The organism is Brevundimonas naejangsanensis (assembly GCF_003627995.1).
Classification (GTDB): domain Bacteria; phylum Pseudomonadota; class Alphaproteobacteria; order Caulobacterales; family Caulobacteraceae; genus Brevundimonas; species Brevundimonas naejangsanensis_B.
Genome location: NZ_CP032707.1, coordinates 2,854,425 through 2,966,112 on the forward strand (window position 1 = coordinate 2,854,425; position 111,688 = coordinate 2,966,112).

General features: G+C 68.1%; 107 protein-coding genes and 6 tRNA genes (2 of these 113 only partly in view). 30 read left to right on the top strand and 83 right to left on the bottom strand.

Annotation, left to right across the window (positions count from 1 at the left end):
* Both D8I30_RS13540 and trpE read left to right on the top strand, forming a co-directional pair.
* Window positions 1-1,368, top strand: the 3' portion of a protein-coding gene (locus D8I30_RS13540) for a peptidylprolyl isomerase (RefSeq protein WP_121483196.1). 549 nt of this gene lie to the left of the window's left edge; only the last 1,368 of its 1,917 coding nucleotides appear in the window; its start codon lies off the left edge, out of view; its stop codon occupies window positions 1,366-1,368.
* Entirely contained in the window at window positions 1,368-2,906 is a 1,539-nt protein-coding gene (gene trpE / locus D8I30_RS13545; RefSeq protein ID WP_121483206.1) for an anthranilate synthase component I, read from the top strand. The genes D8I30_RS13540 and trpE overlap by 1 nt, the downstream gene beginning before the upstream one ends.
* On the opposite strand, the gene D8I30_RS13550 is transcribed toward trpE, so the two are convergent.
* The gene (locus D8I30_RS13550; RefSeq protein ID WP_121483197.1) at window positions 2,903-3,091 is read right to left on the bottom strand and encodes a hypothetical protein; all 189 of its coding nucleotides are present in this window, start codon (window positions 3,089-3,091) and stop codon (window positions 2,903-2,905) included. The two genes, trpE and D8I30_RS13550, sit on opposite strands and share 4 nt — an antisense overlap.
* Before the next feature lie 124 nt (window positions 3,092-3,215).
* Here D8I30_RS13550 and D8I30_RS13555 point away from each other — a divergent pair, with 124 nt between their 5' ends.
* The 3 genes from D8I30_RS13555 to trpC are packed head-to-tail and all read left to right on the top strand — an operon-like array spanning window position 3,216 to window position 5,648.
* Window positions 3,216-3,806, top strand: coding sequence for an anthranilate synthase component II (locus tag D8I30_RS13555; protein WP_121483198.1), 591 nt, complete (start codon window positions 3,216-3,218; stop codon window positions 3,804-3,806).
* A 4-nt stretch (window positions 3,807-3,810) separates the two neighbouring features.
* Window positions 3,811-4,845, top strand: a complete 1,035-nt coding sequence (gene trpD / locus D8I30_RS13560; RefSeq protein ID WP_121483199.1) for an anthranilate phosphoribosyltransferase — start codon at window positions 3,811-3,813, stop codon at window positions 4,843-4,845.
* Window positions 4,845-5,648: an indole-3-glycerol phosphate synthase TrpC gene (gene trpC, locus D8I30_RS13565; protein WP_121483200.1), complete on the top strand. Its 804-nt coding sequence runs from the start codon at window positions 4,845-4,847 to the stop codon at window positions 5,646-5,648. The genes trpD and trpC overlap by 1 nt, the downstream gene beginning before the upstream one ends.
* Window positions 5,649-5,820: 172 nt before the next feature.
* Here trpC and lpxB read toward each other — a convergent pair whose 3' ends face one another.
* The 21 genes from lpxB to D8I30_RS13670 form a co-directional block, all read right to left on the bottom strand.
* Window positions 5,821-6,987, bottom strand: coding sequence for a lipid-A-disaccharide synthase (gene lpxB, locus D8I30_RS13570; protein WP_121483201.1), 1,167 nt, complete (start codon window positions 6,985-6,987; stop codon window positions 5,821-5,823).
* Window positions 6,984-7,823: a UDP-2,3-diacylglucosamine diphosphatase gene (lpxI, locus tag D8I30_RS13575; RefSeq protein ID WP_121483202.1), complete on the bottom strand. Its 840-nt coding sequence runs from the start codon at window positions 7,821-7,823 to the stop codon at window positions 6,984-6,986. The genes lpxB and lpxI overlap by 4 nt, the downstream gene beginning before the upstream one ends.
* A complete protein-coding gene (gene lpxA / locus D8I30_RS13580; protein WP_121483207.1) occupies window positions 7,820-8,608 on the bottom strand; it encodes an acyl-ACP--UDP-N-acetylglucosamine O-acyltransferase in 789 nt (262 codons plus the stop codon). The genes lpxI and lpxA overlap by 4 nt, the downstream gene beginning before the upstream one ends.
* Window positions 8,605-9,069 (bottom strand): 3-hydroxyacyl-ACP dehydratase FabZ, encoded by a 465-nt coding sequence (gene fabZ / locus D8I30_RS13585; RefSeq protein WP_121483203.1) that lies wholly within the window; start codon window positions 9,067-9,069, stop codon window positions 8,605-8,607. Before fabZ ends, lpxA begins: the two co-directional genes overlap by 4 nt.
* Window positions 9,066-10,085 carry a UDP-3-O-(3-hydroxymyristoyl)glucosamine N-acyltransferase gene (lpxD, locus tag D8I30_RS13590; protein WP_121483204.1) on the bottom strand — a complete coding sequence of 340 codons (1,020 nt, stop codon included), beginning with the start codon at window positions 10,083-10,085 and terminating at the stop codon, window positions 9,066-9,068. Before lpxD ends, fabZ begins: the two co-directional genes overlap by 4 nt.
* Before the next feature lie 8 nt (window positions 10,086-10,093).
* The gene (locus D8I30_RS13595; RefSeq protein ID WP_121483205.1) at window positions 10,094-10,678 is read right to left on the bottom strand and encodes an OmpH family outer membrane protein; all 585 of its coding nucleotides are present in this window, start codon (window positions 10,676-10,678) and stop codon (window positions 10,094-10,096) included.
* A gap of 34 nt (window positions 10,679-10,712) precedes the next feature.
* On the bottom strand, window positions 10,713-13,130 hold the full coding sequence (gene bamA, locus D8I30_RS13600; RefSeq protein WP_430804936.1) for an outer membrane protein assembly factor BamA: 2,418 nt from the start codon (window positions 13,128-13,130) through the stop codon (window positions 10,713-10,715).
* 53 nt (window positions 13,131-13,183) lie between these two features.
* The gene (locus D8I30_RS13605) at window positions 13,184-14,401 is read right to left on the bottom strand and encodes a M50 family metallopeptidase (RefSeq protein WP_121483208.1); all 1,218 of its coding nucleotides are present in this window, start codon (window positions 14,399-14,401) and stop codon (window positions 13,184-13,186) included.
* Window positions 14,402-14,423: 22 nt separating this feature from the next.
* Complete coding sequence (dxr, locus tag D8I30_RS13610; RefSeq protein WP_121483209.1) at window positions 14,424-15,620, bottom strand: 1-deoxy-D-xylulose-5-phosphate reductoisomerase; 1,197 nt, start codon at window positions 15,618-15,620, stop codon at window positions 14,424-14,426.
* The gene (locus D8I30_RS13615; protein ID WP_121483210.1) at window positions 15,617-16,435 is read right to left on the bottom strand and encodes a phosphatidate cytidylyltransferase; all 819 of its coding nucleotides are present in this window, start codon (window positions 16,433-16,435) and stop codon (window positions 15,617-15,619) included. Before D8I30_RS13615 ends, dxr begins: the two co-directional genes overlap by 4 nt.
* 1 nt (window position 16,436) lies before the next feature.
* Entirely contained in the window at window positions 16,437-17,195 is a 759-nt protein-coding gene (uppS, locus tag D8I30_RS13620; protein ID WP_121483211.1) for a polyprenyl diphosphate synthase, read from the bottom strand.
* A 33-nt stretch (window positions 17,196-17,228) separates the two neighbouring features.
* Complete coding sequence (gene frr, locus D8I30_RS13625) at window positions 17,229-17,786, bottom strand: ribosome recycling factor (RefSeq protein WP_121483212.1); 558 nt, start codon at window positions 17,784-17,786, stop codon at window positions 17,229-17,231.
* Between the two features lie 40 nt (window positions 17,787-17,826).
* Entirely contained in the window at window positions 17,827-18,564 is a 738-nt protein-coding gene (gene pyrH, locus D8I30_RS13630) for a UMP kinase (protein WP_121483213.1), read from the bottom strand.
* A gap of 145 nt (window positions 18,565-18,709) precedes the next feature.
* Entirely contained in the window at window positions 18,710-19,648 is a 939-nt protein-coding gene (tsf, locus tag D8I30_RS13635; RefSeq protein ID WP_121483214.1) for a translation elongation factor Ts, read from the bottom strand.
* Between the two features lie 100 nt (window positions 19,649-19,748).
* The gene (gene rpsB / locus D8I30_RS13640; RefSeq protein ID WP_121483215.1) at window positions 19,749-20,588 is read right to left on the bottom strand and encodes a 30S ribosomal protein S2; all 840 of its coding nucleotides are present in this window, start codon (window positions 20,586-20,588) and stop codon (window positions 19,749-19,751) included.
* 186 nt (window positions 20,589-20,774) lie between these two features.
* On the bottom strand, window positions 20,775-21,140 hold the full coding sequence (locus D8I30_RS13645; RefSeq protein ID WP_121483216.1) for a GFA family protein: 366 nt from the start codon (window positions 21,138-21,140) through the stop codon (window positions 20,775-20,777).
* Window positions 21,140-24,595 (bottom strand): DNA polymerase III subunit alpha, encoded by a 3,456-nt coding sequence (gene dnaE / locus D8I30_RS13650; RefSeq protein WP_121483217.1) that lies wholly within the window; start codon window positions 24,593-24,595, stop codon window positions 21,140-21,142. Before dnaE ends, D8I30_RS13645 begins: the two co-directional genes overlap by 1 nt.
* A gap of 327 nt (window positions 24,596-24,922) precedes the next feature.
* The gene (locus D8I30_RS13655) at window positions 24,923-25,666 is read right to left on the bottom strand and encodes an ABC transporter ATP-binding protein (protein WP_121483218.1); all 744 of its coding nucleotides are present in this window, start codon (window positions 25,664-25,666) and stop codon (window positions 24,923-24,925) included.
* A complete protein-coding gene (locus D8I30_RS13660) occupies window positions 25,659-26,972 on the bottom strand; it encodes a lipoprotein-releasing ABC transporter permease subunit (protein WP_121483219.1) in 1,314 nt (437 codons plus the stop codon). The genes D8I30_RS13655 and D8I30_RS13660 overlap by 8 nt, the downstream gene beginning before the upstream one ends.
* Window positions 26,969-28,285, bottom strand: a complete 1,317-nt coding sequence (proS, locus tag D8I30_RS13665; protein WP_121483220.1) for a proline--tRNA ligase — start codon at window positions 28,283-28,285, stop codon at window positions 26,969-26,971. The genes D8I30_RS13660 and proS overlap by 4 nt, the downstream gene beginning before the upstream one ends.
* A gap of 60 nt (window positions 28,286-28,345) precedes the next feature.
* Window positions 28,346-28,612 carry a DUF1467 family protein gene (locus tag D8I30_RS13670; RefSeq protein ID WP_121483221.1) on the bottom strand — a complete coding sequence of 89 codons (267 nt, stop codon included), beginning with the start codon at window positions 28,610-28,612 and terminating at the stop codon, window positions 28,346-28,348.
* Window positions 28,613-28,680: 68 nt separating this feature from the next.
* Here D8I30_RS13670 and D8I30_RS13675 point away from each other — a divergent pair, with 68 nt between their 5' ends.
* On the top strand, window positions 28,681-29,034 hold the full coding sequence (locus D8I30_RS13675; protein ID WP_121483222.1) for a 5-carboxymethyl-2-hydroxymuconate Delta-isomerase: 354 nt from the start codon (window positions 28,681-28,683) through the stop codon (window positions 29,032-29,034).
* Window positions 29,035-29,219: 185 nt separating this feature from the next.
* Here the strand turns inward: D8I30_RS13675 and D8I30_RS13680 are convergent, their stop codons facing one another.
* The 20 genes from D8I30_RS13680 to D8I30_RS13775 form a co-directional block, all read right to left on the bottom strand.
* Window positions 29,220-29,558: a DUF3088 family protein gene (locus D8I30_RS13680; protein WP_121483223.1), complete on the bottom strand. Its 339-nt coding sequence runs from the start codon at window positions 29,556-29,558 to the stop codon at window positions 29,220-29,222.
* Complete coding sequence (locus D8I30_RS13685) at window positions 29,558-31,234, bottom strand: ribonuclease J (RefSeq protein WP_121483224.1); 1,677 nt, start codon at window positions 31,232-31,234, stop codon at window positions 29,558-29,560. The genes D8I30_RS13680 and D8I30_RS13685 overlap by 1 nt, the downstream gene beginning before the upstream one ends.
* Window positions 31,235-31,240: 6 nt before the next feature.
* Window positions 31,241-32,035 (bottom strand): type III pantothenate kinase, encoded by a 795-nt coding sequence (locus D8I30_RS13690; RefSeq protein ID WP_121483225.1) that lies wholly within the window; start codon window positions 32,033-32,035, stop codon window positions 31,241-31,243.
* The gene (locus D8I30_RS13695; RefSeq protein WP_121483226.1) at window positions 32,032-32,778 is read right to left on the bottom strand and encodes a biotin--[acetyl-CoA-carboxylase] ligase; all 747 of its coding nucleotides are present in this window, start codon (window positions 32,776-32,778) and stop codon (window positions 32,032-32,034) included. The genes D8I30_RS13690 and D8I30_RS13695 overlap by 4 nt, the downstream gene beginning before the upstream one ends.
* 6 nt (window positions 32,779-32,784) lie before the next feature.
* Window positions 32,785-34,227 (bottom strand): NADH-quinone oxidoreductase subunit NuoN, encoded by a 1,443-nt coding sequence (nuoN, locus tag D8I30_RS13700; RefSeq protein ID WP_121483227.1) that lies wholly within the window; start codon window positions 34,225-34,227, stop codon window positions 32,785-32,787.
* A gap of 7 nt (window positions 34,228-34,234) precedes the next feature.
* The gene (locus tag D8I30_RS13705) at window positions 34,235-35,722 is read right to left on the bottom strand and encodes an NADH-quinone oxidoreductase subunit M (protein WP_121483228.1); all 1,488 of its coding nucleotides are present in this window, start codon (window positions 35,720-35,722) and stop codon (window positions 34,235-34,237) included.
* A gap of 5 nt (window positions 35,723-35,727) precedes the next feature.
* The gene (nuoL, locus tag D8I30_RS13710) at window positions 35,728-37,806 is read right to left on the bottom strand and encodes an NADH-quinone oxidoreductase subunit L (RefSeq protein ID WP_205570783.1); all 2,079 of its coding nucleotides are present in this window, start codon (window positions 37,804-37,806) and stop codon (window positions 35,728-35,730) included.
* Window positions 37,807-37,820: 14 nt separating this feature from the next.
* Window positions 37,821-38,129, bottom strand: a complete 309-nt coding sequence (gene nuoK, locus D8I30_RS13715) for an NADH-quinone oxidoreductase subunit NuoK (protein WP_003164596.1) — start codon at window positions 38,127-38,129, stop codon at window positions 37,821-37,823.
* Window positions 38,129-38,755, bottom strand: coding sequence for an NADH-quinone oxidoreductase subunit J (locus D8I30_RS13720; RefSeq protein WP_025977385.1), 627 nt, complete (start codon window positions 38,753-38,755; stop codon window positions 38,129-38,131). The genes nuoK and D8I30_RS13720 overlap by 1 nt, the downstream gene beginning before the upstream one ends.
* A gap of 114 nt (window positions 38,756-38,869) precedes the next feature.
* Window positions 38,870-39,361 carry an NADH-quinone oxidoreductase subunit NuoI gene (gene nuoI, locus D8I30_RS13725; RefSeq protein WP_003170180.1) on the bottom strand — a complete coding sequence of 164 codons (492 nt, stop codon included), beginning with the start codon at window positions 39,359-39,361 and terminating at the stop codon, window positions 38,870-38,872.
* A complete protein-coding gene (locus D8I30_RS13730; protein ID WP_025977386.1) occupies window positions 39,361-39,573 on the bottom strand; it encodes a hypothetical protein in 213 nt (70 codons plus the stop codon). Before D8I30_RS13730 ends, nuoI begins: the two co-directional genes overlap by 1 nt.
* Window positions 39,573-40,649 carry an NADH-quinone oxidoreductase subunit NuoH gene (nuoH, locus tag D8I30_RS13735; protein ID WP_121483230.1) on the bottom strand — a complete coding sequence of 359 codons (1,077 nt, stop codon included), beginning with the start codon at window positions 40,647-40,649 and terminating at the stop codon, window positions 39,573-39,575. The genes D8I30_RS13730 and nuoH overlap by 1 nt, the downstream gene beginning before the upstream one ends.
* Before the next feature lie 3 nt (window positions 40,650-40,652).
* Window positions 40,653-42,698 carry an NADH-quinone oxidoreductase subunit NuoG gene (nuoG, locus tag D8I30_RS13740; protein WP_121483231.1) on the bottom strand — a complete coding sequence of 682 codons (2,046 nt, stop codon included), beginning with the start codon at window positions 42,696-42,698 and terminating at the stop codon, window positions 40,653-40,655.
* 5 nt (window positions 42,699-42,703) lie between these two features.
* The gene (gene nuoF / locus D8I30_RS13745) at window positions 42,704-44,017 is read right to left on the bottom strand and encodes an NADH-quinone oxidoreductase subunit NuoF (protein ID WP_121483232.1); all 1,314 of its coding nucleotides are present in this window, start codon (window positions 44,015-44,017) and stop codon (window positions 42,704-42,706) included.
* Window positions 44,018-44,023: 6 nt separating this feature from the next.
* Window positions 44,024-44,293 (bottom strand): hypothetical protein, encoded by a 270-nt coding sequence (locus D8I30_RS13750; protein WP_024352546.1) that lies wholly within the window; start codon window positions 44,291-44,293, stop codon window positions 44,024-44,026.
* Window positions 44,293-44,967 (bottom strand): NADH-quinone oxidoreductase subunit NuoE, encoded by a 675-nt coding sequence (gene nuoE, locus D8I30_RS13755; RefSeq protein WP_024352545.1) that lies wholly within the window; start codon window positions 44,965-44,967, stop codon window positions 44,293-44,295. Before nuoE ends, D8I30_RS13750 begins: the two co-directional genes overlap by 1 nt.
* Window positions 44,964-46,142, bottom strand: a complete 1,179-nt coding sequence (locus D8I30_RS13760) for an NADH-quinone oxidoreductase subunit D (RefSeq protein WP_240387406.1) — start codon at window positions 46,140-46,142, stop codon at window positions 44,964-44,966. Before D8I30_RS13760 ends, nuoE begins: the two co-directional genes overlap by 4 nt.
* Before the next feature lie 92 nt (window positions 46,143-46,234).
* Entirely contained in the window at window positions 46,235-46,858 is a 624-nt protein-coding gene (locus tag D8I30_RS13765) for an NADH-quinone oxidoreductase subunit C (protein ID WP_121483234.1), read from the bottom strand.
* Complete coding sequence (locus D8I30_RS13770) at window positions 46,855-47,454, bottom strand: NuoB/complex I 20 kDa subunit family protein (RefSeq protein ID WP_121483235.1); 600 nt, start codon at window positions 47,452-47,454, stop codon at window positions 46,855-46,857. Before D8I30_RS13770 ends, D8I30_RS13765 begins: the two co-directional genes overlap by 4 nt.
* Window positions 47,424-47,801 carry an NADH-quinone oxidoreductase subunit A gene (locus tag D8I30_RS13775; protein WP_003164585.1) on the bottom strand — a complete coding sequence of 126 codons (378 nt, stop codon included), beginning with the start codon at window positions 47,799-47,801 and terminating at the stop codon, window positions 47,424-47,426. Before D8I30_RS13775 ends, D8I30_RS13770 begins: the two co-directional genes overlap by 31 nt.
* A 367-nt stretch (window positions 47,802-48,168) precedes the next feature.
* On the opposite strand from D8I30_RS13775, the gene D8I30_RS13780 reads away from it, so the two are divergent.
* Window positions 48,169-48,245 (top strand) — tRNA-Asp (locus tag D8I30_RS13780).
* A gap of 98 nt (window positions 48,246-48,343) precedes the next feature.
* Here D8I30_RS13780 and D8I30_RS13785 read toward each other — a convergent pair.
* The gene (locus D8I30_RS13785) at window positions 48,344-49,594 is read right to left on the bottom strand and encodes a glycosyltransferase (protein ID WP_121483551.1); all 1,251 of its coding nucleotides are present in this window, start codon (window positions 49,592-49,594) and stop codon (window positions 48,344-48,346) included.
* 306 nt (window positions 49,595-49,900) lie between these two features.
* Between D8I30_RS13785 and D8I30_RS13790 the strand changes: the two genes are divergently transcribed.
* From D8I30_RS13790 to lexA, 4 genes are all read left to right on the top strand, one after another.
* Window positions 49,901-53,179 carry an autotransporter outer membrane beta-barrel domain-containing protein gene (locus tag D8I30_RS13790; RefSeq protein WP_121483236.1) on the top strand — a complete coding sequence of 1,093 codons (3,279 nt, stop codon included), beginning with the start codon at window positions 49,901-49,903 and terminating at the stop codon, window positions 53,177-53,179.
* A gap of 118 nt (window positions 53,180-53,297) precedes the next feature.
* Window positions 53,298-54,869 carry an LpqB family beta-propeller domain-containing protein gene (locus tag D8I30_RS13795; RefSeq protein ID WP_240387258.1) on the top strand — a complete coding sequence of 524 codons (1,572 nt, stop codon included), beginning with the start codon at window positions 53,298-53,300 and terminating at the stop codon, window positions 54,867-54,869.
* The gene (locus tag D8I30_RS14895; RefSeq protein WP_240387259.1) at window positions 54,820-55,389 is read left to right on the top strand and encodes a prolyl oligopeptidase family serine peptidase; all 570 of its coding nucleotides are present in this window, start codon (window positions 54,820-54,822) and stop codon (window positions 55,387-55,389) included. Before D8I30_RS13795 ends, D8I30_RS14895 begins: the two co-directional genes overlap by 50 nt.
* Window positions 55,390-55,508: 119 nt before the next feature.
* The gene (lexA, locus tag D8I30_RS13800) at window positions 55,509-56,216 is read left to right on the top strand and encodes a transcriptional repressor LexA (protein ID WP_121483237.1); all 708 of its coding nucleotides are present in this window, start codon (window positions 55,509-55,511) and stop codon (window positions 56,214-56,216) included.
* A 158-nt stretch (window positions 56,217-56,374) separates the two neighbouring features.
* Here lexA and D8I30_RS13805 read toward each other — a convergent pair whose 3' ends face one another.
* Entirely contained in the window at window positions 56,375-58,516 is a 2,142-nt protein-coding gene (locus D8I30_RS13805) for a ComEC/Rec2 family competence protein (protein ID WP_121483238.1), read from the bottom strand.
* Between the two features lie 58 nt (window positions 58,517-58,574).
* On the opposite strand from D8I30_RS13805, the gene gltX reads away from it, so the two are divergent.
* Together gltX and gltA are read left to right on the top strand one after the other, a co-directional pair.
* The gene (gene gltX / locus D8I30_RS13810; protein ID WP_121483239.1) at window positions 58,575-59,990 is read left to right on the top strand and encodes a glutamate--tRNA ligase; all 1,416 of its coding nucleotides are present in this window, start codon (window positions 58,575-58,577) and stop codon (window positions 59,988-59,990) included.
* Window positions 59,991-60,055: 65 nt separating this feature from the next.
* Complete coding sequence (gene gltA, locus D8I30_RS13815; RefSeq protein ID WP_121483240.1) at window positions 60,056-61,357, top strand: citrate synthase; 1,302 nt, start codon at window positions 60,056-60,058, stop codon at window positions 61,355-61,357.
* A gap of 192 nt (window positions 61,358-61,549) precedes the next feature.
* Here gltA and D8I30_RS13820 read toward each other — a convergent pair whose 3' ends face one another.
* The 5 genes from D8I30_RS13820 to clpX all read right to left on the bottom strand — a co-directional run bounded on the left by D8I30_RS13820 (window position 61,550) and on the right by clpX (window position 66,732).
* Complete coding sequence (locus D8I30_RS13820) at window positions 61,550-62,077, bottom strand: hypothetical protein (protein WP_121483241.1); 528 nt, start codon at window positions 62,075-62,077, stop codon at window positions 61,550-61,552.
* Between the two features lie 128 nt (window positions 62,078-62,205).
* A tRNA-Val gene (locus D8I30_RS13825) sits at window positions 62,206-62,282 on the bottom strand.
* 46 nt (window positions 62,283-62,328) lie between these two features.
* Window positions 62,329-62,604 carry an HU family DNA-binding protein gene (locus tag D8I30_RS13830; RefSeq protein ID WP_121483242.1) on the bottom strand — a complete coding sequence of 92 codons (276 nt, stop codon included), beginning with the start codon at window positions 62,602-62,604 and terminating at the stop codon, window positions 62,329-62,331.
* Between the two features lie 185 nt (window positions 62,605-62,789).
* Window positions 62,790-65,189, bottom strand: a complete 2,400-nt coding sequence (lon, locus tag D8I30_RS13835; protein ID WP_121483243.1) for an endopeptidase La — start codon at window positions 65,187-65,189, stop codon at window positions 62,790-62,792.
* A 274-nt stretch (window positions 65,190-65,463) separates the two neighbouring features.
* Window positions 65,464-66,732, bottom strand: coding sequence for an ATP-dependent Clp protease ATP-binding subunit ClpX (clpX, locus tag D8I30_RS13840; protein ID WP_121483244.1), 1,269 nt, complete (start codon window positions 66,730-66,732; stop codon window positions 65,464-65,466).
* 193 nt (window positions 66,733-66,925) lie between these two features.
* Between clpX and D8I30_RS13845 the strand changes: the two genes are divergently transcribed.
* Window positions 66,926-67,573, top strand: coding sequence for an HAD-IB family hydrolase (locus D8I30_RS13845; RefSeq protein ID WP_121483245.1), 648 nt, complete (start codon window positions 66,926-66,928; stop codon window positions 67,571-67,573).
* Between the two features lie 4 nt (window positions 67,574-67,577).
* On the opposite strand, the gene D8I30_RS13850 is transcribed toward D8I30_RS13845, so the two are convergent.
* The 4 genes from D8I30_RS13850 to tig form a co-directional block, all read right to left on the bottom strand.
* Entirely contained in the window at window positions 67,578-67,898 is a 321-nt protein-coding gene (locus D8I30_RS13850; RefSeq protein WP_121483246.1) for a hypothetical protein, read from the bottom strand.
* 122 nt (window positions 67,899-68,020) lie between these two features.
* Window positions 68,021-68,662 carry an ATP-dependent Clp protease proteolytic subunit gene (locus tag D8I30_RS13855; protein ID WP_121483247.1) on the bottom strand — a complete coding sequence of 214 codons (642 nt, stop codon included), beginning with the start codon at window positions 68,660-68,662 and terminating at the stop codon, window positions 68,021-68,023.
* Window positions 68,663-68,778: 116 nt separating this feature from the next.
* Window positions 68,779-69,753 carry a hypothetical protein gene (locus tag D8I30_RS13860; protein WP_162938906.1) on the bottom strand — a complete coding sequence of 325 codons (975 nt, stop codon included), beginning with the start codon at window positions 69,751-69,753 and terminating at the stop codon, window positions 68,779-68,781.
* Window positions 69,754-69,824: 71 nt separating this feature from the next.
* Window positions 69,825-71,168 carry a trigger factor gene (gene tig / locus D8I30_RS13865; protein ID WP_121483249.1) on the bottom strand — a complete coding sequence of 448 codons (1,344 nt, stop codon included), beginning with the start codon at window positions 71,166-71,168 and terminating at the stop codon, window positions 69,825-69,827.
* Between the two features lie 172 nt (window positions 71,169-71,340).
* Here tig and D8I30_RS13870 point away from each other — a divergent pair, with 172 nt between their 5' ends.
* Window positions 71,341-72,054, top strand: coding sequence for an MBL fold metallo-hydrolase (locus D8I30_RS13870; protein ID WP_121483250.1), 714 nt, complete (start codon window positions 71,341-71,343; stop codon window positions 72,052-72,054).
* A 4-nt stretch (window positions 72,055-72,058) separates the two neighbouring features.
* Here D8I30_RS13870 and D8I30_RS13875 read toward each other — a convergent pair whose 3' ends face one another.
* Entirely contained in the window at window positions 72,059-72,337 is a 279-nt protein-coding gene (locus D8I30_RS13875) for a hypothetical protein (protein WP_121483251.1), read from the bottom strand.
* Window positions 72,338-72,516: 179 nt separating this feature from the next.
* Between D8I30_RS13875 and D8I30_RS13880 the strand changes: the two genes are divergently transcribed.
* Window positions 72,517-72,744 carry a general stress protein gene (locus D8I30_RS13880; RefSeq protein ID WP_121483252.1) on the top strand — a complete coding sequence of 76 codons (228 nt, stop codon included), beginning with the start codon at window positions 72,517-72,519 and terminating at the stop codon, window positions 72,742-72,744.
* Window positions 72,745-72,834: 90 nt separating this feature from the next.
* On the opposite strand, the gene egtB is transcribed toward D8I30_RS13880, so the two are convergent.
* Window positions 72,835-74,976 (bottom strand): ergothioneine biosynthesis protein EgtB, encoded by a 2,142-nt coding sequence (gene egtB, locus D8I30_RS13885; protein WP_121483253.1) that lies wholly within the window; start codon window positions 74,974-74,976, stop codon window positions 72,835-72,837.
* A 166-nt stretch (window positions 74,977-75,142) separates the two neighbouring features.
* Between egtB and D8I30_RS13890 the strand changes: the two genes are divergently transcribed.
* On the top strand, window positions 75,143-75,754 hold the full coding sequence (locus D8I30_RS13890; protein ID WP_240387260.1) for a sigma-70 family RNA polymerase sigma factor: 612 nt from the start codon (window positions 75,143-75,145) through the stop codon (window positions 75,752-75,754).
* 128 nt (window positions 75,755-75,882) lie between these two features.
* Window positions 75,883-76,023: a hypothetical protein gene (locus tag D8I30_RS14520; protein ID WP_162938907.1), complete on the top strand. Its 141-nt coding sequence runs from the start codon at window positions 75,883-75,885 to the stop codon at window positions 76,021-76,023.
* Window positions 76,024-76,054: 31 nt separating this feature from the next.
* On the opposite strand, the gene D8I30_RS13895 is transcribed toward D8I30_RS14520, so the two are convergent.
* The 3 genes from D8I30_RS13895 to D8I30_RS13905 form a co-directional block, all read right to left on the bottom strand.
* Complete coding sequence (locus D8I30_RS13895) at window positions 76,055-77,257, bottom strand: acyl-CoA dehydrogenase family protein (protein WP_121483255.1); 1,203 nt, start codon at window positions 77,255-77,257, stop codon at window positions 76,055-76,057.
* Window positions 77,258-77,330: 73 nt separating this feature from the next.
* Window positions 77,331-77,636 (bottom strand): SCP2 sterol-binding domain-containing protein, encoded by a 306-nt coding sequence (locus D8I30_RS13900; protein WP_121483256.1) that lies wholly within the window; start codon window positions 77,634-77,636, stop codon window positions 77,331-77,333.
* A 157-nt stretch (window positions 77,637-77,793) separates the two neighbouring features.
* Window positions 77,794-77,885: transfer RNA gene (locus D8I30_RS13905), tRNA-Ser, on the bottom strand.
* Between the two features lie 147 nt (window positions 77,886-78,032).
* Between D8I30_RS13905 and D8I30_RS13910 the strand changes: the two genes are divergently transcribed.
* From D8I30_RS13910 to D8I30_RS13925, 4 genes are read left to right on the top strand one after another with little or no spacing between them, the layout of a single operon-like run.
* Complete coding sequence (locus tag D8I30_RS13910; RefSeq protein ID WP_121483257.1) at window positions 78,033-79,586, top strand: exopolysaccharide biosynthesis polyprenyl glycosylphosphotransferase; 1,554 nt, start codon at window positions 78,033-78,035, stop codon at window positions 79,584-79,586.
* Window positions 79,586-81,037 (top strand): lipopolysaccharide biosynthesis protein, encoded by a 1,452-nt coding sequence (locus D8I30_RS13915; RefSeq protein ID WP_121483258.1) that lies wholly within the window; start codon window positions 79,586-79,588, stop codon window positions 81,035-81,037. The genes D8I30_RS13910 and D8I30_RS13915 overlap by 1 nt, the downstream gene beginning before the upstream one ends.
* Window positions 81,034-81,969 (top strand): glycosyltransferase family A protein, encoded by a 936-nt coding sequence (locus D8I30_RS13920; protein ID WP_121483259.1) that lies wholly within the window; start codon window positions 81,034-81,036, stop codon window positions 81,967-81,969. Before D8I30_RS13915 ends, D8I30_RS13920 begins: the two co-directional genes overlap by 4 nt.
* Window positions 81,966-82,916: a glycosyltransferase family 2 protein gene (locus tag D8I30_RS13925; RefSeq protein ID WP_121483260.1), complete on the top strand. Its 951-nt coding sequence runs from the start codon at window positions 81,966-81,968 to the stop codon at window positions 82,914-82,916. Before D8I30_RS13920 ends, D8I30_RS13925 begins: the two co-directional genes overlap by 4 nt.
* Here D8I30_RS13925 and D8I30_RS13930 read toward each other — a convergent pair.
* Window positions 82,913-83,614 carry a hfsB gene (locus D8I30_RS13930; protein WP_121483261.1) on the bottom strand — a complete coding sequence of 234 codons (702 nt, stop codon included), beginning with the start codon at window positions 83,612-83,614 and terminating at the stop codon, window positions 82,913-82,915. The genes D8I30_RS13925 and D8I30_RS13930 overlap by 4 nt on opposite strands.
* Before the next feature lie 50 nt (window positions 83,615-83,664).
* Window positions 83,665-85,107, bottom strand: a complete 1,443-nt coding sequence (locus tag D8I30_RS13935) for a GumC family protein (protein WP_121483262.1) — start codon at window positions 85,105-85,107, stop codon at window positions 83,665-83,667.
* 126 nt (window positions 85,108-85,233) lie between these two features.
* Here D8I30_RS13935 and D8I30_RS13940 point away from each other — a divergent pair, with 126 nt between their 5' ends.
* Window positions 85,234-85,950: a polysaccharide biosynthesis/export family protein gene (locus tag D8I30_RS13940; protein ID WP_121483263.1), complete on the top strand. Its 717-nt coding sequence runs from the start codon at window positions 85,234-85,236 to the stop codon at window positions 85,948-85,950.
* Between the two features lie 118 nt (window positions 85,951-86,068).
* On the opposite strand, the gene D8I30_RS13945 is transcribed toward D8I30_RS13940, so the two are convergent.
* The 7 genes from D8I30_RS13945 to D8I30_RS13975 form a co-directional block, all read right to left on the bottom strand.
* Window positions 86,069-86,145: transfer RNA gene (locus D8I30_RS13945), tRNA-Pro, on the bottom strand.
* Window positions 86,146-86,224: 79 nt separating this feature from the next.
* The gene (locus tag D8I30_RS13950; protein ID WP_121483264.1) at window positions 86,225-86,701 is read right to left on the bottom strand and encodes a DUF192 domain-containing protein; all 477 of its coding nucleotides are present in this window, start codon (window positions 86,699-86,701) and stop codon (window positions 86,225-86,227) included.
* Between the two features lie 24 nt (window positions 86,702-86,725).
* The gene (locus D8I30_RS13955) at window positions 86,726-87,241 is read right to left on the bottom strand and encodes a cold-shock protein (RefSeq protein ID WP_121483552.1); all 516 of its coding nucleotides are present in this window, start codon (window positions 87,239-87,241) and stop codon (window positions 86,726-86,728) included.
* A 185-nt stretch (window positions 87,242-87,426) separates the two neighbouring features.
* Window positions 87,427-87,501: transfer RNA gene (locus D8I30_RS13960), tRNA-Glu, on the bottom strand.
* A gap of 181 nt (window positions 87,502-87,682) precedes the next feature.
* Window positions 87,683-87,757, bottom strand: a tRNA-Glu gene (locus D8I30_RS13965).
* A 116-nt stretch (window positions 87,758-87,873) separates the two neighbouring features.
* Entirely contained in the window at window positions 87,874-89,676 is a 1,803-nt protein-coding gene (gene recJ, locus D8I30_RS13970; protein WP_121483265.1) for a single-stranded-DNA-specific exonuclease RecJ, read from the bottom strand.
* 165 nt (window positions 89,677-89,841) lie between these two features.
* Window positions 89,842-90,306, bottom strand: coding sequence for a hypothetical protein (locus D8I30_RS13975; protein WP_240387261.1), 465 nt, complete (start codon window positions 90,304-90,306; stop codon window positions 89,842-89,844).
* An 81-nt stretch (window positions 90,307-90,387) separates the two neighbouring features.
* Here D8I30_RS13975 and phaC point away from each other — a divergent pair, with 81 nt between their 5' ends.
* Both phaC and D8I30_RS13985 read left to right on the top strand, forming a co-directional pair.
* The gene (phaC, locus tag D8I30_RS13980) at window positions 90,388-92,304 is read left to right on the top strand and encodes a class I poly(R)-hydroxyalkanoic acid synthase (RefSeq protein ID WP_121483267.1); all 1,917 of its coding nucleotides are present in this window, start codon (window positions 90,388-90,390) and stop codon (window positions 92,302-92,304) included.
* Window positions 92,301-92,678, top strand: coding sequence for a hypothetical protein (locus D8I30_RS13985; RefSeq protein WP_121483268.1), 378 nt, complete (start codon window positions 92,301-92,303; stop codon window positions 92,676-92,678). Before phaC ends, D8I30_RS13985 begins: the two co-directional genes overlap by 4 nt.
* Here the strand turns inward: D8I30_RS13985 and msrB are convergent.
* The 12 genes from msrB to D8I30_RS14045 all read right to left on the bottom strand — a co-directional run bounded on the left by msrB (window position 92,666) and on the right by D8I30_RS14045 (window position 103,053).
* Window positions 92,666-93,163 (bottom strand): peptide-methionine (R)-S-oxide reductase MsrB, encoded by a 498-nt coding sequence (msrB, locus tag D8I30_RS13990; RefSeq protein ID WP_121483269.1) that lies wholly within the window; start codon window positions 93,161-93,163, stop codon window positions 92,666-92,668. The genes D8I30_RS13985 and msrB overlap by 13 nt on opposite strands.
* 45 nt (window positions 93,164-93,208) lie before the next feature.
* Window positions 93,209-94,144 (bottom strand): N-acetyl-gamma-glutamyl-phosphate reductase, encoded by a 936-nt coding sequence (gene argC, locus D8I30_RS13995; RefSeq protein ID WP_121483553.1) that lies wholly within the window; start codon window positions 94,142-94,144, stop codon window positions 93,209-93,211.
* Between the two features lie 231 nt (window positions 94,145-94,375).
* On the bottom strand, window positions 94,376-94,864 hold the full coding sequence (gene rpsI, locus D8I30_RS14000; RefSeq protein WP_003165345.1) for a 30S ribosomal protein S9: 489 nt from the start codon (window positions 94,862-94,864) through the stop codon (window positions 94,376-94,378).
* 2 nt (window positions 94,865-94,866) lie between these two features.
* Window positions 94,867-95,340, bottom strand: a complete 474-nt coding sequence (gene rplM / locus D8I30_RS14005; protein WP_205570784.1) for a 50S ribosomal protein L13 — start codon at window positions 95,338-95,340, stop codon at window positions 94,867-94,869.
* A gap of 365 nt (window positions 95,341-95,705) precedes the next feature.
* Window positions 95,706-96,134: a molecular chaperone DnaJ gene (locus tag D8I30_RS14010; protein WP_121483271.1), complete on the bottom strand. Its 429-nt coding sequence runs from the start codon at window positions 96,132-96,134 to the stop codon at window positions 95,706-95,708.
* Between the two features lie 7 nt (window positions 96,135-96,141).
* Window positions 96,142-96,975, bottom strand: coding sequence for a division plane positioning ATPase MipZ (locus D8I30_RS14015; RefSeq protein ID WP_121483272.1), 834 nt, complete (start codon window positions 96,973-96,975; stop codon window positions 96,142-96,144).
* Window positions 96,976-97,074: 99 nt separating this feature from the next.
* Window positions 97,075-97,746, bottom strand: coding sequence for an SPOR domain-containing protein (locus D8I30_RS14020; protein WP_121483273.1), 672 nt, complete (start codon window positions 97,744-97,746; stop codon window positions 97,075-97,077).
* Window positions 97,747-97,803: 57 nt separating this feature from the next.
* Window positions 97,804-98,565, bottom strand: coding sequence for a chorismate mutase (locus D8I30_RS14025; protein ID WP_121483274.1), 762 nt, complete (start codon window positions 98,563-98,565; stop codon window positions 97,804-97,806).
* Between the two features lie 314 nt (window positions 98,566-98,879).
* Window positions 98,880-99,443 carry a prephenate dehydratase domain-containing protein gene (locus D8I30_RS14030; RefSeq protein WP_121483275.1) on the bottom strand — a complete coding sequence of 188 codons (564 nt, stop codon included), beginning with the start codon at window positions 99,441-99,443 and terminating at the stop codon, window positions 98,880-98,882.
* The gene (locus D8I30_RS14035) at window positions 99,440-100,810 is read right to left on the bottom strand and encodes a class II 3-deoxy-7-phosphoheptulonate synthase (RefSeq protein WP_121483276.1); all 1,371 of its coding nucleotides are present in this window, start codon (window positions 100,808-100,810) and stop codon (window positions 99,440-99,442) included. Before D8I30_RS14035 ends, D8I30_RS14030 begins: the two co-directional genes overlap by 4 nt.
* Window positions 100,811-100,861: 51 nt before the next feature.
* Entirely contained in the window at window positions 100,862-101,920 is a 1,059-nt protein-coding gene (locus D8I30_RS14040; RefSeq protein ID WP_121483277.1) for an enoyl-CoA hydratase/isomerase family protein, read from the bottom strand.
* Complete coding sequence (locus D8I30_RS14045; protein WP_121483278.1) at window positions 101,917-103,053, bottom strand: isobutyryl-CoA dehydrogenase; 1,137 nt, start codon at window positions 103,051-103,053, stop codon at window positions 101,917-101,919. Before D8I30_RS14045 ends, D8I30_RS14040 begins: the two co-directional genes overlap by 4 nt.
* Window positions 103,054-103,354: 301 nt before the next feature.
* On the opposite strand from D8I30_RS14045, the gene hemB reads away from it, so the two are divergent.
* On the top strand, window positions 103,355-104,356 hold the full coding sequence (gene hemB / locus D8I30_RS14050) for a porphobilinogen synthase (protein ID WP_121483279.1): 1,002 nt from the start codon (window positions 103,355-103,357) through the stop codon (window positions 104,354-104,356).
* A gap of 154 nt (window positions 104,357-104,510) precedes the next feature.
* Here hemB and D8I30_RS14055 read toward each other — a convergent pair whose 3' ends face one another.
* Window positions 104,511-105,014 (bottom strand): flavin reductase family protein, encoded by a 504-nt coding sequence (locus tag D8I30_RS14055; RefSeq protein WP_121483280.1) that lies wholly within the window; start codon window positions 105,012-105,014, stop codon window positions 104,511-104,513.
* A gap of 110 nt (window positions 105,015-105,124) precedes the next feature.
* Here D8I30_RS14055 and D8I30_RS14060 point away from each other — a divergent pair, with 110 nt between their 5' ends.
* Window positions 105,125-106,027: a flagellar motor protein MotB gene (locus tag D8I30_RS14060; protein WP_121483281.1), complete on the top strand. Its 903-nt coding sequence runs from the start codon at window positions 105,125-105,127 to the stop codon at window positions 106,025-106,027.
* Window positions 106,028-106,139: 112 nt separating this feature from the next.
* Complete coding sequence (locus D8I30_RS14065; protein WP_121483282.1) at window positions 106,140-106,871, top strand: arginyltransferase; 732 nt, start codon at window positions 106,140-106,142, stop codon at window positions 106,869-106,871.
* Between the two features lie 147 nt (window positions 106,872-107,018).
* Here the strand turns inward: D8I30_RS14065 and D8I30_RS14070 are convergent, their stop codons facing one another.
* On the bottom strand, window positions 107,019-108,035 hold the full coding sequence (locus D8I30_RS14070) for a M48 family metallopeptidase (RefSeq protein WP_121483283.1): 1,017 nt from the start codon (window positions 108,033-108,035) through the stop codon (window positions 107,019-107,021).
* A 6-nt stretch (window positions 108,036-108,041) separates the two neighbouring features.
* Window positions 108,042-108,611 (bottom strand): LemA family protein, encoded by a 570-nt coding sequence (locus D8I30_RS14075; RefSeq protein WP_121483284.1) that lies wholly within the window; start codon window positions 108,609-108,611, stop codon window positions 108,042-108,044.
* A 56-nt stretch (window positions 108,612-108,667) separates the two neighbouring features.
* Here D8I30_RS14075 and D8I30_RS14525 point away from each other — a divergent pair, with 56 nt between their 5' ends.
* Window positions 108,668-108,868 (top strand): hypothetical protein, encoded by a 201-nt coding sequence (locus D8I30_RS14525; RefSeq protein WP_162938908.1) that lies wholly within the window; start codon window positions 108,668-108,670, stop codon window positions 108,866-108,868.
* A gap of 39 nt (window positions 108,869-108,907) precedes the next feature.
* Here D8I30_RS14525 and parC read toward each other — a convergent pair whose 3' ends face one another.
* On the bottom strand, window positions 108,908-111,121 hold the full coding sequence (gene parC, locus D8I30_RS14080; RefSeq protein WP_121483285.1) for a DNA topoisomerase IV subunit A: 2,214 nt from the start codon (window positions 111,119-111,121) through the stop codon (window positions 108,908-108,910).
* Window positions 111,122-111,361: 240 nt separating this feature from the next.
* Between parC and D8I30_RS14085 the strand changes: the two genes are divergently transcribed.
* A protein-coding gene (locus D8I30_RS14085) for a cytochrome c biogenesis protein DipZ (protein ID WP_121483286.1) crosses the window boundary here: on the top strand, window positions 111,362-111,688 show its beginning. The gene runs 1,404 nt beyond the window's last position; 327 of the gene's 1,731 nt are visible here — the first part of the coding sequence; its start codon is at window positions 111,362-111,364; its stop codon lies beyond the right edge, outside the window.

The window sequence follows — 111,688 nt, forward strand, 5'->3', positions numbered from 1 at the left end:
GCGGGCCAGGCGCTGGAGACCCGCGACGGCCGCTGGTTCACCGTCACCCAGGACATGGCCGGCCGCGCCGCCGCCCCGACCGACGCCCAGCTGACCGCCTTCATGAAGGAGAACGAAGAGCGCCTGCGCAGCCCCGAGTTCCGCATGATCTCCCTGGTCCTGTTCACCCCGGGTCCGAACGATCCGCGCCCGACCGTCACCGAGGAGCAGATCAAGGAGCGCTATGAGTTCCGCAAGGCCGCCCTGGCCGAGCCGGAGAAGCGCACCTTCATGACCCTGACGGTCCCGACCAAGGCCGCCGCCGACAAGATCGCCGCCGACCTGCGCGCCGGCCAGAACCCGGCCGACGTGGCCAAGGCCAACAACATCCAGCTGGGCGATTACAAGGCCACGCCGCAGGCCGCCGTGGGCGACCCCGCCGTCGGCGCCGCCGTTTTCGGCCTGGCCGTCGACCAGGTCTCGGCCCCGATCCAGGGCCGCCTGGGCTTCACCGTGGCCAAGGTGGCCGCCATCCAGCCCGGTCAGGCCGTGACGCTGGAGGGCGCCCGTCCCGCCCTGACTCAGGAACTGCAGGCCGAAGCCGTCAAGGCCGCGACCTACGCCAAGGTCGAGCAGTTCGAGAAGGCCCGCCAGGAAGGCAAGAACCTGGCCGCCGCCGCCGAAGCGGCCAAGGCTCGCGTGATCCAGCTGCCGCCCTTCACCCAGCAGGGCCAGCTTCCCGACGGCCGGCCGATGAACGCCCCGCGCCAGGTCCTGGAAAGCGCCTACGCCCTGTCCAAGGGCGGCGAAAGCGACGTGATCGACGCCGGCGACGGCCAGTATTTCGCCGTGCGCCTGGACGACATCCGCGCGGCCGCCCTGCCGACCCTGGACGAAGTCCGCGCCCCGCTGGCCCAGCAATGGACCCTGCGTGAGAACGCCCGCCGCCTGTCGGCCAAGACCGAAGAACTGGCCGGGCGCGTCCGCGCCGGCGAGGACATCGCCAAGGTGGCCGCCGAATCCGGCGCCCAGCTGACCGTCCGCACCGGCGTGCAGCAGAGCCGCGCGGCCCAGGCCGAAGTCGGCGACGGCGTCCTGCGCGGCCTGTTCGGCCAGGGCAAGGGTCAGGTCTTCTCCGGCCAGCAGACGCAGGACAGCTTCATCGTCGGCCGCGTCGACGCCGTTCACGCCGCCGTCCCGGCCCTGGCCGCGCCGCTGGCCGAGCAGGCCCGTCCGCGCCTGACCGAAGAGCTGGCCAACGCCATGGCCGACCGCACCATCGCCGCGGCCGCCGCTCGCACCAAGTCGCGCAACGACCCGGCCCTCGCCCTGCAGGCCCTGGGCGTCGAGGCGCCGACCGCCGCGCCCGCGACGCCCGCCAAGAAGTGATGGCTCAGGAACAGACCGCAGCGCAGCGCGACCCCTTCATCGCCGGTCTGACGGCGGGCCGGCCCCAGGTGCTGGTCCGCCGCTTGGTCGACGATCTGGAGACCCCCGTCTCGGCCTTCCTGAAGGTCGGGCACGGGCGGCGCTACGCCAGCCTGTTCGAGTCGGTCGAGGGCGGCGCCGTCAACGGTCGCTACTCCTTCGTCACCCTGTCGCCGGACGTGGTCTGGCGCTGCCGCGACGGCAAGGCCGAGATCGCGCGCGGCGCCGATGTCCTGGCCGATATCTTCACGCCCGAAGACAGGCCCGCGCTGGGGTCCCTGCGCGCCCTGATCGCGGCGACGAAGTTCGACCTGCCCGCCGACCTGCCGCCGATGGCCGCCGGACTGTTCGGCGTCTTCGGCTATGACATGGTGCGGCTGCTGGAGCCGCTGGGCCCGGCCAATCCCGACCCGTTGGACCTGTCCGACGCCGTCATGGCGCGCCCGGCCCTGGTCGCCATCTTCGATTCGGTGAAGCACGAGATCGTGCTGATCTCCGCGGCCTATCCCGACACGGCGGCCGATCCGGCCCAGGCCTACACCGCCGCCGAGGCCCGGCTGGAGGATTTCGAGGACCGCCTGCGCGGCCCCCTGCCCATCCAGCGCGAGGTCGAGCCGGTTCCCGCGCCCGCCTTCCATTCCGACGTGGACGAGGCCGCCTTCGGCCGCATGGTCGCGCGGGCCAAGGACTACATCGCCGCCGGCGACATCTTCCAGGTGGTGCTGGCGCACCGCTTCTCGGCGCCGTGGGACCAGGACCCGTTCGCCTTCTACCGGGCGCTGCGTCGCGGCAACCCGTCGCCCTATCTGTTCTTCCTCGACTACGTTGACTTCCAACTGGCCGGGTCCAGCCCGGAAATCCTGGTCCGGTTGAAAGACGGCCGCGTCACCATCCGCCCCCTGGCCGGCACCCGCCCGCGCGGCGCCACGCCCGAGCAGGACAAGGCGCTGGAGGCCGAACTGCTGGCTGATCCCAAGGAGCGGGCCGAGCACCTGATGCTGCTGGACCTGGGCCGCAACGACGTGGGCCGCGTCTCATCGCCCGGCTCGGTCGAGGTCACGGAAAGCTTCGTGGTCGAGCGCTACAGCCAAGTCATGCACATCGTCTCCAACGTCAACGGCGCGGCCGATCCCAAGCTGGACGCAGTGGACACGCTTCTGGCCGCCCTGCCCGCCGGCACCCTGTCGGGCGCGCCTAAGGTGCGGGCCATGGAGGTTATCGACGAGCTTGAGACCGAGAAGCGCGGCGTCGGCTATGGCGGCGGCGTGGGCTACATCTCGGCCAACGGCGAGGCGGACATCTGCATCGTCCTGCGCACCGCCATGTTCGCGCGCGGCAAGATCTTCGTCCAGGCCGGCGCCGGCGTCGTCGCCGACAGCGATCCGGCCGCCGAATACGCCGAGACCCTGGCCAAGGCCCGTGCTCCGATGAAGGCGGCCGAGGACGCGTGGCGCTTCACCGCGACCACTCGCGGCCAGGGCGCCGGCGGATCAGTCTAAGGATTGGAAACCGTGGAACCCTGGTCAAACGACACGCCGGGGCCCGCGACCATGGTCCCGGCCAGAAGGACCGCCGCTGTGGCGGCGAAGGCGGCTGCGGCCAGCAGGCGCAGGGGTTTCGGCTGCTCGGCCGGCGCCTCGTTCAACAGGGCGCGGGCGTTACGAATGGCTTCAAGAGGGGTCAAGACGGAATTCTTCCGATGGCGATGCCCCTGTATCGCCTGGACAGCTTAACGTCCGCTTTCATTCGGCCCGCTTGGTCCCCCTACGCTTGGCCCCCGCCTCCCCCCGTCCTAAGAAGCCTTCGCCATGATCCTCGTCGTCGATAACTACGACAGCTTCACCTACAACCTCGTCCACTACCTCGCGGAGCTGGGCGCCCAGACGCACGTTGTCCGCAACGACGACCTGACCGTCGAAGAAGCCTGGGCGCTGAAGCCCGAGGCGGTCCTGCTGTCCCCCGGCCCCTGCGCCCCCGACCAGGCGGGCATCTGCCTGCCGCTGCTGCAGACGGCGGCGCAGACCATGCCCATCCTGGGCGTCTGCCTGGGCCACCAGTCGATCGGCCAGGCCTTCGGCGGCGAGGTGGTGCGCGCCAAGACCCTGATGCACGGCAAGACCTCGCCCATCCTGCACGAAGGGCGCGGTGTGTTCGGCGGCCTGCCCTCGCCCTTCACGGCGACGCGCTACCACTCCTTGGCCGTGCGCCGCGAAACCCTGCCCGACGCGCTGGAGGTCACCGCCTGGACCGAGGATGGCGAGATCATGGGCCTGTCGCACCGCACACGGCCGATCCACGGCGTCCAATTCCACCCGGAATCCATCGCCACCGAACACGGCCATGAGATGATCGCCAACTTCCTCGACCTGGCGGGCGTCCGGCGCCTGGCGACGGTCTGACGCCATGGACACCATAAAGCCCCTGCTGGCCAAGCTGGTCGACGGCCAGGTGCTGACCCTGGACGAGGCCAAGGCCTTCTTCGCCGCCTGCCTGCGCGGCGAACCGACCCCGTCCCAGGTCGCCGCCGCCGTCACCGCCCTGCGCATTCGCGGCGAGACGGTGGACGAGATCGTCGCCTTCGCCAGCGCCATGCGCGACGCCGCCCTGTCGCTGAACCACCCGTTCGACGAGGTGATCGACACCTGCGGCACCGGCGGCGACGGCCAGCACACCTACAATGTCTCGACGGCCGCCGCCTTCGTGCTGGCGGGCGCGGGCCTGAAGGTCGCCAAGCACGGCAACCGAGCCGTCAGCTCCAAGTCCGGTTCGTCCGACGTTCTGGCCGCCCTGGGCGTCAATCTGGACGCCACGCCCGCCCAGCAAGCGCGGGCGCTGGACCGGGCGGGCGTCGCCTTCCTGTTCGCCCCGACCTATCACGGGGCCATGCGCCACGTCGGGCCGGTGCGTGGCGAGATCGGCTTCCGCACCGTGTTCAACCTGCTGGGGCCGCTGTGCAATCCGGCTGGCGCGACGCATCAGGTCATGGGCGTCTATGATCCCGCCCTGCTGGAGCCGCTGGCCGAGGTGCTGGGCCGACTGGGCGCCAGGCGAGCCTGGACCGTCAACGGCCAGGGCCTGGACGAGTTGACCACCACGGGGCCGACCGAGGTGGCGGAATGGAAGGACGGCGCCGTGCGCCGCTTCACCGTCACCCCCGCCGACGCCGGACTGCCGCTGGCGACCATGGACGACCTGCGCGGCGGCGACGCCGAGCACAATGCGGCGGCCCTGACGGCCCTGCTGGCGGGCGAGCGCGGGCCTTACCGCGACATCGTCCTGCTGAACGCCGCCGCCGCTTTGGTTGTGGCCGGGCGGGCCGACGACCTGAAATCGGGCGCCGAGCTCGCCGCCGCCGTCATCGACGACGGCCGCGCCGCCGCCGCCCTGGCTGAACTGGTGCGCGTCTCCCACGCGCCGATCGAAGACGAGGACGCCTGATGAGCGACGTTCTGGACCGCATCGCCGCCTACAAGCGCGAGGACGTCGCCGCCCGCAAGGCCGCCGTATCGCAGGACGCCATCGAGGCGCGCGCGAAAAAGGCTTCGGCCCCGCGCGGCTTCCGCGCCGCCCTGGCCAGCCGCTTCGCCGAAACTGGCCGCCCGGCCCTGATCGCCGAGATCAAGAAGGCCAGCCCGTCCAAGGGCCTGATCCGCGCCGACTTCGACCCGCCCGTTCTGGCCCAGGCCTATGAACGCGGCGGCGCGTCCTGCCTGTCCGTGCTGACCGACGGCCCCAGCTTTCAGGGCGACGACGCCCATCTGACCGCCGCGCGGGCCGCCGTGGCCCTGCCCTGCCTACGCAAGGACTTCCTGGTCGATCCGTGGCAGGTGGCCGAGAGCCGGGCGCTGGGCGCCGACTGCATCCTGATCATCATGGACATGATCGACGACGCCCTGGCCGCTGAACTGCTCGCCGAGGCGACCCGCTGGGGCATGGACGCCCTGATCGAGACGCACGACGCGGACGAGATGGCGCGCGCCGCCAAGCTGGTCGAGGGCCGCGACGACGCCCTGATCGGCGTCAACAACCGCTCGCTGCGGACCTTCGAGGTCGATCTGGCGACGACGGAGCAACTGGCGGCGATGAGCCCGGAAGGCGCGTTGCTGGTCGCCGAAAGCGGCCTGTTCACGCCGCAGGACGTGGCGCGCGTGGCGAAGGCTGGCGCGCGCGCCCTGCTGGTCGGCGAAAGCCTGATGCGACAGGCGGACGTGGAAGCCGCGACGCGAGCTTTGCTGGCTTAAGCTCCCACCCGCAAAGCACCTTCAATCGTCATTCTCGGGCTTGTCCCGAGAATCCGGAAACGCAACGGGCTGCAAGGCTTAAGCGACGCCATCAATGTCGGAGTCTCTGGACCCCCGGCACGAGGCCGGGGATGACGGAGCAAAGAAGGCCAACAAGCGTCGAAGGTCAGCCTCAGCCCGCCTTCGCCGCAATCACCCGCAGCACCGCATCCGCCGCCAGTTCCGACGGGTCCGGCCCGCCGCGCCCCATCAGGTCCAGCGCCTGGGTCTGACGACGCGCCTGATCGGCCGCCGCCTCGGGATCGGTCAGCAGCCGCCCTACCGCCTTCGCCAGGGCCTGCGGCGTCGCCTCATGCTGGATGAACTCAGGCGCGATGCGCTCGTCGGCGGCGATGTTGAACAGGGTGATGTGCTTGGCCGTCACCAGCCGCTTCATCAGGACATAGCTCAAGCCGTCGATCTTGTAGGCGATGACCATGGGCGCGCCGGCCAGGGCCAGTTCGGTCGAGACCGTGCCGCTGGTGGCCAGGGCGGCGTTCGCGGCCTTCATGGCGTCGTACTTGTCGGCCTCCTGCACGACATGGGTGCGGAATGGCCAGGCGGCGACGCGGCCCGCCACGTCGGCGGCGACGGTGCCCGCCGCGACGACGGCGACCTCCAACCCCGGAATCTCGCCCTTCAGACGCTTCGCCGCGTCTTCATAGACGGGCGTCATGCGCGTGATCTCGCTGGGCCGGCTGCCCGGCAGGACCAGCAGCAGGGGCGCATCCGCCGCAATGCCCCGCGCCGCGCGGAAACGGGCGCCGTCGGCCCCCGCCATGTCGACATGCAGCGCCTGCGAGCCGACGACCGTCGTCGGCAGGCCCGCCTTCTCGAACCAGGGCGCGTCCAGCGCATAGAGGGCCAGCAGGTGATCCACCGCCCCCGCCAGCGTCGTCGCCCGGCCCGGTCGCGAGGCCCACACCTGCGGCCCGACGTATTTGATCAGCGGCGTCTTCGGCGAAGCGGCGCGGATCGCCTGGGCCACGCGGATGGTGAAGCCCCAGCTGTCGATCAGCACCACGGCGTCCGGCTTCTCCGCCGCCGCCAGAGCCGCCGTCTCGGCCACGCGCTTCTTGACCCGACCATAGGCCTTCAGCCCCTCGATCCAGCCCAGGATCGACAGTTCGGCGATGTCGAAGGGGCTGACGACGCCCTCGGCCGCCATCTTGGGACCGCCCACGCCGACGAAGACCACGTCATCGCCCAACCGCGCCTTCAGCGTGCGCGCCAGACCGGCCCCCAGGGCGTCGCCCGAAGCCTCGGCCGCCACCAGCATGACCTTCAGGGGTCGACTCATCGTTCCACTCCCCAGACGAACAAGCCCAGACGGTCGGCCGCCTCGACCAGACCTTCGTGGTCGATGACGATCAACCGACCCTCAAACCCGCCGATTCCCGCCAGACCGGCGGCGGCGGCGAGCTCGACCGTCGTCGGTCCAATAACGGGCATGTCGACGCGCAGATCCTGGATCGGCTTCGGCGCCTTGCCCAACGCGCCGCGCGCGAAACCCGGCGAGCCGCGCAGGTCGGCGGGCAGATGCGCCACGCGGCGCAGCATCTCGTCCGTGCCTTCCTGCGCCTCGACCGCCAGCACCAGGCCGTCGCAGACGACGGCGCCCTGACCGATGTCAAGTTCGCCTGATTTTTCAGCGACATGCAGCGCCTTCTTTAGATCCGAAAGCTGCTCTTCGGTCGGCGTCACTCGGCCTAGAGCCCCCGCCGTCAGCATCTCGCCGCCCAGAAGATCGTCCGCGCCCTCGACGGCGAAGCCTTCGTCCTCGAACACCGACAGGATCTTGCGCAGCAGGGCGTCGTCGCCCTTCGACGCCGCCGCGATGATGCCGGGCAGCAGGGATGCGCCCTTCAGATCGGGCTTCAAGGTCTTGAAATCTGGGCGATTGACGTAGCCCGCCAGACACACCGCACGGCAACCCTCGGCGCGCATGGCCTTCAGGATCTTGCCGATCTCGGCCATGCCGAAGTCCTGCCCCGGCCAGCGGTGCAGGTGGGCGTCGGCGAAACCCTTCAGGCGGATGATGAAGACCTCGCGCCCCTCGGCCTCGCAGCGCTGGGCGACGCGGATGGGCAGATCGCCAGAACCCGCGATCAGGGCCAGCTTGGGCGCGGTCGTCATTCCGCGCCCGGCAGGCACAGCGGGCGCTTGCCGCCGTCACGGATGAAGGCGACGATCTCCATGATCTCGGGCAGGTCGGCATAGGCCTGCTCGACCCGATCCAACCGCTCGGCGAAGACGCCGTCGCCCTCGAACAGATCACGATAGGCGGCCAGCAGGCGACGCACCGCGTCCTTGCCGTAGCCCTTGCGTTTCAGCCCGATCAGGTTGAGGCCGTGCAGGCTGGCGTGGTTGCCCCAGGCCGAGCCGTAGGGAATGACGTCGCGCGTCACTGCGGCCAAGCCGCCGACGATGGCGCCCTGCCCCACCCGGCCGTTCTGGTGCACGGCGCACAGGCCGCCCAGGAAGACCTTGTCGCCGATCCGGGCGTGGCCGCCCAGCGTGGCGTTGTTGGCCATGACGACGTTGTCGCCGACCACGCAATCGTGCCCGACGTGGGCGCCGGTCATGAACAGGTTGTTCGAGCCGACGCGGGTCACGCCCGTCCCCTGCGGCGTGCCCCGGTTGAAGGTGCAGTGCTCGCGGATCAGGTTGTTCTCGCCGATCTCCAGCCGCACCGGCTCGCCCTTGTAGCCGCCGTGCTGCGGATCACCGCCGATGACGGCGAAGGGGTGGATGGTCGTGTTCGCGCCTATGCTCGCATCCTGCTGGATCACGACGTGGCTGACCAGGCGCACGCCCTCGGCCAGGGTCACGCCCGGTCCGACCGTGCACCAGGGGCCGATGGCGACCCCGTCCGCCAGGGCCGCCGAGGCGTCGACAATGGCGGTCGGGTGGATGCTCACTGGGCGGGCTCCGCCACGGTCACGACCATGGCCATGAACTCGGCCTCGGCGGCCAGCTTGCCGTCGATGAAGGTCTCGCCGCGGAACTTGTAGGCGTCGCCGCGCGCCTTGATCACCTTGACCTCCATGCGCAGCTGGTCGCCGGGGCGAGCGGGCTTGCGGAAGCGCACGCCGTCGATCGACATGAACATGATGACCTTGTCCGCCACGGCCACGTCCAGCGACTTGGACATCAGCAGGGCGCCCGTCTGGGCCATGGCCTCGACGATCAGCACGCCCGGCATGACCGGGTCGATCGGGAAGTGACCGGGGAAGAAGGGCTCGTTATGGGTGACGTTCTTGATGCCGACGATCGAGGTCGCCGCCACGAAATCCTCGGCCTTGTCGACCAGCAGGAAGGGGTAGCGATGCGGCAGGCGACGCATCACCTCGGCGTAGTCGATCTTGTTGTCTTCGCTCATTCTTTCGATTCCTTCGCGCCCTTCTTCTGGGACGCCTGTTTGGACAGCCACACCGTCTCGCGCAAGAACTGGCGGAGCGGTTTGGCGGGATAGCCGGACCAGGTCTCGCCCGGCGGAATGTCGGCCAGGACGCCGCCGCCGGCCGCGACGCGGGCGCCTTCGCCGATGGTGATGTGGTCGCCCACGCCCGCCCGGCCGCCGAAGATGCAGTTGTCGCCGCTGGTGACCGAACCCGAGATGCCGGTGTGCGCCGCCATCAGGTTGTTGCGGCCGATGACGCAGTTGTGGCCGATCATGACCAGATTATCGATCTTGGTGTTCTCGCCGATGACGGTGTCGTCGTAGGCGCCCCGGTCGATGCAGGAGTTGGCGCCGACCGTCACCCCGTCCTGCAGGATCACGCGCCCCAACTGGGGGATGTCCACCGGCCCCGCCTTGGAGCCCGCCGCGCCGAAGCCCGCCTCGCCGATGCGCGCGCCGGCCAGCAGCGTCACCCGGTCGCCGACCAGGGCGCAGCCCACGGTGACGTTGGCGCTGATCAGGCAGTCGCGGCCAATCTGCACGCCCGGCCCGATGACGGTGTTGGCCCCGATGCGCGTGCCGCGCCCGATACGAACGCCTTCGCCCAGGATCACGCCCGGCTCGACCACCACGGTGTCGTCCTCGGCGGCCTCGGCGACTGCGATGGCGCGGTCCAGACGGACCGGCCGGTGCAGCAGGGCTGACGCCCGCGCCCAACTCGCCTGCGCCTCGCCCGAGACGATGACGGCGGCGCCAAGGGGCGCCAGGTCAACGGCCGACGCCGGCACGATCACGCAGCCGGCGTTCGTTTCAGCCAGGGCGGCGGCGAACTTGCGGTCGCCCATAAACGCGATCGCGCCCCGGTCCGCACTGGACAGGGGCGCGACGGCCGAGATGACGACTTCGCCGCCCCGGACGACCTCCCCGCCGATATGCTCGGCGAGGGCGGCGACCGTCAGGGGCGACAGGGTCTGGAAGAACCTCGGATCGGGCATGGCCCGCCTTAGGACTGCGGCTGGGCCGGAACCGGCATGCGGTTGAAGTTCAACGTCGGCAGCTGGGCGTTCAGGCGCTGGATCACGGTGTCGGTGACTTCCATGGCCGGGTTCAGGATGAAGACGCTCTCGCGGTCCAGCATGATGCCGCAGCCCTTCTCCTGATAGACGGCGACCAGGATCGGCTCGATGGCTTCCGAGATCTTCTGGCGCTGCTGGGCCAGGGTGTAGCGCAGTTCGTTGTCGCGCGTGGCTTCCAGTTGCTGGGCTTCCTGGATGCGCTGCTGCAGGGCCTGACGGCGCTGGTTCATCTGATCGGCCGGGATGGTCGCCGCGCCTTGCTGCAGAGCCTGGGCCTCGGTCTGGATGGCGGTGGCGTAGGGCTGAAGCTCGCCCTGCACTTCCTTGGCCAGTTGCTCGACGCGGGTCTGGACGGCCTGACCGACGGTCGACTGGGCCAGGACGCGCTGGCTGTAGAAGACGCAGACGCCGGGGATGGCCGGCCCCGGGTTGGCCGGGCCTTGCGTCTGGGCCAGGGCGGCCGATGCGGTCAGCGAAGCGAGGGCGAAGGCGCCGATAGCGATGAGTTTCATAATCTAAGCCTTAGTGGCGGCGGTCAGGCCGCGGTTAGAACTGGGTAGAGGTCGAGAAGCGGAAGGTCTCGGTCTTGTCGTAGTCTTCCTTGGCCATAACCTTGGACAGGTCGAAGCGGATCGGCCCCATCGGCGAGCGCCAGTGGATGCTGATGCCGGCGGCGGCGCGCAAAGCCAGGTCGTCGACGATGTTCGGGTTGCGCAGACCCGTCGCCGAGTCGACCAGATAACGGTCGTCCAGCTTGCCGATGGTGCCGACATCGGCAAACAGCGAAGTCTTGATGCCGTATTCCTCGGGCAACATGTTCGGCAGCGTCAGTTCAACCGTGCCGATGGCGTAGAAGTTGCCGCCCAGGGCGTCGGTCGTGGTCAGGTCGCGCGCGCCCATGCCCGCCGTTTCGAAGCCGCGGAAGGTGTTGCCGCCCTTGAAGAAGCGGTCGTTGATCCGGATCGGGTCGCCGTTCCAGCCGCTGACGTAGCCCGCCTGGCCCTGGACGCTGACCACCCAGTTTGGGCGGATGCCGTAGTACCAGGAGGCGTCGGCCTCGGTCTTGATGTAGTTCACGTCGCCGCCGATGCCGGCGAAGTCCTGACGCAGCGAGGCCGACCAGCCGCGCGTCGGCCGGACCGGATCGTTCAGCCGGCTCACCAGAAGGGTGTAGCCGGCCGAGGAGTTGATGAACGAGCCCGCCTGGTCGCACAGGGCCGAGGACCCGCCGCCTACGCCGCTGCCGCAGTAGCCGAAGGGGATGACGACCTCGTCGTCCTTCAGGAAGTAGCGGGTGCTGAAGTTGGCGTAGCCGTTCAGCGGATAGGTGACCCGCACCCCGCCGCCGGTCGAGCGATAATCGTAGGACGAGTATTTGCTCAGGTCGTAGCGGATGTGGAACAGGTCGAAGCCCGCCCGCACGTCGCGGCCCATGAACTTGGGCTCGGTGAAGCGGAAGTCGATCTGCTGGCGCAGCGAGCCCCACTCGGCGCGGGCCACGACGTTCTGGCCGCGACCGCGGAAGTTGCGCTCGGTGATGCCCAGGTTCAGCACGAAGGAGTCGACCGAGCTGAAGCCGGCGCCGACCGACAGTTCGCCAGTGGGCTGCTCCTCGACGGTGACGTTGACGACCGAACGGTCCGGCGCGCTGCCGCGCGTCTCCTCGATCTTCACGTCCTTGAAGAAGCCCAGGGCGCGCAGGTTGTTGCGCGAACGCTCGACCAGGGAGCGGTTGAAGGCGTCGCCCTCGCCCACCATCAGCTCGCGACGGATGACGCTGTCCAGGGTGCGGGTGTTGCCGACCACATTGATGCGGTCGATGTAGACGCGCTGCCCCTCGCGGACGTTGAAGGTCACATTGACCGTGTCCGTCTCGGGATCGGCCCGATAGGTCGGGTTGATCTCGACGAAGGCGTAGCCCGCCGAACCGGCGGCGAAGGTCAGGGTGTCGACCGCCGCCTGGATGCGATCGCTCTCATAGAGGTCGCCCTTGCGGATCGGCAGCAGCAACTGCAGGAAGTCGGCGTTCAGGCGGTCGTTCTCGGTGACGACCTTGATCTCGCCGAAGTTGTAGCGGTCGCCCTCGTCCACGGTCACGGTGACGCCGAACGCGCCGTTGTCCGGCTTCAGCTCGGACACGGACGACAGGATGCGGAAGTCGTAATAGCCGCGGTTGGTGTAGAATTTCCGCAGCTGCTCCCGGTCATAGTCCAGACGGTTCGGGTCGTAGTTGTCGTTCGTGCTGAACAGCCGCCACCAGGAAGACTGCTTGGTGACCATGACCTGACGCAGGTCGCTGTCCGAGAACGCCTTATTGCCCAGGAAGGTGATGGCGGCGATGCCCGTCTCGGGGCCCTCGTCGATCTCGAACACCACGTCGACGCGATTCTGGTCCAGCTGGACCAGCTTGGGCGTCACGGTCGCGGAGATCCGGCCCGACAGGCGATACAGTTCGACGATCTTGCCGACGTCTTCCTGGACGCGGGCGCGGGTGTAGATGCCGCGCGGCTTGATGGTGACCTCATCGCGCAACTTCTTCTCGGCCAGGGCCTTGTTACCCTCGAAGGTCACCTGGTTGATGATCGGGTTTTCGGCGATCTCGACGATCAGGTCGCCGTTGGCCTGGAGCCCGATCTGGACGTCGGCGAACAGGCCCGTGCGCGACAGGGTGCGCACCGCCACGTCGATGGTCACGGCGTCGATGGTGTCGCCGGGCTGGATCGGCAGATAGGACAGGACCGTGGTCTGGTCGATGCGCTGGTTGCCCCGCACCACGATGCGGTTGACCAGGGCGCGCTCGGTCTGGGGCGCCAGCTGCATCTGGGGGGCCTGGGAAGGATCCTGGGCCTGGGCAGCGGCCTGGGCAGGGGCCGCCTGCTGGGCCAGGGCCGGCTCAGCCAGTCCGGCGGCGAAGATCAGGGCCAGGGCGCTGACCCCGAGAATGCGGCCAGGAGTCTGGATCATGAGGCGGCTGTCGTTTTGAGTCATGCGGGAAACCATCGGGGGCTGGCGTCGGCTCACGAGACGAGCCCGCCGAGGAATTTGAAGAGATTGAGCTTCTGCAGATCGTTCCAGGTCGCGAACAACATCAAACCCGCCAGCAAAGCAAGACCGACCCGATATCCCGCTTCCTGAACCCGGGCGGCCATCGGACGGCGCGCCACGGCTTCATAGGCGTAGAACAGCAGGTGCCCCCCATCCAGAACGGGAATAGGCATCAGATTAAGAAAGCCGATTCCGACCGAAAGTATGGCGGCGAAGCTCGTCAGCGTCAGCAAGAGATTGCGAACGATGGCCCAGGGCTCGGAATTGGCCGCGACGGCGGCGTTGGTCAAGGCCCCGGAAGCCTTGGCGATTCCCAGCGGCCCGCTGAACTGATCGCCGGTCTCGCGGCCGGTGAAGATGCGACCGATATAGGTCAGGGTGGTGCTCAGGATGGCGCCGGTTTCGCGCACCCCCTGCCCCACGGCCGCGACCGGGCCGTAGCGGACATGGCGAATCTCGTCGCGCGTCGAACCCAGAGCCAGGCCGATGCGGCCCACGCTGACCCGGCCGGCGATGCGGTCGGTCTCGACCCGGCGCTCGGGCGTGGCGGTCAGTTGCACGGCGCGGTCGCCGCGCTCGACGATGAAGCGCACCGGATCGCCGCTGCTCAGGGCCACCACGCGCGTCACCTCGCCGCCGTCAGAGATCAGCTTGCCGTTGACGTGGGTGATCAGGTCGCCCGGCAGGAAGCCCGCCGCGGCGGCCGGCGACTGGGGCTGGACCTCCATCACCCGCGCGGGGCGCAGGTCGACGCCCACCAGGCTGAACAGCAGGGTGAAGATGAAGATGGCCAGGACGAAGTTGGCGAAGGGCCCGCCCGCCACGACCAGGGCGCGCTGCCACAGGGGCTTGAAATAGAGGTAGTCGCGCTCGGCCCCCGGGCCATGTTCGGCCGTCACGGCCTGGCGCAGAGCCTCTAGGCCCGCCCGGTCGGGCACGCCCGTGGCGTCCAGATCGCCCGAGAACTTCACATAGCCGCCCAGCGGCAGCCACCCCAGGCGCCACTCGACCCCGCGCCGGTCCGTTCGCCTTAGGATGGCGCGGCCGAAGCCGATGGAGAAGCGGTCCATCTTCACGCCGAAGGCCCGCGCGGTGAGGAAGTGCCCCAGTTCGTGCACCGTCACCACGACCGTCAGGACGAGCAGGAACGGCACGACGTAGATCAGGACCTGGCCGATGACGCCTAGCATGCCGTTCGTATCTCCCGTGCCCCTAGGCCGCGATGTTCAGCGAGGCGATGACGTCGCCTGCGATCCGTCGCGCCTCCGCATCGACCGCCAGGGCCGCGTCGCAGGCATCGTCGGAACCGCAAGACACGCCCGCGCCCGTCGCCTTTTCAAGGGTGTCGGCGACGACTGCGGCAATATTGAGAAAGCCCAGCCGCCGGTCAAGGAAAGCCAGGGTCGCGACCTCGTTGGCCGCGTTGAACACGATGGGCGCCGATCCGCCCGCCGCCAGGGCCTCGCGCGCCAGCCGCAGGGCCGGGAACCGCTCCTCGTCCGGCGCCTCGAAGGTCAGCCGGCCCAGGGCCGCCAGGTCCAGCCTGGGCGCGGGCCAGGCCAGGCGGTCCGGCCAGGCCAGGGCGCAGGCGATGGGCGTCTTCATGTCCGGCGGGCCCATCTGGGCCAGGGTCGAACCATCCACATATTCCACAAGGCTGTGGATGATCGATTCCGGGTGGACCACGACGTCGATCCGCTCACCCGGCATGTCGAACAGATAGGCGGCCTCGATCAGCTCCAGCCCCTTGTTGGCCATGGTGGCGCTGTCGACCGAGATCTTGGAGCCCATGCTCCAGTTCGGGTGGGCCACGGCCTGTTCGGGCGTGATCCGCGTCATGGCGGTCCGCGGCAGGGTGCGGAACGGCCCGCCCGAGGCGGTCAGCACCAGCTTGGACACCCGCTCGGGCGCCTCGGCCGGAAAGACCTGGAAGATGGCCGAGTGCTCGGAGTCGACCGGGATCAGCCGCCCGCCGCTGCGCTTGACCCGTTCGATCAGGGCCGGGCCGCAGCAGACCAGGCTTTCCTTGTTGGCCAGTGCCAGGGTCGCCCCGGTCCCGGCCGCGGCCCAGGCCGAGCGCAGGCCCGCCGCCCCGACGATGGAGGCCATGATCCAGTCAGCCGGCCGCACGGCCGCCTCGACGACGGCGTCCGGCCCCGCCGCCGCCTCGACGCCGGTTCCGGCCAGGGCAGCGCGCAACTCATCCAGGCGCGCCGGATCGGCGGTGACGGCGATGCGCGGCCGCCAGCGGCGCGCCTGCTCGGCCAGTCGGGCGATGTTGGCGCCCCCGGTCAGGGCCTCGACCTCGAAGGCGGCCGAACCCGCGGCCTGGGCCTGCGCCATCAGGTCCAGGGTCGAAGAGCCCACCGATCCGGTCGAGCCCAGGACGCTGACGCGGCGCGCGATCACGCCGCCCGCTCCAGCATCAGGACGATCAGCCGCCCGGCCGCCACCACGACCACGGCGAACATCAGCCCGTCGACCCGGTCCAGCAGGCCGCCGTGGCCGGGAATCAGATTGCCCGCGTCCTTGACCCCAAAGCGACGCTTCAGCGCCGATTCCCACAGGTCGCCGCCCATGGTGGCCAGGGCCGCGGCCAGGCCCAGCACCCCGCCCCAGACGGCGTTCAATCGACCCATTTCGAGCCAGCCCGCCATGGCGGCGCCGGCGATCATCCCGGCGGTCAGGCCGCCGATGAAGCCGGACCAGGTCTTGTTGGGCGAAAAGCGCGGCCACAGCTTGGGCCCGCCGACGAAGCTGCCGACCAGATAGGCCAGGATGTCGGCCGACCAGGCCACGGCGAAGACCAGAACGGTCCAGTACAGCCCCTGCGCCTCATTGAGGTCCCGCAGCCAGATCAGCAGGACGCAGGGCCAGCCGAGGTAGAGGACGCCATAGGCGGCGTCGAGCGCGGATTCCCCGCGCGTGCGGGCGAACAGCCCGGCCGCCAGAGCGCCGAACACCATCAGCACAAGGGCCAGGGAGATCTGGCCGACATGGGCCGCGATCACCGCCACGACCAGGGCCAGGGCCACGCTGACACCGACCGAGCGCCACAGGCGCGGCGCGCTCATCCGCGCCCATTCGAAGGCCAGCAGCACCGCGGCCGCAACGACCAGGGCGCAGAACCAGTCGCCGCCCGCCCAGGTCGCCAGGACCGCGGCGGGCGCCAGCACGACCGCCGAAGCGGCCCGCAGGGCGATGTCGCGAGGCTTCAACGCCATCTCAGCTCACCGCCTCGCCATAGGGCGCCGTCACCGCTTCGCGTCCGCCGTAGCGGCGCTCGCGCTGGCCGAACTGGGCGATGGCCTCGGCCAGGGCCTCGGCGCCGTAGTCCGGCCACAGGATCTCCTGGAACACCATTTCGGCGTAGGCCGCCTCCCACAGAAGGAAGTTGGACAGGCGCTGCTCGCCCGAGGTCCGCACGATCAGATCGACCGGCGGCGACCCGGCCGTCGACAGGCCGGTGCCCAGCATCTCCTCGTCCACGACCACGTCCTCGCCCGCGCGGGCGCGATCGACCAGTCGCTGTGCCGCGTCGACCAGGTCGGCCCGGCCGCCGTAGTTGAAGGCCACCTGCAGCAGGAATTTGTCATTGCCCGCCGTCTGGGCCTCGGCCCGCTCGACGATGGCGGCGATGTCGGAGGGCAGGCCCTTGCGCCGGCCCAGCACCTTCACCCGCACGCCCGCGGCGTCCAGCCGGTTCAGATCGCTGCCGACGAAGGCCCGCACCAGGCCCATCAGGTCCGACACCTCGTCGGCCGGACGGCTCCAGTTCTCGGTCGAGAAGCCGAACACCGTCAGGCATTCCACGCCCAGTTCCGGCGCCGCCTTGATGGTGCGGCGCAGGGCCTGGACCCCCTCGCGGTGGCCCACGGCGCGCGGAAGGCCCCGGCGCTGCGCCCAGCGGCCGTTGCCGTCCATGATCAGGGCGACGTGACGTGGCCCCTTTTCAGGCGCCGTGGCGACGGGCTCGGCCGACATATGGGACCTTCCTTGGCGGGACTGACGGCGTCGTCAGACCTGCATGATCTCGACTTCCTTGGCCTTCAAGGTCTCGTCGATGCGCTTGATGGCGGCGTCGGTGTCCTTCTGGACCTCGGCTTCCATCTTCTTGTGTTCGTCCTGGCTGATGTCGCCGGCCTTTTCAGCCTTTTTCAGCTCGTCGTTGGCGTCGCGGCGCACGTTGCGCACGGCGACCTTCTTGTCCTCGGCGTATTTGCCGGCCAGCTTGACCAGGTCCTTGCGGCGCTCTTCGGTCAGCGGCGGGACCGGGATGCGCAGGGTCTGGCCGTCGACGACGGGGTTCAGACCCAGGCCGGCCGAGCGGATGGCCTTCTCGACCGAGACCACCATGCCCTTGTCCCAGACGCTGACCGAGATCATGCGCGGCTCCGGCACGCTGATGGCGGCCACGGCGTTCAGAGGCGAAATCGAGCCATAGGCCTCGACCATGACCGGTTCGACCAGGCCCGCGCTGGCGCGGCCGGTGCGCAGTCCGGCGAAATCGTCCTTCAACGCGGAAACGGACTTGTCCATCCGGTCACGGAACGTCTTGAGATCGGGTTTGGCCATGGCTGTGTCCTTGGTCCTGTCTTGGGTCGATAGAGGCCGCTCAGGCGGCCTTGTTGGTGATGACGGTGAAGGTGCCCTGCCCCGTCAACGTCTTGTGCAGCGAGCCTTCCTCGCGGATCGAGAAGACCACGATCGGAATGCCGCTGTCGCGCATCAGGGCGATGGCCGAGGCGTCCATGACGCGCAGGTCCTTGGCCAGGACCTCCTGATAGGTCAGCGTATCATAGCGCGTCGCCGTCGGGTCCTTCTTGGGGTCGGCGGTATAGACGCCGTCCACGCTGGTGCCCTTCAGCAGGGCGTCGCAGCCCATTTCGGCGGCGCGCAGCGCGGCGCCCGAGTCCGTCGTGAAGAAGGGCGCGCCCACGCCGGCGGCGAAGATCACCACCCGGCCCTTTTCCAGGTGACGCATGGCGCGGCGACGGATGTAGGGTTCGGCGATCGCGGCCATCGGAATGGCGCTCTGGACGCGCGTGTCGACGCCGATCTTCTCGAGCGCGCCCTGCATGGCCAGGGCGTTCATGATGGTGGCCAGCATGCCCATGTAATCGGCGTTGGCCCGGTCCATGCCCTCGGCGGCCTTGGACAGGCCGCGGAAAATATTGCCGCCGCCGATGACCAGGCAGATTTCGACGCCCTGACGCGCCACGGCGGCGACGGCCGCCGCCACCACGTCCACGGTCTTCATGTCGATGCCGTAGGCCTGGTCGCCCATCAGCACCTCGCCCGAGACCTTCAGCAGGACGCGCTTGTAACGAAACTCAGAGGGGGCGTCGGGCATGGTCAGGGGTCCGTGGATACAGGGGTTAGCATCCGCGCGAAGTGAATCGGCGGCTCATCATAGACGAAGGGCGCGCCGGCCTTCAAAGCCGAACGCGCCCAAACGCATAATTCTCCCTCCCCGGCCCGGGGAGGGAGACGTCTTCTTAGTTGCCGCCGGTCATCGAGGCGACTTCCGAAGCGAAGTCGGGGGTCTCGACCTTCTCGACGCCTTCACCCAGCGCCAGACGGACGAAGCCGGCCAGCTTCAGCTCGGAGCCCAGCTCCTTGCCGGTGTTGGCGACCAGCTGCTCGATGGTCACGTCCGGGTCCATGACGAACGGCTGCTTCGACAGCACCACGTCCTTCTGGAACTTGTTGATCTGACCTTCCACGATCTTCTCGATCATGTTGTCCGGACGGCCTTCTTCCTTGGCCTTCTCGATCAGGACGGCGCGTTCCTTTTCGATCGCGGCCGGATCCAGGTCCGAGGTGTTCAGGGCCAGCGGAGCCGTGGCCGCCACGTGCATGGCGATCTTGCGGCCCACTTCGCGCAAGGTTTCCTTGTCGCCAGCGCCTTCCAGGGCGACCAGCACGCCGATGCGGCCGACGCCGGGCGAGACGGCGTTGTGGACGTAAGTCGAAACCACGCCTTCATCGACCGACAGGCGAGCCGCGCGACGCAGCTGCATGTTCTCGCCGACGGTGGCGATCAGGTTGGTGACTTCGTCCTGAACGGTCTTGCCGTTTTCCAGGGTCGCGCCGTGGATGGCTTCGACGCCGTCGTGGTGCAGTCCCAGCTGGGCGAATTCCTTGGCGGCCGACTGGAACAGGTCGTTGCGGGCCACGAAGTCGGTTTCGGCGTTGAACTCGATGGCCGAGGCGACTTCGCCCTTGCCGTCCTCGCGCACGGCGACGGCCACCAGGCCCTCGGCGGCGACGCGGTCGGCCTTCTTGGCGGCCTTGGACAGGCCCTTGGCGCGCAGCCAGTCGATGGCCGCTTCGATGTCGCCGTTGTTCTCAACCAGCGCCTTCTTGCAGTCCATCATGCCGACGCCCGAACGCTCGCGAAGCTCCTTCACGAGGGCGGCAGTGATCTCGGCCATGTTCTTCTCCTGAAATTCAAAATGGGCGGCCGGACTGTCTAGCCCGGCCGCATGTCAAGTTGACGTCGGTCCGGCGCGCGGCGGCGCCGGAACGTCAGTCTCAGCCTTCGACCTTCTCGGCCTCGGCGGCGACCAGCTCTTCAGCCGCGCCTTCCGTGCCGGCCGGAGCGGCTTCGGCTTCAGCCACGACGGCTTCACGCAGAGCCGGCTCGACCGGAGCTTCTGAAGCGCCCAGGTCGATGCCCTGAGCGGCGGCGCCGGCGGCCAGGCCGTCCAGGACGGCGTCGGCGATCAGGTCGCAATAGGTCTGGATGGCGCGGGCGGCGTCATCGTTGCCCGGCACCGGATAGGTGATGCCGTCCGGATCCGAGTTGGTGTCCAGGATGGCGATGATCGGGATGTTCAGCTTGCGGGCTTCCTGGATCGCGATCGATTCCTTGTTGGTGTCGATCACGAACATGATGTCCGGCACCGAACCCATGTCTTTGATGCCGCCCAGCGACAGCTCCAGACGGTCCTTCTCGCGCTGCAGGGTCAGCAGCTCTTTCTTGTTCCGGCCTTCGCCGGTTTGAAGGATGGCTTCCAGTTCGCGCAGGCGCTGGATCGAGTTCGACACGGTGCGCCAGTTGGTCAGGGTGCCGCCCAGCCAGCGGTTGTTCATGTAGTATTGGGCGCAGCGCGTGGCGGCCTGCGCGACCGGGTCGGCGGCCTGACGCTTGGTGCCGACGAACAGAACGCGACCGCCCTTGGCGGCCACGTCGCGCACGGCGACCAGGGCCTGGTGCAGCAGCGGCATCGTCTGCGACAAGTCGATGATGTGGATGTTCGAGCGCGAGCCGAAGATGTAGCGGTCCATCTTCGGGTTCCAGCGGTGCGTCTGGTGGCCGAAGTGAGCGCCGGCTTCCAGCAGCGTGCGCATCGAGAATTCAGGCAGAGCCATGATCGTCTTTTCCTTTTTCCGATCAAACCTAGCGCGGGCGGTTAAAAGGATCGGCTGATCCCTCGGAACGGTGCAGGCCGGGATGTCTCCCCGGACCGCGCCACGCCCACGTGCGAAGTGCGCCGCGCATGTAGGCGAAACGACCGGAAAAGGCAAGTCGAACCCTGCGCCGCCGCGCCGGCCAGGCTAGAAGCTGCGCCCGTCCACACGCTGGGCGGTCCAGTCCCAGGGCTCCACGTCGGTCAGGGTGCGCACGTTGATCGCCGCCACCTCGCTGCCGTCGGGCGCCACGCCGTAGCCGAAGGGCTGGACGCCGCAGGTCTTGCAAAAGCGATGGTCGATCTTGTGCCGGTTGAAGAAGTAGGAGGTCGTCTCGCCCTCCCCCTTGGTCAGGCGGAAGGCCGAGCGGGGCGCGAAGGCCAGCACGAATCCCTTGCGGTAACAATGGGTGCAGTTGCACTCGACCAGGCCTTCCAGCCCGACCTCGACCTCATAGGCCACCGCGCCGCAGTGGCACGATCCCTTGTGCGTTACGGTTTCAGCTTGGCTCATCAGGCGTCCTCCAGCATCACCACCCCCGGCGCCGACTTCAACGCGCCGCGCAGCGCCGCGTCTAGCCGGTATCGTCCGGGCAGCTTGATTTCCACCTCGGTGCGGCCGCCCAGGGTCGCCTGCAGCCAGACCTCGCCGCCCTTGCCCTGCGCCCGCGCCCGATCCAGCCGCGCCTTCAGCGCCTCGGCGTCCGCCGACTGGGCCGACAGGACCACGCGCAGGCCGATCTGGGCGTCGTCCAGCAGCACGTCCATGCGGCTGGCGTCGTCGCCGAAGAAGCGCACCTCCCCGTCCGCCGCCTTGGCCCGCACCTTGACCAGGACCGACGCCCCCACCTCCAGAATCTCGCGGCAACGCCGCAGTTGCTCGGGCGGGAACAGGCATTCGAACTCGCCCGTCGGATCCGAGAAGGTGACGAAGGCGAACTTCTCGCCGGTGCGGGCGCTGGCCCGTTCCTGACGGCGCCGCACGACCCCGGCCATCTGGAAGGCTTCGTGCCCGGCCTCGGCCAGGCCTTGCGCCTCGGCCACGAAGGTCACGCGCTTGCGCTTCAGCGCCGGCGTCAGCTCCTCCAGCGGGTGGCCGGACAGGTAGAAACCGACGGCGTAAAGCTCCTGATCCAGCTTGTCCGGTCCGGCCCAGGGCTCCACGCTCTTCAGGCGCGGCCGGGCGGCGGCGGCCTGATCGGCGCCGAACAGGCTGACCTGGGACGAGGCGCGCTCGGCGGCCACGCTCTGGCAATAGGCGATCAGCACGTCGGCCTGCTCGAACAGCTGGCGGCGATTAGGATGGAGGCTGTCGAAAGCCCCGGCCCGCGCCAGGCCTTCCAGGGCCCGCTTGTTGACCGCCTTGGGATCGACCCGCTCCAGGAAGTCGAAGATGTCGGCGAAGGGGCCGCCCGCCTCGCGCACCTCCACCACGTGCTTCATCGCCTCCAGACCGACGTTGCGGATGGCGCCGAGCGCATAGAGGACGCTGCCCTGCCCGTCCTTCCACGCCACGTCGAAATCGGCGGACGAGCGGTTGATGTCCGGCGCCAGAACCGGAACCTCGAAACGACGGCAGTCCTGGTAGAAGACCGCCAGCTTGTCGGTGTTCGATAGATCGAGGCTCATCGAGGCGGCGAAGAACTCGACCGGATGATTGGCCTTCAACCAGCCCGTCTGGAACGAGATCAGGGCATAGGCCGCCGCGTGCGACTTGTTGAAGCCGTAGCCCGCGAACTTGGCCACCAGGTCGAAGATGGAGCCGGACTGAGACTCCGGAACCCCCTTCTCGGACGCGCCCTTGACGAAGCGGAGGCGCTGGAAGTCCATCTCCTCCTTCTTCTTCTTGCCCATCGCGCGACGCAGCAGGTCGGCCTCGCCCAGGCTGTAGCCCGCCAGGATCTGGGCGATCTTCATCACCTGTTCCTGGTAGATGATGACGCCGTAGGTCTCGGTCAGCACCTCCTTCAGGCTGGGGTGCAGGTAGTCCACCTCGGCCCGGCCGAACTTCCGGTCGATGTAGGTATCGATCATCTCCATCGGCCCGGGCCGGTAGAGGGAGATCAGGGCGGTAATTTCCTCGATCGAGCCGCAGCGCATCTTGCGCAGGGTGTCGCGCATGCCCTGGGATTCCAGCTGGAACACCCCGACCGTCTGGCCCGAGGCCATCAGTTCATAGGTCCTGGGATCGTCCAGCGGCAGCAGGTTCCATTCGGGCGCCGCGCCGCGCCGTTCCAGATAGCCCTTGGCCCGGTCCAGCACCGTCAGCGTCTTCAGGCCCAGGAAGTCGAACTTCACCAGGCCCGCCGGCTCGACCCACTTCATGTTGAACTGGCTGGCGGGGATGGTGGAGCGCGGGTCCTGATACAGGGGCACCAGCTCCGTCAGCGGCCGGTCGCCGATGACGATGCCCGCCGCGTGGGTCGAGGCGTTGCGATAGAGCCCTTCCAGCTCCAGCGCCGTCTCCAGCAGCGCCTTGACCGAGGCCTCGGCGTCACGCGCCTCGCGCAGGCGCGGCTCCAGGTCGATGGCCTGGGCCAGGGTCACGGGATTGGCGGGGTTGGCCGGCACCATCTTGGCCAGGCGGTCCACCTGGCCCAGCGGCATCTGGAGCACGCGGCCCACGTCGCGCAGCACGGCCCGCGCCTGCAGGGTGCCGAAGGTGATGATCTGGGCCACCCGGTCCTTGCCGTAGTGGTCCTGGACGTAGTCGATGACCTCTTCGCGCCGCTCCTGACAGAAGTCGATGTCGAAGTCGGGCATCGACACGCGTTCCGGGTTCAGGAAGCGCTCGAACAGCAGGCCGAACCGCAAGGGATCCAGGTCGGTGATGGTCAGCGACCAGGCGACCAGGGAGCCGGCCCCCGAGCCCCGCCCCGGCCCCACCGGGATGTCATGCAGCTTGGCCCATTTGATGAAGTCGGCAACGATCAGGAAGTAGCCGGGGAACCCCATCTGCTGGATGATCCCCACCTCCCACTCGAGGCGGTCCCAATAGTCCTGCTCGGGCGCGTAAGCCTTATTCTTCTCCAGCCGCGCCTTCAGCCCCTCGCGCGCCTGGTGCGCCAGTTCGTCGGCCTCGGAACGGCCCGCGCCGGTGTCGAAGCGCGGCAGGATCGGCTTGTGCGTCTTGACCAGGAAGGCGCAGCGGCGGGCGATCTCGATGGTGTTGTCGCAGGCCTCGGGCAGGTCGGCGAACAGCTCGCGCATCGCCTCGGCCGACTTGAACCAGTGCTCGCCGGTGACGCGGCGGCGGTCCTCCTGGCCCGTGAAGGCGCCGTCGGAGATGCACAGAAGCGCGTCATGCGACTTCGCCTGGGCCGCCTTGGCGTAATAGACGTCGTTGGTCGCGACGAGCGGGACATCGTTGGCGTAGGCCCATTCGACCAGGCCGCCCTCGGCCTCGATCTCGCTGGACAGGCCGTGGCGCTGCAGTTCGACATAGAAGCGGTCGCCGAACACCCGCTTCATCTCGGCCAGGGCGGCGGCGGCCTCGGCGGGTTTCTTCTGCACGAACAGCGGGTCGATCGGGCCGTCCGGACCGCCTGACAGCAGGATCAGCCCCTCGGACTTTTCCACAACCTTTCCCCAGGGCACGCCCGGCTCGGCCATCTCGCCCGCGTCGAGGTAGGCGGCGGACGACAGGGCGCACAGATTGAGCCAGCCCCGCTCGTTCTGGGCCAGCAGGACGACCGTCGGGGTCTTGGCCCAGCGCGGCGCCGCCTGCCCGCCGATGTCGAGCACCGGCAGGGCGCAGGCGACCAGCGGCTGCACCCCCGCGTCCTTGGTCGTCTGGCTGAACTCCAGCGCGCCGAACAGGTTGGCGCGGTCGGCCACGGCGACGGCGGGCATGCCCGCCTCGGCGGCCATCTTGCCGATCTTGCCGGCCTTGATCGCGCCTTCAAGCAAGGAATAGGCGCTGCGGACCCGCAGATGGACAAAGCCCTGACTGTTCACCGCATCCGCCAATTGAAAACTCCGCATCGCAGCGCCCGCTCACACGGACGCGCCTCATCATGCAGGGAGTCTGCCGCGCCCTTCAAACCGGGCGTCGGCACGGCAGCGGGTCACGCCACCAGGAAGGCCGCCTGCCAGACCATCCAGACGAAGCCGCCGCAGGACGCAAGCGACAGCAGTTCCCTCACCCAACGCGCCATTGATTTTATCCCCAGATCAAATGTTGCCCATTTGTTCTATGTTGCCGATTTGTTCTCGTCAACCGCAAATTGTTTGACAAGGTAAGCGTGGCCGGCCTGCGCGGGACCGCTCGGCCGAACCTCATTGGCAGGCGTGGGCTCAGTAGGCTTGGCTCTGGGCCGCCCTCTGTTCCAGGTGGCCGTCCTTCAGGGCGAAGACACGGTCCATGTGGCCCGCCAACTCCATGTTGTGGGTGGCGATCAGGGCGGCGATGCCCGTGGTCTTGGCCCGTTCGCGCAGGGCCTCGAACACCGCCTGGCTGGTGGCGGGGTCCAGGTTGCCGGTCGGCTCGTCCGCCAGCAGCAGGCGCGGGCTGTTGGCCAGGGCGCGGGCGATGGCGACCCGCTGCTGCTCGCCGCCGGACAATTGCGCCGGCTGGTGGGTGACGCGCTCGCCCAGCCCGAGGGCGGTCAGGGTCTGGGTCGCGCGCCGACGCGCCTCCCCTTCCCGCACGCCCGCGATGCGCATGGGCAGGGCCACATTGTCGAGGGCGTCGAACTCGGGCAGCAGGTGGTGGAACTGATAAACAAAGCCGATGCGGTGCAGGCGCAGCCGCGTGCGCGCGCGTTCGTCCAGCCCGCCGACGTCCTCGCCGTCGATCAGCACATGGCCGCTGGTCGGCCGCTCCAGCAGGCCCGCCGCGTGCAGCAGGCTGGACTTGCCCGAGCCTGACGGCCCGATCAGGCCGACGACCTCGCCCGGCATGACGTCCAGGTCAACGCCCTTCAGAACCGTCAGCCCGCCCTGGGCGGTCGGATAGGTGCGCGTCACCCCGCGCAGCGACAGGATGGCGCCGTTCGTCCCGGCGGCGACGGCGGGCTTCTTCTTCAGCAGCCTATTCAAAGCGCAGGGCCTCCACCGGATCGATGCGCGACGCGTTCCACGACGGCGGCAGGCTGGCTAGGCAGCTCATGAAGAAGGAGAAGACCGCCACCCAGGTCACGTCCCACGGGTCGACCTTGGCCGGCACGGAATCCAGCATGTAGACGTCGGCGTTGAACAGCTGGACGCCCAGCAGTCCTTCGAGGAAATGCTGGATCGCCCCGATGTTCCAGCAGAACAGCAGGCCCAGAACCAGGCCGGCGATGGTGCCGCCGATGCCGATGGCCGCGCCCGACATGAAGAAGATGCGCAGGATGGACGACTGGCTGGCCCCGACGGTGCGCAGGATGGCGATGTCGCGCGTCTTGTTCTTCACCAGCATGACGATGCCGCTGATGATGTTCATGGCGGCGATGGCCACGACCATGCCCAGGATGATGCTCATGGCCACCCGCTCGACCTTGAGCGCGCCCCAGATGGCGGCCTGACGGTTGCGCCAGTCCTGAACCACGCTGCCTGGCCCGGCCGCGCGCTGGACCGGCGTCAGCAGGTTTTCGACCAGGTCCGGCTCGGCCACCTTCATCTCGATGACGTCCCAGACGCCGTCCTTGCCGAAGAAGAGCTGGGCCTGCTCCAGCGGCATGAAGATGAAGGCGCGATCATAGTCGGCCGCGCCCGAGGTGTAGATGCCGCCGACGATATAGGTCTTCTCCAGCCCGCCGAGGTTGCCGAAGGCGCTGTCGGCCCCGGTCGGTGAATAGATGGAGATGGGGTCGCCCTCGCGCAGGCCCATCTGCTCGGCCAGGCTCTTGCCGATCAGGACGCGGTCGCCGCCGTATTCGCCCTTGCCGAAGCTCGCACGCGCCTCGGGGCTCAGGCTGTCATAGACGAATTTGGTCGAGGCCAGGTCCTGCGGCCGCACGCCGCGCACCAGGCCCCCGGTGGCGCCCCCGCCCGCACGGAACATGGCGGGAGACTCGACCAGCGGCGACACCGCCACCACGCCCGGCACGTCGGCGATCCGCGTCAGCGCCGCGTCGCGGTCGGGCGCATAAAGCACCGGCCCCTGCACGTACATGTGACCGTTGAACGACAGGATCCGATCCATCAGCGTGCCGCGAAAGCCCGCCATGATGCTCATGACGCTGATCAGCACGGCGACGGCCAGCATGATGCCGATGAAGCTGATCATGGCGATCAGCGCCACCCCGCCCTGCTTGCGCTTGGCGCGCAGGTAGCGGAGCGCCAGCCCGATCTCCCAGCTGGAGAACGGGCCGGATCCCTTCGATGCGGGCGGCGGAGCGGAGGCCGTCGCGGCGTCGGTCATTTCGTGAGCAGCTCCAGGGCGGCGTCCAGCGACAGGTTCTGCTTCTCGCCCGTGGCGCGGCGCTTCAGTTCGACCACGCCGTCGGCCAGGCCCTTGGGCCCGATGGTCAGCTGCCACGGCACGCCGATCAGGTCGGCGGTGGCGAACTTGCCGCCCGGACGCTCGTCGGTGTCGTCGTAGAGGACGTCCTTGCCCAGGGCCTCCAGCTTGGCGACCGCGTCCTCGCACGCGGCCGAGACGGCGGCGTCATTGGCGCGCAGGTTGATCACCACCACGTCGAACGGCGCGACCGAGTCCGGCCAGATGATGCCGCCCTCGTCATGGCTGGCCTCGATGATGGCGCCCAGCAGGCGCGACACCCCGACGCCGTAGCTGCCCATGTGGACCTCGGTGTCCTGGCCGTCCGGCCCGGCGACCTTGGCCTTCATCGGGGCCGAGTATTTGGTGCCGAAGTAGAAGATGTGGCCGACCTCGATGCCGCGCGCCGACAGGCGGTCGCCCTCGGCGGTCTGGGCCTCGAACTGGGCCTGGTCGTGCATTTCCTCGGTCGCGGCGTAGAGGGCCGTGCGCTCGTTGAACACGCCTTCCAGCTGCTCGACGCTGAGGTTGTGGCCCGGCGCGGCCATCTCGACCAGCTTGCGGTCGCAGAAGACCTCGCTCTCGCCGGTGTCGGCCAGGACGATGAACTCGTGGCTCAGGTCGCCGCCGATGGGGCCGGTGTCGGCGCGCATCGGCACCGCCTTCAGCCCCAGGCGGGCGAAGGTGTTCAGATAGGCCGCGAACATCCGCTTGTAGGCGATGCGGGCCGAGGCCTCGTCCAGATCGAAGGAATAGGCGTCCTTCATCAGGAACTCGCGGCCACGCATGACGCCGAAGCGCGGACGGCGCTCGTCGCGGAACTTCCACTGGATGTGGAAGAGGTTCAGCGGCAGGGCTTTGTACGACTTCACAAAGCCGCGGAAGATGTCGGTGACCATCTCCTCATTGGTCGGCCCATACAGCAGCTCGCGCTCATGGCGGTCGGTGATGCGCAGCATCTCCGGGCCATAGGCGTCGTAGCGGCCGCTCTCGCGCCACAGGTCGGCCAGCTGCAACGTCGGCATCAGCAGCTCGACGGCGCCGGCCTTGACCTGCTCCTCGCGCACGATGTTCTCGATCTTGCGCAGCACCCGCAGGCCCAGCGGCAGCCAGGCGTAGATGCCGGCCGCCTCCTGCTTGATCATGCCCGCGCGCAGCATCAGCTGATGCGACACGATCTGGGCGTCGGAAGGGGCTTCTTTCAGGGTCGGCAGGAAGTAGCGCGACAGGCGCATGGGAGGATTCTCGGCAAATTCAGTCAGGCCCGAGGTTTAACCGGGCGGGCGGCGCGAAAGCTAGAGCGCGCCGGATTGATTGATGTGAGGAATGGGCATCCAGCCGATCCACACCAGGGCGACGATGATCGCCCAGACGATGGCGGCCACCCAGGTGGTGGTGATGAATTTCTGCTTGAGGCGGGGCTCGGTGGGCGCGCCCCACTGGGTGCCGTCCGTCGGCGGTTCCTTGGTCTGCTCCGATGTGCCCAGCGGCAGGATGGCGAACAGCACGATCCACCAGACGGTGAGATAGGTGGCGACCAGGGTAAAGGGGCCAAGAGGCATCGACAAAAGTCCGTTTATCGCTTTCTTCGTGCAGCGGAACACGACGGCCCGCAGCAAGGATCCCCTGAATGCCACAGATTACGCTCGAACACTCCACCCATTTCGACGCGACCGACTGGCGCGCCCTGTCGCTGGAGATCCATCGCCTCTGCGTCGACGTGGTCGGGGCGACGACCCAGGCGTGCAAGACGCGCGTCGTCCGCTGCGATCGGCTGATCATCGCCGACGGCGATCCGGCCCAGGCCATGGTCCACTGCGACCTGCGCATCCTGACCGGCCGCACCCAGGAGCAGAAGACCGCCCTGGGCGAAGCCGTGCTGGCGGCCCTGCTGGCGGGCGTCGCGCCCTACGACGGTCCGCGCCAGATCTCGGTCGAGATCGGCAATCTGGACCGCGACAACTATCGCAAGGTCACTTTGTAAGTCCCTCTCCCGATGGGAGAGGGCTTGAGCGCCCGGGAGCCGAAGGCGATCGGCTACGCGAAAGGGTGAGGGTTCGCCGTTTCAGTCGGCGTCAGCCGTCGCGCTGCGGCTTACGCCGACATAAGCCGGAAACCCTCATCCGGCCCTTCGGGCCACCTTCTCCCATCGGGAGAAGGGAACATCGGTTACGGATGCGGCCGGCCGATGCCGTAGCGGGCGGCCCAGTACGGCAGGATGTCGTCGTCCTGCAGGAAGCGCGCGCCGGTCTCTTCGCTGACCTGGGCGTCGGGCCAGTCGAACTCGCCGTCCAGCACCAGCAAGGGGCAGCTCTGGTTCGCCTCCCCCACCTCGGCGATCACGGCCGGGCGCGGGCGCGGGTGATCCAGATAGGTGACGGTCAGATGCTCGCGCAGGCGCGGATAGAGGCCCAGCACCCCCTCGATCCGCGCGCCGGGCGGGCAGAACCACGGCCCGCCCTGATCGTCGAACCAGTCGGCGTTCAGCAGATACAGACGATCGGCCATCAGAGCCTCAGCACCACGGTTTCGACGATGGGACGACGGTCCCAGATCTGCTGGCTGGCCTTCTTCAGGGTCCGGCTGACGGCCTGTTCAATGACCATCTCGTCCTCCAGCGCCTCGCCCTTCAGGCCGCGCACCGTGTTCTCGACGCGCTCGGCCATGTCGTCCAGAACGTCGCCCAGAGGCCGGTCCGCGTCGCCGGGCAGGCCGATGCCGCGCACGTCGATGTCGCTGGCGATGCGGCCGCGCTTATCCAGGGCGAAGCTGACGATCAGGATGCCGTTGCTGGCCGCGTGCTTGCGCTCGCGCAGGGCCTCGCCCGCCTCCTCGACCAGCATGCCGCCGTCGACGAACAGGCGGCCCGAGGGCACTTCGTCGATGATGGCGGCGGGTCCGGGGGCCAGACGCACCATGTCGCCGTTGCGCGGCGTCACCGTCTCCGGCACCTGCATGTCCTTGGCCAGGGCGCCGTGCTCGATCAGGTGGCGGCGCATGCCGTGCGTCGGCACGGCGATCTTCGGCCGGGCCCACTGATACATCTGGCGCAGTTCGTCACGGCACGGGTGGCCCGAGACGTGGATGCCGGGATGGTCCTTCTCGGTGTAGAGGCGCACGCCGCGCTCGGCCATCTTGTCCTGCAGGCGGCCGATGCCCAGCTCGTTGCCGGGGATGACGCGCGATGAGAAGATGCAGTGGTCCCCCTCGCCCAGCTTGATGAAGGGATGCGTCCCCTCGGCCACGCGCGACAGGGCCGCGCGGGCCTCGCCCTGGCTGCCGGTGCACAGATACAGGATCTCGTCCGCCGGCCAGATCTTGGCCTCCTGCTCGGACAGGAAGGGCTTGAGGTCGCTCAACATCCCGACCGACTTGGCGGCGGCGGTGATGCGGTGCATCGACCGGCCGGCCAGGGCCACGCGGCGCCCGGCGGCCTCGGCGGCGCGGATCACGCTGTCCATGCGCGCGACGTTGGAGGCGAAGCAGCCGACCGCGACCCGGCCCTTCAGGCCCTGGATCAGCTCGGCCAGCTTGACCTTCACATCGCCTTCCGAGCCGGCGACGCCGTCCACGAAGACGTTGGTGGAGTCGCACACCATGGCCAGGACGCCTTCGTCGCCCAGCTTCTGGATGAACTCGACGTCGGTGCGCTCGCCCACGACCGGATCGTTGTCGATCTTCCAGTCGCCCGTGTGCAGCACCGTGCCCAGCGGCGTCTTGATGGCCAGGCCGTTCGGCTCGGCGATCGAGTGGGTGATGGTGACGTAGGTCACCTCGAACGGGCCCAGGTTCACGGTCGAACCCAGGGGCGCCTCGTTCAGCTCGACATCCTCATAGATGCCGGCGTCGCGCAGCTTCTCGCGGATCAGGAAGGCCGTGAACGGCGTGGCGTACAGCGGCGCCTGAATGCGCGGCCACAGCCAGCCCAGGGCGCCGATATGGTCCTCGTGCGCGTGCGTCAGCACGATGCCGAGGATGTTCTCGCCTTCCAGGAAGGTCGGATCGGGCACGATGACGTCCACGCCGGGCGTGGACTGGTCGCCGAAGGTCACGCCGACGTCGACGATGATCCATTTGCGGTCATGCGCCGGGCCGAAGCCATAGGCGTTGAGGTTCATTCCGACCTCGTTCGAGCCGCCCAGCGGCAGGAAGACGAGTTCGTCGTTTTGATTTTTCTTAGTCATACGGCCTTACAGATGGGAGTTCCGCCGCCAGATTTCGAGTAGGCCGCGGATGGTCAGGTCCGGATCAAACCGGTCGATAGAGTCAGTTGCGCCTTCAAACAGGGAGGCGACGCCGCCGGTGCCGATGACCGTCATGGGCTTGCCCCACTCGGCCTTGATGCGGTCCACCAGCCCTTCGATCAGGGCGATATAGCCCCAGAAGACGCCCGATTGCATGGAAGTCACGGTGTCGCGCCCGATGACGGTCTCGGGGCGCTGAATGGCGATGCGCGGCAGTTTGGCCGCCGCCTCGTGCAGGGCCTGAAGCGACAGGTTGATGCCCGGCGCGATCAACCCGCCCTCGAAGGCCCCCGCCCCCTGCCCGTTCGCGCCCGAGACGACGTCGAAGGTGGTGGCCGTGCCGCTGTCGATCAGCAGCAGGTCGCCTTCATAGACCTGCAGCGCGCCGATGGCGTTGACCAGCCGGTCGGCCCCGGCCTCGCTGGGCTTGTGGATGCGCACCTCGATGCCCAGCTCGACGTTCTCGCCGATCACCAGGGGTTCGACGTTCAGATAGCGCCGCGCCAGGTTGCGCAGGTTGAAGATCGACTGCGGCACCACGCTGGAGATGATGCAGCCGTCCATATCGGCCATGGTCATGCCCTGGCCGCGCATCTCGAACAGCTGATGCAGCCAGACGGCGTATTCATCGGCCGTCCGCATCGGATCGGTGGCCGTGCGCCATTGGACGATCCACTCCTTGCCGTCATGGACGGCGAACAGGGTGTTGGTGTTGCCTTGCTCGATCGCCAGCAGCATCAGGCGGCCTCTCCGAAGAAGACGTCGCCGGCGGAAATGACCCGCAAGGTTCCGTCCGGAAGTTTCAGGCGCAGGGCGCCGTCGGCCTCGACGCCGTCGGCGGTCCCGGTCAGGGTTTCATGGCTCAGCCGCGCCGTGCACGGGCCGAACAGGCCCGGCGTCCGCGCGACCCAGGCGTCCAGCACCGGCTGAAAGCCCAGCCGCGACCAGCGTTCCAGCCAGGCGTCGAAGGTCTCGGCCAGCATCCTGGCCCCCTCCTCGGCCGACGGCGCGGCGGCCACGTCGTGACGCAGGTGCTCGGCGATGCAGGTGGCGGGGCGCTCCGTCCCCTCGGGCGCGTGCGACAGGTTCACGCCTATGCCGACCGCCAGCCACAAGCCGCCAGAGGGGGCGGGACCGGACTCGATCAGGATGCCGGACGACTTGCGCCCGTCCAGAAGCACGTCATTGGGCCATTTGATGCTAACGAGCGTCGACGGGACATAGCGGTCCAGCAGGTCGGCCACCGCTAGGGCGGCGGCGAAGGTCAGCTGCGCCGCCTCGGCCGGAGACCGGTTCAGCGTCAGCAGCAGGGTCGAGGCCAGGTTGCCGTCCCGGCTGTCCCAGGCGCGGCCGCGACGGCCCCGCCCGGCGGTCTGACGCCGGGCCGCGATCCACAGCGGCCCGGCCTCGCCCGCCTCGGCGCGGCGACGCGCCTCGGCGTTGGTGGAGTCGGTCTCTTCGAGGATCAGGACCGGAGCCGCCAAGGCCCCTTATCCGATCCCGACGCCCGCGGCCGCCGCGCGCGTCAGCGGCTCAAGCCAGGTCAGGGCGATCAGCAGCACGGGGAAGCTGAAGGCCGCGGCGGCCCAGCCGATCCACTGCGCGCCGGCCGGCGCCTTGTCCGTCGTCACGTCGAACTCGGGCGTGTCGAACCACATCACCTTGATGATGCGCAGGTAGTAGAAGCCCGCCACGACCGAGGCCACCAGGCCCGCGGCGCCCGCCATCCAGTAACCGGCGTCGGCGGCGGCGCCGAAGACGTAGAACTTGCCCCAGAAGCCCGACATCGGCGGGATGCCGATGGCCGACAGCGACAGGATCGTCAGGGCGACGGCCGTCAGCGGGCGGTCCTTCTTCAGCCCCGCCAGGTCGGCGATCTTGCGGATCGGACGGCCGTTGCGGCTCAGCGACAGCAGGACGGCGAAGAAGCCGATCTGATCCACTACATACAGGGTCATGAACATCAGCGTCGCCTGGACGCCGAGTTGGGTGCCCGCCGCCACGCCCAGCAGGGCGTAGCCGATGTTGATGATCGAGGAATAGGCCAGCAGGCGCTGGATGTCCTTCTGCATCAGGCCGCCGAAGGCGCCGACCGCGAAGCTGATCAGCGAGATCAGGATCAGCACCTGGGCCCACTGCGCATGAGCCAGGCCGAAGCCTTCGACCAGAACGCGGATGATCAACACCATGGCCGCCACCTTGGGCGCGGTCGAGAACAGGGCCACGACCGGGGTCGGGGCGCCTTCATAGACGTCCGGCGTCCACATGTGGAACGGCGCGGCCGAGACCTTGAACGCCAGGCCGCAGATCAGGAAGACCAGGCCGAAGATCAGGCCGGGGCCCGGGTTGGCGGTGGCGAAGGCGGCGATATCCACGAACCGCATCGAGCCGGCGAAGCCGTAGATCAGGCTGGCGCCGTACAGCAGCAGGCCCGAGGACAGGGCGCCCAGGACAAAATACTTCAGGCCGGCTTCCGAGGCCTTCAGATCGTCGCGGCGATAGGCGGCCAGAACGTAGAGGGCCAGCGAGTGCATCTCGATGCCGATGTAGAGCGAGATCAGGTCGCCCGACGACGCCATCATCCCCATGCCGACCGAGGCCAGCACGATCAGGATCGGATACTCGAACTTGGCGATCTTGTTGCGATGCATCCAGCTGTCGCCCAGCACCACGGCCACAGCGGCGGACAGGAAGATGACCGCCTTGCCGTAAACGGCCAGCGGATCGGCCACATAGGCCCCGTTGAAAGCCGAACCCAGCGGGCCGACGACAGCCAACGCCGTCGCCGCCAGCAGCAGCAGAACCGACAGGCCCGAAACCAGGCGCGTCGACTTCTCGCCGGAGAAGGCGCCGACCATGAGCAGCACCAGACCGCCGACCGCCAGGGTCAGTTCCGGGGCCGAGAGATGAAGGGCGGAAGACAGATCAGTCATTATGCTCTCACCCGCCGATGGCTGCGCGATAGGCGGTCGTCAGGGCCTCAACGCTTGGCCCGGTGTAGTCGAGGACGGCGTTGGGATAGAGGCCCAGCCAGATGGTGCCGACGATCAACGGCACGAAGATCAACAGCTCGCGCTTGTCGATGTCCGTGATGGTCTGCAGCGCCGGATTGGTGATCTCGCCGTACATGACGTTGCGGAACAGCGTCAGCGCGTACACCGCCGAGAAGATCACGCCCGAGGCGGCGATCAGGGCGGTCCAGGTCGAGGCCTGATAGGCGCCCGTCATGGTCAGCACTTCGCCGATGAAGCCCGAGGTGCCCGGCAGGCCGACGTTGGCCATGGTGAACATCAGGAAGATGGCCGCATACCAGGGCATCCGCGCCGTCAGGCCGCCATAGAAGGCAATCTCACGCGTGTGCATCCGGTCATAGACCACGCCGACGCACAGGAAGAGCGCGCCCGAGATCAGGCCGTGGCTCAGCATTTGGAAGACGGCGCCCTGAACGCCGGTGTCGTTGCCGGCGAAGATGCCCATGGTCACGAAGCCCATGTGGGCGACCGACGAATAGGCGATCAGCTTCTTGATGTCGGTCTGACGGAAGGCGACCAGCGACGTATAGACGATGGCGATCACCGACAGGGCGAACACCAGCGGCGTGAACATCTGCGACGCCAACGGGAACATCGGGATGTTGAACAGGATGAAGCCGTAGCCGCCCAGCTTCAGCAGGATGCCCGCCAGGATGACCGAACCGGCCGTCGGCGCCTGAACGTGGGCGTCGGGCAGCCAGGTGTGCACCGGCCACATCGGCATCTTCACCGCGAAGGAGGCGAAGAAGGCCAGCCACAGGATCGGCTGCACCGAGGCGTCGAAGGCGTACTGCTTCAGCTCCGGGATGCTGGTGGTGCCGGTCGTGTGGGCCATCCACAGCATGGCCAGCAGCATAAGGACCGAACCGGCCAAGGTGTAGAGGAAGAACTTGTACGCCGCGTAGATCCGGTTGGCGCCGCCCCAGATGCCGATGATCAGATACATCGGGACCAGGGTGCCTTCGAAGAAGATGTAGAAGAGGAACAGGTCCAGCGAGGTGAACACCCCGATGACCAGCGTCTCCAGGATCAGGAAGGCGATCATGTATTCGACGACGCGCGTCTGGATCGACTTCCAGCTGGCCACGATACAGATCGGCAGCAGGAAGGCCGTCAGCAGGACGAACAGGATCGAGATCCCGTCCACGCCCAAGTGATAGCCGGCGCCGGCGAACCAGGCGTAGTTCTCGACGAACTGATAGGCCGGGTTCGACGGATCGAACTGCGCGACCAGCAGGACGGACACCGCCAGCACCACCATGGTGGTGACCAGGGCGATCCAGCGGGCGGCCGGGGCCGCGGCGTCCTGACCGCCCTTGTTCAGCAGGCGCGCGACCAGGATCGCGGCCGCGCCAAGAAGCGGCAGGAAGGTGACGATGCTCAGAATGTGAGGCACGAGGCTCAGGCTCCCCACGTGAAGATGGCGAAGGCAAGGAACGCAGCCACGCCGATCAGCATCACGAATGCATAGAAGTAGACGAAACCGGACTGGAACCGGGACAGCCAGCCGCCCGACTTCAGCGAAGCCCAGGCCGCGCCGTTCGGGCCCAGACCGTCGATGATCTTCACGTCGCCGATCTTCCAGAAGAAGTCGCCGAGCGCCTTGGCGCCCTTCACGAAGACGGCGTCATACAGCTCATCGAAGAACCACTTGTTGTAGAGGAAGGTCCACAGTGGGCCCTTGCGCTCGGCCCACTCCTTGGCGACGCCTTCCTTCAGGACGTAAATCCAGAAGGCGATGGCCGTGCCCAGCAGCGTCACGATCAGCGGCGCCCACTTCACCCAGGTCGGGACGTTGTGGCTCTCGTGCAGGACGTGGTTGGCTTCGCCGACGAAGATGGCGCCGCGCCAGAACTCGGCCTCATGATTACCGATGAAGTGCGGAGCAAAGACGATACCCGCAGCAACCGCGCCAACCGACAGCGCCAGCAGCGGCAGCACCATGACCAACGGGCTCTCGTGCGGCTTCAGCGGACCGTGGTGATGGTCGTCGTGCGCATGATCGTCGCCGTCCAGCGGTTCGGAATGCGTTTCGATCTGAGCATGCGACGCGTGGTCGTCGGCCGCGTGGGCGTGCGCGCCCTCCTCTTCCTTCCAAACGGGCTTGTTGTGGAAGGTCATGAACACCAGACGCCAGGAATAATAGGCCGTCAGCAGAGCCGCCGAGATGCCGATGACAAAAGCGAACATGCCCGCAGCCGAATGGCCGGTCGTCGCCGCCGCATAGGCGCTCTCGAGGATGGAGTCCTTGGAGTAGAAGCCCGCGAAGCCGCCAATGCCCGGAATACCGAGACCCGTAATGGCGATGGTGCCGATCATCATGGTCCCGTAGGTCCAAGGCAGAAGCTTCACCAGGCCGCCCATCTTCCGCATATCCTGCTCGTGGTGCATGCCGTGGATCACCGAACCGGCGCCCAGGAACAGCAGGGCCTTAAAGAAGGCGTGCGTGAACAGGTGGAACATGGCGGGCTGGTAAGCGCCGACGCCCGCCGCGAAGAACATGTAGCCCAGCTGCGAACAGGTCGAATAGGCGATCACCCGCTTGATGTCGTTCTGCATCATGCCGACGGTCGCGGCGAAGATGGCCGTGATGCCGCCGATGATGGCGATGAACTGCGAGGCGATCGGCGCGTGCTCATACAGCGGCGACAGCAGGCAGACCATGAAGACCCCGGCGGTGACCATGGTGGCCGCGTGGATCAGGGCCGACACCGGGGTCGGGCCTTCCATGGCGTCCGGCAGCCAGGTGTGCAGGAAGAACTGCGCCGACTTGCCCATGGCGCCGACGAACAGCAGCAGACCGGCCAGGTCCAGCGCCGACCAGGTGTAGCCCAGGAACTCCCAGCCCGCGCCGACCTTGCCGGCGATCAGCGGGAACAGCTTGGCGAACTCGATCGTGCCGAACATCCAGAACACGGTCATCATGCCGAGCAGGAAGCCGAAGTCGCCGACGCGGTTGACGACGAAGGCCTTGATGGCGGCGGCCGAAGCCGAGGCCTTCTTGTACCAGAAGCCGATCAGCAGATAGGACGCCAGGCCCACGCCTTCCCAGCCGAAGAACATCTGCACGAAGTCGGCGGCCGTCACCAGCGCCAGCATCATGAAGGTGAACAGGGACAGATAGGCGAAGAAGCGAGGACGGCTGTCGTCCTCCTTCATGTAGCCCCAGGAATAGAGGTGAACCAGCGAGGACACCGAGGTCACCACGATCAGCATGACCGCTGACATGGCGTCGACGCGGATCGACCAGTTCGACTGGAAGTCGCCCACGTGGATGAAGGGCGCAATCTTGACGGTGAAGGCTTCCAGCTCGCCCCAGGTCCACTGTCCGAACACGATCCACGAGACCGCGCACGAGAAGAACAGCAGGCCCGTCGTAACGGCCTGAGACGGAATGTCGCCGATCCGGCGACCGAAGAAGCCGGCGATCATGGCCCCCAGCAGGGGGGCGAAGACGCCGAGAGTGACGAGAGTCTGGATAGTCACGGTTCCGATCAGCCCTTCATCACGGAGGCGTCGTCGACCGCGATGTCGCCGCGGTTACGGAAGAAGGTCACGAGAATGGCCAGGCCGACGGCGGCCTCGGCCGCGGCGACGGTCAGGACGAACATGGCCATCAACTGACCCGACACGTCGTTCAGGTGGGTCGAGAAGGCCACGAAGTTGATGTTCACCGCGAGCAGGATCATCTCGACCGACATCAGGATGATGATGACGTTCTTGCGGTTCACGAAGATGCCGAACACGCCGATGGTGAACAGCATGGCGGCGACCGCCAGATAGTGCTGGAGCGAGATATCCATCACAGAAGCTCCTCGGGGGTGACGCCCTGGCCCGTGGTCACGGACTTGACCTCGACGGCCTTGGCGCGTTCGCGGTTGGCCTGGGCCGCCAGATCCTGGCGATGCACGCCCGGACGGTGACGCAGGGTCAGGACGATGGCGCCGATCATGGCGATCAGCAGGACCACGCCCGCCGCCTGGAAGAAGTAGACGTAGTCCGTGTAGAGCACGCGGCCGATCGTCTCGATGTTGGTCGCGTCAGGCCCGGCCGGAACCGGCGAGGCGGCGTCGCGGGCGGCTCCGCCCTGAACGACGCTGATCGACACCATGATCATCTCGGCCAGCAGGACGCCCGCCACAATGCCCGCCAGCGGCAGATAGCGCGCGTAACCTTCGCGCAGCTTCACGAAGTCGACGTCCAGCATCATGACGACGAACAGGAACAGCACCGCCACGGCGCCGACGTAGACGACCACCAGCAGCATCGCCAGGAACTCGGCGCTCAGCAGCACGAACAGGCCGGCCGCCGAGAAGAAGGTCAGGATCAGCCAGAGGACGGAGTGCACGGGGTTGCGCGCGGTCACCACCAGAAGGGCGGAAACCACGGCGACCGTCGCCAGAAGATAGAAGGCCAGGCCTTGCAACATGTGCGGGACGACGCCCCTCTTCAAAACCAATGGCCCGGGCGAACGCCTCGGACCCTTCCAGAAATCGGCCCCGGCCCGAAGGTCAGGGTCAGCGTGGCGGAATCGCCGCTCCGTTTAGCGATACGGAGCGTCGAGTTCCAGATTCTTCGCGATCAGACGCTCCCAGCGGTCGCCGTTGTCCAGCAGGCGCGCCTTGTCATAGAGCAGTTCTTCGCGGGTCTCGGTGGCGAACTCGCTGTTCGGTCCCTCGACGATGGCGTCCACCGGGCAGGCCTCCTGGCACAGGCCGCAGTAGATGCATTTGACCATGTCGATGTCGTAGCGCGTCGTGCGACGGCTGCCGTCGGCGCGCGGTTCGGCCTCGATGGTGATGGCCTGGGCCGGGCAGATGGCCTCGCACAGCTTGCAGGCGATGCAGCGTTCTTCACCGTTCGGATAGCGACGCAGCGCGTGTTCGCCGCGGAAGCGCGGCGACTGCGGGTTGCGCTCGAACGGATAGTTCACCGTGGCCTTGGGCTTGGCCATGTACTTCAGCGACAGGCCGACGGCGCCGAACACGTCGGTCAGCATCGCGCCCTTGGCCGCCTGAACGATACGGGTCAGCATTACGATTTCACTCCGGCGCACTCGCGTTCATAGCGGGCGCTTTCCTTGTCGAGAGTCTGGCACAGGCGCTGGCGTTCCGCCTCGCGCCGTTCAACTTCCTGCACCTTGCGCTCCCACTGATAGACCGAGACGGGCTCGGCCTCATAGGGCGCGCAGGCGCCGGCCGTCGCGGCGACGGCCAGGCCGATCAGCAGGGGCACGCGGATGCTCATCAGCCGCCCACCGCGAACACGCGCCAAGCCGCCACGAAGACCACGGCGACCAGCGAAGCCGGCAGGAAGATCTTCCAGCCCAGGCGCATCAGTTGGTCGTAGCGGTAGCGCGGCACGAAGGCCTTCACCAGGGCGATCATGAAGAACCAGAAGACCACCTTCACCGCGAAGACCGCCAGGTAGAACAGGTTGGCGACGAAGGCCGGGACGCTGTTCAGGAAGTCGGTCGGGAAGCCCGGATTCCACCCGCCGCAGAACAGCAGGGTGATCATGGCGCACATGAAGACGATGTTGGCGTACTCGCCGATCATGAACAGCAGGTAGGGGGTCGAGGAATATTCGACCTGATAACCGGCCACCAGTTCCGATTCCGCTTCGGGAAGGTCGAACGGCGGGCGGTTGGTCTCGGCCAGGGCCGAGATGAAGAAGACGATCGTCATCGGCAGCATGACGATGATGGTAGGCAGGGTTTCGAGGCCGCCGCCGAAGGCGTTCCAGTTCCAGATCCAACCCTGTTGCTGGGTCACGATCTCGGTCAGGTTCATCGTCCCGGCCAGCAGGATGACGTTGATGATGATCAGGCCCATCGAGACCTCATAGGACACCATTTGCGCCGCCGAACGCAGCGAGCCGAGGAACGGATACTTCGAGTTCGAAGCCCAACCGCCCATGATGATGCCGTAAACGCCCAGCGAGCTGATCGCGAGGATGTACAGGATGCCGACGTTCAGGTCCGACACCACCCAGCCCGGCGCGAACGGGATCACCGCCCAGGCGATGAAGGCCAGCACGAAGCTGATCAGAGGGGCCAGGATGAAGACCACCTTGTCCGAGCCGGCCGGGATGACGATCTCCTTCAGCACGAACTTGAAGAAGTCGGCGAAGGACTGCAGCAGGCCGAAGGGGCCGACCACGTTCGGACCCTTGCGCAGCTGAACGGCCGCCCAGATCTTGCGGTCGGCGAGCAGCAGGAAGGCCAGGGAGATCAGGATGCCGACCACGACCAGCAGAATCCCGCCCAAAGTGGCGAGGGTCCAGCCGACGGGGGTGGCCCAGAAGGAAGTCGCAGCGTCCATGTCTTACTCCGCCGCCAGGGCGACCGGCGCCGTCCGCTCAGCGGACAGTTGGGCCATCGTTTCACTGGCGCGCGCGATCGGGTTGGTCAGGTAGGGATCGGCGATGACGGAGACGAAGGCGACGTCGCCCAGGTCCCCCTTGGCGCCCAGCTTGGCGACGTCGAACGTCGCGGCCGGAGCCAGATAGTCGATGCGGCCGAAGGTCGAATGGTCGCCCATCAGCTTGGCGCGCAGTTGTTCCAGCGTGTCGAACGGCAGCTTGGCGCCCACACGCTCGGACAGGGCGCGGATGATGGCCCAGTCGTCCTTGGCCTCGCCCTTCGGGAAGACCACGCGCTCGGCCATCTGCACCCGGCCTTCGGTATTGACGTACAGGCCCGACTTCTCGGTGTAGGCCGCGCCCGGCAGGATCACGTCCGCGCCGTGCGCGCCGCGATCGCCGTGCGAGCCCAGATAGACGCGGAAGGCGCCCGACGCATCCGTGTTCACCTCATCGGCGCCCAGCAGGAACAGCACGTCCAACGCACCCGGCTTCAGCATGCCGGCCACGTCCAGACCGCCCTCGCCCGGCAGGAAGCCCATGTCCAGGCCGCCGACGCGCGCGGCGGCGGCGTGCAGGACGTTGAAGCCGTTCCAGCCGTCCTTGACGACGCCGACCTTCTTGGCAAGCGCGCCAAGAGCGTTCAGCACGGCCGGGCCGGTCTCGCCGGTCAGGGCGCCCGCGCCGACGATGATGGCCGGACGTTCGGCCTGGGTCAGGAAGTCGGTCGCGGCCTTGGGCAGCTTGCCCAGGGTCTTCGAACCGGCGCCCAGCCAGGCGTAATCATAGGTCAGGTCGGCTTGCGGGCCGATGACGCCGACTTCGACGCCGCCCTTCAGCCAGCTCTTGCGGATACGGGCGTTGAGCAGCGGCGCTTCCGTGCGCGGATTGGCGCCCACGATCAGGATGGCGTCAGCGTTTTCAATGCCTTGCAGGCCAGAGTTGAACAGCCAGCCCTCGCGAGCCTCGCCGCCCAGCGCCGCGCCGTCCTGACGGCAGTCGGTGTTGGCCGAGCCCAGGGCGCGGAACAGGTCCAGCGTCGCCTTCATCGACTCGGCGTCCTGCAGATCGCCGGCGATGGCGCCGATGCGGTCAGCCGGAGCGGCCTTCAGCTTGTCGGCCACGACCGACAGGGCTTCATCCCACGAAGCGGGACGCAGCTTGCCGTTCTCGCGCACCCACGGGCGATCCAGACGACGCGCCTGCAGGCCGTCGACGGCGTAGCGGCTCTTGTCAGACAGCCACTCTTCGTTGATGCCCTCGTTCACGCGCGGCAGCACGCGCATGACCTCGGCGCCGCGCGAGTCGGCGCGGATGTTCGAGCCGAGGGCGTCCATCACGTCGATGGTCTCGGTCTTCTTCAGCTCCCACGGGCGGTAGTGATACTGCCACGGGCGGTGCGTCAGGGCCCCGACGGGGCACAGGTCGTTGACGTTGCCCGACAGCTCGCTGTCGATGTTCTTTTCCAGATAGGTCGTGATCTCAGCGCTTTCGCCGCGCGAGATCATGCCGATGTCGGGCACGCCCGCCACTTCGGTGATGAAGCGAACGCAACGCGTGCACTGGATGCAGCGCGTCATGAACGTCTTGACCGTCGGGCCCATGTTCTTTTCTTCGACCGCGCGCTTGTTCTCGCCGTAGCGCGAACCGTCGCGGCCGTAGCCCACAGCCTGATCCTGCAGGTCGCACTCCCCGCCCTGGTCGCAGATCGGGCAGTCGAGGGGGTGGTTGATGAGCAGGAACTCCATCACCCCTTCGCGGGCCTTCTTCACCATCGGCGTGTCGGTGAAGATTTCCTGGCCGTCGGCGGCCGGCAGCGCGCACGATGCCTGCGGCTTGGGCGGTCCAGGCTTCACCTCGACCAGGCACATGCGGCAGTTGCCGGCGATGGACAGGCGCTCGTGGTAGCAGAAGCGCGGGATTTCCTGCCCGGCGCGCTCGGCGACCTGCAGCACGGTCATGCCCGGTTCGAACTCGACTTCAACGCCGTTGACCTTGGCGATAGGCATTACGATTACTCCGCCGCGATCGCGTGGCCGGCGAAGTTCGCGCGGCGGCTGCGGTAGGTGTGGATGCGCTCTTCGATCTCGTGACGGAAGTGCCGGATCAGGCCCTGAACGGGCCAGGCGGCGGCGTCGCCGAGGGCGCAGATGGTGTGTCCTTCGACCTGACCGGCCACGTCGAGCAGCAGGTCGATCTCGGACGGGTCGGCGTCGCCGATCGCCATGCGTTCCAGCACGCGCCACATCCAGCCGGTGCCTTCACGGCACGGCGTGCACTGGCCGCAGCTCTCGTGCTTGAAGAAGTAGCTGATGCGGGCGATCGCCTTCACGATGTCGGTGGACTGGTCCATGACCGTCACCCCGGCGGTGCCCAGCGACGAGCGATGCTCGCGCATGGAGTCGAAATCCATCAGGGCGACTTCGGCCTGTTCGCGCGTGATGACCGGGCAGGACGCGCCGCCCGGAATGATGGCCTTCAGGTTTTCCCAGCCGCCGCGCACGCCGCCGCCGTGATCCTCGATCAACTGGCGCAGCGGGATCGACATGGCCTCTTCGACCACGCAGGGGGTGTTCACGTGGCCCGACAGGGACATCAGCTTGGTGCCGGTGTTGTTCGGACGACCGAAGCTGGCGAACCAGTCCGCGCCACGACGCAGGATGGTGCCGACCACGGCGATCGATTCCACGTTGTTCACGGTCGTCGGGCAGCCATAGAGGCCTGCGCCAGCCGGGAACGGCGGCTTCAGGCGCGGCTGGCCCTTCTTGCCTTCCAGCGACTCCAGCAGGGCCGTCTCTTCACCGCAGATGTAAGCGCCCGCGCCGTGGTGGATATAGACGTGGAAGTCCCAGCCGTGGACGTTGTCGTCACCGATCAGCTTGGCCTCATAGGCCTGCTTGACGGCGGCTTCCATGCGCTCGCGCTCGAGGATGTATTCGCCGCGCAGGTAGATGTAGCAGGCGTGAGCCTTCATCGCGAAGGAGGCGATCAGGGCGCCTTCGATCAGCAGGTGCGGATCATGACGCATGATCTCGCGGTCCTTGCAGGTCGCGGGCTCGGACTCGTCGGCGTTGATGACCAGGTAGTGAGGGCGATCCTTCACTTCCTTGGGCATGAAGGACCACTTCAGCCCGGTCGAGAAACCGGCGCCGCCGCGTCCGCGCAGGCCCGAGTTCTTGACGTTGTTGATGATCCAGTCGCCGCCAAGGTCCAGCATGTCCTTGGTGGCGTTCCACGCGCCGCGCTTCTTCGCACCTTCAAGGCCCCAGTCGTGGAAGCCGTAGAGGTTGGTGAAGATCCGATCCTTGTCTTGGAGGATGCCGACCATGATCCCTTAAAGTCCTTCCGCCATGCGGCGTTTATGGTGGCGGGTGCGCTGGAAGACGGCGTAGATCACCAGCACCCATCCGATAGCCAACAGGCCATAGGCCGCCATCACCGCGTTGTCAGTCAGGCCGAAACGGCCGTCGCGCGCGAACAAAACCAATGCGGCCGCGACCACGATGCAAGCCAGGCCAGCCCAACGCTGACGCCAGCCCACGCGACGCAGCTCGGCCCGATAGGCCGCCCTGCCCGCTTCTGTCTCGAGGTCCGGCCGCGCCATCAGACCGGCGCCTTTTCAGCGACAGGCTCCGAATTCGGCAGCTTCTTGATCTTCTTGGCGGCCGAGCCGTCATACAGCGCCGGATCCGTCAGCACGCGCGCGCCGCCTACCGGCTCAGACGTGTGACGACCGACATAGCTGCCCGCCTTCGGCGTCTTGCCCGCAGCGAAATCATCGATGATCTGGGCCATGTTCTCAGGCGTCAGATCTTCGTAATAGAGGTCGTTGATCTGGGCCACCGGCGCGTTCGAGCAGGCGCCGATGCATTCGACTTCCTGCCAGGTGAAGCGGCCGTCGGCGGACAGTTCGTCCTTGGGACCGATCTTCTCGCGGCACACGCGCATCAGCTCATTGGAGCCGCGCAGCATGCACTGCGTCGTGCCGCAGACCTGGATCAGCGCGGCCGTACCGACCGGCGTCAACTGGAACATGGTGTAGAAGGTCGCGACCTCCAGCACCCGGATATAGGCCATGCCCAACAGGTCGCCGATGGCGCGCAGCGACGGCTCGGACACCCAGCCTTCCTGTTTCTGGACCAGCCACAGGATCGGGATCACGGCCGACTGGCGACGCGATTCAGGGTACTTCTTGATCCACCACTGAGCCTTTTCCATCGTCTCCTTCGAAAACTCGAAAGAGGACGGTTGTTCCTTGGCGAGACGACGAACGCTCATCGGTCCACTTCTCCGAACACCATGTCGAGCGAGCCGAGGATGGCGGACACGTCCGCCAGCATATGGCCGCGGTTCATCCAGTCCATCGCCTGCAGGTGACGGAAGCCGGGGGCCGACAGCTTGACGCGGTAGGGTTTGTTGGTGCCGTCCGACACCAGATAGACGCCGAACTCGCCCTTGGGCGCCTCGACGGCCGCATAGACCTCGCCTTCCGGAGTGCGGAAGCCCTCGGTGTAGAGCTTGAAGTGGTGGATCAGCGCTTCCATCGAACGCTTCATCTCACCGCGACGCGGCGGGGCGACCTTATGGTCTTCGGTCAGGACCGGTTCGCGGGGGCAGTTGCGCAGCTTGTGGATGCACTGCTCCATGATGCGCACCGACTGGCGCATCTCTTCGACGCGGCACAGGTAGCGGTCCCAGCAGTCGCCGTTCTTGCCGACGGCGATGTCGAACTCCATGTCGGCGTAGCAGTCGTACGGCTGGGCCTTGCGCAGGTCCCAGGCGATGTCCGAGCCGCGCAGCATGACGCCCGAGAAGCCCCACGCCAGGGCGTTCTCCTTGGACACGACGCCGATGTCGACGTTGCGCTGCTTGAAGATGCGGTTCTCGGTAACCAGGCTTTCGATGTCGTTCAGCGCGGCCGGGAACTCGGCGCACCAGCGGCCGATGTCGTCGATCAGCTCGGGTGTCAGATCCTGATGGACGCCGCCCGGACGGAAGTAGTTGGCGTGGAGGCGCGCGCCGCAGGCCCGCTCGTAGAAGACCATCAGCTTCTCGCGCTCTTCGTGGCCCCACAGCGGCGGGGTCAGGGCGCCAACGTCCATAGCCTGCATGGTCGCGTTCAGAAGGTGGTTCAGGATGCGGCCCATCTCCGAGTACAGGACCCGGATCAGCTGGCCGCGATACGGCACGTCGATCTCCAGCAGGCGCTCGATGGCCAGGCAGAAGGCGTGCTCCTGGTTCATCGGCGAGACATAGTCCAGCCGGTCCAGATAGGGGATGTTCTGGAGGTAGGTGCGCGCCTCCATCAGCTTCTCGGTGCCGCGGTGCAGCAGGCCGATGTGCGGATCGACGCGCGTGACCAGCTCGCCGTCCAGCTCCAGCACCAGACGCAGCACGCCGTGCGCGGCCGGGTGCTGCGGGCCGAAGTTGATGGTGAACTTGCGGTCGTCCATCGCCCTTGCGTGCGGGGTCAGGCCGTCTTCATAATCCTCGAACGGGTCGATGGCCGAACCGAGCGGCGCGGGCATGTTCTTGACGTCGGCCATTACTGCGCTCCCGCCTTTTCATCGCCCGGAAGGACGGTCGGATAGTCGGCGCCTTCCCACGGAGACAGGAAGTCGAAGTTGCGGAATTCCTGCGTCAGCTTCACCGGCTCGTAGACGATGCGCTTCTGCTCTTCGTCGTAGCGGACCTCGACGTAGCCCGTCATCGGGAAGTCCTTGCGCAGCGGGTGCCCCTGGAAGCCGTAGTCGGTCAGGATGCGGCGCATGTCCGGGTGATCCGAGAAGATCATGCCGTACATGTCGAAGGCCTCACGCTCGAACCAGCCCGCCGACGGATAGACCGAAACGACGCTGGGGACCGGCTGCACTTCGTCGGTCGACACCTTGACGCGAACGCGCGCGGCGCGCGTCAGCGACAGCAGGTGATAGACAACCTCGAACCGCTCGGCGCGGTCGGGATAGTCGGCGCCGCAGACATCCATGCACTGCTGGAAGCCGAACTGATCGCGCAGGGCCGTCATGATCTCGACGATGTTCTCGCGCGGGGCGATCAGCGTCAGCTCGCCATAGGCCACCACAGCTTCGACGCCGAGCGCCGCGACCATTTCAGTGCCCAGGGGCGTAAGGGCGGATTCGCGCTCCGCAACGCGCACCAGTTCGCTCATCGCTCGATGGTCCCCGTGCGGCGGATCTTCTTCTGCAGTTGCAGGATGCCGTACAGCAGGGCCTCGGCGGTCGGCGGGCAGCCCGGAACATAGACGTCCACCGGCACCACGCGGTCGCAGCCGCGCACGACGCTGTAGCTGTAGTGATAGTAGCCGCCGCCGTTGGCGCACGACCCCATCGAGATGACGTAGCGCGGGTCCGGCATCTGATCGTAGACCTTGCGCAGGGCCGGAGCCATCTTGTTGGTCAGCGTCCCGGCGACGATCATCAGGTCGGACTGGCGCGGCGAACCGCGCGGCGCGGTGCCGAAACGCTCCAGGTCGAAGCGCGGCATCGACAGGTGGATCATCTCCACGGCGCAGCAGGCCAGACCGAACGACATCCACATCAGCGAACCGGTGCGGGCCCAGGTGATGACGTCGTCCAGCGAGGTCGTCAGGAAGCCGCGCTCGCCCAGTTCGGTGTTCACCGACTCGAAGAACTTGTCGTGGACCTTGGGATCATAGCCCTCGACGGTCGAGCGCGCGGCAGAACCGGCGGGGACCAGAGGACTGGAGGGGGCGATCACTGCCATTCCAGGGCTCCCTTCTTCCATTCGTAGATGAAGCCGACCGTCAGGACGCCCAGGAAGACCATCATCGACCAGAAGGCGAAGACCATGCCGCCGTGCGACAGGTCGAACATCGACACCGCCCAGGGGAACAGGAAGGCGATTTCCAGGTCGAAGATGATGAAGAGGATCGACACCAGATAGAAGCGCACGTCGAACTTCATGCGCGCGTCGTCAAAGGCGTTGAAGCCGCACTCATAAGCCGAGAGCTTCTCGGTGTCGGGGTTCTTGGGGGCCAGCACCCAGGCCGCCAGCATGAAGCCGGCGCCGAGCACGATGGCGATGCCCAGGAAAACGACGATCGGAAGATATTCTAGAAGAAATTCGTTCATTCGAGCTGCCTCGCCCGCCGGAGGGAGGGGGCGGATTCGGGGCTTCTTAGACCCAACCTCGCCGGGGTTCAAACCCAAGTGGCCGAAGGTTTTTTCTTGCGAACGGTTCGCAGATTATTGTGACGCTGGAAGGCCATTTCACACCCCGCCTCCATACCGCCGATCCGCGAGTTCAGCCCCGCCGCCGACACGAAGTCGGCGCCCGTCTCAAGGAGCGGCCGCCCCCTCGCGCAGCCCGCCCTCAAGCGCTCGCGAAAGGAAGACTGCATTGATTTGCTTTATCCACAGCCAGGTCGCTTGACGTGCGACGCGGCCCCGCCTAAACGACGCCCCTCGCCGCGGCGCACAGCGCTTCGGTTCGGGAAACGCGGGTGTAGCTCAGTTGGTTAGAGTGCCGGCCTGTCACGCCGGAGGTCGCGGGTTCGAGCCCCGTCACTCGCGCCACTTCCTTCAGAAATGAATGAAGTGGCGCACCGCCCTTCCCTCTCTCAAATGCATCGTCATGAACGCACCGCGCGCCGCGCGAGCGAACGCGCCCGGCCTCAGTTCATCGGCAGGGGCTCTCGCGGCGTGACGAACTCGGCGCGGCCCGTGAGTTCGCCATACAGGATGGTCAGGTCCTCGAAGACGCGATTCCAGGCGAACTGCTCGACCGCTTTCACTCGGGCGGCTCGCCCCAGCGCCTCTATGTCGCGGGCGAACAGGGCCTCGACCGCCGCGGCGTAGTCCGCGGGGTCGGCCGAGGCGGCCAACTGGCCCACGCCCTCGTCCACCGTCTCGGCCACGCCTCCGGCGTCGACCCCCACGACGGGACGCCCGCAGGCCATGGCCTCCAGCACGATCAGACCGAAGGGCTCCTTGTCGTTGGCGTGCACGAAGGCGTCGCAGCTGGCGATGATGCGCGCGACCGCGCGCGGGTCCTTTTCATAAGGCAGGGAAAAGACCCGATCCTCCGCCGGCATGCCCGCCCCGGCGCCGACCAGCACCAGGTGATAGGGCGCGCCGAGGCGCTGCACTGCGTCGATCAGGACGCCGACATTCTTCTCCTTCGCCGGACGGCCTGCGAAGCACAGCAGGCGAGCGTCCGCGCCCAGCCCCAGCCGCTTCAGCAGCCAGTCGCGATCCCGGCGGTCGGGATGGAAGGCGTCCACCTCGACGCCCAGCGGACGAATCACGATGCCGCCTACCCCCGCCTCTTCCAGCCGTCGGGCGATGAAGCGGCTGGGCGAGACCACGCGGTCGAACTGCGAGAACAGCTTCGCCCAACGCTTCTCAACGGGCTTCTTGGCCCATTCGCCGAAATGCAGCGCCGCCAGGCTGGCCGGGTCGGAGTGACAGAAGCCCACGACCGGGCAGCCGACTCTCTGCCCCGCCTCCAGAGCGCCCTGCCCGGGCGTATAGGGATCGCCCGCCTCGATCAGGGCGGGATTGAGCGAGGCGCACCATGCGCCCCAGCGCCGCACCGAACTGGGCCAGCGATAGCCGTCGCCGAAGGGCAGCTTGGTCGCGTGCAGACGCACCACGCCGTCCAGGGCGGCCTTATGCTTGGCGCCCGGCACGACCAGGTTGTGCGCCACGCCGGGCCGGTTGGCCTCCAGCCAGGCCTTCTTCGACAGCAGATAGCGCTTCACCCCGCCCGAGCGCGGCGCGAACAGCATGGTGGTGTCCACCAGGCGCGGCCGGGGATCAGCGGCCGCCGTCTTCATCGCCCGCAAGGTGTCCGCCACCTCTTCGTCCAGGCCCGGAAACAGTCTCAGCTCGCTTTCCTGGACGTCGATGCAGCTCTTGCTCATGTCGTCGATCTTCTGCCTGCCGTTCTTCACGATAACGCTAGAGCTCCGACTTTGGATGCGACGGACAGGGTTGAGCATCACCATCCGATTCGCCCGTAGCGCTTGTTACGGCCCCGCTCAAGCGTCCCGCGCGGAGCGCCGCGTCGCCCGCCGGAGCCGTTTTCATCCGCCGTTCAGCTTCCGCCCCCTACGCCCGGCCTTGCATTCGCCTCAAATTCGAGAAACTTGGGGCATGCGGGCGCCGACCCTGTTAGGAGGGGGCGCCTTACGATCCTTGCGCGTGCGACCACGAGGGGTTTCTGACGAATGCGTATTCTGCTCGCGAGCGCTGTTGCGATCGCTCCTCTTCTGGTCGCCTCGGGCGTTCAGGCTGAACAGGTCGTTTCGACCGCGCGGACGACCCCGATCAGCACCTCGACCGCCAACAACGGCGCACCCGACGCCGTGCGCCTGGCCAACGGCGGTTCGATCGCCGTGACCTCGGGCGCCGCGGTGACGCTGGATTCCAGCCATGACGTGAAGCTGGACGGCAATTCCAAGATCGACATGCTCAAGGCCGCCGATGGCGCTACGGGCGTGCTGGTCAACGGCGGAAACACCGGCAATGTCACCATCGCCGGCTCGATCAACATCACCGACTCCATCGAAGAGTATAAGGACGACGACAAGGACGGCGACCTGGACGGCCCGTTCGCCGACGGCACGAACCGTCACGGCGTCCACGTGACCGGCGCCTCGCCCCTGGTCGGCGACATCCGCATCGAATCGTCGGGCTCGATCAAAGTCGAGGGCAACAACTCGTCCGGCCTGACGATCAATGCGCCGCTGACCGGCGACATCTTCAGCCTGGGCCAGATCAACGTCGTCGGCAACAACACCTATGGCGTGCACACCACGGGCGACGTGACGGGCGACATCACCCTGCTCGGCAGCATCACCGCCATGGGGGAAAACGCCGTCGCCGTCGCCGTCGACGGCGCGGTCGACGGCGCGGTCAAGATTCAAGGCGCGGTCGCCGTCACCGGCTATCGCTACACCACCCCGCCGCCGTCCAAGCCGACCACGGGCAATCCGATTGAGGGACGGACCTATCTTGAAAACCTGGACGCTGATGACCTGCTCCAGGGCGGTCCGGCCGTGCGCATCGCCGGCGACGTCAGCAAGGGCGTGCTGTTCGACACCGCGCCGAACTACGGCCCCAAAGGCATCGACGGCGACGACGACGGCGACGGCGTCAAGAATGGCGACGAGGACGACGACGGCGACGGCAAGAAGAACCGCGAGGACGATGACCGGGACGGCGACGGCATCACTGACGTTCAGGAAACGACCGCCGCCATCCGCGCTTTCGGCGGCGCTCCGGCGGTGCTGGTCGGTTCGGCCGACAAGGCCATCACCCTCGGCGCGGTCGGCACGGGCAACGACGCCTACGGCCTGATCAATCGCGGCTCGATCGAAGCCGCCGGCGTTTACAAGGACATCGACACCACGGCGGTTCAGATCGGCGGCACGGGCCAATCCGTCACCCTGACCGGCGGCTTGCGCAACGAAGGCACGATCAACTCGACCGCCAACACGGCGAACAGCACCGCCATCCTGGTCGGCGCGGGCGCCACGGCGCCCAACATCGTCAACACGGGTTCGATCCAGAGCGTGTCGGCGGGGACGAACGCCGATCTGGCGGCCGGCATCCTGATCGACAGCGGTGCCAACGTGTCCTCGCTGACCAACTCGGGCACCCTGGCGGCCCTCGTGAACGGCTCCAAGGGCGACGCGGTGGCCATCCGCGACGCCTCGGGGACGCTGACCTCCGTCAGCAACACCGGCAACATCATCGCCCTGATCACCCCCGAACAGGGCGTGGCGTCGACGGGCTCGGCGATCGCCGTCGACCTCAGCGCCAACAGCTCGGGCGTCACCCTGGTGCAGGACGGGGTCGTCGTCCCCGACAACAAGCTGCCCGACGCCGACGGCGACGGCGTGCCCGACGCCAAGGAACCGGCGATCCTGGGCGACATCCGCCTGGGCTCGGGCGCCGACGTGCTGGACATCCGCAACGGCACGGTGACCGGCGACATCTCCTTCGGGACCGGGGCCGACCGCCTGTCCATCAGCGGCGGCGCCCTGGTGACCGGCAAGCTGTCGAACGGCGATGGCCAACTGGACATCGACATCTCCAAGGGCACCCTGGACGCCCGCCACACCGGCCAATTGGAGATCAGCGAATTGAACGTCGGCGCGGACGGCAATCTGATCGTCACCCTGGACCCGGCCAACGGCGCCGCCGGCGGCTTCAAGGTCAGCGGTTCGGCCGACCTGGCCGACGGCGCGGGCCTGGGCGTGCGTTTCAACTCCCTGATCCAGGACCCGACCTCCTTCACCATCATCGAGGCGGGCGATCTGAACGTCGGGGCCATCGATCAGGATTTGCTGCAATCCAACTCGCCCTACGCCTTCGTGGTCAGCTCGAACGTGGACGAAGCGGCCGGCAAGCTGACCGTCGACGCCCGCCGCCGCACGGCTGAAGAAGCCGGGATGATCAAGGCTGAAGCCGCCGCCTACGACGTGCTCTACGCCGGCCTGGCCGACAACGAGATCATCCGCGCGGCCATGCTGAACCAGACGGACCGCGACGGATTCTTCAACATCTATCAGCAGCTCCTGCCCGACCACTCGGGCGGCCCGCTGCTGTCCCTGGCCAGCGGCGTCGACGCCGTGACCCGGGCCCTGACCGGCCGCAACGCCTCGGCCGCGCCGGGCGAGACCAGCGCCTGGGTGCAGGAGATCAACTTCTACGCCGACAAGGACAAGACCGACACCTACGGCTTCCGCTCCGAGGGCTTCGGCCTGGCGGGCGGGGTCGAGCGCGGCACCAACATGGGCGCGGTCGGCCTGACGGCGGCCTTCACCTCCTCCGACCTGGAGGACCCCGAGGCCGCGGCCGAGGAAGTCCTGTCGGCCAATCTATTGGAGCTGGGCCTCTACTGGCGCGCCCAGGGCCAGTACTGGTCGACCTGGGCTCGCGCGGCCGGCGGCTACGCCTCCTTCAGCGCCACGCGCAAGCTGGTGGCCGAAGGGGTCAATCTGAAGAACGAATCCGACTGGCACGGCTTCACCCTGGCCGCCGCCGGCGGCGCCTCCTACGAGCGCAACTTCGGCCGCCTGAACGTCCGACCCGAGGCCTATGTCGAATACTTCTCGCTGAACGAGGACGCCCGCAGCGAGCGCGGCGGCGGCGACGGCTTCGACCTCGACATCGACAAGCGCGACGGCCACATCTTCTCGGGCGTGGCGGCGGTCAACGTCGGCTACGGCTTCGGCAAGGACGGCTGGATTCGTCCGGAGGTCCGTCTGGGCTGGCGTCAGAACTTCTCGGTCGACGCCGGGACGACCATCGCTCGCCTGGCCTCGGGCGGCGACGCCTTCACCCTCACGCCCGCCAGCATCGAGGGCGGCGGACCGCTGCTGGGCTTCCGCCTGAACGTCGGCAACGACCTGGGCCTGCTGTCCATCACCGGCGACGCCGAAATGCTCGAGGACTACGTCCGCTACACCCTGCTGCTGCGGGCCAGCTTCAAGTTCTGAGGTTTCTTCAGTCTTCGGACGAAATAGGGCCGTCGGATTCGTTCCGGCGGCCCTTTCCGTATCTTGCCGCGGACCCGCGCCCTCCTATGATCCCCCCCGATCCAGAGGGGGATTTCACATGAACAAGTTCGCCTGGGCGGCCTGCGCCCTGATCCTGAGCGCCCATGCGCCGGCGCTGGCCCAGGCTGCGCCCGCCGCCCAAACCGCCCTGCCCGCCGCCGACGCGGGCCGCTTCACCCCCCAGGACCTGTTCGGCCTGGAGGTCGCCTCCGACGCCCAGATCAGCCCGGACGGCGGCCAGATCGCCTATGTCCGCCAGACGGCCGACATCATGACCGACCGGATGCGCCCTACCATCTGGCTGATCGACGTGAAGACCGGCCGCCATTCGCCCCTTGTCGCTTCGGCCGGCTCGCATCGCCAGCCGCGCTGGTCGCCGGACGGCACGCGCCTGTCCTACATCTCCAGCGCCGAGGGCGGCGCGCCCCAGTTGTTCGTACGCTGGATGGCGTCGGGAGAAGCGGTCCGCGTCACCAACCTGCCCAACACCCCGTCCAGCGTCAGCTGGTCGCCCAACGGCGAGCAGTTGGCCTATTCCGTCCTGGTCGCCGGCGACAAGCCCAGGATCGGCTCGCCCCTGGCCAAGCCCGAAGGCGCCCAGTGGGCCCCGCCGCTGGAGATCATCGACAGCGTCACCTACCGCTCCGACGGCCAGGGCTATCTGAAGCCCGGCTTCCGCCATGTCTTCGTCGTCGGCTCGCAGGGCGGCGGCGCGCGCCAGCTGACCCACGGCGACTTCCACCACGGCGGCGGCCTGACCTGGTCGGCCGATTCCCGCACGATCTATCTCAGCGCCAACCGCCGCCCCGACTGGCAGCGCGAGGCGAACGACAGCGAAATCTACGCCCTGGACGTCCAGACCGGCGGCCTGACCGCCCTGACCAGCCGCGCAGGCCCCGACAACGCCCCCGTCGCCTCGCCCGACGGCCGCCGCATCGCCTACCTCGGCTATGACGATAAGCGGATGGGCTATCACAACACCCGCCTCTATGTGATGGACGCCGACGGCTCGAACCGCCGCGTCCTGACCGAGAGCCTGGATCGTTCGGTCCAGTCGCCCACGTGGAGCCACGACGGCCGCTCGGTCTATGTCGCCTATGACGACCAGGGCCGCACCAAGGTCGCCCGCGTGGCGATGGACGGCGCCGTCACCCCCCTGATCGAGGACCTGACCGGCGACGACATCGGCCGTCCCTACACCGGCGGCGGCTTCACCGTGGCGGACGACGGCGCCATCGCCTACACGCGCGGAACGCCGACCCGCCCGGCCGACGTCCACGTCCTGAAGGGCGGCCGCAGCACCCAGCTGACCCGGCTGAACGCCGACTTCCTCGGCGCTCGCCGCCTGGGCGAGGTGCGCCGCATCCAGGTCGCCTCCTCCCACGACCAGCGCGCGGTCGAAAGCTGGCTGACCCTGCCGGCCGACTATGTCGAGGGGCAGCGCTATCCCCTGGTGCTGGAGATCCACGGCGGCCCCTTCGCCGCCTACGGCCCGCACTTCGCCACCGACAACCAGCTGTTCGCCGCTGCGGGCTACGCCGTCCTGTCGGTCAACCCGCGCGGCTCGACCTCCTACGGGGATGAAATTCGCCAACCTGATCCACCACAACTATCCGTCGAACGACTATGACGACCTGATCAGCAGCGTCGACGCCGTCATCGCTCAGGGCGTCGCCGATCCCAACCGCCTGTTCGTCACCGGCGGCTCGGGCGGCGGGGTGCTGACCAGCTGGATCGTCGGCAAGACTGACCGCTTCAAGGCCGCCGTGGTCCAGAAGCCCGTCATCGACTGGGCCAGCTTCGTGCTGACGGCCGACAACCCGGCCTTCTTCGCCCGCTACTGGTTCGGCGAATATCCGTGGGAGAACCCGGAGGCCTACTGGCGCCGGTCGCCGCTGTCGCTGGTCGGCAATGTGAAGACGCCGACCATGGTCGTCGTCGGCGACGAGGACTACCGCACCCCCGTCAGCGAGTCGGAGCAGTACTACACCGCCCTGCAACTGCGCGGCGTGCCCACGGCGCTGGTGAAAATTCCCGGCGTCGGCCACAGCCTGGCCGTCCGCCCGTCCCAGAACGCCGCCCGCATGAACGCCATGCTGGAATGGTTCAACCGCTACAAGGACGGCGCCCCGGCCGCGACGGCGCAATAAGGCCCTGCCCCGCGCCCGTCCTGCGGCGGGCGCGGGGCCAGCCTGGCGTTAGTTGACTTTTAACCAGAACACTTACAGAACATTCCGAACGGTTCACGCCTTGTTCTGGATTCGCCGCCATGCTCACGAAGAAACAGCACGAACTCCTGATGTTCATTCATGAGCGCATCCGCGAGACGGGCGTTTCGCCCTCCTTCGACGAGATGAAGGAGGCGCTGGATCTGGCGTCCAAGTCGGGCATCCACCGCCTGATCACGGCGCTAGAGGAACGCGGCTTCATCCGCCGCCTGGCCCATCGCGCCCGCGCGCTGGAGGTGGTGAAGCTGCCGGAACAGGCTACGACCGCCGCCCCGGCCAAGGGCCGCGCCCCCTTCAAGCCCGACGTCATCCAGGGCGGCGGCCTCGGTCCGCGCTCGACGGCCCTCGCCGACGCCGCCAACGACGTGCGCGAACTGCCCCTGCTGGGCAAGATCGCCGCCGGCACCCCGATCGCCGCCATCCAGCACGAGCGCGAGCGTCTGCCGGTTCCGGAGTCCATGCTGGGCGCGGGCGAACACTATCTGCTCGAGATCGAGGGCGACTCCATGATCGAGGCCGGCATCCTCGACGGCGACACCGTGATCATCAAACGGGTCGAGAACGCCTCCTCGGGCGAGATCGTCGTCGCCCTAGTCGAGGGCGAGGAAGCCACGCTGAAGCGGCTGCGAAAGAAGGGCCAGTCCATCGCGCTGGAGCCCGCCAACCGCGCCTATGAGACCCGCATCTTCGGCCCCGACCAGGTCGAGGTCCAGGGCAAGCTGGTCGGCCTGCTGCGCCGGTATCACTGAGGCCGGGCGCTCCTGCCCCGCGCCCATAAGAAGGCACCCCTTTCGCATCTCCGCTCATCCCGGCGGACGCCGGGATCCAGTGCTTTGGCTTCAAGCGGGCCCGTTTGAAGTCTGTCCGTCCTCTGGCGTCCTCTAGCCAGCGACAGCGCGTGCGGCCCTTACTGGATCCCGGCGTCCGCCGGGATGAGCGGGTTTAGAGGGTGCGCCGAGTTAGAACCGCCCCCGCTCCACGGCCGCCGTCCCCGGACCTCCGCCGCCCACAGGGCGCGCCAGCCGTCCGCACCGTCGCGCCACAACTCCACCGACCCGCCGCGCGCATGGTCCGCGCCGTCCAGCACCAGCCGCCCCTCGCATGATGGCGGCAGGGCCGCGATCACGGCCCGCACGCTGACGACCTCGGCGCTACGGCACAGCTGGTCCATCTGCTCCGCCCCCGGCGCCGCCTTGCCCCACCACAGGGCGAGCACGCCGCCCTCATGCTCCGGCGCGCAGAACGACCGCTTGCAACTCCAACCTTCCGACGGCCGCCCCACCGCCTCAAGCCCGCGCCGTCGCGACCACAGGTCGCTGGCGAAGCGACGCACCTCGGGCCGCATCACGACCGCCTGTTCCCCCTGCCGGAACGCGCCGTTGGCCCCGCCGTCGCCGATCCAGACATCCGGCGGCGCCGGGCGCGGCCAGATCAGGACCGCCGCCGCGAACGGCAGGCCCAGCCACCGCCACCGCCCACGCCACAGGCACATGAACAGAATGCCCAGGAAGGCGACCGGCAGGGCCGCCGCCGGAGCGCTGGGGATCGCCTGAACCGCGCCGGGCAGGCCGGCCGCCCAATGGCCGATGGCCAGCATGACCTCGACCGACTTGCCCGCCAGCCACAGAAAGGGCGCCCCCAGGCCCAACGGCTCCAGCGCCGCGCCCAGCGCCAGGGCCGGCATCATGATGAAGTCGGCCAGCGGCGCCGTCGCCAGGTTGGCGATCAGCCCATAAACGGCCGTGCGGTTGAAATGCTGCATGGCGAACGGCCCCGTCGCCATGCCCGCAACCAGGCTGGCGGCGCAGGCGGCCAGCAGCCACCTGCCGAACCGCTGCACCGCGACGATGGGCCAGGGCGCGGCGAACTCGCGGATGCGGCGCGGCCAGACCTCGACCAGGGCCACCAGGGCCGCCGTCGCCGCGAACGACATCTGGAACCCCGGCGTCACCACGGCCTCGGGCCGCAGCAGCAGGACGACGAAGGCCGCCGCCGCCAGCGCCCGCATGGTCACCGCCTGTCGGTCCGCCAATATGGCCAGGAAGGCGATGGAGGCCGTGACCGCCGCCCGTTCGGCGGGAGGCGGCGCGCCCGAGATGACCAGATAGGTCCCGACCGCGATCAGGCCTGCGACCGCCGCGACCTTCTTGCCTGATGTCCGCAGCACCAGCCACGGCCAGGCCGCGACCAGCAGGCGCACGGCGAAGAAGACAAAGCCCCCCACGACCGCCATGTGCAGGCCCGAGATCGACAGGATGTGCGCCAGCCCCGAATCTCGCATGGCGTCCAGGTCCGGGCTCTGGATCCAGGTCTCGTGTCCCGTGGTCATGGCCGCCGCCACCCCGCCCGTCCGCTCGCCCAACCGGGCCACGATGCGCTCGGCCAGGGCGTAGCGCATGGCGTTGACGCGCATCGCCATCCGCACCCGCCACGGCGGCCGGGCCAGGTCGGCGGGCCGCGTCGGCCCCAGGGCGAACAGCGTCCCGCCCATGCCCTGGAAATAGGCGTTGCGGCCGAAGTCATAGGCGCCGGGGCCGGCGGGCGGCGGCGGGGGATTCAGGATGCCGAACACGCGGATCGCCGCGCCGGGCGGCGGCGGCGCGCCCTTCACCGTGACCCGCAACCGCTGGGGCGTCGCCTCGGGCGCCAGGCCGCGCACGCGCACCGGCGCCACGACAACGCGGGCGCCGTTCTGGCCCGGCGAATCCACGTCCATGACCCAGCCCTCGACCTGGGTCGGCGCCATGTCCATCGGCGCGATCGGCGCCGCTGCGGCCTCGGCCCTCAGCTTGGCGATCGCCAGGCCGCCGCCGAAGCAGGCCACCATCAGCAGGAAGAGCGTCGCCGTACGCGGAAGGCCCCGAGCCCGGCCGACAAGCCAGGCGCCGAACAATCCAACGGCGACAATCGCCAGCGGCCACACGCCCGGCTCGGCCCTCAGCGCGAAATAGGCGGCGCACCCGGCGCCGAAGCAGACGGACGACCACAGGGGCCAGCGATCCGCCTGGGTCCGAACGTCGTGATGCAGACTGTCAATTAACCGGGCCATGAGGGTTCGCTTCCCCACGGGCGAGCGTATAAGACCCTGCCCTATGGACCCTGCCTCTATGACCTCCCCGTCTTCGACCGTCGTCACCCGCTTCGCCCCCTCGCCTACAGGCTACCTGCATATCGGCGGCGCGAGAACCGCGTTATTCAACTGGCTCTACGCCAAGGGACGCGGCGGCAAATTCCTGATCCGCATCGAGGATACGGACCGCGAGCGTTCGACGGACGACGCGGTGAAGGCCATCTTCGACGGCCTGTCCTGGCTGGAGCTGTTCGGCGACGAAGAGCCGGTCTTCCAGTTCAGCCGCGCCGACCGTCACCGCGAGGTCGTGAACCAGTTGCTGGCGACCGGCCACGCCTATCGCGACTTCCTGACCGCGGACGAGACCACGATCCTGCGTGACCAGGCCAAGGCCGAGGGCCGCGACTTCGTCTCGCCCTGGCGCGACCGCGCGCCCAGCGTCGACGACCTGGCCAAGCCGCACACCGTGCGCTTCCGCCGCCCGCTGGATCAGGCCGTGGCGGTCGACGACGCCGTGCAGGGCACGGTGCGCTGGGAATCGTCTGCGCTGGACGATCTGGTCATCCTGCGTTCGGACGGGGCGCCGACCTACAACCTGGCCGTGGTGGTGGACGACCACGACATGGGCGTGACCCACGTCATCCGCGGCGACGACCACCTCAACAACGCCGCCCGTCAGAGCCTGATCTACGACGCGCTCGGCTGGACGCGCCCGACCTTCGCCCACATCCCGCTGATCCACGGCCCCGACGGGGCCAAGCTCAGCAAGCGCCACGGCGCCCAGGCGGTGCATGAATACGCCGACATGGGCTATCTGCCCGAGGCCATGCGCAACTACCTGGCCCGCCTGGGCTGGGCCCACGGCGACGACGAGCTGTTCAGCGACGAGCAGGCCCTGGCCTGGTTCGACCTGACCGGGGTCAACAAGGCGCCCGCCCGCCTGGACTTCGACAAGCTGGCTCACGTCAACGCCCACTGGCTGCGCCTGGCCGACGACGACCGCCTGGCCAAGCTGACCCTGGACGCCCACCTGGTGCGCGGCCGCACGCTGGAGCCCGACGACGAGGCGCGCCTGCTGCGGGCCATGCCCTTCGTGAAGGACCGCGCCAAGACCATCCCGGAGCTGGCCGACCAGACCGCCTTCGTGCTGCAAGCGCGACCCCTGGTCCTCAACGAGAAATCCCTCGGCCTGCTGCAGGGAGAAGGCGGCGCTCGAATTTCACGTCTCCGTGAACGGCTCAGCCTGTTTCAGAGCTGGGACGTTTTCGCTCTGGAATCAGAGCTTAAGGTGTTTGCCGAAGAGGAAGGCGTAGGCTTCGGAAAAATCGGACCTTCCCTCCGCGCAGCCCTGACGGGCGGCGCGCCATCCCCGGATATCGCGCGGACTTTGGCCGCTCTCGGCCGCGACGAAAGTCTCGGACGCTTGGATGATGCGCTGCAACAGACTAAGTGAACACCATAACCACACAGGGCCGCACGCCTCCCCGCGCCAGGTCCAAGGAAGAACAAGGGGCCTAGATGACTGAACAAGCGAAACCCGCCGGCTCGGCGACCCTGTCGTACGGCGACAAGAGCGTCGACCTTCCCGTCCTGTCCGGCTCGACCGGCCCGGACGTCATCGACATCCGCAAGCTGTACGCCGGCACCGGCGCCTTCACCTTCGACCCGGGCTTCACCTCGACCGCCTCGTGCGAATCGGGCCTGACCTACATCGACGGCGACGAAGGCGTGCTGCTGCACCGCGGCTATCCGATCGACCAACTGGCCTCGAAGTCGAACTTCCTGGAAGTCTGCCACCTGCTGCTGCACGGCGAACTGCCCAACGCGGCCGAGTACGAGAAATTCGAGCAGAACGTCACGCGGCACACCATGCTGCACGCTCAGTTCGACCGCTTCTTCGAAGGCTTCCGCCGCGACGCCCATCCGATGGCGATCATGGTCGGCACCGTCGGCGCCCTGTCGGCCTTCTACCACGACAGCCTGGACATCCATGACCCGGTCCAGCGCGACATCTCGGCCATCCGCCTGATCGCCAAGATGCCGACGATCGCGGCCCGCGCCTACAAGTACCACGTCGGCCAGCCCTTCATCTCGCCGCGCAACGACCTGTCGTACGCCGAGAACTTCCTGCGCATGTGCTTCGCCGTGCCGGCCGAGGACTATCACGTCGATCCGGCCCTGGTGCGCGCCATGGACCGCATCTTCATCCTGCACGCCGACCACGAGCAGAACGCCTCGACCTCGACCGTCCGCCTGGCCGGTTCGTCGGGCGCCAATCCGTTCGCCTGTATCGCCGCCGGCATCGCCTGCCTGTGGGGCCCCTCGCACGGCGGCGCCAACGAAGAGGCGCTGAACATGCTGAAGGAAATCGGCACGCCCGAGCGCATCCCCGAGTTCATCGAGGGCGTGAAGGCCCGCAAGTACAAGCTGATGGGCTTCGGCCACCGCGTGTACAAGAACTACGACCCGCGCGCCAAGGTCATGCAGCAGTCGGCCTATGAAGTCCTCGCCGCCACGGGCCGCGAGAACGACCCGCTGTTCCTGGTCGCCAAGGAGCTGGAACGCGTCGCCCTGCAGGATGAGTACTTCACCTCGCGCAAGCTGTTCCCGAACGTCGACTTCTATTCGGGCATCACACTGTCGGCCATGGGCTTCCCGACCACCATGTTCACCGTGCTGTTCGCCCTGGCGCGCACCGTGGGCTGGATCGCCCAGTGGCAGGAAATGATGGCCGATCCGTCGCAGAAGATCGGCCGCCCGCGTCAGCTGTACACCGGCCCGACGCAGCGCGACTTCGTGCCGCTGGCCGAGCGCGGCTGACTCGTCGCACGACGCTGAATGCAGAAACGCCGGGGCGAAAGCTCCGGCGTTTTCAATTTCACACCCCTCGCGCTTGACGAGGCCGTCAGACGTCATACGCCCTGAGAAGCGCCACAAGCTGGGCGAGGTTGGCGGCGCCGGTCTTGTCGAACAGGTGGCGCACATGGGCGCGCACCGTGCCCATCGCCATCCCTATTCACCCAGCACAAGGGTGGTGCGGATCGCCTGGCGTGCGCGGTAGGCCAGAAGTGCAAAGATGCGGCGATCCTCGGCCTCGACATTGCCCTGGGCCCTGCCCCGCATCACCGCCATGCCGATTTGAACGCCCGGCTCGCGGACGAGGGTCGTCAGGCAGATGAAAGGAATATCGGCCCTGTCGATCAGGTCCCCGTAAGCGGGGTTGCGGCGCGAGTCCGCTTCGGTGGTGAAGCTCGTCTCATCGAGCACCCGCATCACGGGGGCCGCGCCGCCGATGCGAATACGGGAATTGACGCCTGGATGATGGCCGTTGACCTCGGCCCACTGGCGTCGCAGGTCAGGATCCATGTCCGGCAAGCGATTGAAGGCCGGGCCTTCCCTCCCACCGATGGCGATCAACTGGCCGAACCGACCGCCCGTGGCCGCTGCGACGGCGCGCAAAGCCTCGTCCCAGGCTTGCGGATCGAAGGCGGCGTCCTCGATCCGGGCCATGGCGGCCTTGATCAGGTCCTGCCTGCTCATCCTCGCCCCTCGCGCATCGCCCGGACACAAGCATTTCAGCGTTATCCGCAAATCTTGCGAAAGCAAGACAGGCGCGATCGGCCGCAAATTGGTCAGCGCGCCTGCGAAGGTCTGATTTTCCAGGGAAATGGTAGGCGGCGACGGGTTCGAACCGCCGACCCTCTCGGTGTAAACGAGATGCTCTGACCAGCTGAGCTAGCCGCCCCCATTGTTCCGACTCGTACCGGAGCGGGCTTCATGCCCTGTGGCGCTCAGCCGTTCAAGGCGCTTTTCAGGCCCTCGCCGGGACGGAACCGCGCCGTGCGCGAGGCCGGGCGGGCGATCGGTTCGCCGGTCTGGGGGTTGCGAGCCACGCCGGCCTTGCGGTCCACGGCGATGAAGCTCCCGAAGCCCACCAGGCGGACGTCGCGCCCTTGCGCCAACGAGCCCGTCACCTGATCGGTGAAGGCCTCCAGGGCCAGCTTGGCCTGGTCGCGGCTGATGCCCGCCGCCTCGGCCATGCGGCCGATCAGTTCCGTCTTGGTCATGTCTGCGGCTCCCCTCGCGAACGCAGCGCGCACTTAAGCGGCTGTCGCGGCACAGGTCAAAACGAGGCGGGGGCCCGGCGTCCCGGCATCCGCCGGGATGAGCGAGCGTTAGGGCAGCAGCCGCCAAGGAAAAAGGCGGCCCGGATCGCTCCGAGCCGCCTTCCCATGTCGTCAGAGACCGTGCGTCAGTGGCTGACGCCGGCGCCCTCGCCCGCCGTCGGCGTCGTGGGCGTCGGCAGCAGGGGTTCGGCCGCCTCGTCCCATTCCACGGCCTTGGGCGTGCCGGTCAGGGCCCACTTCAGCGCCTCGTCGGCGGTGGAGATCGGCACGATCTCGAGACCCGCCTTCACATTCTCGGGCACGTCCTCCAGGTCCTTCTCGTTCTCCTGAGGAATCAGGACCGTCTTCACGCCCGCACGCAGGGCCGCCAGCAGCTTCTCCTTCAGACCGCCGATGGCGGTGACCCGGCCGCGCAGGGTGATCTCGCCGGTCATGGCGATGTCCTTGCGGATCGGGATGCCCGTCAGGACAGAGACCATGGCCACGGTCATGGCCACGCCCGCCGAAGGGCCGTCCTTGGGCGTGGCGCCGTCCGGCACGTGGACGTGGATGTCGCTCTTCTCGAACATCGGCGGCTTGACGCCGATGCTCAGCGCGCGGCTGCGGACATAGGAGGCCGCCGCCGAGATCGACTCCTTCATGACCTCCTTCAGGTTGCCGGTCACGGTCATGCGGCCGCGGCCCGGCATCTTCAGGGCTTCGATGGTCAGGATGTCGCCGCCGAACTCGGTCCACGCCAGGCCCGTGACGATGCCGACCTGATCCTCGGCGTCCGTCTCGCCGTAGCGGAACTTCTTAACGCCCGCGTATTCGGCCAGCTTGGCGCTGTCGACCGTGATCGAGGCGGCCTTGGTCTTGGCCATCTCGCGGACGGCCTTGCGGGCCAGCCCGCCCAGGGCGCGCTCAAGGGAGCGGACGCCCGCTTCGCGCGTGTAGTAGCGGATCAGTTCGCGGATCGTCTCTTCCGGGACGATCAGTTCGCCGTCCTTGAGGCCGTGGTCCTTCATCTGCTTGGGCAGGACATGACGCTTGGCGATCTCGACCTTCTCGTCCTCGGTGTAACCCGAGACCCGGATGATCTCCATGCGGTCCATCAGCGGCTGCGGCATGTTCAGGCTGTTGGCCGTGGTGACGAACATCACCTGGGACAGATCGTAGTCGACCTCCAGATAGTGGTCGCCGAAGGTCGAGTTCTGGGCCGGGTCCAGCACCTCCAGCAGCGCCGAGGACGGGTCGCCGCGCCAGTCGGCGCCCAGCTTGTCGATCTCGTCCAGCAGGATGAAGGCGTTGGTCGTCTTCGCCTTCTTCATCGCCTGGATGATCTTGCCGGGCATGGAGCCGATGTAGGTGCGGCGGTGGCCGCGGATCTCGGCCTCGTCGCGCACGCCGCCCAGCGACATGCGGACGTATTCACGCCCCGTCGCCTTGGCGATGGACTGGGCCAGCGAGGTCTTGCCGACGCCCGGAGGACCGACCAGGCACAGGATCGGCCCCTTCAGGCTGCCGGTGCGCGCCTGAACGGCCAGATACTCGATGATCCGTTCCTTGACCTTCTCCAGGCCGTAGTGATCCTCCTCGAGGATGTCCTCGGCCTTCTGCAGGTCGATCGGCTTGGTCTTGGCCTTGCCCCACGGGATCGACAGCAGCCAGTCGAGGTAGTTCCGCACCACGGTCGATTCCGCCGACATGGGCGACATATTGCGCAGCTTCTTCAGCTCCGCCTCGGCCTTGATGCGGGCCTCCCTGGACAGGCGCGTCTTCTTGATGCGCTTTTCCAGCTCCAGCAGTTCGTCGCGAGCGTCGTCGGTCTCGCCCAGCTCGCGCTGGATCGCCTTCATCTGCTCGTTCAGATAATACTCGCGCTGGGTCTTCTCCATCTGCCGCTTCACGCGGCTGCGAATCTTCTTCTCGACCTGCAGGACGCTGATTTCGCCTTCCATCAGGCCATAGACCTTCTCCAGCCGCGCCGGGACGGCGACGGTTTCGAGCAGGCCCTGCTTGTCGGCGATCTTCACCGACAGATGGGCGGCGACCGAGTCCGCCAGCTTGGACGGATCGGTGATCTGGGGAATGGCGCTGAGGGCCTCGGGGGGGACCTTCTTGTTCAGCTTCACATAGTTTTCGAACTGCTCGACCACGGCGCGCAGCAGGGCTTCGCTCTGCGAAGGATCACCGGCCTCGTCCTCGATCTCGACGGCCTCGGCCTCGTAATATTCCTCGCGGTCCGTAAAGCGCGTCAGACGCGCCCGCGACTTGCCCTCGACCAGCACCTTCACCGTGCCGTCGGGCAGCTTCAGCAGTTGCAGCACGGTGGCCAGGACGCCGATCGGGAAGATGGCGTCCGCCGTCGGGTCGTCGTCGACCGAGTTCTTCTGGGTGGCGAGCAGAATCTGCTTCTCGCCCTTCATGATCTCGTCGAGGGCGCGCACCGACTTTTCGCGCCCGACGAACAGCGGCACAACCATGTGCGGAAAGACGACGATGTCTCTCAGCGGCAGGACAGGGAGGATTTTGCTCTCGGTCATGATGCGTACTTTCCGGGGCCTTCGTGAATCTCCGGCCCGCCGAACTCGATCCGTTTCGGCGTTACTGCCTCTTCGTCCCGACTCGACCCGCTGTTTTCAGCGGCTTTCGTGTGAGTATGTGGTTCTGTCTGGACGCGGTTCAAGCGTGGCGGGCCTGCGGCCCACAGAAGCGTGAAAAAGCGTGTGATTTCAGTCTGGCTGTCCGCCGCGCCAGAAACGATTAAGGGGCGGCCCGTGGCGAGCCGCCCCTTTTTCGCTTGGATAGGCCCCGGCGTCAGGCGGCGCCGTCGGCCGTCTTTTTCTTGGTTTCCGAATAGATCAGCAGCGGCTGGGCCTTGCCCTCGATCACCTCAGCGTTGACCACGACCTCCTCGACGCCTTCGAAGGTCGGCAGTTCGAACATGGTCTCCAGCAGCACGCCCTCCAGGATGGAGCGCAGGCCGCGGGCGCCGGTCTTGCGGGTGATCGCCTTCTTGGCCACCGCCGACAGGGCGTCGTCGGTGAAGGTCAGGGTGACGTTCTCCATCTCGAATAGACGCTTGTACTGCTTGACCAGGGCGTTCTTCGGCTCGGTCAGGATGGTGACCAGGGCGGCTTCGTCCAGGTCCTCCAGCGTCGCCAGGACCGGCAGACGGCCGATGAACTCGGGGATCAGGCCGAAGCGCATCAGGTCGTCCGGCTCGACGCCCTTCAGGATTTCGCCCGTGCGGCGCTCGTCGATCTCCTTGACCTTGGCGCCGAAGCCGATCGAGGCCCCCTCGCCGCGCGCCGAGATCACCTTCTCCAGGCCGGCGAAGGCGCCGCCGACGATGAACAGGATGTTGGCGGTGTCGACCTGCAGGAACTCCTGCTGCGGATGCTTGCGTCCGCCCTGCGGGGGCACGGAGGCGACGGTGCCTTCCATGATCTTCAGCAGGGCCTGCTGCACGCCCTCGCCCGACACGTCGCGGGTGATCGACGGATTGTCAGACTTGCGCGAGATCTTGTCGATCTCGTCGATATAGACGATGCCGCGCTGGGCCCGCTCGACGTTGTAGTCCGAGGCCTGAAGCAGCTTCAGGATGATGTTCTCGACATCCTCGCCCACATAACCGGCTTCGGTCAGGGTCGTGGCGTCGGCCATGGTGAACGGCACGTCGATGATGCGCGCCAGCGTCTGGGCCAGCAGCGTCTTGCCCGAGCCGGTCGGCCCGATCAGCATGATGTTCGACTTGGCCAGTTCGACGTCGTTGTTCTTCGTCGCGTGGTTCAGGCGCTTGTAGTGGTTGTGCACCGCGACCGAGAGCACCTTCTTGGCGTGGGCCTGGCCGATGACGTAGTCGTCCAGGACGTCGCGGATCTCCTTCGGCGTGGGCACGCCGTCCTTGGAGGTCTTGAACGCGATCTTGTGCTCTTCGCGGATGATGTCCATGCACAGTTCGACGCATTCATCGCAGATGAACACCGTCGGGCCCGCGATCAGCTTGCGGACCTCGTGCTGGCTCTTGCCGCAGAACGAGCAGTAGAGCGTGCTTTTGGCGTCTGTGCCGGCGGCTTTGGTCATAGACCCTTCTCACTCTCCGCGATCCGGCCCGACATGGGACGAAAGGCGCTTCCCTCACGATCGATCCAGAATCTATCGTCGAAGGTCTTCAAAAAATGACAATCACCCATCACACGTTCCGCCACAACCCCGTTGCGGCGCTGCAACGCGCTTCGGGAAGCGGACACGACAGATAATATGGGGATCACGGCGAATGTCTGACATGGGCGCCACGACAAGTTTTCACCAGACCCCCGCTGAGGGGCGCCGCGTGGTGGCCTTCGACTTCGACGGCACCTTGACGATTCGCGACAGCTTCACCGCCTTCCTGCGCCGTCGCGCGGGGGCGGCGGGCTGGGCGACGGGTTTGATCCGCATGGCGCCGGCGCTGGCCGGATACCTGCGCGACCACGACCGGGGCCGCATCAAGGCCGCCGCGGTGCGCCAGTTCCTTCGCGGGCTGGAACGCGCGGCCCTCGAGGCCGAGGCCGAGCGGTTCGCCGATGCGGTCTGGACCGACTTCATGCGCCCGGACGCCCTCGCCTGCTGGGACGAGTGGGGCCGGCGCGGCGCGCATCGCGTCATCGTGACCGCGTCGCCCGAGACGACCGTCGCGCCCTTCGCCCGCCGCCTGGGCGCCGAGAATCTGATCGGCACCCGCCTCGCCTTCGACGGACAGGATCGGGTGATCGGCGCCTTCATCGGCGAAAACTGTCGCGGCGAAGAGAAGATGGTGCGCCTGCGCGCCGCCTATGGCGCCGATGTCCAGGTCGTCGCCGCCTATGGCGACACCTCGGGCGACGCCCAGATGATCGCCGCCGCCGAGGAAAAGGGCTTCCGCGTCTTCACCGGCCGCCCGTGAACCGTCAGCGCCCTTCGGCGTCGACGTCGAAATTGAGCGGCTTGCCGCGCGAGGCGGGGTTCCAGCCCGCTTCGATCGCCGCCGCCACCGCGTTGCGGACGTGCTCGAGATTGACCCTCTGCTTCTCCAGATCGGGTCGGCCGTTGGCCCGCATGGGCATGGGGAACTGGACGATCGCCTCGCGCTTGAAGTCCTTCAGGCGCAGCGACAGGGCCATGCCCTCCCACTGACGGCCGGGCAGCGGCCGCGGCTGGCGGCGGACTTCCCATTCATAGACGTCGCCGTCGACTTCGACGGTCCCGCTGGAATCGCGCGTGTTCTGCATGGCCGCCTGATAGCACGAAAGACGCTCCGGGACGCTCGACGCCCAAAAACGCTTCGAGGCGGAGTCCGTCTCCGGGCCCCGCCTCGCTGCTGATCACACCGAACCCTGCCGGATCAGCCGGATCAGGGCGCCTTAACGCCGTCGTCGTCGGCCTGGGTCCGCTTGTCATAGACGTGGTCGACCAGGCCCCAGGCCTTGGCTTCCTCGGCGGTCATGAAGTGATCGCGGTCCAGGGTGCGCTCGACCTCCTCATAGGTGCGGCCGGTGTGGTGGACGTAGATTTCGTTCAGGCGACGCTTGGTGGCGATGATGTCCTCGGCGTGGCGCTCGATGTCCGAGGCCGTGCCGCGGAACCCGCCCGAGGGCTGGTGCACCATGACCCGCGCGTTCGGCAGGGCGATGCGCTGACCCGCCTCGCCCGCCGCCAGGATCAGCGAGCCGGCCGAGGCGGCCATGCCCATGACCACGGTCGAGACCGGCGACTTGATGTATTGCATGGTGTCGTAGATCGCGAGCGCCGAGGTCACCTGACCGCCGGGGCTGTTGATGTACATGCTGATCTCCTTCTTCGGATTTTCCGATTCCAGGAACAGCAGCTGGGCGCAGATCAGCGAGGCCATGCCGTCCTCGAACGGGCCGGTCAGGAAGATGATCCGCTCGCGCAGCAGACGCGAAAAGATGTCGAAGGCCCGCTCGCCACGGCTGGATTGCTCCACCACCATGGGCACCAGGTTGTTGGAGATGTAGTCGATCGGATCGCGCATGAAGGCCTTCTCGAATGCTTGAGGGGCGCGACTCACCGAGCGCGCGCCTGTCTCCCTACGATATCGCGTCGCTGACGACGGTACGCAAGGCGTCACGATCAGACGAAGGTTTTGGGTTAGTGCGCCGCTTCCGATTCGCTGGCCGCCTCGCGTTCGGCGCGGCGGATGTCCCGCGTGATGCTTGCAGCATGATCGGAAGGATTGATGCGTTCAGGGTAGGCGTCATAGAGGGAGGCAAGGTAGGCCTTGTCCCATCCCGACAACCCCCGAACCGATCCGGGTCTGCTGAAGAGATTGAGCACCGTATCGTGCCGACTGGTGTCGCCGTCAGGATCAATCTGCGCCAGCGCCACCAAGGCAAGATAGTCGCCTAGCTCAGGAAGCAGCACCCCCTCCACCTTCGCGAGATCGACAATAATAATGACCTTGATCAGATTGTCGGCAATGGCGCGCCCCTTGTTCATCCGGCCACCTCCGGGGACGTAGATTGGATCTATATCGCCCGGCATTCGGATAGCCCGGGCGCCCGTAAGGCCGACGACGGGCAGGCTGACGTGCCACCAACGGATGGGCTGCCCTGAGCTCTCAAAGGCGTCCAGCGCTTGGGATCCTCGGTCTAATTGCGAGCTCCAGCGCACTCTGAAGGCCTGAGGTCGAGCCGTCACCAAGGCCGAAGCCAGACCCGCGCCGTCATCTGCAAAAAGGATGATGACGTTTGGCCGACATCCAGGCTCTCGAATTCTCAAACCATAGGTGCTCGCGACACCGGCGATATGGTCGATCAACGGCTGGGCGATCTCCTGGCCGATGTTCACAGTCCCAATACAGACATCGTCGTTCCAGCGCGCCAGTCCTCGACCAGGCGGCGGCGCAGCGACTTCATCAACGAAGGTCTGAACCTCGTCACGGAGACTGCGGCCGGAAACCACAACATCACCAAGCCGGACAGGCGTGTCCTCCATGGTCGCCGACGGCGGGCCCTCCTGCGGCGCCGCCCCGGATATCGTCCCGGCCATCAGTAACGCTGTCGCCCACGCCAACATCCGAGCCCTCAAGAAGAAACCTGAAAGAACGCGGGTATGATATCGCATCCATCCTGCAACGCAAAAAGGGGCGGTCCTTGTGGGACCGCCCCTTCATGTGTCGTCCGGATCGACGAGGATCAGGCCTCGTCGTCTTCCTTCAGCAGCTCTTCCTTGGTGATCGGCTCGTCCTTCACCTCGGCGACCGAGACGATCAGGTCGACGACCTTCTCCTCATAGATCGGCGCGCGCAGCTGGGCGGCGGCGTTCGGGTTCTGGCGATAGAAGTCCAGCACCATGCGCTCCTGGCCCGGATAGTTGCGGGCTTCGGCCATGATGGCGTTCGACAGTTCCTGATCCGACACGCCGACGTTGTTGGCGCGGCCGATCTCGGCCAGGACCAGGCCCAGGCGCACGCGGCGCTCGGCGATCTTCTTGTACTCGGCCTTCAGTTCGTCGTCCGACTTCTTGGCGTCCTCTTCCGGCAGCTGGCCGGCGTCCTTGTCGGCCGAAACCTGGGCCCAGATGCCTTCGAACTCGGCGTCCACCATCTTCGGCGGCAGCGGGAAGTCGTGGCCTTCGTCCAGCACGTCCAGCAGGGCGCGCTTCAGCTTGAAGCGGGTGGCGCCGGCGTACTGCTGGTTCAGGTTGGACTTCAGCAGTTCCTTCAGCTGGTCCAGCGACTCGAGGCCGATGCGCTTGGCGAACTCGTCGTCGACCTTGGATTCGACCTCGGCCTTGATGGCCTTGACGGTGACGTCGAAGGTCGCGGCCTTACCGGCCAGGTGCTTGGCCTGGTAGTCTTCCGGGAAGGTGACCTCGATGGTCTTCTCTTCGCCGACCTTGGCGCCCTTCAGCTGCTCTTCGAAGCCGGGGATGAAGCGGCCCGAGCCGATCACCAGGTCGGCGTCGGTGGCGGCGCCGCCGTCGAAGGCCTCGCCGTCGATCTTGCCGACGAAGTCGATGGTCAGCTGGTCGCCGTCGGCGGCCTTGACCGTCTTGCCCTTCTTGTCCTCGTAGGACTTGGCCTGCGAGGCCAGTTCCTTCAGCGCCTCGTCCAGGTCCTCTTCCGAGGCCTCGTAGGTCGGGCGGGTCAGCTTCAGGGTCTTGGGGTCCACCGGGGTGAATTCCGGCATGACTTCCAGCGACATTTCATAGGCCAGGTCTTCCTGACCGGCGATGACCTTGTCCATGTCCGAGGTCAGCTTCATCTCGGCCGGCGCGGCCGGACGGATCTTCAGCTCCTCAAGGGCGCCCTGGCTGGTCTCGTTCAGCGAGGCGTTGATGATCTCGCCCATGAAGTCGCGGCCGAAGGTCTTCTTGACGTGCGAGACCGGCACCTTGCCCGGACGGAAGCCCTTCAGCTTCATCTGCGGGGCCATTTCCTTGATGCGGGCGTCGAGCTTCTCATTCAGCTCGGCGACGGGAATGGTCACCGCGATCACGCGGCTGAGGCCTTCGTTCGACTTTTCGACGACTTGCATGGTCGGGTATCTGACGCTCTGTGGCGACGCCGCAAAGGCGCGCGGTGGATAAAGCAACAGGGCCGCCCCTTTCGGGAGCGGCGCCTCGGAGCCCGCCCTTATGTCGAGAAGGGGCCGAGACGTCAACGCAACGCGGTTCCTTTGTGCCCATCGGGCCGCTATCTCAATCGACATGAGCCAGTCACCCTCCTCTTCCGGCGCCCCCATCGGCGTCTTCGTCACGCCCGTCACCCCGCTGCAGCAGAACTGCACCACCGTTTGGTGCACGAAGACGAAGAAGGCCGCCGTCATCGATCCGGGCGGCTCGGTCGACGCCGTCCTGGGCGAGATCGCGCGGCGCGGGCTGACGCTGGACGCCATCTGGATCACCCACGGCCACCTGGACCATGCGGGCGCCGCCGCCGAGATGCAGGAGAAGACCGGCCGCGACATCGTGGGGCCCCACGCCGAGGACCAGTTCTGGATCGATCTGATTCCGACCCAGGGTCAGAAGTACGGCCTGCCCGAGGCTCGCAGCTTCACCCCCACGCGGTTCCTGGCCGACGGCGAGACGCTGGCCCTGGGCGAGACGACCTGGGAAGTGATCCACTGTCCCGGCCACACTCCGGGGCATGTCATCTTCTTCAACCGCGAAGCGCGTTTCGCCCAGGTCGGCGACGTGCTGTTCCAGGGTTCGATCGGCCGCACGGACTTCCCGCGCAGCGACCATCAGGCCCTGCTGACGGCGATCACGACCAAGCTCTGGCCGCTCGGCGACGACGTGACCTTCGTGCCGGGCCATGGGCCGCACTCGACCTTCGGGGCCGAGCGGCGGACCAATCCCTTCGTCTCGGACAACGCCATGCGGGCGGCGCCGATCGTTCGCCCGGCCTCCGGTCCGGCCTGACGCCTCAGCGCGCAGCCAGAAGGCCGATCAGGACGCCGATCCCCAGGGCATAGAGCGTCGCGCGCAGCGGCTCGTCGCGAATCGCCTCGCAGGCGCGCTCGCCGCGATGGCGCGCCCACGCACGCATTTCCGCCGCGTCCTCGCGCACGGCGCGGTGCAGGGGGCGAGGACGCGCACCCGCGGCCAGGACGGCGTCGGCCGCGCCTTCCAGCCGATCGCTTTCGGCCGAGCGGCCCTCGGTGATGTCCTCAGGCGATGGCGCGCCGTCGTTGGAAAACGACATGGGACTGCACTCCTCTTCGACTCTCCGAGCCTCGTTGAACCCGTCGGGTTCATCGCGGTTCCAAGCTCCGCCCGCCGACGACCGTTCAAAGAACAGGGGATTTATTCGTTTCTCGGAACCTCCGCGCCGGGCCCGGGTTCATTGCCCAAGCGCCACCGTCTTAGAAAGGAACATCAGAAATGGCCGAAGGTCAGCCTACCCGCGGCTCCGGTGTTTCCAAGCGAGGATTCGCCTCCATGGACCCGGAACGTCAGCGCGAAATCGCTCGCAAGGGCGGCGCCAGCGTCCCCAGCGAGAAGCGCAGCTTCTCCCAGGATCGCGCCCTGGCCGCCCAGGCCGGTCGCAAGGGCGGTGAAGCCTCCCACGGCGCGCGCAGCAAGACGTCGGATCAGACCCCCAAGCGCTGAACCCGCGGGCTTTCATCCTTTCCTTGAACGGCGCGGCGCGAACCCGCCGTTCTTTTTTGCGCGGTCGGTCGCGACCCTGCGCCGGGCGGCTCAGTTCGCCAGCAGGGCCAGGGCCACGCGCGGCGCGTCGCTGACCTCGAACGCCTCCATCCGCCAGCCCGCCGCCTCGGCCAGGGCGCGCACGGTCGCCTCATCGAACTTGCGCGAGTTTTCGGTATGGATGGTCTCGCCCTGGGCCAGGCGGAAGGCCAGCTTGTCCACCCGCACCGTCATCGACCTGAGGGCCTGCAGGTGCATCTCGATCCGGCGCTCGGCCGCGTTCCAGACCGCCCGGTGCGCGAACGCCTCCAGGTCGAAGTCGGCGCCCAGTTCGCGATTGGCCCGCTCCAGCACATTGCGGTTGAACGCCGCCGTCACGCCCTGGGCGTCGTCATAGGCGGCGTGCAGCGTCGCCTCCTCCTTGATCAGGTCGACGCCGAGGATGAACAGGGCGTCCGGCCCCAGCATCTCCCGCGCCGCGCCGAGTAGCGCCTGGGCCGCCGCAGGCGACAGATTGCCGATGGTCGAGCCGGGGAAGAAGCCGATCCGACGCCCCTGCCCCGCCTCCGGCGGCAAGTCGCCCAGATGCTCGAAATCGCCGACCATGGGCAGGATCTTCAGGTGCGGATAGGCCCGGCGCAGGCGCGCCGAGGCCTCCTCCAGGGCCGACGGGCTGATGTCGATGGGCACATAGGCGGCCAGGTCCGGGGCCGCGTCCAGCACGATGCGCGTCTTCTCGCTGGCGCCCGAACCCAACTCGACCAGGACAGCGCCCGGCCTGAACCGGGCGGCCCAGAGCGGGGCGACGCGCCTCAGCAGGGCCGCCTCCTGCCGCGTCGGATAGTATTCCGGCAGCCGGGTGATGGCCTCGAACAACTGGGACCCGCGCGCGTCATAGAACCATTTGGGCGACAGGCTCTTGGGCCGCGCGGCCAGGCCCGCGATCAGGTCGCGCCGAAAGGCCTCATGCTCGTCCTCGACGGCGCCGTCTGTGCGGTCCGACGCGAGCCTCACCCCGGCGAAGGCCCATCGCTGGTGAGGGTAGAAGAAGTTGCGATAGGTCGGCCGGGCGTGCCCTTCCGGCGTGGCGAAGGCCCCGCCGCGCATCACCATCTGATTGGCCATGAACTTGCCGTTGTATTCGGCCGCCGTGCCCTCGGTCGGGCGAAAGCCGGGGTAAGGCCCATAGGCGCTGGCCGTCCATTGCCAGACCTCGCCGTCGAGATTGGAGAAGGCGTCAGGGCGGCTCCGGGCCGCGCGTTCCCATTCCGCCTCGGTCGGCAGTCGCCGGCCCGACCACCGGGCGAAGGCCTCCGCCTCATAGAAGCTGACGTGCCGCACCGGCGCGGCGGGATCGACCGGCCGCCGCCCCGCCAGCGTCATGGCCGTCCAGCCCCCCTCCTCCTCGCGCCAGTAAAGAGGCGCGGTCCAGCCCCGCGCCTTGACCACGGCCCAGCCGTCGCTCAGCCAAAGCTCCGGCCGCCGGTAGCCGCCGTCTCGGATAAAGGCCATCCAGTCGCCGTTTGTCACAAGGTCGGCGGCCAGGGCGAAGGGCTCCAGCCAGACCCGGTGCGCGGGCCGTTCATTGTCGAAGGCGAAGCCCTCGTCCGGCGCCCCGATCTCGACCAGACCGCCCTCGAAGGCCTGCCAGCCGCCGCGCCCCGCTTCCGGCCCCGTCGTCCGGGGTTCGGCCGCATAGGTCGCGGGTTCCAGCGGCGAGCATGACATCAGGTGCAGGATATCCATCAGGAACAGTTCCTGATGCTGCTGCTCGTGATTGAGGCCCAGTTCGAACAGGTAGCGGCGAGCCCCCTCCAGGGGCTCGACCAGGCGCGCCTCCATCCGACGGTCGATCTCGGCGCGGTAGGCCATGACCTCGGCCGCCGAGGGACGCGTCATCAGGCCCCGTTCGGCCCGGTCGATCCGTTCGCCCAAGCCTTCATAGTAGGAGTTGAAGATGGCCCTGAACGACGGGTCGACCGGCTCATAGCCAGGCCGATCGAGCAGCATGACCTCGAAGAACCAGCTCACATGGCCCAGGTGCCATTTCCCGGGGCTGGCCTCGGCCATCGACTGGGCCTGAAGGTCCTCTGGAGACAAGCTTTCGGCCAGAATGGGCAGCCGGGCGCGCACCTGGCGATAGCGCTCCAGATCGGCTCCTGCAGCCAACGGCAGGGACAGCGTTTTCGTCATGATCCCCGCTCCCCCTGGTGATTGTCGGTCGGTCGCCACCCTTCTCAAATGCGGCCTGCGTCGAGGCGGTTCCGCCTCGGTCGGGTCGGAACGGTCATCGCCAGGCGGCGTTCTGCTTTCAACAGGCCGCGGCCGTAAATGGCGCGCGTTTCCGGAATCCCGCAGCATGCCCCACCCCCGCATGCCCGAGGGGCCGCATGCCATCGAGCCCCCGTCGCACTCGCCCGATCCGACCGGATCGCCCGACCTTGCCGTTCCGGGCAACTGGCGCGGCATGCTGGCGCAGCAGATTCCGGCCCTGCGCGCCTTCGCCTTCTCCCTGGCCCGCAATCGGGCCGACGCCGACGACCTGGTGCAGGAGACCCTGGTCAAGGCCTGGGCCCACCGCACGCGGTTCGAGGCCGGCACCAATCTGCGCGCCTGGCTTTTCACCATACTGAGGAACAGCTGGTACACCGGCGCGGCGAAGCGGCGGCGCGAAGTGGCCGATGAAGAAGGCCGCCACGCTGCCGGCCTGACGGCCGAGGCCAGCCAGGAATGGACCGCCGAACTGACAGCCCTGCAGGGCGCGCTGAACACCCTGCCCCCCGAGCATCGGGAAGCCATCATCATGGTCGGGGCGGCGGGCCTCTCCTATCAGGAAGCCGCCGACATCGCCGGCTGCGCCGTGGGCACGATCAAGAGCCGGGTCAATCGCGCGCGCCGCCGACTGGCCCTGCTGCTGGCCCATGAAATCCCCTTGGAGGCCAAGGAAAATAAAGAGGACGACGACAGCTAGGCGGAAGGAACATAGGGGCCGGGGGACGGTTGAATTCTCCAGTACCAGGAGAGTCCGCCATGATGACTCCGCAACGTCCCCCCGCCTCAAACCCCCGCACTGACGAGTCTCGCTCCCATCGCGGTTTCATGGACTGGCTGTTCGGCCGCAAGCCGACGCCGCCGCACAGATCCAGCTCCAACGATTACATCGGCGACACCGTTGATGGTGATTTCAGTTCGCCATCGGCCCACCATCACCACAACCATCACCGGGGAAAGCAGAACTGAACCGCGCCCGGCGGTCGATCGATCGGCCGCCCTAGACGCCGCGTCTGGCGGCGTATTCCAGGCGCGCGATCGTGCGGTTGTGCACCTCGTCCGGACCGTCGGCGATCCGCAGGGTCCGAACTCCGGCGTAGAGCTCCGCCAGAGGCGTGTCCCCTGACACGCCGGCGCCCCCGAACGCCTGGATGGCGTCGTCGATCACCTTCAGCGCCATGCGCGGCGCCGCCACCTTGATCTGGGCGATCTCGGACTTGGCTCCCTTGGCCCCGACCTCGTCCATCATCCAGGCGGCCTTGAGCACCAGCAGGCGGCACATCTCGATGTTCGTGCGCGCCTCGGCGACCCGCTGCTCCCACACCGAATGCTCGGCGATGGCCTTGCGGAAGGCCGTGCGGCTCAACAGGCGGTCGACCATCAGCTCCAGCGCCCGCTCGGCCGCGCCGATGGTGCGCATGCAGTGGTGGATGCGGCCCGGCCCCAGCCGCCCCTGGGCGATCTCGAAGCCCCGCCCCTCGCCCGCGATCAGGTTCGAGGCCGGCACGCGCACGTTGTCGAGCACCACCTCGGCGTGGCCGATGGGCGCCTCGTCATAGCCGAAGACCGACAACATCCGCTCGACGCGGAAGCCCGGCGCGTCGACCGGGACGATGATCTGGCTCTGCTGCTGATGGATCGCGGCGTCCGGGTCGGTCTTGCCCATGACGATGGTCATGGCGACGTTCGGATGCGCCATGTTGGTCGACCACCATTTGCGGCCGTTGATGACGTAGTGGTCGCCGTCCCACTCGATCCGCGTCTCGATGTTGGTGGCGTCGGACGAGGCCACGGCCGGTTCGGTCATCAGGAAGGCCGAGCGGATCTCGCCCGCCATCAGCGGCTTGAGCCAGCGCTCCTGCTGCGCGGCGTCGCCGTACATGTGCAGGACTTCCATATTGCCGGTGTCCGGGGCGTTGCAGTTGAACACCTCGGCCGACCACAGCGCCCGCCCCATCAGTTCGGCCAGGGGGGCGTATTCCAGATTGGTCAGCCCCGCCCCGTCCCGGCCTGGCAGGAACAGGTTCCACAGCCCCTCGGCCCGGGCCCTGGCCTTCAGCTCCTCCATGACCGGCGGCTGGGTGCGGGGATCGGCGCGCACCTGCGCCCGATACTCGACCTCGCGCGGCAGGACCGCCTCGTCCATGAAGCGGCGCACCCGCTCGCGCCATTCGTGGCCCCGATCGCTCAGCCGAAAATCCATCACGCCTCTCCCACATGAAAACGGCGCGGCCCCGTCGGAGCCGCGCCGTCGAACATCAAGCCTCAGCCCGCCATCAGCCCTTGAGCAGCGGCGCCAGCTTCTGGGCGATCATCATGTCGCCCGCGATCTTCAGCTTGCCCTGCATGAAGGCCATCATCGGATCCAGGCGGCCCTCGGCCAGGGCGACGAAGTCGTCCCACTTGATCGAGACGGTGGCGTCGGCCGGCTTGTCGTCGTTGGTGACGCTGTTCGGCGCCGAGGCGCCGTCGATGAAGATCTTGCCGTCGTCGCCGAAGTCCAGCTTCACGGTCTTGCCCAGACCCGAGTTTTCGCCGACGGCGGCGCGGATCTTGTCGGTGGCGAGGGCCAGATCGGCCATATGCGTCTCTCCGTTGAGAAGGTTGAGCCACAGGCCTAACCCGCCCGCCCGACGGCGCCAAGATCACCCTAGGGAAGCCCGCCAGCACGGCATCCCCATGCGACGCCCCAGCATCCTGAAGGCGGGGCGCGATGAACTGTGAAATCAGTGGGGTTTCTGGCGGAGACGGAGGGATTCGAACCCTCGGTACCCCTTACAGGGTACGACGATTTAGCAAACCGTTGCCTTCAGCCACTCGGCCACGTCTCCGGCAGGCCGCGTGGATAGCGAGTCGCGCGACGCTTCGCAATGCGGAACTGCACGCCTTCGTGTTAACAGGACTTAGACGGGCTTGTGCGATGGAAATTGTCTGCATTTTCGCGCCCCTTCATCGCGCCAGAGGAGTTCGCCGCCGCCATGACGTCCGCTGACACCCTGCTTCCCACGGCGGGCGGCGCCGATTCGGACCGCAGACGGGCGCGGCCGGGCGCGGCGACGGCCGCCGTGGGAGCCAAGGCACGGCGGATGCGGCGCGGACCCTTCCGGCCGGAGGTGTGGCTGAACACGCGCCAGCGCGCCGCGGCGCGACAGCGCGTCTATTATTTCCGCGGCCTCGACATCCTGGCCGCCGGCGCGGTCACCCTGGTCGCCGTCGACCAGGTCGCAGAGGGCGGACTGGCCGGAGCGCGGCTGCTGGAGGCGGCGCCGATTCTGGCGGGCGGCCTGATCGCCCTGGGCCTGATGCGGTCGCTGGGCCTCTACAAGTTCGACCGCGACCGCGACCCGATCCGGCATCTGGCCTCGGTGGCCGCCGTAGTGGCGGCGGCTGGAGCGGCAGCCTGCGCCCTGGGCCTGATCCTGCTCGGCAAAGACGCGCCCCTGGCCAGCTATGGCCGCTGGACCGTGGCGACGCTGGGTCTGCTGACGGCGTTGCACAGCATGTGGCGGCTGCTGGTCGCCCGGTGGCGACGGCGGGGCGACCTGACGCCCAATATCGCCGTGGTGGGGGCGACCCGCCATGCCGAGCGGCTGATCCAGGAAGCGCTGGACCGGCGCGACCTCAACGTCCTGGGCGTGTTCGACGACCGCCTGGCGCGGACACCCGAGTCCATCGCCGGGGTCCCGGTCCTGGGCGAAGCCGCCGCCCTCCTGAACCATCGGCTGACCCCCTATCTCGACCGGATCGTCCTGGCCATCGATCCCAGAGCCGAGGCCCGGGTGCGCGACCTGACCGCCCGGCTGGGCGCCCTGCCGATTCCCCTGACCCTGCTGGTCGACCCCAAGGGCGCCGATCAGCGCAACGCCGCGCTTGAGAAGCTGGCGCGGACGCCCATGCCCATGCTGGGCGGCGTCATCGACCCGGAGCGGCGGGCCTTCAACAAGCGGCTTCAGGACATGGCCCTGTCCTCGGTCGCCCTGGTGCTGCTGGCGCCGCTGTTGCTGATGATCGGGCTGATGGTGCGGCTCGACAGCCCCGGCCCGGCCCTGTTCCGCCAGCGCCGCCACGGCTTCAACCAGGAAGAAATCGTGGTGTGGAAGTTCCGCACCATGCGCCATGACGCCGCCGACGCCAGCGCCAGCCGCCAGGTCACGGCCGACGACGACCGCGTCACCCGCATCGGCCGCATCCTGCGCGCGACCAGCCTCGACGAACTGCCCCAGCTGCTGAACGTGCTGCGCGGCGAGATGTCCCTGGTCGGGCCGCGCCCGCACGCCATCGGCATGAAGACCGGCGCGACGGAATCGGCGCGCCTGGTCGCCGACTACGCCCATCGGCATCGCATCAAGCCGGGCATGACCGGCTGGGCCGCCATCAAGGGCTCGCGCGGCCCCCTGCATACGGCCGCCGACGTGCGCCGCCGCGTCCAGCTGGACGTCGACTACATCGAGCGCCAGTCCTTCTGGCTCGACCTGTGGATCATCGCCGTGACCATTCCTGTCCTGCTGGGCGATCGGATGGCGATCCGCTGATGTTCTGGAGGGGGGTTTTCGGCTACCTGCCGGCCAATATCGTGCAGGGCGTGGTCGGCTTCCTGACCATCATCGTCTTCACCCGTCTGCTGTCGCCCGAGGATTTCGGACGCTACGCCCTGGCCTACGCCGTCATGACCCTGGCCCATGTGGCGACCTTCAGTTGGCTGGAGGCGGCCATGGCGCGCTTCTGGGCGGCCCAGGGCGACGCGGAGCAGATGGCCGGCCACTTCGCCAGCCTGTATCGCGCCGCCTTCGTCATGACCGCCGCCTTCCTGCCGCTGGTCGCCGTCGGCGTCTGGCTGTGGCCCATGCCCGAAGCCTTCCGCTTGCCGGTCGCCATCGCCCTTGCGGGAGTTCCGGTCCGCTCCCTGCTCAAGCTGGCGCAGGAGCGGTTCCGCGCGGCCGGCGAGGTGGCCCAGGCGGCGGCCATCGACATCTGGAGCGCCGCAGCGGGCCTGGCCATCGGCGTGGCCTTCGCCCTGGCGAGCCTGGGGGCCGAAGCGCCCCTGGCGGGCCTGCTGCTGGCGCCGCTGCTGGCCCTGCCCTTCGTCCTGCCCGGCGAACTGAGGGAGGCCCGACGCGGCCGGCTCGATCCGCGGCGGCTCAAGGACTACGCCGTCTACGGCTATCCGATCGCCATCGCCCTGGGACTGACGGTGATCCTGACCTCGACCGACCGTTTCCTGCTGGCCCTGTTCCTGAACGAGGCGGCGGTGGGCGCCTATCACGCGGCCTACAGCATCGCCAACCGGACCCTGGACGTGCTGTTCGTCTGGCTGGGCGCGGCGGGGGCGCCGGCCCTGGTCATGGCGCTGGAGCGCGGCGGGCGCGACAATCTGCAGGCGGCGGCGCGCGAACAGGCCTCGACCCTGATTCTGATCGGCCTGCCCGCTGCCGTGGGCGTAGCCCTGGTGGCCCGTCCCCTGGCCGAGTTCATGATCGGCGAGGAACTGCGCGTCGCCGCCGCCGCCGTCACGCCCTGGATCGCCGTGGGCGCCTTCCTGTCGGGCATGACCGCCTATTATTTCGGCCAGGCCTTCACCCTGGGCCGGCGCACCGGCTGGCTGCTGCTGGCCATGAGCATTCCGGCGCTCAGCAACGTCCTGCTGAACCTCCTGCTGATCCCGCGCTTCGGCCTGATGGGAGCCGCCTGGGCCACGGCGGCCAGCTTCGGCGTCGGCCTGACCGCGGCCATGGTCATCGGCCGCCGCATCCTGCCCCTGCCGATCCCGTGGAGCGCCCTGGCGCGCTGCAGCGTGGCCGCGGCCGTCATGGCGGGCGTGGTCCTGCTGCTGCCGCCCCTCGGAGGCTTCGCCGAACTGATGCTGGACGCCGGGGTCGGGGCGGCCGTCTATGGCGCCGCCGCCTTCGCTCTGAACGCCGCCGGGGTGCGCGATCTGACCCGCCGCCTGCGGAGCTTCCTGCGCGCCCGGAGGCAGGCCGCATGACCCAGGCCCTTCCCCACGACAGCCCCGCCTGGGCCGACGCCCGCCCGGCCCTGTCGATCCTGATCCCCTTCCTGCGCGACGACCCGTCGGATCTCATGCAGCGCCTCGACCAGGAGGCGGCGGCCGTCGCGGACCAGGCCGAGTTGATCGTCCTGGACGACGGCACCGGCGACGCGGCCCTGAGCGCGCGCCTGGCGGCGTTGGTCGACCGCCTGACCCTGCCCGCCCGCCTGATCACCCTCGCCGCCAACGAAGGCCGGTCCAAGGGACGCAACCGCCTGGCCCAGGCCGCGCGCGGCGACGCCTTCCTGTTCCTGGACAGCGACATGAAGCCCGACCACGAGGGCTTCCTGGCCGCCTGGGTCGCCCTGGCCGCCGGCGCGCGCCCGGCCGTGGCCTTCGGCGGCTTCTCCCTGCTCCAGGCGCCGCACGATGCCCGCTTCGCCGTCCACCGCCGCATGGCCGCGCGCTCGGACTGCATCCCCGCCGCCCAGCGCGCGCAGCAGCCCGAGAAATACGTCTTCACCTCCAACCTGCTGGTGCGCCGCGACGTCTTCGCCGCCGAGACCTTCGACGCGGGCTTCACCGGCTGGGGCTGGGAGGACGTGGAGTGGGCCATGCGCGTCTCGCGCCGGTTCGAGGTCGTCCACCTGGACAATCCCGCCACCCACATGGGCCTGGACACGGTCGAGGCCCTGGCCGCCAAGTATGAGCAGTCCGCGCCGAACTTCGCCCGCGTCGCGGCGCGCCACCCCGACTTCGTCTGCGCCTATCCCAGCTATCGCGTCGCCAGGGCGCTGAAGGCCGTGCCGGGACTGGCAACCGTGCGCCCCCTGTTCAAGGGCGCGGCCCGCGCCGCCTTCCTGCCGACCGCCCTGCGGGCCTTCAGCCTGCGCCTCTATCGCGCGGCCCTCTATGCGGAGGCGATATGAGCGCGCCCGACGTCGCCGTCGTCATCCCCACCCTGCGCCGCCTCGACAGCCTGACGCGGGCGTTGCGCTCGGTGTTCGCGCAGGAGGGCGCCGCATCGCGCCTGCGCGAAATCGTGGTCGTCGACAACGATCCCGAGGCCAGTTCGCGCCTGACGGTCGAGGCCCTGCGCCCCGCCTCGCCCGTGCGCCTGATCTGGGTCCACGCGCCGCGCCCCGGCGTGGCCACGGCGCGCAATGCGGGCCTGGCCGCCACCCAGGCGCCGCTGATCGCCTTTCTGGACGACGACGAGGCCGCCTCGCCCGGCTGGCTGGCCGCCCTGATCGACGGACTGGAGATGACCGGCGCCGACGTGGTCTTCGGCCCCATTCGCGGGCGCGTGCCCGAGGGGACCGGCTGGACCGCCCCCTATCTGGAGCGCTTCTTCGGCCGCGAGGGGCCGCGCGAGACCTGCCTCATCGCCCAGCCGCACGGCTGCGGCAATTCCCTGCTGGTGCGCGCGACCGCCCTGCCCGGAGCCGAGCCCTTCCACGCCGACTCCGACCATATCGGCGGCGAGGACGACGTCCTGTTCGCCGCCCTTCAGGCGCGCGGCGGCCGATTCGGCTGGGCCGCCGAAGCCTGGGTCGATGAGTTCGCCCCGCCCCATCGCGCGACCCTGCTCTACGCCCTGACGCGCGCCTTCGCCTATGGCCAGGGCCCGAGCCAGACCGCCGCCGCGGCCCGCGACTGGCCGGGCGTCGCGCGCTGGATGGCCGTCGGCGCGGCCCAGACGGCGATCTGGGGCGCGGCGGCGCTGCTGCTGGGCGTCGCCTTCCATCCCCGACGCGCCGACATGGCCGACCGCGCGGCGCGAGGCCTGGGAAAACTGTTCTGGATGAAGGGGTTCGAGCCGCAGTTTTACGGCCAGCGCGAACTGGACCGGCTGCAGCGCGCGCGCCGGCCCTAGCCGATAAACCGCTTGAGCAGGGCGGGCGGCGACCAGGTCGCCCGGTTCATCACCACCCCGGCGACGCGCCCGCCCAGGGCGTCGATCTCTTCCCTCAGCGCCACCGGCCCGGCCGCATCGGTCGTCTCCGCCGCGACCACCAGGACGGTGGCGTCCGCCAGGGGCGCCAGGGTCAGGGCCATGTCGCTGCGGTCCGCCGCCGGGGCGTCGATGACCACGGTGTCCGCATGGGCGCGCAGCCGGGTCCAGTAGCGGGCGTCGTCGACCGCCTCGGCCCTCTGCCCCGCGCGCAGAAGCTCCATATGGAAATGGGTGACGTAGAGCCGCCCGCCCAGGCAAGGCTTGGCCGTCATCAGCCGCCCCGGCGCCGCCGGACGCCCGTCGCGCCCGCGCAGGGGCGGCGTCACCGCATAGAAGGCCGATCCGTCCGGCGAGGCCTGGACCGCCGAGCCCAGCCTGCCGAAGCGATCGGGCTCGGCCGCGATCCGCTCCATCTGCCCCTGCTGCGTCAGGTCGCCGTCGATCAGCCAGACCGGACGCCGTCCGCGCACGGCGGCCATGCGGGCGAACTCGCGCGCCACGGTGGAGACGCCCTCCCCCGTCTGGGCGGCGGCGAACAGGATCACGCGGCCGCGATGAGCCGGCGCCGGTCCCAGCGCCGCCCACAGTCCCGCCATTTCCGTCGTCAGATCGACCATGCGAATCGGTTACGCGCGCGCCCTTTTCCCAAGCCTAGCACGGCCGGGGGTCAGACGCCTTTGGCCGGGGCCACGGCCAGGACCGGCGCCTGCAAAGTGCGGCTGAGCGTCAGGGGCATGGCGAAGCCGCGACGCAGGAAGACCCGCAGCAGACCGACGCACAGGGCGGTGAAGCCGGCGAAGGCCAGCACGGCCACCATCAGGGGGAAGCGCAGGCTCTTGCCCTTGGACGGCGGCTGGGCGCGCTCGATGACGGTGACGTTGTCGGCGCCGGCCTTGACCAGTTCGTTGTCGGCGCGGCTCTGCGTCTCGCGCTGCTGGAACTCGCGGATCGACGCGGTCAGCACCTCGCGGTTGCCAGCCAGGGTCGAGTTGCGCGATTCCAGCTCGGTCAGGCGCGCCTGCCGCGTCGTCAGGTCCGCGACCTGGCGATCGAGCACCGCCAGCCGCGCGGCCAGAGCGTCGCGCTCCGCCTGGGCGTTGATGCGGGTGGTCTCCAGCTCGATCCACACGGGGTTGGGGCCGGTGCGGACCTCCTTGGCCCCCACCGCCGTGCCCGTGCCGACATAGGCCTGCAGCTGGGCGATGCGGCCCTCGATCTCGCGCACCGGCTGGGCGTCTGGCTGATAGCGCGCCAGCAGGCTCTCGCGTTCGGTGCGCAGTTGCAGGATCAGGTCCTGGGCCGCGACGTTCAGATCCTGGTGCAGGGCCACCTCGGCCGGGGTGCGCGCCTGCTGCGCCGCCAGGGTGGCGAGGCGCTGCGCCGCCTGACGAAGTTGGGCCTGGACCGCCATCCGCTCGGCGAAGACGGTCTGATAGCTGCCGGTCAGGCTGGCCTTGGCCGTGGCGAAGTCGCCGATGTCGTTGCTGCGCAGGAACTCCTCATAGGCGCGGTCCGCGTCGGCCAGTTCCTGCTCGAAGGTCTGGCGCTGGGTGCGGATCGCCGAGGTCGCCCGGTCCTGGAACACCTCGCGGCGATAGGTCAGGTACTGGTCGATCACCGTGTTCAGCACCCGCGCCGACTTGGCCGGATCGGCGCTCTTGTAGCTCAGTCCCACCACGGGGCTCAGCGGCGTGACCTCGACGCCCAGGCCGGTCGCCACCGAACGGATGGCCGCCGCCTCCTGGCGCGCCGGGCTCTCGCTCGAGGGCTTGCCGTCCTGGAAGCTCTCGACGCCCAGGGCCCGCACCACCCGGCGCTTGACCTCCAGGCTGTTGAGGATGGCGGCCTCGGACTGGGCCACCTCGCTGGCCGAGGGCGGCATGGCGCGTTCGCCCATGCCCACGCGCGGCTGATAGACGTATTCCTGGCCCACGCCGACGAACAGGCTGGCTCCGGCCGTGTAGGTTTTCTTCATCGACAGGACCGCGACCGCGCCGACGGCGACGATCACCACGAAGATCACGGTCATCAGCACCAGTTCGCGAAACAGCAGCGCCACGACGTCGATGACGCCGTACCGAGGACGAGCTGAGGCGAGGGGCGGACGCATGAGGATCGGAAAATCCGGTCGGTGGCTAGTGTGCGCCACACTGAGGGGCACGCGTTAACCGCGCGTTACCTATAAGTCGTCAGCCTTGCCGCAGACGAATTTTCCCCGCCTGGACCGTCCTCGCCTATGCACGCTGATCGCCGCCTCATCCTCATGGCGCTCGCCGCCGGCCTGGCCGGCTGCGCCGGCGGCGCGCCCAGCGGCGGCCGTCCGCGCCCGATGGCGGTCGACGCCTTCCCCGACCTGCCCTTCGCCGACTGGACCGAGGTCGAGCCCGAGTACCGCCTCTATCCCGGCGACGAGATCGAGGTGGCCCTGCCCACCGCCTCGGAACTGACCCGCCAGCTGCGGATCGCCCCGGACGGCCGCGTCTCCCTGCCGCTGCTGGGCCATGTCACGGCGGCGGACCGCAGCCTGTCCGAGCTGGAGGCGGACATCTCGACCGCCTACGCCGACCACCTGCTGCGCCCCGAGGTCGAGGTGACGCTGCGCCAGGCCGGGCCGCTGAAGGTCTGGGTCGACGGCGAGGTGCGCAATCCGGGCGTCTTCGACATGCCGGGCGATATCGACGCCTATCAGGCGCTGATCATGGCCGGCGGCGTCCTGCCGACCGCCCGGGCCGCGCGCTGCGCCCTGATCCGCCGGGGGCCGGGCGAGGTGCGCATGATGCGGGTGATCGACCTGCGCGCCCCCCGCGCCGAGATCACGCCCCTGCGGCGCGGCGACATCCTCTTCGTGCCGCGCTCAAGCCTGGGCGAACTGGTGGCCTTCTTCGGCCAGGTGCGCGGCGCCCTGCCGATCGGCTTCTCCTACGCCATCAACGGCGCCTACGCCTCGACCTGAGGTCGGCAGGGGGCAGGCTAGGAGTCTGCATCCGACCCTTTGGAGACTTCCCTGAGGTCGGCTTATGGTGTGGCAAGCTCGGAGCCTCGGCCGTCTAGCCCAAGCGAGGCTCAAACCGTGGTCGGGGCGAGAGGATTCGAACCTCTGACCCTCTGGTCCCAAACCAGATGCGCTACCAGGCTGCGCTACACCCCGGACCGACGGAGCGCCCTCATGGCACGACGGGGCCGCCTCCGCAACGGATGAGGCGGCCTATTCCGACCCAAGCTCGAACTCAGGGGCGAAAGAAGGGGTGTTTCACCTGGTCGCCGGGCTTGGCCCCGATCTCGTCCGCCCGCCCTGCTCTCAATTCCAGCACGCCGTTGGCCGCGCCGTTCGAGGGAATCGGCGCCTCCGAATAGGGGGTGGCGTGCTTGGCGATCGAGACGATGCGGCCGCGCGGGTCGATGTAGATGATGTCCAGCGAACTGGGCGTGTTCCGCATCCAGAAGCTCTGCTCCGCGGCGCGAGGGAACTGGAACAGCATGCCCCGGTCGTCAGGCAGCGGCGGACGGAACATCAGGCCGCGCTGACGCTCTTCCTCGTCGTCCGCGATCTCGACCATGAACTTGTGCTCGCCCGACTGGGTGACGACCGTCAACGGCTCCAGCGGCCGGCCGGCCGCATCCAGGGGCGCGTTCTGGGCGCAGGCCGAGGTCAGGGCCGCCGCCGAAAAGGCGAAGGCCAGAAGGATGCGTCGGCTGTAGTCCATGTCTTCGTCCCTTTGCGGACGAAACTATTCGCCCGGTCTGATGTCGGCCACGACGAGCCCCTTGGGGCCCTCGGCGAAGCGCACATGCACCGGGTCGCCCGGCAGCAGGTCCTCAAGGCCGCAGCGCCGCAACGTCTCGACATGGACGAAGATATCGCCCGCCTGGCCGTCGCGCACCACGAATCCGTAGCCCTTGGTGCGATTGAACCATTTGACGACAGCGGCTTCCAGCGGGCCATCGACCGACGGCCGGGCGTGCGCCGAGCTTCGTACCGTCTCGCGGCGCACCGGCGCGGCGGCGGCCTCCAGCTCCATTATGGCGACCACCTGCCAGCCCTTGGGCCGCTTGGCGCATTCGCAGACGATGGCGGCGCCTTCGCCCGCCGTCTCATGACCGGCATCGCGCAGACTGGTGACGTGCAGCAGCACGTCCCGTTCCTCGGTCAGTTCCGGCTGGTCGGGCACGATGAAGCCATACCCCTTGCCGGCGTCGAACCATTTGATCTTCCCGACGACCTTGACGGTCTCAGTCGGCTCTATCACGTCGCAACTCGCCACCTTGAACCCCCGCCCGCACCACTGCGGGTCAGCTATACTAACACGGTTCTTTCAACACGGATAAGCAAGTTGCCCATTTTACGCCACATTGTCGACAAGCAAATGCGGCGCGCGCGAAATCGCGCTGAAAAAGACTGACGATGGGCGGGGAGATGAACAGCTCCGCGTGGCAGTCCCTAGGGGAATCGAACCCCTCTTTTCAGGTTGAAAACCTGACGTCCTAACCGATAGACGAAGGGACCGCTGCGCGGAGGAGCGGCCTGATAGCCGTCCCCTTTCGGCGATGCAAGAGGGCGTCGCGCGGTTTTTCAAAAAATCGACAGGCCGGGCGCCGGCCGAGACCGCCGCGCGACGACAAGGCCCCAGGCGCGCGAAATCGCGGTGCGGCAAGGTCTTGAAATGTCGGGGAGGAAAAACTCCGCGTGGCAGTCCCTAGGGGAATCGAACCCCTCTTTTCAGGTTGAAAACCTGACGTCCTAACCGATAGACGAAGGGACCGCTGCGCGGAGGACCGTGTAGATAGCCGCCGATTCCGCTTATGGCAAGCTCGCCTCGGCCGATTTGTGTGACTTTTTCAAAGACCTGCGTGTTTTCACGGCCAAGGCTGTCGGGTTTCAGGCCATGCGCGGGTCGGCCACGTCCTCGATCTCGAACTGGACGCCGCGACGGCCGTTCCAATCGTCGGCCTTGAGCCGCCCGACCAGGTTCAGCCCGCCCTGCCCCGCCAGCAGCGCCTTGCCCGTCGGCAGGTCGGCGCAGCGCCAGGCGATGGCCCGCACCGAGGCGCCGTCCGGTCCGACCAGGCGGCACCGCACATGGCCGCCGTTCATGGCGACCGGCTCGCGCGCCTGCACGCCCTCCAGGGCGAACAGGGGCTCGGGGTTGGCGGGGCCGTAGGGGGCCAGTTGCTCGAAGGCCTCGAACAGGTCGCGGGTCGCGGCGCGCGGGTCGATCAGGGCGTCGACCTCGACCCAGTCCTGGGCCACGGCCTCGACCCGCTCGTCCGACAGGCGCTCGTTGAGGAAGGCGCGCAGCTCGCCGATGCGGTCCGCCGCCACCGTCAGGCCCGCCGCCATGGCGTGGCCGCCGCCGGCGATCAGCAGGCCCTCGTTCCAGGCCGCCTGGACCGCGCGGCCCAGATTCATGCCCGGCTGCGACCGGCCCGAGCCCTTGCCCACGCCGTTGACGGCGTCCACGCCGATGACGACGACCGGCTTGCGCCAGCGTTCGCGCAGGCGGCCGGCCACGATGCCGACCACGCCGGGGTGCCAGTCCTCGCCCTCGATCACCACCACGGCGCTGTCGTCGGCGTGGGCGCCGGTCGCCTCGACACGGCGGACGGCCTGTTCGGTGACCTCGGCCTCGACCTCGCGCCGGGCCAGGTTCAGGGCGTCCAGCTCCTGGGCCAGGACCCGGGCCTCGTCCGGATCGTCGGTGGACAGCAGGCGCGCGCCCAGGTCGGACTTGCCGATCCGCCCGCCCGCATTGATGCGCGGCCCCAGGATGAAGCCCGCGTGATTGGCCTTGGCCGGCCCCGGCTCGGCGCCCGCCGCCGCCAGCAAGGCGCGCAGGCCAGGGTTGCTCCAGCTGGACATGACCTTGAGCCCCAGGCTGGTCAGGGCGCGGTTGAAGCCGGTCAGGCCCGTCACGTCGCAGATCGCCCCCATGGCCGCCAGGTCCAGCCACTGGCGGATGTCCGGCTCGGTCCTGCCCTCGAACAGGCCACGCCGCCGCGCCTCGCGGTTGAGGGCCGCCAGCAGGACGAAGACCACCCCCGCCGCCGCCAGATTGCCCTGGCCCGAGGCGCAACCCGGCCGGTTCGGATTGACCACGGCCAGGCAGGCAGGCGGCTCCTCACGCATCATGTGGTGGTCGATGACCACGACCTTCAGGCCGATGGCCGCCGCATGGGCCACGGACTCGTTGGCCGCCGCGCCGCAGTCGACGGTGATGACCAGATCGGCGCCGCGCGCCTTCAGCGTGTCGAAGGCCCGCGCGCTGGGGCCGTACCCCTCGGTCAGCCGGTCGGGCACATAGATGGGCAGGTCCGCCCCCAGGGCGCGGAACCAGCGCACCAGCAGCGCCGCGCTGGAGGCGCCGTCGACGTCATAGTCGGCGAAGACGTGGACGCTGGCCTGGGCTTGAAGCGCATCGACGATGGCGGCGGCGGCGGCGTCCATGTCCATGAAGCTGGACGGATCGGGGAACAGCGCCTTGAGCGTCGGGGTCAGGAAGTCTGCGCCGTGCTCGGCCGCCACGCCCCGCGCCGCCAGGGCCCGCGCCAGGGGCTCGTCCAGGCCCAGCGCCTGCATATGGGCGCGCGTCACCCCCGCCTCGGCGGGCCGCTGCCGCCAGGCGCGCCCCGACAGCGAGCGGCTGACGCCGAGGAAGACCGGCGAGACGCCCCCGTCGGCCATCACGACGCCCGATCGAGACTGTGGGAGGCGCGGCGGCGAGACATGGGCGGTCCTTTGGAAGAAGACAGATCAGGCGGCGGCGGCCTGGGCGGCCGTGCTCGGAAAATCAGGGGATTCGACCGCAGGCGCGACATTCGCGCCGTAAGGTCTAGGGCGCGGCTACGCCTATTGCGGTCGCGGGCGGTCGATGGGCGGCGGCGCCTTGGCCCGCTGGCGCAATTCCTCGGCGAAGGCCTCGACCTGTTCAGGCGTGCGCACGGTCAGGGGCGACATCTGGTCGGCGTCGATGCGACGGTTGACCGAGTCCAGGAAGGCGGCCGGGTCCTGGTTCAGCGTCCACTCGATGCGGGCAACATCGGCGGTCAGGGCGGCGTTGCGGCTTTCCAGGCGACCGACATCGGCGGCGATGGCGGCGGGGGCCGGCAGGTCCCGGCTGGCGGCAGGGAAGTCGGCCCAGCGCGGATACTGGCGATTCTCGCCGACCAGTTGCTGGATGCGCGGCGCCAGGGGCGACGCCGCATCGGTCCGAGGCTCGAAGGCGCTCACGCACCCGGCCGAAGCCAGGGCTGCGCCCATGGCGGCGGCCAGAGCCGCCGTCCGTCCCGTCTTTTTCAGCAGAAGCGCGTTCATTTCCGTCACTGACATATGCCATCATCGCTTCGGGAGGAAGGCGCGCGATCTCGCGCGCCCCCGATCGGAGGTTCGCCGAGCATGGCCAAGCGCCCGACCAAGGCTCCGCCGCAGGACGCGCCGGCGGCCGCGCCGGACAAGGCCGGACGCCCGACCTCGGCCAAGCCGCGCGCGCAGAAGGCTGCCCCAGCCGATGCGCCCCCCTCGCCCACGCCCGACTTCATGGCCTTCGGCGCGGAACAGCGTCAGCAGTTGGAGACCCTGTCCCTCAACCTGGCCAAGGCGGCCATGATGGCCCAAACGGCGGTGGCCGAGGCGGCTCTGTCGCAGGCCGACCGTCCCGCCGCCCTGTCGCCCGACCCGTTCAACGTCGCCCCGGCCATGAACGCGGTCATGTCCAGCCTGGCCGCCCGGCCCGAGAAACTGTTCCAGGCCCAGGCCGACCTGTTCGGCCGCTACATGGAGCTGTGGTCAACGGCGACCCGCCGCGCCATGGGCGAGACGGTCGAGAGCGCGCCGGCGACGGACAAGCGGTTCCGCGACCCCGCCTGGTCCGAGAACCCCATGTTCGACATGATGCGCCAGTCCTACCTGGCCACCTCGGACTGGATGAACAGCCTGGTCTCCGGCGTCGAGGACGTCGACCCGCGCGTGAAGCGCCGGGCCGAGTTCTTCACCCGCCTGCTGACCGACGCCTTCTCGCCCGCCAACTTTCTCGCCTCCAACCCCGTGGCGCTGAAGGCCCTGGCCGAGACCAGCGGCGAATCCCTGGTGCGCGGAATGCAGAATTTCGCCGCCGACCTGGAGCGCGGCGCGGGCAAGCTGAAGATCAGCCAGGCCGACCACGGCCGCTTCGTCCTGGGCGAAAACGTCGCCACGGCGCCCGGCCAGGTCGTCTGGCGCGACGAACTGTTCGAACTGATCCAGTACGACGCCGCGACCGAGACCCAACACGCGATCCCGCTGCTGATCTTCCCGCCGTGGATCAACAAATTCTACATCCTGGACCTGCAGCCGGCAAACTCCCTGATCCGCTGGCTGAGCGCGCAGGGGTTCACCGTTTTCGTCTGCTCCTGGGTCAACCCGGACCGGGACAAGGCCGAGTTCGGCCTCGATGACTATATGAACAAGGGCGTCTATCGCGCCGTCGAGAAGACGCTGGAGCAGACCGGCCAGAAGCAGCTGAACGCCGTCGGCTACTGCATCGGCGGCACCATGCTGGGCGCGACCCTGGCCCATATGGCGGCGCACGGGGATCAGCGCGTGGCCTCGGCCACCTTCTTCGCCGCCCAGCACGACTTCGCCGAAGCGGGCGACCTGCTGCTGTTCACCGACGAGCACTGGCTGGCCGAGATCGAGCGCCGCATGGACGAGGCGGGCGGCGTCCTGCCGGGCACGGCCATGGCCGACACCTTCAACGCCTTGCGCGCCAACGACCTGATCTGGTCCTTCTTCGTCTCCAACTACCTGATGGGCAAGGATCCGCCCGCCTTCGACCTGCTAGCCTGGAACGCGGACCAGACGCGTATGCCCAAGCGGCTGCACCTGCAGTATCTGCGCCTGATGTACGGCCAGAACGCCCTGGCCAAGGGCGAGTTGGAGGTCGGCGGCGAACGGCTGGCGCTGTCGAACGTCCGCATCCCGCTCTACTTCCAGGCCAGCCGCGAGGACCACATCGCGCCGATGAACTCGGTCTATCGCTCGGCCCGGCTGTTCGGCGGGCCGGTGACCTACACCCTGGCCGGATCGGGTCATATCGCCGGGGTCATCAACCCGCCGGCGGCGAACAAGTATCAATACTGGTCCAACGACGCCCTTCCCGAAACGCTGGAGGAATGGCAAGCGGGGGCCGAAGCGCATCCGGGCAGCTGGTGGAGCCACTGGGCCGCCTGGCTGCATCCCAAATCCGGCGCGCAGGTTCCGGCCCGCGACCCCGGGGCCGGGCCGCTGACGCCCATCGAACCGGCGCCCGGCGCCTATGTGAAAGTGAAGTCTTGAAGCGTATCGAACCCAATCTGCTGCTGGCCGTCACCACGGCCATCCCCCTGGCCCTGCTGATCGCCACGGCCAGCCTGTTCGGCGCGCCGGGCCAGTTGCTGAAGTATGTGATCATCGCCGTCCTGGTCCCGGCGGCTTTCGTGCCGCTGAACGCCCTGATGGCCAAGCGCATGGGCACGCGCCGCCCGCCGATGATCCATCCCGAGGCCGCCTCGACCGCCGTCTGGGCCAGCCTGTTTCCGGCCCTGATCATCCTGGCGGCGGGCGTGCCGGTGATCTTCCCCGGCCACGACTACGGCCTGCTGGTCATCATCGCGGCCGTCTTTTTCGGCGGCACGGTGGAATCGGCCATCAAGGCGCGTCAGGCGGGCTGAAAGCTCAGCGCCAGACCGTTGTTGCAGTAGCGCCGCCCGGTCGGCGGCGGCCCGTCCATGAACAGATGCCCCTGATGCCCCAGGCAGCGGGCGCAGTGGTATTCAGTGCGGGCGACGCCGATCAGGCGGTCGATCCTGGTCCCGATATTGGCCTCGGTCGCGCGGAAGAAGCTAGGCCATCCGGTGCCGCTGTCGTACTTCCACGCCGACTGGAACAGCGGCAGGGCGCAGCCCCTGCAGACGAAGACGCCGCGCCGATGTTCGTCGTTCAGGGGGCTGCTGAATGCCCGCTCGGTCCCCTGATGACGCAGCACGTTCCATGAGGCGTCGCCCAGTCGTCGCCGCCACTCGGCATCGCTGATCCGACGGAAGGGCGAGCCCGCCCATGCGTCCGCCGTGGCGTCCGCCGCCTCGGGCGCGCAGCCCGACAGGACCAGGGCCGTCCCGCCCAGAAGCACCGTCCGCCGCTCCAGAAAAGCGTCCATGCCCTGTAATCACGGGCGGACGCCTTTGGTTTCAGCTTGAAAGCGTCAGATCAGGCCGGTCGCCTCATCCAGGCCCAGCATGATGTTGAGGTTCTGCACCGCCGCGCCGGAAGCGCCCTTGCCCAGGTTGTCCAGCAAGGCGACCAGGCGCGCCTGCTCCCCTCCCCGGTCGCCGAAGACGTGCAGGCGCATGCGGTTGGTGCCTTTCAGGCCTTCGGGCTCGATGCCCGTCATGGCCTCCGTCTCCTCGAGGTCGGCGACCTCGACGAAGCGCTGGCCGTCATAGGCCTCGACCAGGGCGCCGTGCAGCCGCTCGACCGAGGGCGTCTCCGGCAGGGCCGACAGGTGCAGCGGAACCTCGACCAGCATCCCCTGGCGATAGTTCCCGACGGCGGGCGAGAAGAGCACAGGGCGCGACAGCCCCGCGTGCTTCGTCATCTCCGGCACATGCTTGTGCTTCAGCGTCAGCCCATAGGCGCGGAAGGCGGTGGAGGCGCCCTCGGCCTCGAACTCCGCGATCATGGCCTTGCCGCCGCCGGAATAGCCCGAGACCGCATTGATCGTGACCGGCCAGTCCGCCGGGACTAGCCCCGCCTTCACCAGCGGCCGCATCAGGCCGATGAAGCCGGTCGGATAGCAGCCGGGGTTCGACACCCGCGTCGAGGCGGCGATGGCCGCGCGCTGGGCCGCATCCATCTCCGCAAAGCCATAGGTCCAGCCATCCGCCACGCGGTAGGCGGTCGAGGCGTCGATGACCCGCACCTTGGGGTTCTCGATCATCGACACGGCTTCAATGGCCGCATCGTCCGGCAGGCACAGGATGACCGCATCGGCGCTGTTCAGCGCCTCGCGCCGCGCCTCGACGTCGCGACGACGGTCGCCCAGCAGCATCAACTCCAGATCGCCGCGCGCCTCCAGACGTTCGCGGATCTCCAGCCCCGTGGTCCCGGCCTCGCCGTCGATGAAGATGGTGTGGGTCATGCGCATCTCCTGCCCTTCTCCCCTTGTGGGAGAAGGTGGCCCGTCAGGGCCGGATGAGGGGTCTGACGAACCCCAGAAATCGGGCGACGAGATGACGGGGCGACAGGAGCGCAACCCCTCATCCGTCGGCCTTCGGCCGCCACCTTCTCCCACAAGGGGAGAAGGAGAAAAGGAAAAAGGCGCCTCGGGTTTCCCCGAAGCGCCCTTTGTATTCCCAGTCGCGGTCGCGACTTAGCGCTTCGAGAACTGGAAGCTGCGGCGAGCCTTGGCGCGGCCGTACTTCTTACGCTCGACGACGCGGCTGTCACGGGTCAGGAAGCCGTGCGGCTTCAGGACCTTGCGCAGTTCCGGCTCGTAGTGGGTCAGGGCGTGCGACAGGCCGTGACGGATGGCGCCGGCCTGGCCCGACAGGCCCGAACCTTCGACGGTGCAGATCACGTCGTATTGCGTGGCGCGGTCCGAGACGGTCAGCGGCTGGGCGACCATCATCTGCAGCACGGGACGGGCGAAATAGGCGGCCACGTCCTTGCCGTTGACGGTGATCTTACCGGTGCCGCGCTTCACCCACACGCGGGCGATAGCGTTCTTGCGCTTGCCGGTCGAGTACGAACGGCCCAGGGCGTCGATCTTCGGCTCGCGGACGATTTCCTCGGCAGCAGCGGTGCCCAGGCCCTTCAGGGCGTCAAAGCCGGCGGCGGTGTCTTGAGTCACGTCGGTCATGCTCAGGCGCTCCGGGTGTTCTTGGACGACATCGACTTGAAGTCGATGGTCACGGGCTGTTGGGCTTCGTGTTCGTGAGCCGCGCCGGCGAACAGGCGCAGGTGGGTCATCTGCTTGCGAGCCAGCGGCGACTCCTTGGGCAGCATGCGCTCAACGGCCTTCTCGAGCACGCGCTCGGGGAAACGACCGCCCAGAACCTTCTCCGGGGTCGTCTGCTTGATGCCGCCCGGGTGACCGGTGTGGCGGTAGTAGACCTTGTCGGTGTTCTTCTTGCCGGTGAACACCACCTTGTCGACGTTGGTGACGACGACGTAGTCGCCGCAATCAACGTGCGGGGTGTAGGTCGGCAGGTGCTTGCCGCGCAGGCGGTTGGCGATGAAGGTCGCGAGGCGGCCCACCACGACGCCTTCGGCGTCGATGTGGATCCACTTCTTCTCGACCTCGGCCGGCTTCAGCGAAGCCGTGGTGCTCTTCAGCATGATGAGGGTCCTGGAGACGAAAAACGCGGCCCGAACCAGATGGATCGAGCGGAGGCCGGGGTGATAGAGGGTCGCGCGACGAAGGTCAATGACGGTCGCGACGGGGATTTTGATGTATAGCGTTGATTTTGCTGAGTATTTTATATGAGGTATTAAAATACCTAGCATTTTAGCGCGCAGGATAGCGCACACCCTCTCCCTCCCCGTCCCGGGGAGGGTGGTCGGAGCGAAGCGGAGACCGGGTGGGGAGGGCTAGGTGATTGGGGCGCGCGCTTGAACAGCCTTGCCGCCCCCACCCGGTTTCGCCCTGACGGGCTCAACCACCCTCCCCGGGACGGGGAGGGAGAAGTTCGAGCGAGCCCCTACCCCTTCAGCAGCCGATCCCGGGCGGCGTTTACCCGTGCGGCCAGGCCCTCGGTGCCGCCCTGGTCCGGATGGGCGCGCGCCATCAAGCGACGCCAGGCGGCGTGAATCGTCTGCGCGTCCGCATCCGCCGAAACGCCCAGGATCGCCCGCGCCTCGGCCTCGCTCATGGGTTCAGCGTTTTGCGGCTTCGGCGCGGTGGGCCGGATGCGCGACTGCACCGCCAGCCAGACGCCCGCCGCCCCCAGCCCTGCCGCGGCCAGCCAGGCTCCGCGCGACGCGGCCAGCACCGCCCCGCCCAGGCAGGCGGCGCTCAGGATCGTCGCGGAAATGCGCCAATGGCCGCGCCGAGCGCGTTCGGTCTGCCGCCCCAGCCGCACCAGGGCCCACAGGGCCACGGCGGCCAGGCCCAGCCAGATCAAGCCCATCCGCCGATCAGGCCGCCGCGTCCAGCGGAGCGAGCGCGTCGTCCAGGCCCAGGGCCTGCATCAGATTGCGCAGTTCCTGGCGCGCCGCGACGTGGGCCAGCGACACCGACACCGGCCGGATGTCGTTCGACAGGTCCGCCACCGTCAGGCCGAAGGGGAAGAGCTCGCGATAGATGACCCGGTCGCGCAGGCCCGGCCCGACGCGGAATCCGACCCGCTTGGCCAACTTGGCCATGCGTTCTTCCAGACGGCGACGGTTGCGGGCCTCGGCCACGGCCAGGCGGTTGGTGACGACGATCCAGTCGATCGTGACCTGGCGGCCCTCGGTGATGGCGCGATGCTTGCGCGCCTCCCACACGCTCTCGGAATAGATGGAGGGCTTGAGCAACTCCAGCGTCACCGGATCCACCTGACCCAGCAAGTCGAAGTCGACGAAGCTGTCGTTCATCGGCGTCACGATCTGGTCGGCGCGGCTGTGCGCGGCCCGCGACAGGACGGTGTCGCCGCCCGGCGTGTCGATCAGGATGACGTCGGCCGAGGCCTTGGCCTCGGCATAGGCCGCCTCGAACCAGGCCAGCTGCTCGGCCTCGTCGGCCTTATGCAGGGCCTTGCCGTCGCCCATGTCGGGCACGATCGGCTGGGGCAGCTCATGGCCGTTGGCCTTCAGCCAGGCGGCGCGGTTGGCGAAGAACCGCTCCAGGGAGCGCTGGCGCAGGTCCAGGTCGATGACGGCGACCTTGCGGCCCGCGTGCAGCAGGCCGGTGACGATGTGGATGGCCAGGGTGGACTTGCCCGCCCCGCCCTTTTCATTGCCGATGACGATGACCTGAGGCTGCGCCATGTAAAATCCCGATGTGATCGGCAGGCGCGACTCAACTGCGTCGGCCGCCCGCCCGTGGCCGGGAAGATCGTGCCCCGAGGGCCAGTCGTCAACGAAACCTTAAGCCGCGCCTGTGGACGGGCGCGCCTCGGCGGCGCGGGCGCACCAGGGATCGGAAGCCGCCACGGCGCGGCACAGGGCCTGGGCCCGCTCCGGCGCGGCGGCGACCTTGAGCCGGACCAGGCGGCGGCCCCCGACATCGACGCCTTCATAGACAGGCTGCAGACCAGCCAGGACGGCGGCGTCCGGCCCGCGGTTCAGCCGCGCCCAGGCGGCGCGGGCGCCCTCCTCGCTGGAGAAGGCGCCGAGTTGGACCGAACGGGTTCCGGCGGCGGACGGCGGGGCGACCCGCCGCGCTTCCGGCTCCACAGCGGACGGCCGCTCGGAGATCGGCGCCTCCGGATCGCGAAATCCGGACGGCAGGGCGACAGCGGCCATTCGGGCCTTGCCCGCCACGCTGTCGCGGGCGTCCCACAGTTCGTGCGGAGTCAGCAATTCGACCTTGAGGGGCGCGCCCTTGGCCTTGGCGTTGGGAGAGGCTCGGGCAGCCTCGGCCGTCGACGCGGGCTCGGCCTCTTCGCCGGCCTCAGCGGACACGGGAATGGCGGCGACCGAGTCCGCCAGGGCCGCAAAGCGATGCGGATCGCGCTCGTTCACGCCGCAGCCGGCCAGCGCCAGCCCCGCCGCCAGGGCGACGAGAACGCGCGGTCGATGCGGGGCGAGCTGAGCCATGAGGCACCCTCGCCCGCCCCGCTTTGAGACGAGGTTAACGTCAATAGCCGCTGACGATCAGCCGACGGCGCCGACGCAGCCTTCGACGTCGCCCGGCGCCACGTCGGCGTCGGTCAGGGCCAGGGTCCAGCCGTGGTGGGTGTTCAGCCCCCAGCGGCGCGCGCCCGAGCCGTCGCCGGCGTCGCCGCCCGCCGTGACCACCACGCGGCGGCCTTTCGGCAGGGCCGGCGGGTCGATCTTGCCCACGGCCAGCGAGGTCGGGGTGTCGCCGCCGTAGCCGTCGAAGACGCTGAGCATGGACCATTCGCGACGCAGGCCGATCCACCAGGGATCGTCGCCGCTGATCGACAGGACGGCCACGCCGTGCCCCTCGGCCGCATGGGCCAGGGCGGCCTGCGGATCGAGGACCAGCTTGATGTCGGCGGCGGCGCCAAAGCGCAGGCGCGCGCCGTCCACGGCCTTGGCCGGGTCGATGGGGGCCCAGACCTGAACCTGCAGGCGACCCTGGCGGGCCAGACCCCAGCCGACGATCTCGCGCCACAGGTGCTCGACGGCTTCGCGATTGTCGGGGTCGCACTGCTTGAGGACGCGGGCCTGCACCGCCTGTTCGCGGTCGGGGCGCAGCTTGGTGTGGGGGCCGGTCGGGGCGTCCTTGGCCTGGCCCACCTGGGCGGCGATGGCCAGGCGGCGCTCGAACAAGTCCAGGATCTGGTCGTCCAGGCTGTCGATCTCGGCGCGCAGGGCGGCCAGCGCCTTCTGCTCGGGGCTCAGTTCAACGATTTCGGCGGGCCAGACTTGCTGGAGGGCGGATTGCGACATGGGAGATGGCTTTCGGCATGGGAATTTCGATGGGAGGCCGCGCCCCGCCGAACAATCAGGCAGGGACGCGCGGAGAGGCCGCTTGGGGAGAAGCGGTCGCCAGCGAGACAGTCAGGGTTGGTTAGAAGCCCGACGCCTCAGCCGGCGTATCGAAAGCCGTAATAGCCGTAGCCAAAATAGAAGCCGGCCACCGCGCGCGAGGTGGTTTCAACGATGAGATCAGCGCGCAGCGAGGACATGACTCCGGCCCGGTTGGAAGGATCAGGAACGATCCGATGGGACCTTAAAGACGCAAACTTTATGCGCGGTCAACCCTAGGGAGCCGTCAGCAGGACAAAACGCGTCCGGTTATCGCTGCAATCCTGCAGATCGTTGCGCAGAACCGTCAGCCCATAGACCTCGGCCGCGCGGGCGGGCGCCACGGCGGCGCGGGTCAGGTCGCCCGCCTCGGCCACGGCGGCGGCGGCGCCCCCGGTGTCGAACACCTCGACCGGAGTGATCTTCATCTCGGCCAGGGCGATGGAGCATTGCTGCAGGGCCACGGGGTGGCTTTCCGCCGTCTTGACGTCCGTCAGCCGCGCGCCCGGCAGACCCAGCAGGGCCAGGCGGATCGGCCGCCAGGCCTCGCTGACCACCCTCAGCCCGGCCTCGCGCACCAGGGTGGCGGCGGGCTCGACCACGCCCACGGTCGAGTTCTCGACCGGAATCAGGGCGCTCTGGCAATCGCCGCGCAGCAGGGCGTTGATCGCCCCTTCGAACGTCTCATAGCCGACCGCCTCGTCCCACGGACGCAGGTCGAGGCAGGCCTCGTGGCTGAAGGCGCCCGGCGCGCCCTGATAAGCGACGCAGCCGGGCCCCGTTTCAGCCTCGGCGGTCATGCGGCCTCGGCGCGCGCCAGACGACCGGCCTTGAGCCGCTCGGCCACCAGGAAGGCCAGCTCCAGCGCCTGGTCGGCGTTCAGGCGCGGGTCGCAATGGGTGTGATAGCGGCTGGACAGGTCATCCTCGGTCACCGCCTGGGCGCCGCCCAGGCATTCGGTGACGTTCTGGCCGGTCATCTCCAGGTGGACGCCGCCGGGGTGGACGCCCTCGGCCTCGGCCACGTCGATGAAGGTGCGGACCTCGCCCATGACGCGGTCGAACGGCCGCGTCTTGTAGCCGTTGGCGGCCTTCAGCGTATTGCCGTGCATCGGGTCGATCGACCAGATGACGCGCTTGCCCGCCGCCTTCACCGCCCGCATCAGGCCCGGCAGGCGGTCGCCCACCTTGTCGTGACCGAAGCGGCCGATCAGGGTCAAGCGGCCCGGGATATTGTTCGGGTTCAGGGCGTCGATCAGCGGCAGCAGGTCGTCGGCCGTCATGGTAGGCCCGCACTTCACCCCGATGGGGTTGGAGATGCCGCGCATGAACTCGATGTGGGCGCCGTCCAGCTGGCGGGTGCGCTCGCCGATCCACAGCATGTGGGCCGAGGTATCGAACCATTCGCCCGACGCCCCGTCCAGGCGCGTCAGCGCGCTCTCGACGTTCAGCAGCAGGGCTTCGTGGCTGGTGAAGACCTCGACCCGCGACAAGTCGGGATGGGTCTCGGGCGTGACGCCGACCGCCTCCATGAAGGCCAGGGCCTCGGTGATCTTGTCGGCCAGCTCGCGATAGGCCGCGCCCGCGCCGTGGTCGGCGAAGCCCAGGGTCCAGCGGTGGATGTTGTACAGGTCGGCGTAGCCCCCGCCCGCGAAGGCGCGCAGCAGGTTCAGCGTGGACGCCGACTGGTTATAGGCGCGGATCAGCCGCTGCGGATCGGGCGTGCGCTCTTCCGGGGTGAAGCCCATGCCGTTGATGATGTCGCCGCGATAGGACGGCAGCTCGACCCCGCCGATCTCCTCGACCGGCGACGAGCGCGGCTTGGCGAACTGGCCGGCGATGCGGCCGACCTTCACCACCGGCTTGCGGCCGGCGAAGGTCAGCACCACCGCCATCTGCAGGATCAGGCGGAAGGTGTCGCGGATGTTGTCGGTCGAGAACTCCTTGAAGCTCTCGGCGCAGTCGCCGCCCTGCAGCAGGAAGGCCTCGCCCGCCTCGACCTGGGCCAGATGGCTGGTAAGCTTGCGCGCCTCGCCCGCAAAGACGAGGGGCGGCATGGCGCGCAGCTCGTCTTCGACGCGCGCCAGTTCGGCGGCGTCCGGATAGTCCGTCGGCATATGCAGGACGGGCTTGTTTCTCCAGGATTCGGGGGTCCAGCGCTTACTCATTTCGCCAAGATAGGCTTTTCGGCGATCTGGAACAACAAACCTTGCAGAAATTCAGCCGATCAGCGGTTTCCATGCCTCGCTTTCGGGCAAGGGCGCGAACAGGGCGTCGATCTGGGCGTCGGAAACCGTCGAAAGTTCGGCCGGCGACCACTTCGGCGCATTGTCCTTGTCGATGATGACGGCGCGCACGCCCTCCTGGAAATCGTGCGTCTGCACGATCCGGCCGCCCAGGGCGTATTCCATCGCCATATTGTCGGCGAAGTCGTTCAGCGTCGCCCCGGTGCGAATCTGGCGCAGCGATACCTTCAGCGACTGCGGCGACTTGGTCTTCAAGATGTCGAGCTGCTTCAGCGCCCAGTCCGAGCCGTCGGCTTGGAGGGCGGCCAAGATCGCCTCGACCGTGTCGAAGGCGAACAGCCGGTCGATGGCCTCGCGATGCGCGTCCAGCGGCGCCTCTTCCGGGTCGGTCGGACAGGCGTAGCGGTCAGCCTCTTCCAGCGGGTTGGCCGGATTGGACAGCAGCGCCGCCTTGAGCCCGTCCAGGTCGATGCTCGGCACGTAATGGGTGTGGATGCCCAGGGCCACCGTATCCGCCGCCTTCAACCGCGCGCCCGTCAGCGCCAGCCACACGCCCGTCTGCCCCGGCAGGCGCGGCAGGAACCAGCCGCCGCCCACGTCGGGGAACAGGCCGATGCCGGTCTCGGGCATGGCGTAGGTGGTGCGCTCGGTGGCGATGCGGACATCGGCCGGTTCGCTGATGCCCACGCCGCCGCCCATGACGATGCCGTCCACCACCGCCGTGATCGGCTTGGGATAGACGAACATCAGATGGTTCAGCTGATACTCGGCCTTGAAGAAGGCCTTGGCCTCGGACGCGTCCCCTGCCCCGCTCTCGGCGATCATGCGGATGTCGCCCCCGGCGCAGAAACCGCGCTCGCCCGCATGGTCGACGAGGACCGACTGAACCTCATCATCCGCACGCCACGCCAGCAGGGCCTCGATCATCGCCTCGCACATGGCACGGTTCAGGGCGTGGATCGCCTTGGGCCGGTTCAGGGTGATGCGGCCGACACCGTTTTCGATGCGGGTGATGACTTCGGCTTCGCTCATTTCGCCAGCTCCCGCGCGATGATCACCCGCATGATCTCGTTCGTGCCTTCCAGGATGCGGTGGACCCGCAGGTCGCGCACGATCCGCTCCAGCGGATAGTCCTTCAGGTAGCCGTAGCCGCCGTGCAGCTGCAGCGCCTGATCGGCGATCTGGAAGCAGGCGTCGGTGGTCAGGCGCTTGGCCATGGCGCACCATTTGGTCTTTTCCGGGTGGCCCGTGTCGATGGCCCAGGCGCCGCGCAGCACCATCAGGCGGGCGGCCTCAAGGTCCGTGGCCATGTCCGCCAGCTCGAACTGGGTGTTCTGGAACTGGCCGATCGCCTGACCGAACTGCTTGCGGCCCGCGACGTATTCCTGAGCCGTCTCCAGCGCCAGACGCGCCCCGCCCAGCGAGCAGGCGGCGATGTTAAGGCGCCCGCCGTCCAGGCCGGCCATGGCGTATTTGAAGCCCGCGCCTTCCTCGCCCACCAGATTGGCGACCGGCACGCTACAGTCGTCAAAGCTGACCACGGCGGTCGGCTGGGCGTTCCAGCCCATCTTCTTCTCATTGGCGCCGAACGACAGACCCGGCGTCCCCGCCTCAACCACGAGGGTCGAGATGCCCTTCGGCCCCTCGCCGCCCGTACGAACCATGACGACATAGACGTCGGACGTCCCCGCGCCCGAAATGAAGGCCTTGGATCCGTTCAGCACATAGTGGTCGCCATCGCGCACCGCCGTCGTCCGCAGCGCCGCCGCGTCCGAGCCCGAGCCCGGCTCGGTCAGGCAGTAGCTGGCGATCTTCTCCATCCCGACCAGCGACGGCACGAAGCGCGCCCGCAGTTCGGCCGAACCGAAGCTGTCGATCATCCATGTCGCCATGTTGTGGATCGAGATGAAGGCCGCCGTCGCCACATCGCCGCGCGACAGCTCCTCGAAGATCAGCGCCGCCTCGACCCGGCCCAGGCCCATGCCGCCGTGCTCCTCGCCCGTATAGATGCCGGCGAAGCCCATCTCGGCGGCAGCCTTCAGCACGTCGACCGGGAAATGCTTGTCCTCGTCCCAGCGGGCCGAGTGCGGCGCCAGTTCGGCGTCGGCGAAGGCGCGGGCCGCGTCCTGGATGGCGCGTTGATCGTCGTTGAGGGCGAAGTCCATGGAAGCTCCCGAGTCTGGTCTGCCCTCTGACGGGGCGTTCGCGGCGCTTCTAACGGGTGCCGGCGCGCGCGTCACCCCGCGCGACCCTTCCCTTCTTTCGTCATCCTCCGACGGAGCGCAGCGGAGATCGGGGGACCCCGCGGCGCCCGTCAGGGCGAAAGGCCCACGCGCGTCGCTCGCAGCAAGGATCGCCTTCGGCGCCGCTGGGTCCCCCGGTCGCGCCGCTTCGCGGCTTGCCGGAGGATGACGAAAGAGAGGGGCGTATTTTGCCTCTCCCTCCGCTTTGTTTTAAGCCGCGCTCATGACCATGCCCTTCCAGCCCGCCGCCTTCCCCTACGCCCGCCCGCGTCGCCTGCGTTCGCAGCCGTGGGTGCGCCGTCTGGTCGCCGAGACGACCTTGACGCCGGCCGACCTGATCTGGCCGCTGATCGTCCACGACGGCCCTGAAGACCGTCAGCCCGTCGCCTCCATGCCGGGCGTCTTCCGCCTGTCGCCCAAGGAGGCCGCCAAGGCCGCTGTCGAGGCGCGCGACCTGGGCATCCCGATGGTCGCCCTGTTCCCGAACGTGAACGACAGCCTCAAGGACGCCGTCGGCACGGCCGCCAGCGACCCGGACGGCCTGATCCCCGACTGCATCCGCGCCATCAAGGACGCCGCGCCCGAGATCGGCGTCATGACCGACGTGGCGCTGGACTGCTACACCGACCACGGCCACGACGGCGTTCTGGAGAACGGTCGCATCGTCAACGACCCGACCTTGGAGCGGCTGGCCGAGCAGGCCTTCATCCATGCCCACGCCGGCGCCGACGCCGTGGCCCCATCCGACATGATGGACGGCCGCGTCCAGGCCATCCGCGAGGCGCTGGAGGCCAACGGCCTCAGCGACACCCTGATCATCAGCTACGCGGCCAAATACGCCTCAGCCTTCTACGGCCCCTATCGCGACGCCGTGGGCTCGTCCAAGTCGCTGACCGGCGACAAGAAGACCTATCAGATGGACTTCGCCAACGCCGAAGAGGCCCTGCGCGAAGTGGCGATGGACCTGTCGGAAGGCGCCGACGCCCTGATCGTCAAGCCGGGCCTGCCCTACCTGGATATCGTCCGCCTGGTCTCGCAGACCTTCAAGGTGCCGACCTTCGCCTATCAGGTGTCCGGCGAGTACGCGATGATGCAGGCCGCCTTCGCCAACGGCTGGCTGGACCCGGATCGCGCCATCCTGGAAAGCCTGCACGCCTTCAAGCGCGCGGGGGCCTCGGGCGTCATCAGCTACTTCGCGCCGCAAGCCGCGCGGATGATGGGCTGACCGCTTTCCTTCTCCCCTTGTGGGAGAAGGTGGACGGCGAAGCCGGACGGATGAGGGGTTGCGGGACCTTCAACGCGCTCCTTCATCCAGCGTTGAGAGACCCCTCATCCGGCCCTGACGAGCCACCCTTCTCCCACAAGGGGAGAAGGAAGCGTCACGCCGTCGGATCGACGGCCTTGCCGTACTGGCCGCGGAAATAGGTCAAGGCGTCCCCCGGCCGGGTGTCGAACGCCTCGACCTGGCCGACGATGACTAGGTGGTCGCCCATGACGATGCGGTCGTGGGTGCGGCAGCTCAGGCGGGTCACGGCGTTCAGCAGGCGCGGCGGCGCGGGATCGTCCACCGCGAATTCGTCGTCCGACAGGCGGCACACGCCCCAGGCGAAGCGGTCGGACATGGCCTGGTCCTCGACCGGCAGCATATGGACGGCGAAGCAGTCGGCGCCGGCGAAGGCGTCGTGGCGGTCGGACTTCACGTCCAGGCACCACAGCACCAACGGCGGATCCAGCGACACCGAGGTGAAGCTGTTCACCGTGATCCCCAGCGGCCCCTCGGCCGTGTGGGCCGTGACCACGCAGACGCCGGTCGCGAAACCGCCCAACGCCCGGCGATAGGCGCGAGAGTCGAAATCGGCGGGGGAAGCGGACGCGTCGGACATGGCCCTCAGCTAGGCCGTGCATGGCCGCGCGGCAAGGGCGCCTCGCAACCGCTTCTTAAGGCCCGCATGGGATTCAGGCTGAACGCATACGGTTAAGACGGACCCCGCCCATGGCGCTGAACGATCGCCCGATCCTCATCAAGAAGGTGAAGAAGGTCTCCGGCGGCGGCCACCACGGCGGTGCCTGGAAGGTGGCCTACGCCGATTTCGTCACGGCCATGATGGCCTTCTTCCTGCTGATGTGGCTGATCAACACGACCGACCCGGAGCAGAAGCGCGGCATCGCCGAATACTTCGCCCCGGCCAACGTCTCGGCCTCGACCTCGGGGTCGGGCGGCATCCTGGGCGGCACATCGCTGGGCGATTCCGAAGGGGCCAAGGGCGCGGGCTCCAACGCGGTCATCGAACAGCTGGCGCCCCAGGCCCCCGACGCCCCGCAGGACGCGGGTCAGAACTCCAACCTGGCCGCTGCCAGCGAAGCCGCCCTGCGCGCCGAGATCGCCCGCCGCGAGGCCGCCGACTTCGCCAGCGCCGCCGAAAGCCTGCGCCAGGCCATGCAGTCCATGCCGGAACTGGCCGAGCTGTCGAAACAGCTGATCATCGACCAGACGCCCGAGGGCCTGCGCATCCAGCTGGTCGACCAGGAAGGCCGCTCCATGTTCGAGAACGGCTCCTCGCGCCCGAACGCCCGCGCCCAGCTGCTGCTGCGCGCCGTGGCCAAGGTGATCAACCGCCTGCCCAACCGCATCTCCATCAGCGGCCACACCAGCGCCGTCGCCGGCTCCAGCCGCGCCAGCAGCCCCGGCGACTGGCCCCTGTCCTCGGCCCGCGCCGACGCCTCGCGCCTGACGCTGCAGGGCGCGGGCGTGAACGCCGACCGGGTCTATTCCGTGGCGGGCAAGGCGGGGTCCGACCCCCTCTATCCCGACGACCCCTCGCTGGCGGGCAACCGCCGCATCGCCATCGTCCTGCTGCGCGAGGCCCCGGTCCTGCCCACCGACACCAGCCTTTGACGCCTCGGCGTTAGGTCGACCTTGCGAAATCCTCTCCTTGGGCGCCAAATCAAGGACATGAGCCACCGCGCGCCTGATCATTATCGCCAGAGCGGGAAACGGAACTGACGCCGTGACCCAGCACTTCTTCTCGCGCCAGCTTCGCTTCTTCATGACGGCCAGCGCGCCCTGCCCCTATCTGCCGGGTCAGTTCGAGCGCAAGGTCTTCGCCAACCTGCCGTTCAGCGACGGGGCCGACGTCAACGACGCCCTGACCCAGGCCGGTTTCCGTCGCAGCCAGAACATCGCCTATCGTCCGGCGTGCGAGGCCTGCATCGCCTGCGTCTCGGTGCGCATTCCGGTGGCGGATTTCCAGCCCTCGCGCTCGCGCCGCCGTATCCTGGCCCGCAACGCCGACCTGTCGCGCGACCTGGTCGAGGCCGAGGCGACGATGGAGCAGTTCGACCTGCTGCGCCGCTACCTGACCGCCCGCCACCCCGGCGGCGGCATGAGCGACATGGGCTGGCTGGACTATGTCTCCATGGTCGAGGACACGGCCGTGCGCACCCATCTGATCGAATACCGCCTGACCAGCCAAGACGACGGCCCCGGCCGCCTGGTCGGCGTCAGCCTGACCGACCTGCTGCACGACGGCCTGTCGATGGTCTACAGCTTCTTCGACCCGGATCTGGAGCGCCGCAGCCTGGGCCGCTTCGCCATCCTGGACCATCTGCGCCAGGCCGAGACGGCGGGCCTGCCGTATGTGTATCTGGGCTACTGGGTCCAGGGCTCGCCCAAGATGGACTACAAGGCAGAGTTCCGCCCGCTTGAGGCGTTGCGCCCCTGGGGCTGGGAGCGCCTCTAACGCCCTTCTCCCCTTGTGGGAGAAGGTGGCAGGCGAAGCCTGACGGATGAGGGGTTGCGGGACCTTCAACTCGCAACCTGCTCCTAGCGTTGAGAGACCCCTCATCCGGCCCTGACGGGCCACCTTCTCCCACAAGGGGAGAAGGGATTAGGTCGTCGGCACGGCCGTGCCGGTCTGGCCCCACGGCCCGCCGTCCCGGCCGCCCGCGAACTTCACCAGCGCCGCGATCCGCTTCTCGATCGGTGGATGGGTCGCGAACAGGCCGGCGAAGTCCGCCTTGTCCGCCGTATTGTCCAGGAACAGGCCGCGCAGTTCGTCGGGCGCCTCGATCTTCGACTGGCCCGATACCTTGCGTAGCGCCGAGATCATGGCGTCCGGGTTCTTGGTCAGCTCCACCGCCCCGGCGTCCGCCACATATTCCCGCGTCCGCGACAGGGTCATGCGGATGATGGTCGCCAGGCCGAAGCCGATCACCCCGACGGCCAGGCCGATCAGGATCAGGGGCATGGCGTTCTTGTTGTCCCGGCTGCGTCCGCCGCGCATATAGAACAGGCTGCGGAACACCAGTTCGGCCACCACGCTGATGATCCCCGCGAAGATCGAGGCGATCACCATGGTCCGCACGTCCTTGTTGATGACGTGGGTCAGCTCATGGGCCAGGACGCATTCCATCTCGTCGCGGCTCAGGGTCTGCATCAGGCCGCGCGTGACGGTGACGCTGTAGTTCCCTTCATGCAGGCCGGAGGCATAGGCGTTGAGCGACGGGCTCTCGATGATGCGCAGCGTCGGCGTGCGCAGCCCCCGCGAGATCGCCAGGTTTTCCAGCAGATTGTAGAGCTCCGGCTCGACCCGGCGCTCGACCTTCCTGGCCCCGGTCATGGCGTCGATCATCACCTGATTGCCGAAATAGGCGATGACGAACCAGACGCCCGCCACGACCAGCGCCGTCGGCACGGTCCAGCCCAGCATGGAGGCCGCCAGAGCCAGGTCCTGGCCCAGGTCGCCACCCGAGTTGGACAGCAGACCGAAGCCCATCATCAGCACCTGGCTGCCGAACAGCAGGCCGACAAGCAGCACCGGAAACCCGGCCAGCAGGATCACCGACCGGGTGTTGTTCTTCCAGATGTGGGTCTTGAGGCCGACGGCCTGACCGAAAACCGCCATTGGGGCTTAGAACTTCACCGTCGGCGGGGCCGCGTTCAGGCCCGCGCGCTCGCTCTCGCCCACGTCGAAGAAGGGCTTGTCCGAGCCGAAACCGAACATCCCGGCGAACAGGACGGTCGGGAACTGACGGCGCACGGCGTTGAACTCGCTGACCGCATTGTTGAAGAAGCGGCGCGCGGCGGCCAGCTTGTTCTCGATGTCCGACAGGTCCATCTGCAGCTGCTGGAAGTTGGCGTTGGCCTTCAGGTCCGGATAGGCCTCCGACACGGCGAACAGGCGGCCCAGGGCGCCGGTCAGCATGTTCTCGGCCTGCACCTTGTCGTTGACGGTCGTGGCCCCAGCGGCGGCGGCCCGCGCCTGGGTCACGGCGTCCAGGGTGCCGCGCTCGTGCGTGGCGTAGCCCTTCACCGTCTCGACCAGATTGGGGATCAGGTCCTGACGCTGCTTCAACTGCACGTCGATGTCGGCGAACGACTGGTTCGCCGACTGGTCCAGCGCCACCAGGCGATTGTAGGCGCCGACCACGACGAACAGCAGAATGGCGACGATGACGCCGATGACGATCAGGGTGATCATGGGGCCTCCTTGGAAAGATCAGGCCCGATTATGCGGCCCCTCCTGCATCGCGCCTAATGAAAATCCCGACAGGCGCGATCAACCGACGCACCCGGTTGCGCAGTGAAAGAACAGCGTACTACGTGTATGGCATGAAGATCAGAGATCAAGCCCTCACCGTCGTACTGAGCATCGGAGCGGTGGCTGCGGGGATCGCCTTCATGGCTTTCCTGGCCGCCTTCCTGTTCAGCGTCTACGTGTCGTTCTTCGCCACCTGAAGCGTCGCTCCTCCCCACGCCGTAGAGAGGAGCTGACGATCAGCGGAACTTCCTCATCCCGCGCGGCCCTTGGCGGCCTGCCCCGGCGCGCTTGCCCAGCCAGTCCTTCCAGTCGGGCCAGTTGCGGCGGCGGCCGCCGCCGTCGGCCCATTCCGGCCCCGCTTCGGCGTTGAACACCGCCACGTCGACCAGGCCGCCCTGCTTGTAGTTCTGCAGCTTCACGCCCTTGCCGCGGCCCATTTCGGGCAGTTCGGCCAGGGGGAAAATCAGCGCCTTGATGTTCTCGCCGATGACGGCGACGTGGTCGCCCTGCGGCTGGCTGGGCACGCGCAGCATGGCCAGCATCTCGCCGTTCAGCACCTGCTTGCCGCCGCGCTTCTGGGCCAGAAGGTCGTTCTCGGGTGCCACGAAGCCGTAGCCCGCCTTCGACGCGATCAGCAGCTTCGCGCCCGGCTCATGCGCCACGACATTGATAATGTCGGCCTTCTCGTCCAGGTCGATCATCAAGCGCAGCGGCTCGCCATGGCCGCGCCCGGAGGCCAGCTTGTCGGCGCCGATGGTAAAGATGCGTCCATCCGAGGCGCCGACCAGCAGCTTGTCCGTCGTATAGGCCGGCACCAGGAAGCCCAGCTTGTCGCCTTCCTTGAACTTCAGTTCGGACGGATCGTCGACCTTGCCCTTGGCGGCGCGGATCCAGCCGCGATCCGACAGGATGACGGTGATCGCCTCGCGCGGGATGAAGGCTTCCGGCGCCACGAAGGCCGAGGCGTCGACCGCCTCGCCGATCACCGTGCGGCGCGGCGAGATCAGGGCCTTTCGCACGGCCTCCAGCTCCTTGCCGATGGCCTTCCACTGCTTGGCCTCGGAAGACGTCAGCGCTTGCAACGCCGCAAGTTCTTCCGACAGCTCCTTGAATTCCTTCTCGATCGTCATCTCTTCGAGACGGGCCAGCTGGCGCAGGCGGGTGTCGAGGATGAAGTCCGCCTGCACCTCGGTCAGGTTGAAGCGGGCGATCAGTTCGGCCTTGGGATGCTCTTCCTCGCGGACGATGCGGATGACCTCGTCCAGGTTCAGGAAGACGATGCGCAGGCCTTCCAGCAGGTGCAGGCGCTTCTCGACGCGGGCGATGCGCCACTGGCTGCGGCGGTTCAGCACCACGCGGCGGTGATCCAGGAAGGCCCGCAGGCAGTCCTTCAGCCCCATGACGCGCGGCGTGCCGGTGGCGTCCAGCACGTTCATGTTGATGGGGAAGCGCGTCTCCAGGTCGGAAAGCTTGAACAGGCTTTCCATAAGCACTTCAGGCTCTACCGTCCGGGACTTGGGTTCCAGGATCAGGCGGATGTCCTCGGCCGACTCGTCGCGGACGTCGCCCAGCAGCGGCGCCTTCTTGTTCTCGATGAGGTCGGCCAGCTGTTCGATCAGCTTGGACTTCTGCACCTGATAGGGGATTTCGGTGACGACGATGCGCCAGACGCCCCGGCCCAGGTCCTCGGTGTCCCAGGCGGCGCGCAGGCGCACCCCGCCCCGGCCCGTCTCATAGGCGTCCAGGATGGAGGCATGACCTTCCACCGACACGCCGCCGGTCGGGAAGTCCGGCCCCGGCACGATCTTGACCAGGTCTTCGGTCGTGGCGTCCGGCTGCTCCAGCAGCAGGTGGCAGGCGTCGATCAGTTCGCCGACGTTGTGCGGCGGGATCGAGGTGGCCATGCCGACCGCAATGCCCGACGAGCCGTTGGCCAGCAGGTTGGGGAAGCCCGCCGGCAGAACAACAGGCTCCTCGTCCTGATCGTCATAGGTGGGGCGGAAGTCGACGGCGTCCTGATCGATGCCGTCCAGCAGCAAGACGGCGGCGGGCGTCAGCTTGCACTCGGTGTAGCGCATGGCCGCCGCGCTATCGCCGTCGATGTTGCCGAAGTTCCCCTGCCCGTCCACCAGCGGATAGCGCTGGGCGAAGTCCTGGGCCAGGCGCACCAGCGCCTCATAGATGGAGGCGTCGCCGTGCGGGTGATAGCCGCCCATGACCTCGCCGACGACCTTGGCGCATTTGCGCGCCGCCGCCTGCGGGTTCAGCCGCATCTGGTGCATGGCGTACATGATGCGCCGGTGCACCGGCTTGAAGCCGTCGCGCACGTCGGGCAGGGCGCGGTTGGTGATGGTCGACAGGGCGTAGGCCAGATAGCGGCGCGACAGCGCCTCGCCCATCGGTTCTTCGACGATGCGGCCGCCGTCGGGCGTCGGGGTGTGGATGGTCATACGACTTCGAATCAATGATCGGACGAGGAAAGTCTAGCGCAGCCGAGGCCTGACGCCGGGATTGTCCGCGCCTAACTGTGCAGAAACGCGCGAAGGAGCCCCGATGAAGGCCGCGCGCGTCCCGCTGGGGCGCCCTGACCTCATGGCTGACCTGCGGCGCCTGCTGTAACCACAGGCCGTCCCGCGCGTTGTCGGAAGCGTGATCCGGTCCGCCCAGGGAGGCGATCCAGGGACGACGCCATGCTGCTGCTCCTGTTGTCCTATCTGGCCGGCGCGCTGACCATTCTCAGCCCCTGCATCCTGCCGGTCCTGCCCTTCGTCTTCGCCCGTGCGGGCCAGCCCTTCGTGAAGAGCGGCCTGCCGCTGCTGGTCGGCATGGCGCTGACCTTCGCGGGCGTCGCGACCTTGGCGGCGGTCGGGGGCGGCTGGGCGGTGCAGGCCAATCTGGTTGGGCGCTGGATCGCCCTGGCGGTCATGGCGGTGCTGGGGCTGACCCTGGTGTTCCCGGCGCTGGCGGACCGGCTGACCCGGCCGCTGGTGGCCCTGGGCTCGCGCCTGACCGAGCGC

Bases quoted from the DNA above. Each gene is read 5' to 3' on its own strand.
- trpE (WP_121483206.1), top strand. From the start codon at position 1,368: ATGGCTCAGGAACAGACCGCAGCGCAGCGCGACCCCTTCATCGCCGGT.
- D8I30_RS13555 (WP_121483198.1), top strand. From the start codon at position 3,216: ATGATCCTCGTCGTCGATAACTACGACAGCTTCACCTACAACCTCGTC.
- trpD (WP_121483199.1), top strand. From the start codon at position 3,811: ATGGACACCATAAAGCCCCTGCTGGCCAAGCTGGTCGACGGCCAGGTG.
- trpC (WP_121483200.1), top strand. From the start codon at position 4,845: ATGAGCGACGTTCTGGACCGCATCGCCGCCTACAAGCGCGAGGACGTC.
- lpxB (WP_121483201.1), bottom strand. From the start codon at position 6,987: ATGAGTCGACCCCTGAAGGTCATGCTGGTGGCGGCCGAGGCTTCGGGC.
- lpxI (WP_121483202.1), bottom strand. From the start codon at position 7,823: ATGACGACCGCGCCCAAGCTGGCCCTGATCGCGGGTTCTGGCGATCTG.
- fabZ (WP_121483203.1), bottom strand. From the start codon at position 9,069: ATGAGCGAAGACAACAAGATCGACTACGCCGAGGTGATGCGTCGCCTG.
- lpxD (WP_121483204.1), bottom strand. From the start codon at position 10,085: ATGCCCGATCCGAGGTTCTTCCAGACCCTGTCGCCCCTGACGGTCGCC.
- D8I30_RS13595 (WP_121483205.1), bottom strand. From the start codon at position 10,678: ATGAAACTCATCGCTATCGGCGCCTTCGCCCTCGCTTCGCTGACCGCA.
- bamA (WP_430804936.1), bottom strand. From the start codon at position 13,130: ATGATCCAGACTCCTGGCCGCATTCTCGGGGTCAGCGCCCTGGCCCTG.
- D8I30_RS13605 (WP_121483208.1), bottom strand. From the start codon at position 14,401: ATGCTAGGCGTCATCGGCCAGGTCCTGATCTACGTCGTGCCGTTCCTG.
- D8I30_RS13615 (WP_121483210.1), bottom strand. From the start codon at position 16,435: ATGGCGTTGAAGCCTCGCGACATCGCCCTGCGGGCCGCTTCGGCGGTC.
- uppS (WP_121483211.1), bottom strand. From the start codon at position 17,195: ATGTCGGCCGAGCCCGTCGCCACGGCGCCTGAAAAGGGGCCACGTCAC.
- frr (WP_121483212.1), bottom strand. From the start codon at position 17,786: ATGGCCAAACCCGATCTCAAGACGTTCCGTGACCGGATGGACAAGTCC.
- pyrH (WP_121483213.1), bottom strand. From the start codon at position 18,564: ATGCCCGACGCCCCCTCTGAGTTTCGTTACAAGCGCGTCCTGCTGAAG.
- tsf (WP_121483214.1), bottom strand. From the start codon at position 19,648: ATGGCCGAGATCACTGCCGCCCTCGTGAAGGAGCTTCGCGAGCGTTCG.
- rpsB (WP_121483215.1), bottom strand. From the start codon at position 20,588: ATGGCTCTGCCTGAATTCTCGATGCGCACGCTGCTGGAAGCCGGCGCT.
- D8I30_RS13645 (WP_121483216.1), bottom strand. From the start codon at position 21,140: ATGAGCCAAGCTGAAACCGTAACGCACAAGGGATCGTGCCACTGCGGC.
- D8I30_RS13660 (WP_121483219.1), bottom strand. From the start codon at position 26,972: ATGACCGACGCCGCGACGGCCTCCGCTCCGCCGCCCGCATCGAAGGGA.
- proS (WP_121483220.1), bottom strand. From the start codon at position 28,285: ATGCGCCTGTCGCGCTACTTCCTGCCGACCCTGAAAGAAGCCCCTTCC.
- D8I30_RS13670 (WP_121483221.1), bottom strand. From the start codon at position 28,612: ATGCCTCTTGGCCCCTTTACCCTGGTCGCCACCTATCTCACCGTCTGG.
- D8I30_RS13675 (WP_121483222.1), top strand. From the start codon at position 28,681: ATGCCACAGATTACGCTCGAACACTCCACCCATTTCGACGCGACCGAC.
- D8I30_RS13680 (WP_121483223.1), bottom strand. From the start codon at position 29,558: ATGGCCGATCGTCTGTATCTGCTGAACGCCGACTGGTTCGACGATCAG.
- D8I30_RS13685 (WP_121483224.1), bottom strand. From the start codon at position 31,234: ATGACTAAGAAAAATCAAAACGACGAACTCGTCTTCCTGCCGCTGGGC.
- nuoN (WP_121483227.1), bottom strand. From the start codon at position 34,227: ATGACTGATCTGTCTTCCGCCCTTCATCTCTCGGCCCCGGAACTGACC.
- nuoK (WP_003164596.1), bottom strand. From the start codon at position 38,129: ATGGATATCTCGCTCCAGCACTATCTGGCGGTCGCCGCCATGCTGTTC.
- D8I30_RS13720 (WP_025977385.1), bottom strand. From the start codon at position 38,755: ATGTTGCAAGGCCTGGCCTTCTATCTTCTGGCGACGGTCGCCGTGGTT.
- nuoI (WP_003170180.1), bottom strand. From the start codon at position 39,361: ATGCTGACCCGTATCGTTCAGGCGGCCAAGGGCGCGATGCTGACCGAC.
- D8I30_RS13730 (WP_025977386.1), bottom strand. From the start codon at position 39,573: ATGAGCATCCGCGTGCCCCTGCTGATCGGCCTGGCCGTCGCCGCGACG.
- nuoH (WP_121483230.1), bottom strand. From the start codon at position 40,649: ATGGACGCTGCGACTTCCTTCTGGGCCACCCCCGTCGGCTGGACCCTC.
- nuoG (WP_121483231.1), bottom strand. From the start codon at position 42,698: ATGCCTATCGCCAAGGTCAACGGCGTTGAAGTCGAGTTCGAACCGGGC.
- nuoF (WP_121483232.1), bottom strand. From the start codon at position 44,017: ATGGTCGGCATCCTCCAAGACAAGGATCGGATCTTCACCAACCTCTAC.
- D8I30_RS13750 (WP_024352546.1), bottom strand. From the start codon at position 44,293: ATGGCGCGGCCGGACCTCGAGACAGAAGCGGGCAGGGCGGCCTATCGG.
- nuoE (WP_024352545.1), bottom strand. From the start codon at position 44,967: ATGAGCGTTCGTCGTCTCGCCAAGGAACAACCGTCCTCTTTCGAGTTT.
- D8I30_RS13760 (WP_240387406.1), bottom strand. From the start codon at position 46,142: ATGGACGACCGCAAGTTCACCATCAACTTCGGCCCGCAGCACCCGGCC.
- D8I30_RS13765 (WP_121483234.1), bottom strand. From the start codon at position 46,858: ATGAGCGAACTGGTGCGCGTTGCGGAGCGCGAATCCGCCCTTACGCCC.
- D8I30_RS13770 (WP_121483235.1), bottom strand. From the start codon at position 47,454: ATGGAAGAAGGGAGCCCTGGAATGGCAGTGATCGCCCCCTCCAGTCCT.
- D8I30_RS13775 (WP_003164585.1), bottom strand. From the start codon at position 47,801: ATGAACGAATTTCTTCTAGAATATCTTCCGATCGTCGTTTTCCTGGGC.
- D8I30_RS13785 (WP_121483551.1), bottom strand. From the start codon at position 49,594: ATGAGCAAGAGCTGCATCGACGTCCAGGAAAGCGAGCTGAGACTGTTT.
- D8I30_RS13790 (WP_121483236.1), top strand. From the start codon at position 49,901: ATGCGTATTCTGCTCGCGAGCGCTGTTGCGATCGCTCCTCTTCTGGTC.
- D8I30_RS13795 (WP_240387258.1), top strand. From the start codon at position 53,298: ATGAACAAGTTCGCCTGGGCGGCCTGCGCCCTGATCCTGAGCGCCCAT.
- D8I30_RS14895 (WP_240387259.1), top strand. From the start codon at position 54,820: ATGAAATTCGCCAACCTGATCCACCACAACTATCCGTCGAACGACTAT.
- lexA (WP_121483237.1), top strand. From the start codon at position 55,509: ATGCTCACGAAGAAACAGCACGAACTCCTGATGTTCATTCATGAGCGC.
- D8I30_RS13805 (WP_121483238.1), bottom strand. From the start codon at position 58,516: ATGGCCCGGTTAATTGACAGTCTGCATCACGACGTTCGGACCCAGGCG.
- gltX (WP_121483239.1), top strand. From the start codon at position 58,575: ATGACCTCCCCGTCTTCGACCGTCGTCACCCGCTTCGCCCCCTCGCCT.
- gltA (WP_121483240.1), top strand. From the start codon at position 60,056: ATGACTGAACAAGCGAAACCCGCCGGCTCGGCGACCCTGTCGTACGGC.
- D8I30_RS13820 (WP_121483241.1), bottom strand. From the start codon at position 62,077: ATGAGCAGGCAGGACCTGATCAAGGCCGCCATGGCCCGGATCGAGGAC.
- D8I30_RS13830 (WP_121483242.1), bottom strand. From the start codon at position 62,604: ATGACCAAGACGGAACTGATCGGCCGCATGGCCGAGGCGGCGGGCATC.
- lon (WP_121483243.1), bottom strand. From the start codon at position 65,189: ATGACCGAGAGCAAAATCCTCCCTGTCCTGCCGCTGAGAGACATCGTC.
- clpX (WP_121483244.1), bottom strand. From the start codon at position 66,732: ATGACCAAAGCCGCCGGCACAGACGCCAAAAGCACGCTCTACTGCTCG.
- D8I30_RS13845 (WP_121483245.1), top strand. From the start codon at position 66,926: ATGTCTGACATGGGCGCCACGACAAGTTTTCACCAGACCCCCGCTGAG.
- D8I30_RS13850 (WP_121483246.1), bottom strand. From the start codon at position 67,898: ATGCAGAACACGCGCGATTCCAGCGGGACCGTCGAAGTCGACGGCGAC.
- D8I30_RS13855 (WP_121483247.1), bottom strand. From the start codon at position 68,662: ATGCGCGATCCGATCGACTACATCTCCAACAACCTGGTGCCCATGGTG.
- D8I30_RS13860 (WP_162938906.1), bottom strand. From the start codon at position 69,753: ATGCGATATCATACCCGCGTTCTTTCAGGTTTCTTCTTGAGGGCTCGG.
- tig (WP_121483249.1), bottom strand. From the start codon at position 71,168: ATGCAAGTCGTCGAAAAGTCGAACGAAGGCCTCAGCCGCGTGATCGCG.
- D8I30_RS13870 (WP_121483250.1), top strand. From the start codon at position 71,341: ATGAGCCAGTCACCCTCCTCTTCCGGCGCCCCCATCGGCGTCTTCGTC.
- D8I30_RS13875 (WP_121483251.1), bottom strand. From the start codon at position 72,337: ATGTCGTTTTCCAACGACGGCGCGCCATCGCCTGAGGACATCACCGAG.
- D8I30_RS13880 (WP_121483252.1), top strand. From the start codon at position 72,517: ATGGCCGAAGGTCAGCCTACCCGCGGCTCCGGTGTTTCCAAGCGAGGA.
- egtB (WP_121483253.1), bottom strand. From the start codon at position 74,976: ATGACGAAAACGCTGTCCCTGCCGTTGGCTGCAGGAGCCGATCTGGAG.
- D8I30_RS13890 (WP_240387260.1), top strand. From the start codon at position 75,143: ATGCCCCACCCCCGCATGCCCGAGGGGCCGCATGCCATCGAGCCCCCG.
- D8I30_RS14520 (WP_162938907.1), top strand. From the start codon at position 75,883: ATGGACTGGCTGTTCGGCCGCAAGCCGACGCCGCCGCACAGATCCAGC.
- D8I30_RS13895 (WP_121483255.1), bottom strand. From the start codon at position 77,257: ATGGATTTTCGGCTGAGCGATCGGGGCCACGAATGGCGCGAGCGGGTG.
- D8I30_RS13900 (WP_121483256.1), bottom strand. From the start codon at position 77,636: ATGGCCGATCTGGCCCTCGCCACCGACAAGATCCGCGCCGCCGTCGGC.
- D8I30_RS13910 (WP_121483257.1), top strand. From the start codon at position 78,033: ATGACGTCCGCTGACACCCTGCTTCCCACGGCGGGCGGCGCCGATTCG.
- D8I30_RS13915 (WP_121483258.1), top strand. From the start codon at position 79,586: ATGTTCTGGAGGGGGGTTTTCGGCTACCTGCCGGCCAATATCGTGCAG.
- D8I30_RS13920 (WP_121483259.1), top strand. From the start codon at position 81,034: ATGACCCAGGCCCTTCCCCACGACAGCCCCGCCTGGGCCGACGCCCGC.
- D8I30_RS13925 (WP_121483260.1), top strand. From the start codon at position 81,966: ATGAGCGCGCCCGACGTCGCCGTCGTCATCCCCACCCTGCGCCGCCTC.
- D8I30_RS13930 (WP_121483261.1), bottom strand. From the start codon at position 83,614: ATGGTCGATCTGACGACGGAAATGGCGGGACTGTGGGCGGCGCTGGGA.
- D8I30_RS13935 (WP_121483262.1), bottom strand. From the start codon at position 85,107: ATGCGTCCGCCCCTCGCCTCAGCTCGTCCTCGGTACGGCGTCATCGAC.
- D8I30_RS13940 (WP_121483263.1), top strand. From the start codon at position 85,234: ATGCACGCTGATCGCCGCCTCATCCTCATGGCGCTCGCCGCCGGCCTG.
- D8I30_RS13950 (WP_121483264.1), bottom strand. From the start codon at position 86,701: ATGGACTACAGCCGACGCATCCTTCTGGCCTTCGCCTTTTCGGCGGCG.
- recJ (WP_121483265.1), bottom strand. From the start codon at position 89,676: ATGGCCGACGGGGGCGTCTCGCCGGTCTTCCTCGGCGTCAGCCGCTCG.
- D8I30_RS13975 (WP_240387261.1), bottom strand. From the start codon at position 90,306: ATGAACGCGCTTCTGCTGAAAAAGACGGGACGGACGGCGGCTCTGGCC.
- phaC (WP_121483267.1), top strand. From the start codon at position 90,388: ATGGCCAAGCGCCCGACCAAGGCTCCGCCGCAGGACGCGCCGGCGGCC.
- msrB (WP_121483269.1), bottom strand. From the start codon at position 93,163: ATGGACGCTTTTCTGGAGCGGCGGACGGTGCTTCTGGGCGGGACGGCC.
- argC (WP_121483553.1), bottom strand. From the start codon at position 94,144: ATGACCCACACCATCTTCATCGACGGCGAGGCCGGGACCACGGGGCTG.
- rpsI (WP_003165345.1), bottom strand. From the start codon at position 94,864: ATGACCGACGTGACTCAAGACACCGCCGCCGGCTTTGACGCCCTGAAG.
- D8I30_RS14010 (WP_121483271.1), bottom strand. From the start codon at position 96,134: ATGGGCTTGATCTGGCTGGGCCTGGCCGCCGTGGCCCTGTGGGCCCTG.
- D8I30_RS14015 (WP_121483272.1), bottom strand. From the start codon at position 96,975: ATGGCGCAGCCTCAGGTCATCGTCATCGGCAATGAAAAGGGCGGGGCG.
- D8I30_RS14020 (WP_121483273.1), bottom strand. From the start codon at position 97,746: ATGGCTCAGCTCGCCCCGCATCGACCGCGCGTTCTCGTCGCCCTGGCG.
- D8I30_RS14025 (WP_121483274.1), bottom strand. From the start codon at position 98,565: ATGTCGCAATCCGCCCTCCAGCAAGTCTGGCCCGCCGAAATCGTTGAA.
- D8I30_RS14030 (WP_121483275.1), bottom strand. From the start codon at position 99,443: ATGACCGCCGAGGCTGAAACGGGGCCCGGCTGCGTCGCTTATCAGGGC.
- D8I30_RS14035 (WP_121483276.1), bottom strand. From the start codon at position 100,810: ATGAGTAAGCGCTGGACCCCCGAATCCTGGAGAAACAAGCCCGTCCTG.
- D8I30_RS14040 (WP_121483277.1), bottom strand. From the start codon at position 101,920: ATGAGCGAAGCCGAAGTCATCACCCGCATCGAAAACGGTGTCGGCCGC.
- D8I30_RS14045 (WP_121483278.1), bottom strand. From the start codon at position 103,053: ATGGACTTCGCCCTCAACGACGATCAACGCGCCATCCAGGACGCGGCC.
- hemB (WP_121483279.1), top strand. From the start codon at position 103,355: ATGACCATGCCCTTCCAGCCCGCCGCCTTCCCCTACGCCCGCCCGCGT.
- D8I30_RS14055 (WP_121483280.1), bottom strand. From the start codon at position 105,014: ATGTCCGACGCGTCCGCTTCCCCCGCCGATTTCGACTCTCGCGCCTAT.
- D8I30_RS14060 (WP_121483281.1), top strand. From the start codon at position 105,125: ATGGCGCTGAACGATCGCCCGATCCTCATCAAGAAGGTGAAGAAGGTC.
- D8I30_RS14070 (WP_121483283.1), bottom strand. From the start codon at position 108,035: ATGGCGGTTTTCGGTCAGGCCGTCGGCCTCAAGACCCACATCTGGAAG.
- D8I30_RS14075 (WP_121483284.1), bottom strand. From the start codon at position 108,611: ATGATCACCCTGATCGTCATCGGCGTCATCGTCGCCATTCTGCTGTTC.
- D8I30_RS14525 (WP_162938908.1), top strand. From the start codon at position 108,668: ATGAAAATCCCGACAGGCGCGATCAACCGACGCACCCGGTTGCGCAGT.
- parC (WP_121483285.1), bottom strand. From the start codon at position 111,121: ATGACCATCCACACCCCGACGCCCGACGGCGGCCGCATCGTCGAAGAA.